General features: G+C 62.5%; 95 protein-coding genes and 2 tRNA genes. 41 read left to right on the top strand and 56 right to left on the bottom strand.

The features are described from left to right. Window positions 1-248 precede the first annotated feature (248 nt). Together AC07OJ_RS24945 and AC07OJ_RS24940 are read left to right on the top strand one after the other, a co-directional pair. Window positions 249-1,865: an NADP-dependent glyceraldehyde-3-phosphate dehydrogenase gene (locus tag AC07OJ_RS24945; RefSeq protein WP_213554288.1), complete on the top strand. Its 1,617-nt coding sequence runs from the start codon at window positions 249-251 to the stop codon at window positions 1,863-1,865. A 139-nt stretch (window positions 1,866-2,004) separates the two neighbouring features. Next, entirely contained in the window at window positions 2,005-3,066 is a 1,062-nt protein-coding gene (locus AC07OJ_RS24940; protein WP_495095386.1) for an FUSC family protein, read from the top strand. 267 nt (window positions 3,067-3,333) lie between these two features. Here the strand turns inward: AC07OJ_RS24940 and AC07OJ_RS24935 are convergent, their stop codons facing one another. Next, window positions 3,334-4,092 (bottom strand): TetR/AcrR family transcriptional regulator, encoded by a 759-nt coding sequence (locus AC07OJ_RS24935; RefSeq protein ID WP_065900958.1) that lies wholly within the window; start codon window positions 4,090-4,092, stop codon window positions 3,334-3,336. 357 nt (window positions 4,093-4,449) lie between these two features. Here AC07OJ_RS24935 and AC07OJ_RS24930 point away from each other — a divergent pair, with 357 nt between their 5' ends. The 4 genes from AC07OJ_RS24930 to AC07OJ_RS24915 are packed head-to-tail and all read left to right on the top strand — an operon-like array spanning window position 4,450 to window position 9,073. Continuing rightward, window positions 4,450-5,157, top strand: coding sequence for an ABC transporter ATP-binding protein (locus AC07OJ_RS24930; protein WP_120448988.1), 708 nt, complete (start codon window positions 4,450-4,452; stop codon window positions 5,155-5,157). Next, window positions 5,154-6,371, top strand: a complete 1,218-nt coding sequence (locus AC07OJ_RS24925) for an ABC transporter permease (RefSeq protein WP_065900962.1) — start codon at window positions 5,154-5,156, stop codon at window positions 6,369-6,371. The genes AC07OJ_RS24930 and AC07OJ_RS24925 overlap by 4 nt, the downstream gene beginning before the upstream one ends. Next, window positions 6,364-7,842: a TolC family protein gene (locus tag AC07OJ_RS24920; RefSeq protein ID WP_495095385.1), complete on the top strand. Its 1,479-nt coding sequence runs from the start codon at window positions 6,364-6,366 to the stop codon at window positions 7,840-7,842. Before AC07OJ_RS24925 ends, AC07OJ_RS24920 begins: the two co-directional genes overlap by 8 nt. Continuing rightward, window positions 7,832-9,073: an efflux RND transporter periplasmic adaptor subunit gene (locus tag AC07OJ_RS24915; protein WP_495095384.1), complete on the top strand. Its 1,242-nt coding sequence runs from the start codon at window positions 7,832-7,834 to the stop codon at window positions 9,071-9,073. Before AC07OJ_RS24920 ends, AC07OJ_RS24915 begins: the two co-directional genes overlap by 11 nt. A 770-nt stretch (window positions 9,074-9,843) precedes the next feature. Here AC07OJ_RS24915 and AC07OJ_RS24910 read toward each other — a convergent pair. The 11 genes from AC07OJ_RS24910 to AC07OJ_RS24860 all read right to left on the bottom strand — a co-directional run bounded on the left by AC07OJ_RS24910 (window position 9,844) and on the right by AC07OJ_RS24860 (window position 20,743). Then, window positions 9,844-11,238, bottom strand: a complete 1,395-nt coding sequence (locus AC07OJ_RS24910; protein ID WP_495095383.1) for an FAD/NAD(P)-binding protein — start codon at window positions 11,236-11,238, stop codon at window positions 9,844-9,846. 12 nt (window positions 11,239-11,250) lie between these two features. Further along, the gene (locus AC07OJ_RS24905) at window positions 11,251-12,018 is read right to left on the bottom strand and encodes an ABC transporter ATP-binding protein (RefSeq protein ID WP_495095382.1); all 768 of its coding nucleotides are present in this window, start codon (window positions 12,016-12,018) and stop codon (window positions 11,251-11,253) included. Window positions 12,019-12,021: 3 nt separating this feature from the next. Then, window positions 12,022-13,362, bottom strand: a complete 1,341-nt coding sequence (locus tag AC07OJ_RS24900) for an ABC transporter substrate-binding protein (RefSeq protein WP_065900974.1) — start codon at window positions 13,360-13,362, stop codon at window positions 12,022-12,024. A gap of 21 nt (window positions 13,363-13,383) precedes the next feature. Beyond that, complete coding sequence (locus AC07OJ_RS24895) at window positions 13,384-14,433, bottom strand: branched-chain amino acid ABC transporter permease (protein ID WP_120448993.1); 1,050 nt, start codon at window positions 14,431-14,433, stop codon at window positions 13,384-13,386. A gap of 4 nt (window positions 14,434-14,437) precedes the next feature. Next, window positions 14,438-15,319 (bottom strand): branched-chain amino acid ABC transporter permease, encoded by an 882-nt coding sequence (locus AC07OJ_RS24890; protein ID WP_495095381.1) that lies wholly within the window; start codon window positions 15,317-15,319, stop codon window positions 14,438-14,440. Next, a complete protein-coding gene (locus AC07OJ_RS24885; RefSeq protein WP_065900979.1) occupies window positions 15,319-16,089 on the bottom strand; it encodes an ABC transporter ATP-binding protein in 771 nt (256 codons plus the stop codon). Before AC07OJ_RS24885 ends, AC07OJ_RS24890 begins: the two co-directional genes overlap by 1 nt. After that, window positions 16,086-16,988 (bottom strand): AMP-binding protein, encoded by a 903-nt coding sequence (locus AC07OJ_RS24880; protein WP_495095380.1) that lies wholly within the window; start codon window positions 16,986-16,988, stop codon window positions 16,086-16,088. The genes AC07OJ_RS24885 and AC07OJ_RS24880 overlap by 4 nt, the downstream gene beginning before the upstream one ends. A 122-nt stretch (window positions 16,989-17,110) precedes the next feature. After that, window positions 17,111-18,490, bottom strand: coding sequence for an LLM class flavin-dependent oxidoreductase (locus tag AC07OJ_RS24875; RefSeq protein ID WP_495095379.1), 1,380 nt, complete (start codon window positions 18,488-18,490; stop codon window positions 17,111-17,113). Next, a complete protein-coding gene (locus AC07OJ_RS24870) occupies window positions 18,490-18,816 on the bottom strand; it encodes an acyl-CoA dehydrogenase (protein WP_065900990.1) in 327 nt (108 codons plus the stop codon). The genes AC07OJ_RS24875 and AC07OJ_RS24870 overlap by 1 nt, the downstream gene beginning before the upstream one ends. Window positions 18,817-18,828: 12 nt before the next feature. Further along, entirely contained in the window at window positions 18,829-20,025 is a 1,197-nt protein-coding gene (locus tag AC07OJ_RS24865; RefSeq protein WP_495095378.1) for an SfnB family sulfur acquisition oxidoreductase, read from the bottom strand. Between the two features lie 154 nt (window positions 20,026-20,179). Then, window positions 20,180-20,743, bottom strand: coding sequence for a helix-turn-helix domain-containing protein (locus AC07OJ_RS24860; RefSeq protein WP_065900993.1), 564 nt, complete (start codon window positions 20,741-20,743; stop codon window positions 20,180-20,182). 93 nt (window positions 20,744-20,836) lie between these two features. On the opposite strand from AC07OJ_RS24860, the gene AC07OJ_RS24855 reads away from it, so the two are divergent. From AC07OJ_RS24855 to AC07OJ_RS24825, 7 genes are all read left to right on the top strand, one after another. Further along, complete coding sequence (locus AC07OJ_RS24855) at window positions 20,837-21,766, top strand: DMT family transporter (protein ID WP_065900996.1); 930 nt, start codon at window positions 20,837-20,839, stop codon at window positions 21,764-21,766. Between the two features lie 181 nt (window positions 21,767-21,947). Then, on the top strand, window positions 21,948-24,869 hold the full coding sequence (locus AC07OJ_RS24850; RefSeq protein ID WP_495095377.1) for a monovalent cation/H+ antiporter subunit A: 2,922 nt from the start codon (window positions 21,948-21,950) through the stop codon (window positions 24,867-24,869). Beyond that, complete coding sequence (locus AC07OJ_RS24845; RefSeq protein ID WP_003192163.1) at window positions 24,869-25,213, top strand: Na+/H+ antiporter subunit C; 345 nt, start codon at window positions 24,869-24,871, stop codon at window positions 25,211-25,213. The genes AC07OJ_RS24850 and AC07OJ_RS24845 overlap by 1 nt, the downstream gene beginning before the upstream one ends. Beyond that, window positions 25,210-26,892: a monovalent cation/H+ antiporter subunit D gene (locus tag AC07OJ_RS24840; protein WP_106803395.1), complete on the top strand. Its 1,683-nt coding sequence runs from the start codon at window positions 25,210-25,212 to the stop codon at window positions 26,890-26,892. The genes AC07OJ_RS24845 and AC07OJ_RS24840 overlap by 4 nt, the downstream gene beginning before the upstream one ends. Further along, window positions 26,889-27,377 (top strand): Na+/H+ antiporter subunit E, encoded by a 489-nt coding sequence (locus tag AC07OJ_RS24835; RefSeq protein WP_495095376.1) that lies wholly within the window; start codon window positions 26,889-26,891, stop codon window positions 27,375-27,377. The genes AC07OJ_RS24840 and AC07OJ_RS24835 overlap by 4 nt, the downstream gene beginning before the upstream one ends. Beyond that, window positions 27,374-27,652, top strand: a complete 279-nt coding sequence (locus AC07OJ_RS24830) for a K+/H+ antiporter subunit F (protein WP_005789171.1) — start codon at window positions 27,374-27,376, stop codon at window positions 27,650-27,652. Before AC07OJ_RS24835 ends, AC07OJ_RS24830 begins: the two co-directional genes overlap by 4 nt. Continuing rightward, on the top strand, window positions 27,649-27,987 hold the full coding sequence (locus AC07OJ_RS24825; protein WP_065901007.1) for a Na+/H+ antiporter subunit G: 339 nt from the start codon (window positions 27,649-27,651) through the stop codon (window positions 27,985-27,987). The genes AC07OJ_RS24830 and AC07OJ_RS24825 overlap by 4 nt, the downstream gene beginning before the upstream one ends. Window positions 27,988-28,113: 126 nt before the next feature. Here the strand turns inward: AC07OJ_RS24825 and AC07OJ_RS24820 are convergent, their stop codons facing one another. Beyond that, window positions 28,114-28,572 carry an HIT family protein gene (locus AC07OJ_RS24820; RefSeq protein WP_106805635.1) on the bottom strand — a complete coding sequence of 153 codons (459 nt, stop codon included), beginning with the start codon at window positions 28,570-28,572 and terminating at the stop codon, window positions 28,114-28,116. 50 nt (window positions 28,573-28,622) lie between these two features. After that, a complete protein-coding gene (gene lepB / locus AC07OJ_RS24815; protein WP_065901009.1) occupies window positions 28,623-29,291 on the bottom strand; it encodes a signal peptidase I in 669 nt (222 codons plus the stop codon). A 112-nt stretch (window positions 29,292-29,403) separates the two neighbouring features. Between lepB and AC07OJ_RS24810 the strand changes: the two genes are divergently transcribed. Both AC07OJ_RS24810 and AC07OJ_RS24805 read left to right on the top strand, forming a co-directional pair. Beyond that, entirely contained in the window at window positions 29,404-29,967 is a 564-nt protein-coding gene (locus tag AC07OJ_RS24810; protein ID WP_495095375.1) for a dihydrofolate reductase family protein, read from the top strand. Between the two features lie 24 nt (window positions 29,968-29,991). Continuing rightward, window positions 29,992-30,498, top strand: coding sequence for a dihydrofolate reductase (locus AC07OJ_RS24805; protein WP_495095374.1), 507 nt, complete (start codon window positions 29,992-29,994; stop codon window positions 30,496-30,498). Window positions 30,499-30,955: 457 nt separating this feature from the next. Here AC07OJ_RS24805 and cysS read toward each other — a convergent pair whose 3' ends face one another. Next, entirely contained in the window at window positions 30,956-32,344 is a 1,389-nt protein-coding gene (gene cysS / locus AC07OJ_RS24800) for a cysteine--tRNA ligase (RefSeq protein ID WP_495095373.1), read from the bottom strand. A gap of 15 nt (window positions 32,345-32,359) precedes the next feature. Continuing rightward, on the bottom strand, window positions 32,360-34,060 hold the full coding sequence (locus AC07OJ_RS24795) for a glutamine--tRNA ligase/YqeY domain fusion protein (RefSeq protein ID WP_106803390.1): 1,701 nt from the start codon (window positions 34,058-34,060) through the stop codon (window positions 32,360-32,362). Window positions 34,061-34,308: 248 nt separating this feature from the next. Between AC07OJ_RS24795 and AC07OJ_RS24790 the strand changes: the two genes are divergently transcribed. Both AC07OJ_RS24790 and lpxH read left to right on the top strand, forming a co-directional pair. Beyond that, complete coding sequence (locus AC07OJ_RS24790; protein WP_003211783.1) at window positions 34,309-34,812, top strand: peptidylprolyl isomerase; 504 nt, start codon at window positions 34,309-34,311, stop codon at window positions 34,810-34,812. Further along, entirely contained in the window at window positions 34,809-35,558 is a 750-nt protein-coding gene (gene lpxH / locus AC07OJ_RS24785) for a UDP-2,3-diacylglucosamine diphosphatase (protein WP_495095372.1), read from the top strand. Before AC07OJ_RS24790 ends, lpxH begins: the two co-directional genes overlap by 4 nt. Before the next feature lie 932 nt (window positions 35,559-36,490). Here lpxH and AC07OJ_RS24780 read toward each other — a convergent pair. From AC07OJ_RS24780 to AC07OJ_RS24750, 7 genes are all read right to left on the bottom strand, one after another. Beyond that, complete coding sequence (locus AC07OJ_RS24780; protein WP_065901037.1) at window positions 36,491-38,020, bottom strand: DHA2 family efflux MFS transporter permease subunit; 1,530 nt, start codon at window positions 38,018-38,020, stop codon at window positions 36,491-36,493. Further along, a complete protein-coding gene (locus AC07OJ_RS24775; protein ID WP_065901042.1) occupies window positions 38,020-39,240 on the bottom strand; it encodes an HlyD family secretion protein in 1,221 nt (406 codons plus the stop codon). Before AC07OJ_RS24775 ends, AC07OJ_RS24780 begins: the two co-directional genes overlap by 1 nt. Window positions 39,241-39,255: 15 nt before the next feature. Further along, entirely contained in the window at window positions 39,256-40,707 is a 1,452-nt protein-coding gene (locus tag AC07OJ_RS24770) for an efflux transporter outer membrane subunit (protein ID WP_495095371.1), read from the bottom strand. Continuing rightward, window positions 40,704-41,177, bottom strand: coding sequence for a MarR family winged helix-turn-helix transcriptional regulator (locus AC07OJ_RS24765; protein WP_065901046.1), 474 nt, complete (start codon window positions 41,175-41,177; stop codon window positions 40,704-40,706). The genes AC07OJ_RS24770 and AC07OJ_RS24765 overlap by 4 nt, the downstream gene beginning before the upstream one ends. Before the next feature lie 214 nt (window positions 41,178-41,391). Then, window positions 41,392-45,063 carry a translocation/assembly module TamB domain-containing protein gene (locus tag AC07OJ_RS24760; protein ID WP_495095370.1) on the bottom strand — a complete coding sequence of 1,224 codons (3,672 nt, stop codon included), beginning with the start codon at window positions 45,061-45,063 and terminating at the stop codon, window positions 41,392-41,394. Next, complete coding sequence (locus tag AC07OJ_RS24755; RefSeq protein WP_495095369.1) at window positions 45,063-46,790, bottom strand: autotransporter assembly complex protein TamA; 1,728 nt, start codon at window positions 46,788-46,790, stop codon at window positions 45,063-45,065. The genes AC07OJ_RS24760 and AC07OJ_RS24755 overlap by 1 nt, the downstream gene beginning before the upstream one ends. Window positions 46,791-46,854: 64 nt before the next feature. Next, complete coding sequence (locus tag AC07OJ_RS24750) at window positions 46,855-47,505, bottom strand: GNAT family N-acetyltransferase (protein ID WP_065901053.1); 651 nt, start codon at window positions 47,503-47,505, stop codon at window positions 46,855-46,857. A gap of 169 nt (window positions 47,506-47,674) precedes the next feature. Between AC07OJ_RS24750 and xthA the strand changes: the two genes are divergently transcribed. Next, a complete protein-coding gene (gene xthA, locus AC07OJ_RS24745; protein ID WP_065901056.1) occupies window positions 47,675-48,487 on the top strand; it encodes an exodeoxyribonuclease III in 813 nt (270 codons plus the stop codon). A gap of 114 nt (window positions 48,488-48,601) precedes the next feature. Continuing rightward, on the top strand, window positions 48,602-49,933 hold the full coding sequence (locus AC07OJ_RS24740; RefSeq protein ID WP_495095368.1) for a substrate-binding domain-containing protein: 1,332 nt from the start codon (window positions 48,602-48,604) through the stop codon (window positions 49,931-49,933). A 192-nt stretch (window positions 49,934-50,125) separates the two neighbouring features. On the opposite strand, the gene AC07OJ_RS24735 is transcribed toward AC07OJ_RS24740, so the two are convergent. Continuing rightward, window positions 50,126-51,355 (bottom strand): acyl-CoA dehydrogenase, encoded by a 1,230-nt coding sequence (locus tag AC07OJ_RS24735; RefSeq protein WP_029298342.1) that lies wholly within the window; start codon window positions 51,353-51,355, stop codon window positions 50,126-50,128. A 151-nt stretch (window positions 51,356-51,506) separates the two neighbouring features. On the opposite strand from AC07OJ_RS24735, the gene AC07OJ_RS24730 reads away from it, so the two are divergent. The 3 genes from AC07OJ_RS24730 to AC07OJ_RS24720 all read left to right on the top strand — a co-directional run bounded on the left by AC07OJ_RS24730 (window position 51,507) and on the right by AC07OJ_RS24720 (window position 53,885). Further along, entirely contained in the window at window positions 51,507-52,442 is a 936-nt protein-coding gene (locus AC07OJ_RS24730) for a LysR family transcriptional regulator (RefSeq protein ID WP_495095367.1), read from the top strand. Window positions 52,443-52,576: 134 nt separating this feature from the next. After that, on the top strand, window positions 52,577-52,969 hold the full coding sequence (locus tag AC07OJ_RS24725; protein WP_106803382.1) for a MerR family transcriptional regulator: 393 nt from the start codon (window positions 52,577-52,579) through the stop codon (window positions 52,967-52,969). Between the two features lie 16 nt (window positions 52,970-52,985). Then, window positions 52,986-53,885: a hydroxymethylglutaryl-CoA lyase gene (locus AC07OJ_RS24720; RefSeq protein ID WP_495095366.1), complete on the top strand. Its 900-nt coding sequence runs from the start codon at window positions 52,986-52,988 to the stop codon at window positions 53,883-53,885. Between the two features lie 550 nt (window positions 53,886-54,435). Here AC07OJ_RS24720 and AC07OJ_RS24715 read toward each other — a convergent pair. After that, window positions 54,436-59,595: an NEL-type E3 ubiquitin ligase domain-containing protein gene (locus tag AC07OJ_RS24715; protein WP_495095365.1), complete on the bottom strand. Its 5,160-nt coding sequence runs from the start codon at window positions 59,593-59,595 to the stop codon at window positions 54,436-54,438. An 81-nt stretch (window positions 59,596-59,676) separates the two neighbouring features. Next, window positions 59,677-61,311: an AMP-binding protein gene (locus AC07OJ_RS24710; RefSeq protein WP_495095364.1), complete on the bottom strand. Its 1,635-nt coding sequence runs from the start codon at window positions 61,309-61,311 to the stop codon at window positions 59,677-59,679. 150 nt (window positions 61,312-61,461) lie between these two features. On the opposite strand from AC07OJ_RS24710, the gene AC07OJ_RS24705 reads away from it, so the two are divergent. From AC07OJ_RS24705 to AC07OJ_RS24690, 4 genes are read left to right on the top strand one after another with little or no spacing between them, the layout of a single operon-like run. Continuing rightward, on the top strand, window positions 61,462-62,625 hold the full coding sequence (locus AC07OJ_RS24705) for an isovaleryl-CoA dehydrogenase (protein ID WP_065901070.1): 1,164 nt from the start codon (window positions 61,462-61,464) through the stop codon (window positions 62,623-62,625). A 12-nt stretch (window positions 62,626-62,637) separates the two neighbouring features. Continuing rightward, window positions 62,638-64,245: a carboxyl transferase domain-containing protein gene (locus AC07OJ_RS24700; RefSeq protein WP_065901073.1), complete on the top strand. Its 1,608-nt coding sequence runs from the start codon at window positions 62,638-62,640 to the stop codon at window positions 64,243-64,245. A gap of 15 nt (window positions 64,246-64,260) precedes the next feature. After that, window positions 64,261-65,067, top strand: a complete 807-nt coding sequence (locus tag AC07OJ_RS24695; RefSeq protein ID WP_065901076.1) for a gamma-carboxygeranoyl-CoA hydratase — start codon at window positions 64,261-64,263, stop codon at window positions 65,065-65,067. Then, window positions 65,064-66,989 carry an acetyl/propionyl/methylcrotonyl-CoA carboxylase subunit alpha gene (locus AC07OJ_RS24690; RefSeq protein ID WP_495095363.1) on the top strand — a complete coding sequence of 642 codons (1,926 nt, stop codon included), beginning with the start codon at window positions 65,064-65,066 and terminating at the stop codon, window positions 66,987-66,989. The genes AC07OJ_RS24695 and AC07OJ_RS24690 overlap by 4 nt, the downstream gene beginning before the upstream one ends. Here the strand turns inward: AC07OJ_RS24690 and AC07OJ_RS24685 are convergent. Beyond that, the gene (locus tag AC07OJ_RS24685; protein WP_262134686.1) at window positions 66,986-67,621 is read right to left on the bottom strand and encodes a LexA family protein; all 636 of its coding nucleotides are present in this window, start codon (window positions 67,619-67,621) and stop codon (window positions 66,986-66,988) included. The two genes, AC07OJ_RS24690 and AC07OJ_RS24685, sit on opposite strands and share 4 nt — an antisense overlap. 131 nt (window positions 67,622-67,752) lie before the next feature. On the opposite strand from AC07OJ_RS24685, the gene AC07OJ_RS24680 reads away from it, so the two are divergent. Both AC07OJ_RS24680 and AC07OJ_RS24675 read left to right on the top strand, forming a co-directional pair. Further along, window positions 67,753-68,103, top strand: coding sequence for a DUF6124 family protein (locus AC07OJ_RS24680; RefSeq protein WP_065901086.1), 351 nt, complete (start codon window positions 67,753-67,755; stop codon window positions 68,101-68,103). Between the two features lie 465 nt (window positions 68,104-68,568). Beyond that, window positions 68,569-69,720, top strand: coding sequence for a M14 family metallopeptidase (locus AC07OJ_RS24675; protein ID WP_213551201.1), 1,152 nt, complete (start codon window positions 68,569-68,571; stop codon window positions 69,718-69,720). A gap of 66 nt (window positions 69,721-69,786) precedes the next feature. Here the strand turns inward: AC07OJ_RS24675 and AC07OJ_RS24670 are convergent, their stop codons facing one another. The 4 genes from AC07OJ_RS24670 to AC07OJ_RS24655 form a co-directional block, all read right to left on the bottom strand. After that, window positions 69,787-70,326 carry a cytochrome b gene (locus tag AC07OJ_RS24670; RefSeq protein ID WP_495095362.1) on the bottom strand — a complete coding sequence of 180 codons (540 nt, stop codon included), beginning with the start codon at window positions 70,324-70,326 and terminating at the stop codon, window positions 69,787-69,789. Beyond that, a complete protein-coding gene (locus AC07OJ_RS24665; protein WP_495095361.1) occupies window positions 70,323-71,405 on the bottom strand; it encodes a catalase family peroxidase in 1,083 nt (360 codons plus the stop codon). Before AC07OJ_RS24665 ends, AC07OJ_RS24670 begins: the two co-directional genes overlap by 4 nt. Window positions 71,406-71,529: 124 nt before the next feature. Continuing rightward, on the bottom strand, window positions 71,530-72,816 hold the full coding sequence (locus AC07OJ_RS24660) for a ferredoxin reductase domain-containing protein (RefSeq protein WP_495095360.1): 1,287 nt from the start codon (window positions 72,814-72,816) through the stop codon (window positions 71,530-71,532). Then, a complete protein-coding gene (locus AC07OJ_RS24655; protein WP_495095359.1) occupies window positions 72,809-74,398 on the bottom strand; it encodes an amino acid adenylation domain-containing protein in 1,590 nt (529 codons plus the stop codon). Before AC07OJ_RS24655 ends, AC07OJ_RS24660 begins: the two co-directional genes overlap by 8 nt. Window positions 74,399-74,596: 198 nt before the next feature. On the opposite strand from AC07OJ_RS24655, the gene AC07OJ_RS24650 reads away from it, so the two are divergent. Then, window positions 74,597-75,103 carry an RNA polymerase sigma factor gene (locus tag AC07OJ_RS24650; protein WP_065901106.1) on the top strand — a complete coding sequence of 169 codons (507 nt, stop codon included), beginning with the start codon at window positions 74,597-74,599 and terminating at the stop codon, window positions 75,101-75,103. Continuing rightward, on the top strand, window positions 75,100-75,837 hold the full coding sequence (locus AC07OJ_RS24645) for an anti-sigma factor family protein (RefSeq protein WP_065901107.1): 738 nt from the start codon (window positions 75,100-75,102) through the stop codon (window positions 75,835-75,837). The genes AC07OJ_RS24650 and AC07OJ_RS24645 overlap by 4 nt, the downstream gene beginning before the upstream one ends. On the opposite strand, the gene AC07OJ_RS24640 is transcribed toward AC07OJ_RS24645, so the two are convergent. The 8 genes from AC07OJ_RS24640 to AC07OJ_RS24605 form a co-directional block, all read right to left on the bottom strand. Next, the gene (locus tag AC07OJ_RS24640) at window positions 75,834-76,808 is read right to left on the bottom strand and encodes a Csu type fimbrial protein (protein WP_495095358.1); all 975 of its coding nucleotides are present in this window, start codon (window positions 76,806-76,808) and stop codon (window positions 75,834-75,836) included. The genes AC07OJ_RS24645 and AC07OJ_RS24640 overlap by 4 nt on opposite strands. Before the next feature lie 16 nt (window positions 76,809-76,824). Continuing rightward, window positions 76,825-79,134: a fimbria/pilus outer membrane usher protein gene (locus tag AC07OJ_RS24635; protein WP_495095357.1), complete on the bottom strand. Its 2,310-nt coding sequence runs from the start codon at window positions 79,132-79,134 to the stop codon at window positions 76,825-76,827. Between the two features lie 58 nt (window positions 79,135-79,192). After that, window positions 79,193-79,969 (bottom strand): fimbrial biogenesis chaperone, encoded by a 777-nt coding sequence (locus tag AC07OJ_RS24630; protein WP_065901113.1) that lies wholly within the window; start codon window positions 79,967-79,969, stop codon window positions 79,193-79,195. A gap of 48 nt (window positions 79,970-80,017) precedes the next feature. Continuing rightward, entirely contained in the window at window positions 80,018-80,518 is a 501-nt protein-coding gene (locus AC07OJ_RS24625; protein WP_065901116.1) for a Csu type fimbrial protein, read from the bottom strand. 5 nt (window positions 80,519-80,523) lie between these two features. Beyond that, the gene (locus tag AC07OJ_RS24620; RefSeq protein ID WP_065901120.1) at window positions 80,524-81,060 is read right to left on the bottom strand and encodes a spore coat protein U domain-containing protein; all 537 of its coding nucleotides are present in this window, start codon (window positions 81,058-81,060) and stop codon (window positions 80,524-80,526) included. Between the two features lie 20 nt (window positions 81,061-81,080). Next, entirely contained in the window at window positions 81,081-81,605 is a 525-nt protein-coding gene (locus AC07OJ_RS24615; RefSeq protein WP_065901122.1) for a Csu type fimbrial protein, read from the bottom strand. Between the two features lie 101 nt (window positions 81,606-81,706). Beyond that, window positions 81,707-82,219, bottom strand: a complete 513-nt coding sequence (locus AC07OJ_RS24610; RefSeq protein ID WP_106803364.1) for a Csu type fimbrial protein — start codon at window positions 82,217-82,219, stop codon at window positions 81,707-81,709. A 117-nt stretch (window positions 82,220-82,336) separates the two neighbouring features. Further along, window positions 82,337-82,600 carry a hypothetical protein gene (locus AC07OJ_RS24605; RefSeq protein WP_120449024.1) on the bottom strand — a complete coding sequence of 88 codons (264 nt, stop codon included), beginning with the start codon at window positions 82,598-82,600 and terminating at the stop codon, window positions 82,337-82,339. Between the two features lie 199 nt (window positions 82,601-82,799). On the opposite strand from AC07OJ_RS24605, the gene zapE reads away from it, so the two are divergent. Next, complete coding sequence (gene zapE, locus AC07OJ_RS24600) at window positions 82,800-83,900, top strand: cell division protein ZapE (protein ID WP_495095356.1); 1,101 nt, start codon at window positions 82,800-82,802, stop codon at window positions 83,898-83,900. A 39-nt stretch (window positions 83,901-83,939) separates the two neighbouring features. Beyond that, window positions 83,940-85,244: a protein kinase gene (locus AC07OJ_RS24595; protein WP_495095355.1), complete on the top strand. Its 1,305-nt coding sequence runs from the start codon at window positions 83,940-83,942 to the stop codon at window positions 85,242-85,244. 85 nt (window positions 85,245-85,329) lie between these two features. Here AC07OJ_RS24595 and AC07OJ_RS24590 read toward each other — a convergent pair whose 3' ends face one another. Together AC07OJ_RS24590 and AC07OJ_RS24585 are read right to left on the bottom strand one after the other, a co-directional pair. Further along, entirely contained in the window at window positions 85,330-86,037 is a 708-nt protein-coding gene (locus tag AC07OJ_RS24590) for a YebC/PmpR family DNA-binding transcriptional regulator (RefSeq protein ID WP_065901129.1), read from the bottom strand. Window positions 86,038-86,146: 109 nt separating this feature from the next. Next, on the bottom strand, window positions 86,147-87,472 hold the full coding sequence (locus AC07OJ_RS24585; protein WP_495095354.1) for an MFS transporter: 1,326 nt from the start codon (window positions 87,470-87,472) through the stop codon (window positions 86,147-86,149). A 257-nt stretch (window positions 87,473-87,729) separates the two neighbouring features. Here AC07OJ_RS24585 and AC07OJ_RS24580 point away from each other — a divergent pair, with 257 nt between their 5' ends. Continuing rightward, complete coding sequence (locus tag AC07OJ_RS24580; protein WP_106803360.1) at window positions 87,730-88,626, top strand: LysR substrate-binding domain-containing protein; 897 nt, start codon at window positions 87,730-87,732, stop codon at window positions 88,624-88,626. On the opposite strand, the gene AC07OJ_RS24575 is transcribed toward AC07OJ_RS24580, so the two are convergent. After that, a complete protein-coding gene (locus tag AC07OJ_RS24575; protein WP_065901135.1) occupies window positions 88,596-89,456 on the bottom strand; it encodes a LysR substrate-binding domain-containing protein in 861 nt (286 codons plus the stop codon). The genes AC07OJ_RS24580 and AC07OJ_RS24575 overlap by 31 nt on opposite strands. 113 nt (window positions 89,457-89,569) lie before the next feature. Between AC07OJ_RS24575 and AC07OJ_RS24570 the strand changes: the two genes are divergently transcribed. From AC07OJ_RS24570 to AC07OJ_RS24560, 3 genes are all read left to right on the top strand, one after another. Beyond that, window positions 89,570-90,724: a 2-aminoethylphosphonate--pyruvate transaminase gene (locus tag AC07OJ_RS24570; protein WP_495095353.1), complete on the top strand. Its 1,155-nt coding sequence runs from the start codon at window positions 89,570-89,572 to the stop codon at window positions 90,722-90,724. A gap of 50 nt (window positions 90,725-90,774) precedes the next feature. Then, the gene (gene phnX, locus AC07OJ_RS24565; protein WP_065901139.1) at window positions 90,775-91,602 is read left to right on the top strand and encodes a phosphonoacetaldehyde hydrolase; all 828 of its coding nucleotides are present in this window, start codon (window positions 90,775-90,777) and stop codon (window positions 91,600-91,602) included. 170 nt (window positions 91,603-91,772) lie between these two features. Beyond that, window positions 91,773-92,333 (top strand): cytochrome b, encoded by a 561-nt coding sequence (locus AC07OJ_RS24560; protein WP_065901140.1) that lies wholly within the window; start codon window positions 91,773-91,775, stop codon window positions 92,331-92,333. A 17-nt stretch (window positions 92,334-92,350) separates the two neighbouring features. On the opposite strand, the gene AC07OJ_RS24555 is transcribed toward AC07OJ_RS24560, so the two are convergent. Together AC07OJ_RS24555 and AC07OJ_RS24550 are read right to left on the bottom strand one after the other, a co-directional pair. Continuing rightward, window positions 92,351-93,265, bottom strand: coding sequence for a 1-aminocyclopropane-1-carboxylate deaminase/D-cysteine desulfhydrase (locus AC07OJ_RS24555; RefSeq protein WP_495095352.1), 915 nt, complete (start codon window positions 93,263-93,265; stop codon window positions 92,351-92,353). Between the two features lie 57 nt (window positions 93,266-93,322). After that, entirely contained in the window at window positions 93,323-95,362 is a 2,040-nt protein-coding gene (locus AC07OJ_RS24550; protein WP_106803355.1) for an NADPH-dependent 2,4-dienoyl-CoA reductase, read from the bottom strand. A 212-nt stretch (window positions 95,363-95,574) separates the two neighbouring features. Between AC07OJ_RS24550 and AC07OJ_RS24545 the strand changes: the two genes are divergently transcribed. The 3 genes from AC07OJ_RS24545 (at window position 95,575) to AC07OJ_RS24535 (ending at window position 99,073) form a co-directional block, all read left to right on the top strand. After that, entirely contained in the window at window positions 95,575-96,705 is a 1,131-nt protein-coding gene (locus AC07OJ_RS24545; RefSeq protein ID WP_495095351.1) for a carbon-nitrogen hydrolase family protein, read from the top strand. Continuing rightward, window positions 96,702-97,736, top strand: coding sequence for an AraC family transcriptional regulator (locus tag AC07OJ_RS24540; RefSeq protein WP_495095350.1), 1,035 nt, complete (start codon window positions 96,702-96,704; stop codon window positions 97,734-97,736). Before AC07OJ_RS24545 ends, AC07OJ_RS24540 begins: the two co-directional genes overlap by 4 nt. Window positions 97,737-98,065: 329 nt before the next feature. After that, entirely contained in the window at window positions 98,066-99,073 is a 1,008-nt protein-coding gene (locus tag AC07OJ_RS24535) for a transketolase-like TK C-terminal-containing protein (RefSeq protein ID WP_065901147.1), read from the top strand. A 37-nt stretch (window positions 99,074-99,110) separates the two neighbouring features. Here the strand turns inward: AC07OJ_RS24535 and AC07OJ_RS24530 are convergent, their stop codons facing one another. Then, window positions 99,111-99,581 carry a MarR family winged helix-turn-helix transcriptional regulator gene (locus AC07OJ_RS24530; protein WP_120449032.1) on the bottom strand — a complete coding sequence of 157 codons (471 nt, stop codon included), beginning with the start codon at window positions 99,579-99,581 and terminating at the stop codon, window positions 99,111-99,113. Window positions 99,582-99,727: 146 nt separating this feature from the next. On the opposite strand from AC07OJ_RS24530, the gene aceE reads away from it, so the two are divergent. Then, window positions 99,728-102,388, top strand: coding sequence for a pyruvate dehydrogenase (acetyl-transferring), homodimeric type (gene aceE / locus AC07OJ_RS24525; RefSeq protein WP_495095349.1), 2,661 nt, complete (start codon window positions 99,728-99,730; stop codon window positions 102,386-102,388). A gap of 1 nt (window position 102,389) precedes the next feature. Here aceE and AC07OJ_RS24520 read toward each other — a convergent pair whose 3' ends face one another. After that, the gene (locus AC07OJ_RS24520) at window positions 102,390-103,172 is read right to left on the bottom strand and encodes a DUF2242 domain-containing protein (protein WP_106803351.1); all 783 of its coding nucleotides are present in this window, start codon (window positions 103,170-103,172) and stop codon (window positions 102,390-102,392) included. Window positions 103,173-103,261: 89 nt separating this feature from the next. Continuing rightward, entirely contained in the window at window positions 103,262-104,161 is a 900-nt protein-coding gene (locus AC07OJ_RS24515) for a LysR family transcriptional regulator (protein ID WP_106803350.1), read from the bottom strand. Between the two features lie 118 nt (window positions 104,162-104,279). Here AC07OJ_RS24515 and AC07OJ_RS24510 point away from each other — a divergent pair, with 118 nt between their 5' ends. Then, entirely contained in the window at window positions 104,280-105,485 is a 1,206-nt protein-coding gene (locus AC07OJ_RS24510; RefSeq protein ID WP_495095348.1) for an MFS transporter, read from the top strand. On the opposite strand, the gene AC07OJ_RS24505 is transcribed toward AC07OJ_RS24510, so the two are convergent. The 9 genes from AC07OJ_RS24505 to AC07OJ_RS24465 form a co-directional block, all read right to left on the bottom strand. Beyond that, window positions 105,432-105,956 carry a GNAT family N-acetyltransferase gene (locus tag AC07OJ_RS24505; RefSeq protein WP_495095347.1) on the bottom strand — a complete coding sequence of 175 codons (525 nt, stop codon included), beginning with the start codon at window positions 105,954-105,956 and terminating at the stop codon, window positions 105,432-105,434. The genes AC07OJ_RS24510 and AC07OJ_RS24505 overlap by 54 nt on opposite strands. A 100-nt stretch (window positions 105,957-106,056) precedes the next feature. Beyond that, on the bottom strand, window positions 106,057-107,931 hold the full coding sequence (locus tag AC07OJ_RS24500; protein WP_065901161.1) for a SurA N-terminal domain-containing protein: 1,875 nt from the start codon (window positions 107,929-107,931) through the stop codon (window positions 106,057-106,059). A 231-nt stretch (window positions 107,932-108,162) separates the two neighbouring features. Next, on the bottom strand, window positions 108,163-108,450 hold the full coding sequence (locus tag AC07OJ_RS24495) for an HU family DNA-binding protein (RefSeq protein WP_221034285.1): 288 nt from the start codon (window positions 108,448-108,450) through the stop codon (window positions 108,163-108,165). Between the two features lie 133 nt (window positions 108,451-108,583). After that, window positions 108,584-110,980 carry an endopeptidase La gene (gene lon / locus AC07OJ_RS24490; RefSeq protein ID WP_065901165.1) on the bottom strand — a complete coding sequence of 799 codons (2,397 nt, stop codon included), beginning with the start codon at window positions 110,978-110,980 and terminating at the stop codon, window positions 108,584-108,586. 162 nt (window positions 110,981-111,142) lie between these two features. Then, window positions 111,143-112,426 carry an ATP-dependent Clp protease ATP-binding subunit ClpX gene (gene clpX / locus AC07OJ_RS24485; protein WP_010209414.1) on the bottom strand — a complete coding sequence of 428 codons (1,284 nt, stop codon included), beginning with the start codon at window positions 112,424-112,426 and terminating at the stop codon, window positions 111,143-111,145. 112 nt (window positions 112,427-112,538) lie between these two features. Continuing rightward, window positions 112,539-113,174: an ATP-dependent Clp endopeptidase proteolytic subunit ClpP gene (gene clpP / locus AC07OJ_RS24480; protein WP_065901167.1), complete on the bottom strand. Its 636-nt coding sequence runs from the start codon at window positions 113,172-113,174 to the stop codon at window positions 112,539-112,541. Window positions 113,175-113,265: 91 nt separating this feature from the next. Next, on the bottom strand, window positions 113,266-114,576 hold the full coding sequence (gene tig, locus AC07OJ_RS24475) for a trigger factor (protein WP_495095346.1): 1,311 nt from the start codon (window positions 114,574-114,576) through the stop codon (window positions 113,266-113,268). Window positions 114,577-114,974: 398 nt separating this feature from the next. Further along, window positions 114,975-115,050, bottom strand: a tRNA-His gene (locus AC07OJ_RS24470). A gap of 78 nt (window positions 115,051-115,128) precedes the next feature. Continuing rightward, a tRNA-Leu gene (locus tag AC07OJ_RS24465) sits at window positions 115,129-115,213 on the bottom strand. Window positions 115,214-115,343 lie beyond the last annotated feature (130 nt).

Here is a 115,343-nt window from a genome sequence, read left to right as displayed (position 1 = left end):
GCCGCGCAGTTTACCCCAACGCGCGGGGCCAGCGCGGGCTTGTGCTCGAGGTTTTCCAGGCAGCGCGGATCGAGGCCCAACTGCGCCTTCAACTGTGCCCACCCCTTGGGCGTGACCTGCACGGCACGGGATGCCTTCGCCCGGCGCAGCCAGCCGGCGGGCTGTTGTAACGCGTCTGGCCCTTGCCATACGGACCTTGGATGGGTGACTCTCTAGTCATGTTTTGCAACTATTCCAGGGGTAGTGACATGACCACCAGCAACCTGCTCGCCCAGCTGTTTCCCGCCTCCGCCGCGGACATTCCCGAACAGTTTCGCCTGGCGGCGCCCATTGAACAGCGTGATTACCTGGTAGATGGCCAGTTGCAGGTATGGAACGGCCCATTGGCCCAGGTGCTCAGCCCGGTACAGCTGGGTGACGAGCGGGTGCATATCGGCAGCACGCCGCTGCTCGACGCCGACACCGCCCTCCTCGCCCTCGACGCCGCCGTGCGCGCCTACGACCGGGGCCAGGGTGAATGGCCGACGATGCGCGTGGCCGACCGTATCCAGCACGTCGAAGCGTTTTTGCGGCGCATGCGCGAACAGCGGGATGCGGTGGTCAAGTTGCTGATGTGGGAGATCGGCAAGAACCTCAAGGACTCGCAGAAAGAGTTCGACCGCACCTGCGACTACATCACCGACACCATCAATGCGCTCAAGGAACTCGACCGGCGCAGCAGCCGCTTCGAGCTGGAACAGGACACGCTCGGGCAGATCCGCCGCGTGCCGCTGGGCGTTGCGCTGTGCATGGGGCCTTACAACTACCCGCTGAACGAGACGTTCACCACGCTGATCCCGGCGCTGATCATGGGCAACACCGTGGTGTTCAAGCCGGCCAAGCTCGGCGTGCTGCTGATCCGGCCGCTGCTGGAAGCGTTCCGCGACAGCTTCCCGGCCGGGGTAATCAACGTGATCTACGGCAGCGGCCGTGAAACCGTGAGTGCGCTGATGGCCAGCGGCAAGATCGATATCTTTGCGTTCATCGGCACCAACAAGGCCGCCAGCGACTTGAAGAAGCTGCACCCCAAGCCGCACCGCTTGCGTGCCGCCCTGGGCCTGGATGCGAAAAACCCCGGCATCGTGCTGCCCGAAGTGGACCTCGACAATGCCGTCAGCGAAGCGGTCACTGGCTCGCTGTCGTTCAACGGCCAACGCTGCACCGCGCTGAAGATCCTGTTTGTGCACGAGGACGTGGTCGAGCGTTTTATCGAGAAATTCAACGCCAAGCTGGCCACCCTGAAACCGGGCATGCCGTGGGAAGACGGCGTCGCCCTGACCCCGCTGCCGGAAGCCGGCAAGGTCGACTACCTCAACGCGCTGGTGGCGGATGCGACCCAGCACGGGGCCCAGGTGGTGAATACCAATGGCGGCACCTCGCGCGGCACATTCTTCTACCCGGCCGTGCTGTACCCGGTGAACCCGCAGATGCGCGTGTACCACGAGGAACAGTTCGGCCCGGTAGTGCCGATCGTGCCTTACCGCGACCTGGACAGCGTGATCGAGTACGTCCTCGACTCGGACTTCGGCCAGCAACTGAGCCTCTTCGGCACCAATGCCGTGGAAGTCGGGCGCCTGGTCGACGCGTTCGCCAACCAGGTCGGCCGGATCAATATCAACGCCCAATGCCAGCGCGGGCCGGACACCTTCCCGTTCAACGGGCGCAAGAACTCGGCCGAGGGCACGCTGTCGGTACATGACGCGCTGCGCGTGTTCTCGATCCGCACCCTGGTGGCCACCAAATTCCAGGAAAGCAACAAGGCGCTGGTCAGCGACATCCTGCGCAACCGTGACTCAAGCTTCCTGACCACCGACTACATTTTCTGACAGCAGGCTTCTGTAGGCGCTTGGCCTGCGATGCAAACACCTCGGTGCTGCAGACCCACCGGGCGGATGCTATCGCAGGCAAGCCAGCGCCCACAGTGGCTCGAGTTAACCCTGACTTTTTGAGGCCCCTTCAATACCGATGAACCTGCCCCTGTTTGCCCGGCGCCTGCTGCGCCCCCTGCTCGACCCCTACCGCCGCTATCGGCATGCCAAGCTGATCCACGCCGTGCGCGTGTCCATCGGCCTGCTGGCAACGATCCTGCTCACCACCGGCATCAACCTGCCCCACGGTGAGTGGGCCTCGGTGACCATGTTGATCGTGATCGGCGGCCTGCAGCACCACGGCAATATCGGCAAGAAAGCCGTGGAGCGCGCCTACGGCACCTTGATCGGCGCCAGTGTCGGCTTGTTGCTGGTGGTGCAACAAGCCTACTTCGGCCTGCCGTTGCTCACCTACCTGTTGATGTCAGTGGTGTGCGGGTTCTTTTCCTACCATGCCATCGGCAAGGGCGGGTACATCGCACTGCTGTCGGCGATCACTGTGTTTATCGTCGCGGGGCATGGCGACAACCCGATCTCGGACGGTTTGTGGCGCACCGTCGATATCCTGATCGGTATCGTGCTGGCCCTGGCCTTCTCGTTCGCCCTGCCGCTGTATGCCGTGTACTCATGGCGCTACAACCTGGCCAGCGCCCTGCGCGACTGCGCCGCGATCTATAGCCGCATCATCAATGGCCAGTCGGTGACTGACGATGAACACCTGAAACTGCTCAACCGCCTCAACGCGGCGATGCTGCAGCTGCGCTCGCTGATGCCGTCGGTGTCCAAGGAAGTGCGCATCTCCATGACCGAGCTGGACGCGATCCAGCGCCACCTGCGCATGTGCATCAGCACCCTGGAGATCCTCGGCAACACCCGACCCGACCCACGCGATGAACAGGCGATGGCGCGTATGCAGGTCATGTTGAAAGCCGAGCACCGGCAGATCCGGGTGCAACTGGTGGGAATGGCGCGGGCGTTGAAGTCGGGGGTGACGGAACGCCTGGAACGGCCTAGCCACATCACCGGCAACGAACCTGCGCTGGATGCGCCGGTGTACAGTGCGCTGGATGGGTATCGGTTGTTGACGGTGCAGTTGGCGGCGAACGTGGATGCGATGCGTCAACGCCTGGCCAAGAGCGCCGGGCGCTGGAAAATCTAAAGGATCGGTTTGGACGTGTATGACCACGTCAACACTTTCACATTTTTTCTTACATATTTTTCACGTTTTATTCACATCCCAAGACGTAGGGTAAAGCCTCATCCGTTACAAACGTTGCACATCAAGCCCGCCGCCCCAGCGGGCTTTTTTTTGCGCGTTTTTTGCCAGGATCGACTCCCCGGCGAAAAACCCAGGCGCCGCGTTCAGTTTGAAATTGAACGTTATCGCTTTGAGTTTTTCGCCGGCAAACGGGTGTCTACAGGACTATCAGCGCGTAGCCTTGGCGGCCGGGGCTGCCGCTTGCTCGCGAATGGCACGCTGGGTATCCAGCACCTTGGCCAAGGCGTTTTCGGCTTCCGGGCTTTGCTGGGGCACCCGAATGGCCGCGGACACCAGGGTGATCAGCTTGGCCATGACTTCGGCGTCAGTGGCTGGGCGTCCCAGGCTCATGGAGTTCATCAGCAGGCGCAATTCGGTGCCGGCCATGACCCCGGAAATAGCCTTGAGCGCAAATTGCAGGCGCACGCCCAGCTCATTGCGCGGCAGGTCCGGCAGCGCCAGGGCAAAGGCTTCGAAAAAGCGCTGGAATACCGGCTGGTAATGGACCTTGAGGTATTCCTGGATAAACGGCGACGTGTCGCTGTAGACCCGCCCCAGGAACCGGATGAACGAGCGCCCTTCCCCGCTGGCACTCGCCGGGTCACTGCGCTCCAGGCCCATGGCCGGCGCAAACAGCACCCCGAGCAACGTGTCGCAGTCCAGCGGCCCGTCGGATTCGGCTTCGCAGCGCGCCAGCAGTTCCAGGCGCTGCTCGTTGAGCGGCTCGAGGCGCTGCATCAGCAGGGTTTTCATCAGGGAATCCTTGTCCCCGAAGTGATAATTCACCGCGGCCAGGTTCACCTGGGCACGCTCGGTGATCTGCCGCAGCAGCACGGCGTCGTAGCCGTATTTGATGAAGAGAGCCTCTGTCGCATCCAGCAGTCGAGTCTTGGTTACATTTGGAGCGCTGAGTTTCTTCGCGACCATACAAGTTCCACGTGGGAAATATTGTTTTAAAAAATAATTTGATTTTTTATACCGGGGCCGCTGATCGAAAGCAAGTAGTGACACTGCGCCATATGATTGAAAGCCTTTGCCGGCGGGCTCGTTGAGGGTAGTTGAAGGGTTTTTGCCGAGCCTGCTCGCCTGTCGGGGAAATCATTTCAAAGGGTAAAACCGCTCTATATCCATGGCTGGCGAAGCGCGTAGAACACGGTTAGTATTCAAACAATATTTTAAAAACAAGAAATAAAACCAGTCCGTGACGCGTTCCAGGCAGCTCCCGAACTTGTTACAAGGCTTTACCGGGGGCAGTGCGGCCGCGTCGAGACTGAAGGCGTAGTCATGATGACAGATACCCCCGCGCACCCAGGCTTGATTTCCCTGCAAGGCATCGGCAAAAGCTATCAGCTGGCCGGTCAACACCTGTCCATTCTCAATGATGTGTGCCTGACGATCGCCAGCGGCGACAGTTGCGGCATTCTCGGCGCTTCCGGGTCCGGCAAAAGTACCCTGCTGAATATCCTTGGCCTGCTCGACCTGCCCAATTGCGGGCAGTACCACTTTGCCGGTCACGATATTTTCAGCGCCAGCCCCGATCAGTTGGCGGCGATCCGCAACCAGCAGATCGGTTTTGTGTTCCAGAGCTTCAATCTGCTGCCCCGCCTGAGTGCCCTCGACAATGTCGCTTTGCCCCTGAGCTACCGCGGTGTGTCGCGTCACGAATCGGTGGAGCAGGCCCTGCGCATGCTTGAACAGGTCGGCCTGGCCGAACGCGCCCATCACCGCCCTGCCGACCTCTCCGGCGGCCAGCGCCAACGCGTGGCGATTGCTCGCGCCCTGGTGGGTAACCCCTCGGTGATCCTCGCCGACGAGCCCACCGGCAACCTCGACAGCACCACCGCCCAGGACATCATGGACCTGCTCCTGGAGTTGAACCGCGAGCAGCAGGTGACGCTGATCATCGTCACCCACGACCCTCACATCGCCGAGCGCCTGGAACGCAAGATCCTGGTACGCAATGGCGTGGTGCAAGAGGCCGGTCGCCTATGAGGGGGCAGGCACAGAGCAGCCTGCGGGTCGAACAGAGTCTCGGCCAACTGCTGCATGAAGCCTTGGTGAGCCTGCGCACCCTGGGTAAACGCTCGATCCTGGCCCTGCTCGGCATCGTGATCGGCAGCTCCTCGGTGGTCGCATTGATCAATATCGGCCACAACGCGGCGGTGGATGCCGCGATGATTTTCAAGGACATGGGCACCGACACGCTGGTCGCCCAGTTTGCCACCAAGGGCAGCAATACTGCGCCGATGCGCGCCCGCCTGGATCTGGAGGCAGTGCGCCAGGCGGCACCAGGGATCGAACATATCGGCGCATTGACGCTGTTCAGCGGCCCCCTGCTGTTCCATGGCCGTACCGTCAATGCCAACTTCGTTGGTAGCACCGACGATATCAAGGACGCGATGCGACTGGTGGTGCGCGAGGGACGGTTCCTGACGAGCTTCGACGCCAATGAGACCTACGCCGTGATCGGTGATCAGTTGTTCCAGGCGTTGAGTACTCCGGGCGATCCGCTGAAATTGGGTGATCGCGTGCGCATCAACGACTACTTGTTTCTGCTGGTCGGCATCCTGCAATCCCAGCCCCGCGCAATGCTGATGCCGGTACAGGCCAACGAATCACTGTTTCTCCCCGCCGAGGGCATGCGCCGCATCTACGCCACCCCGCAAATTGGCAATGTGATCATCCGCGCCGCCCCCGAACAGAACATGGACCTTATTGCTAAGCAGGCGGCCGCGGCCTTGCAAACGCAAACGCCCAATCATGAAGTCGCAATCACGGTGCCCCAGCAAATGATCGATGGCATGACCCGCCAAAGCCGTACGTTCGCCTACCTGCTGCTGGCACTGGGGGCGATCTCCCTGGTGGGCGGCGGCGTGGGGGTGATGAACGTGATGCTGATGAACGTCTCGGAACGCCGCCGCGAGATCGGCATTCGCATGGCCCTGGGTGCGCGCCAGCGCGATATCCGCAACCTGTTCCTGCTCGAGGCTGTGACACTCACGGCAGTGGGGGCCTTGTGCGGCGCGGTGTTGGGCATGACCTGCGCCTGGCTGTACGCGTGGATGTCGGGCTGGACATTTGCGCTGGCCACCGCCGCGCTTCCCTTGGGCGTGGGCAGCACGTTGCTGGTGGGCTTGTTCTTCGGTATCTATCCGGCGGTCTCGGCCTCGCGGCTGCAGCCGGTGGAGGCCTTGCGCGATGAGTAAATGGCTGTGGTTGCTCGCCTTGATCAGCCTGCACGGCATGGCCGCCGACATTGTCATCAAGCCGTCCGCACCCAGCACCACCCGCAGCGGCTACGACCGGGGCGTGTCGTTGAAGGCCCAGGCCACCGACATGACCCTCGGTGACGCCGTGTACCTGGGCCTGCGCAACAACCCCGCGATCCGCAGTGCGTATCTGCAACGGGTGGCGCAGAAGTTCGATCTGCGCGTGGCCGAGGATGTGTTCAACCCCAAGCTCACCCTCAACAGTTATTACCGCAGCAACCGTGGCTCGGCCGACAACGCGCGCAATGCCAGCGTCGCCCCGGCCACCAGCCTGCTCGGCGAGTACGGCACCCGCCTGAGCATGGCCTGGACCCAGCAACTGAACAACGCCGACCGCGCCGGCCGCTACCGCAGCGACGGCCTCGACCTCGCGATCATCCAGCCATTGATGCGCGGCGCCGGCTGGGACGCCACCACCGCGCCGCTGCGCCTGTCTCGCCTGTCGGAACAGGCCAACCGCCTGAACCTCAAGGCCACCGTGGCCCAGACCATCAGCCAGATCATCGCCACCTACCGCGAATTGCTGCGTGCCCAGGAGCAACTGAGCATCGTGCAGGACGCCCTCAAGCGCTCCGGCACGCTGCTGGAGGTGAACAAGGCGTTGATCAGCGCCGGACGCATGGCCGAGTTCGAAATCGTGCAGACCGAAGCCGATATCGCCACCCAGCAACTCGGTGTCGAGGAAGCCCAGAACCAGCTCGACACCAGCCGCCTGGCCCTGCTGCGCTTGCTGGCGCTGGACCTGTCCACGCCGATTCGCGCCACCGAAGCCCTGGAGGCCAGCCCCCTGCAGATCGACAAGCGCCAGGCCTTCAACCTCGCGCAGAGCCAGCAACCGGAATACCTCGCCGCCCTGCTCGGCAGCCAGCAGGCCGACCTCAACCTGGTGATTGCCAAGGACTCCGGGCGCTGGCAGGTGGACCTGGTGGCCGGCGCCAATCAGGTCCGCGACGCCTACGACAACGATGCCGGCCACTCCAACAACCGCACTTGGGACAGCTACGCTGGAGTGCAGGTGCAGATCCCCATCGGCGACATCAGCACGCGCCAGGCCGAAGTGCGTGCGCGGGTGAATGTGGAGGATCAGGAGATCCGCATCACCGATGCGCGCCAGGAACTGGAACGCAGCGTCAACGACGTGGTGCGTGACCTCGGCACCCGCTGGCGGCAATACCAGATATCCCAGCGCGCGGTGGAATTGTCGCGGCGCAAGATCGAGATCGAGCGCGAAAAACTCAGCGCCGGACGCTCCACCAACTTCCAGGTGCTGAGCTTCGAGACTGACCTGCGCAACGCCGAGAACGCGCAACTCAATGCGCTGATCGCTTATTTGAACGCCCAGACCCAGCTTGACTTGACCCTGGGCATGACGCTGGAAAGTTGGGAAATCGCCCTCAATGACTACTAAACACAAAGGCCTGTTGGTTGTATTGATCGTGCTGCTGGCCGGCGCGGGGCTGGCCCTGCGCAACCCGACTGAAGGCCCCGCCACCGCCGGCGAGCAATGGTTGGCGGTGAAGCCCGACCCGCTGGTGCACCAGATCGGCCTGGTGGGCAAGATCGAACCCGACACCACCCTGACCCTTACCGCGCCCTTCGATGGCACTGTGCAGGCCAACCTGGTGGAGCAAGGCCAACAGGTCGAAGCCGGGCAGGTGCTGCTGCGCATGGACCCGGCCATCCTCGAAGTGCAATTGCGCGAAGCCCTCTCCGCGCAGCTCAAGGCACGGCGCACCGTGCAAGAGATGCAGGACTGGGACAGCGGCCCCAACGTCAGCCGGGCCCGGCGCAGCCTGCGCACGGCCGAAATGAGCGCCGGCAACACCCAGCGCAAGCTGACCGAAAGCGAAAACCTGTTCCAGCGCGGCATCATTCCGCGCAACGAACTGGACGACCTCAAGCAGCAGACCCAGCAGCAACAGCTTGACCTCGCTTCAGCGCGCAGTGAGCTGCAACAGGCACTGGACCAGGGCAAAGGCGAATACCGGCAGATCGCGGACATGGAGCTGACCAACGCGACGGTGAAATACGATGCCCTGCACACACTGCTCGAAGGCAAGGAGCTCAAGGCACCGTTTTCCGGGATCGTAGTGCCGCCGCCCGGCAACAACGCCACTCAGGGCGGTGGTAACAACAACGCGCCGGTGCAGGCCGGCAGCAGGGTCAACCAGGGGCAGGTGTTGTTTGGCCTGGCCAATATCGAACGGCTGAAAATCGTCGCCAAGGTCTCGGAGCTGGACATCAACCAGCTCCATCAGGGCCAGGCGGTGGAAGTGATGGGCGACGGCTTTGATGGGGAGCGGCTGAGCGGCTCGGTGAGCGTGGTCAGCGGCCTGGCGATTTCCAGCGACGGCCAGGGCAGCGCGCAGTTTCCGGTAACCCTGTCGATCCCCAAGCTGACCCCGCAGCAGTTGCAGCGAGTGCGGCTGGGGATGAGTGCGCGCTTGACCATCGTCACGTACAACAATGAACAGGCGATGGTGATTCCAAGCCAGGCGCTCCAGGCGGACATGACCGTGGAGTACCGAGCGGCAATGGATAAACCGGTGGAGCGCGTCAAGGTCACCACCGGGCAATCGACCCCGCAGGGGGTTGAGGTGTTTGGCCTGAAACCTGGGTATGTGAAGATCCCGGGATAAATGAACATTCAAATGTGGGGGGCTGGCTTGCGGTTATCTGCTGATACAGGGGTGGCTGACCCACCGCTATCGCAGGCAAGCCAGCTCCCACAGTGGAACTGCGCCAGGCACAGGAATCAGGCCTGCCATAAACCAGTGTGGGAACTGAGCCAGACACAGGAATCAGGCAAGCGACAAACCAGTGTGGGAGCTGAACCAGGCACAGGATTCAGTCCCGCCACAAATCAGTGTGGGAGCTGGCTTGCCTGCGAACGCGGTGGATCAGCTGCATCATGGTTGACTGACCCACCGCTATCGCAGGCAAGCCAGCTCCCACAGTGGAACTGTGCCAGGTACAGGAATCAAGCCAGCCACAAACCAGTGTGGGAACTGCACCAGGCACAGGATTCAGTCCCGCCACAAATCAGTGTGGGAGCTGGCTTGCCTGCGAAGGCGGTGGATCCGTTGCATCATGGTTGACTGACACTACGCCTTCGCGAGCAAGCCCGCTCCCACATTGAAGCTGCGCCAGGCACAAGAATCAGGCTAGCCCATCCAAAACCTGTGGGAACTGAGCCAGGCATAGAATTCAGTCCAGCCCCGCCAAAAACTGTGGGAGCTGAACCAGGCACAGAATTCAGTCCCGCCACAAATCAGTGTGGGAGCTGGCTTGCCTGCGAAGGCGGTGGATCAGCTGCATCATGGTTGGCTGACACTGCGCCTTCGCGAGCAAGCCCGCTCCCACAGTGAAACTGCGCCAGGCACAGGAATCAGGCAAGCCAGCTCCGACATCAGAGCTGTGTGAGCTTGGCGGCCAGCGCCTTGGCCTGGATCGCCACGTCGGTCACTGCCGTACTCTCCCACCACATCCCGCGCAACGGCGGGCCCATGGCGAACAGGCGCTGGCTGACATTGCCCTCGGCATCCAGCACCGCCCCCGACGCATCCGCCGCAATCCCCAGCGCCAAGGGTCCGGGCTGGATCAACCCGCGTTCGAGCAACTGCCGCGGCAACGGCCGGGCCACGCGGCGCCAGTCGTATTCGATGCCGCTGGAGTTGATCAGCGCCGCCCCCGACACCTGGCGGATCACCTGCTCGCCACGCGCGCGCAGGCGGATTGTCACGCCCTCGCCGCCAGGCTCCAGCCCTTTGAACGATGCCGCCCGAATGCGCAACCGCCCTTCCTCCCGCAATCGCGCCACCAACTGCGCGCTCAACGGCGGTGAGCGGTGGTGATGGCTCTCCCACCATGGCCGCACATGCCGCACGAACTGGCGCTTCTCGCGCTCACTGGCCTGGCTCCACAACCGCCCGATATGCGCACGCACCGTGTCCAGCGGCGCCTGCCAATCGATGCCCTGCGCCAGCGCGAGACGGCATTGACGACGGACCTCGCGCAGCAATTGCAGAGGGCTGCGCAGGCTGTGGTCGGCAGCGAGAAAATCCTCCCAGCTCGGCGGCTGGCGGCGCGCATGGGGCAACAGTCCGTGGCGGGAAAAAATCTCGATCGGCCCGCGATGCCCGGCCTGCTCCAAAGACACCACGGCATCGACCATGGTCAACCCGGAGCCGATGATCAGCACGGGGGCCTGCGGGTCGATCTGGGTCATCGCCTGCACATCCCACGGGTCGACCGCAGCGGCATTCAAGCCGCTGGACTCGGTCTGCGGCGTACGCGCCGCCGGGAACATGCCGGTAGCCAGCACCGCGCGGGCGCCGCGCAGTTGCTGGCCGTTGTCGAGGGTCAGCAGGGTTGAATCGGCGCTCACTTGCAGGTCGACCACTTCCCCGCGCACATGCTCGACAGTCGACGCAGACAAGGCCTTGGCCTCGGCCAGGCGTTGCTGTGCGTACACGCCAAAAAGCCCGCGCGGCGGGAACAGTTCACTGACGGGCACCGGTTGCTCGGCCGACTCCGGCCATCCGCCGGCGCCGATGTAATCGGTGAGCCACTGGGTCAGGTCGTCGGCATTGTCGGGGTCGACGCTCATGCGCGCCGCATTGCCGTTCAAGGTGTGGCCCAGCTCGACCGCGCTGTAGGCCTCGCCACGCCCGAGTTCGGCGCGCGGCTCGATCACCAGGATCCGGCGCTGGCCCGGCAGGCGCAGCAGTTGCACGGCGAGCATCGTGCCGCTCAGGCCGCCGCCGATGATCAGGACATCGGCGTTGCGGATGGTTTCAGTCATGCAGGTTGGCCCTTACTGTTTACCCAGATAAATGTCATGCAAATCGCCCCGCGCCAGCAGTTCAGCGGCGCTGCCACTCAAGGCCACGCGCCCAGTATCCAGCACATAGCCATGGGACGCATAGGTGAGCGCGACGTTGATGTTCTGCTCGGCGATCAGGAAGCTCACCTGCTGTTCGCGATTGAGCTGCGCGATGATCTCGAAGATTTCCTGCACGATCATAGGCGCCAAACCCATGGACGGCTCGTCGAGCAGTACCAAAGTAGGACGGGTCATCAACGCCCGGCCGATGGCGACCATCTGTTGCTCGCCGCCGGAGGTGAGGCCGGCGCGGGTGTGGCGTTTGATCTTGAGCCGGGGGAACCAGGCGTAGATGCGCTCCAGGTCGCGCTCCAGGTCCTTGCGGCTCGGGCGCCGCACGAAACCACCGCTGCGCAGGTTGTCCTCGACACTGAGCTGGCCGAACACATGGCGGCCCTCCAGCACATGCACCATGCCATCGCGCACGCGCTGGCCGGGCTCGACACCGGCCAGGTCGGCGCCGGCGTACTCGATCGTGCCCCGGCTGACTTCGGCCCGTTCGGCGCGCACCAGCCCGGAGATCGCCTTGAGCGTGGTGCTCTTGCCGGCGCCGTTCGCGCCGAGCAAGGCGACGATACCGCCCTTGGGCACCTCCAGCGACACCCCGGCCACCGCGAGGATCGCACCGTCGTAGATCACTTCAATGTCGTTGACCGTCAGCAGTGACGGGCGCGCGGCGTCGGCGGCGGGCTGGCTCATGGTTTATTCATCCCCGGTGCAGGTACGCGGCGTCAGGCCTTTTTCCTTGGCGAACGCGGCCGACTTCTCATCGATCAGCGGACGCAACAGCGCGCGGTCGGCGGCGATCCACTCGCTGACCAGCGTCCAGTTGGCGCCGTCCCACTGCTGCACCCGCGCCGAACCGCCGCCTTCGTGGTCGCGGCATGACAGCTTGAGGTTCTGCATCAGGCCCAGGTAGCCCATGTCCTTGAGGCGCGCATCATCGATATTCAGGTGTTCCAGGCCCCAGCGGCCTTCTTCGCCATTGAGTGGGCGCTTGCCGAACTTGGCCTGGCCGGTGCGGATCGCTTCCACGGCCACGGCGGCGTTCACCAGGCCGGAGTTGTAGTAGACGCTGCCGAAGTTTTTCAGGTCCTTGAGGTCGCTGTGGCCTTTATCGAGGATGTATTGCTTGAGGCGTTTGTGGATCTCGAAATCCGCGCCGGCCGGGTACGGCGTGAGCGCCAGGTAGCCTTTGGCGGAGGCACCGGCCGGCAGCACGTCTTCGCTGGAGCTGGCCCAGATATCGCCAATGATGTGGTCGACCGGGAAGCCGAAACGCGCGGCGGTCTTCACCGCCACCGGGGTGGACACGCCCCAGGTGCGCAGGAATACCCAGTCCGGGTTGGCCTGGCGCACCTGGCGCCATTGCGCCGACTGCTCGTTGCCGGGATCGGCGACCGGAATCTGGATATTTTCGAAGCCGTATTTCTCTGCGAGCAACTTCAGCGGGCCGAGCGTTTCGCGACCGTAGGCCGAGTCGTGGTAGACCGTGGCGATCTTCTTGCCCTTGAGTTTGTCGAAACCACCTTCGCGCTGGGCGATGTAATTCACCAGGGTCGAGGCTTCGCTGTAGAAGGTCAGCATCACCGGGAAGTTATAGGGGAACACCGTGCCGTCAGTGGCTTCGGTGCGACCGTAACCGAGGGTGATCAGCGGGATCTTGTCGACCTCGGCGCGCTCGCTCAAGGCATAGGCCGCCGGGGCGCCGTTGGGCTGGTACACCGCGACCGGCGCGCCATCCAGGCCATTCTTGAAGCGCTCGTAGCACTCGATGCCCTTCTCCGCCGTCCACTCGGTCTCGCATTCCTGCCACACCAGCTTCACACCGTTGATGCCGCCTTCGACCTCGTTGATATAGCGCAGGTAGTCGATCATCCCGGCCCACACCTGCACGCCGCTGGACGCGTAGGCGCCCACGCGGTAGGTCGCCAAGGGAATGAATTGCTGGTCAGGCGAAGCCATCGCCGGGGGCACAGCGCCGGCCAGGGCAGCCAGCGCGAAGGCGGCGCCGGCCAGGGAACGTTTCAAGGATGCACGCATGGGAATTCTCTTGAGGGAATGTTAGAAACGCAGCGGCCACTGCCGCACACGGTCACGCAGGTTGTGCAACAGGCGAATCAGCCCCTCGGGTTCCTTGATCAGGAACACGATGATCAACACGCCAAAGATGATTTTCTGCAGGTTCTGCAACTGCCCTGCATCCACCGACCCACCGAACAATGCTTGCCCGGCATGACTGAGGAAGATCGGCAGCAAACTGATGAAGGCCGCGCCGACGAAGTTGCCGGCGATGCTGCCCATGCCGCCGATAATGATGATGAACAGGATCTGGAACGAGCGGTTGATATCGAAGCTGCTGGCACTCGCCGTGCCCAGGTAGGCAAAGGCCCACAGCGCGCCGGCGATCCCCAGGTAGAACGAGCTGACCGCAAACGCCAGGCGCTTGTAGCGCACCACCGGGATGCCGACCACGGCGGCGGCGGTGTCCATGTCGCGGATCGCCATCCAGTTGCGTCCCACCTGGCTGCGCACCAGGTTGATCGCGGTCCAGGTCAGCAGCAGCACCGTCACCAGGGTCAGCAGGTAACGGCCCAGCGGCGTATTGAGGTCGTACCCGAACAACGCCAGCTTCGGCGCCGAGATCGTGCCGGACGAGCCGTAGTTGTAGAACCAGGGGAATTTGACGAACAGCCACTCCAGGAAAAACTGCGCGGCCAGGGTGGTGACCATCAGGTAGAAGCCCTTGATCCGCGAACTCGGCAAGCCGAACAGCAGCCCGACCAACGCGCTGATAATCCCGCCGCCGAGCAGCGCCACCGGCAAGCCCAGCTCCGGCAGGCGCAGCAGGAAGCCATAGGTGGCGAAGGCGCCGACTGCCATGAAGCCGGCCGCGCCCACGGAGGTCTGCCCGGTATAGCCGGTAAGCAGGTTCAGGCCCAACCCGGCGAGGGACAGCACCAGGAACGGGATCAGGATTGCGTTGAGCCAATAGTCATTGCCCCACAGCGGCACGCCGATAAAGGCCACTGCCAACAGGCCGAGCAGGCCCCAGGGCACGCGCCGTTGGACCAGCAACAGCGGCGCGGTGAGTTGAGCAACAGGGGTCGACATGGTTTCAGACTCGCTCGATGGCGCGCTCGCCGAACAGGCCGGCGGGACGGATATACAGGAAGGCCAGGGCCAAGACATAAGCGAACCATGGCGTGATGCCGCCGCCGATCAACGGACCGATATACACCTCGGCGAGGTTCTCCGCCGCGCCGACAATCAGCCCGCCGACGATCGCCCCGCCAATCGAGGTAAAGCCGCCGATAATCAACACCGGCAAGGCCTTGAGCACCACCAGCGACAGCGAGAACTGCACGCCCTGGCGCGCGCCCCACAGCAACCCCGCCACCAGCCCGACCACGCCGGCCACGGCCCAGACGATCTGCCAGATACGGTTGAGGTTGATGCCGATCGACAGCGCCGCCGTGGTGTCATCCGCCACCGCGCGCAACGACACGCCGATGCGGGTCTTGTTGAACAGCAGCGCGAGCACCGTGACCAGCACCACGGCCACCGTCGCGGCGATCAGGTCGAACTGGCTGAGCATCAGCGGCCCGACAAACAGCGGCACGTCGTCGATGCCCAGGTCCAGCGCGCGCACCTGCGAGCCCATCAAACCCTGGGCCACGCCTTCGATAATGAATGACAGCCCGAGCGTGGCCATGAACAGGGTGATCTGCGAACGGTTGACCAGCGGGCGCAGCACCAGGCGCTCGATGAGCAACGCGCCGACGATCATCACGATCACCGTCAGCAGCAATGCCAGGGCAAAGGGCACGCCCTGATCGTGCAGGCTGACGAAGGTCAACGCGGCAAACAGCAGCATCGAGCCCTGGGCGAAATTGAACACGCCGCTGGCCTTGTAGATCAGCACGAAGCCTATGGCGACCAGCGAGTACATGGTGCCGGCGAGCAGGCCGCCGAGCAGGGTTTCGAAGAAGAAGGTCATCAGTGTGCGACTCCCAGGTAGGCCGCGATCACCTCGGGGTTGGCTTGCACGTCCGCCGGCGTGCCGTCGCCGACCTTGCGCCCGTAGTCGAGCACTACCACATGATCGGACAGGCCCATGACCACGCCCATGTCGTGCTCGATCAACACCACGGTGGTGCCGAGGTCGCGGTTTACGTCGGCGACGAAACGCGCCATTTCCTGTTTTTCCTCGGCGTTCATCCCGGCCATCGGCTCGTCGAGCAGCAACAGGCTGGGCCCGGCGATCAGCGCGCGCCCCAGCTCCACACGTTTTTGCAGGCCGTAGGACAGGTTGCCCACCAGCACATCGCGGTGGGCCTGCAGCTCCAGAAACTCGAGGATGCCCTGCGCCCGCTGACGGAACGCCTCGGCTTCACGGCGGGCGCGGGGCAAGCCCAGCGCCTGCTCGATCAAGCTGCTGCGCATGTGGCGCGACAGGCCGGTGAGGACGTTGTCGAGCACACTCATTTTCTTGAACAGCGCATTGTTCTGGAAGGTCCGGCCAATGCCTCGGCGCGCTGCGCCCAGCGGATCGATGCGGTGCAAGTGCTGGTCCTCGAAGACGATCTCGCCGGCATCGAAGCGATACACGCCGTTGAGCACATTGAGCAACGAGCTTTTGCCGGCGCCGTTGGGGCCGATCAACGCGCAGATCTCACCGCGCCGCACCTCGAAGGACAACGCATTGATCGCCTTCACGCCTTTGAACGACAGCGAGATATCCCGCACCTGGAGAATGGCCTGGGTCATGCGCTTTCCCGTTTGAATTCGGCAAGCCATGTCGGCTCTATCGTGGAAGTGAGGGGCTGCCAGATGTAGGTGAGGCGCTGGAAGCCGAGCAGTTTGCGCACGCGATTTTTCAGCAGGCGGCGCAGGCCGCTGTGCGGGTGGGCGATGGCCCAGTCGCACAGGCGCCGGCGCCAGGTGCCGTGGGGTGCCAGGCGGCTTTCGATATCCTCGGCCAAAGATTGCAGGCGCGCGGGCGACAACAGCAGGCCGGTGGGAGCGACTTCACTGCGATCGCGCCGCGCCGAGGCCGGGCTTTCCGGGAACGCCAAGCCGTGCCCGCTGTTCAGCCATTGCTCGAGCACCACCGCCAGGCCGCCCTGCCACTGGGTGCCCTCCTCGCTCCACAGCGCGGTTTCGCCGCTGGGTTGCCACCAGCGCTGCACCTGCTGCGCCGGGTCGGTGGGGCCCAGCAGCTGGGCAAAATCGAGTCGATTGGCGGCTGGCCAATGCCGTGCCTGTTGGCGGTCCTGCACATAACAATGGGTGGGGCGAATGCGCCATAACTGCTGGTGCAAGGCTTCGGTGTCGAGGTGATCGGCGAGGGTCAGCACCGTCCCGCCCACGGATTGCGCCGCCAGGGCCAGCAGCAACAGGTTGGGCTCGAATGCACCGCTGAGGGCCAGCCGCGACGACTCGCCGAACCCCTGCTGGCGCAAGCCATCGGCCAGGCGCTCGACATCGCGCAGCGCGTCGATCCAGCGCCAGGCATACCACTGGCCCTGGCGCTTGTGGCGCAGTGCGGTGTGCAGCGGTGTGATCTGCGCCCAATGCTGCAGTTGCTCCAGGGCCTTGGGCAGATTGCCGAGCAGTTCGGCAGGCCATTCCAGGGCCAGCGGACGCTTGAGTTCGTGCACGCTCATAGGGGTGATGCTCCTATTCAAGGGGTGTGCGTGCGGTGGTCCGCTGGCTGAATTATTTGACTCGACACCGCTCACCTGTCGGCGCTGGCTTGCCGGCGCCCACGGGGATCGGCTTGAGTCAGTTAGATTGCGCTGGCTTTAAGGTCGCGATAACCGGCCCCCGGATGGTTCGGCGCCAGCCGTGCACCGTCGCCGAAGAGCTTCTCGCGCAAGGTGCCCTGGGCGTATTCGGTCTTGTACACGCCGCGTTTCTGCAGTTCCGGCACCAGCAGGTCGACGGCGTCGATAAAGGTTTCGTGGGTCAGCGCGTAGGCCAGGTTGAAGCCGTCGACGTCGGTCTCTTCCACCCATTCCTGCAACAGGTCCGCCACGGTTTGCGGGCCGCCGACAAACAGCGGGCCAAAGCCGCCGATGCCAACCCAATCGGCCAATTCATTCGGGGTCCAGACCTTGTTCGGGTCCGCCGTGGAGAAGGCTTCCACCGCCGACTGAATGGCGTTGGTGTGCACGTGCTTGAGTGGCTCATCGGGTTTGAACTGGCTGAAGTCGATGCCGGTCCAGCCGGAAATCAGCGCCATCGCGCCTTCATAGCTGACATAGGATTTGTACTCCTCGAACTTGGCCTTGGCCTTGGCGTCGGTCTCGCCGACGATCACCGTCTGCAGGTTGAAGATGAGGATTTTCTTCGGATCGCGCCCCGCCTCGGCTGCACGCCGGCGGATGTCGGCGACGGTCTTTTTCAGCAGCACTTTGGACGGCGCGGCGACGAACACGCACTCGGCCTGCTCGGCGGCGAACTGCTTGCCGCGACTCGACGCGCCGGCCTGGTACAGCACCGGCGTGCGCTGCGGCGACGGTTCACACAGGTGAATGCCGGGCACCTGGAAGTGCTTGCCGACGTGGCGGATCTCGTGGATTTTGCTTGGGTCGCTGAAGATCCGGCGCTCGCGATCACGCAGCACCGCGCCCTCCTCCCAGCTGCCTTCCCAGAGTTTGTAGCAAACCTCCAGGTATTCCTCGGCGTAGTCGTAGCGCGCATCGTGTTCGGTCTGGGCTTTCTGGCCCAGGTTCTTCGCGCCACTTTCGAGGTAGGAGGTGACGATGTTCCAGCCGACGCGGCCCTTGGTCAGGTGATCGAGGGTCGAAAGCCGGCGCGCGAACGGGTACGGGTGTTCGAACGACAACGATGCCGTCAGGCCAAAACCCAGGTGTTCGGTGACCAGTGCCATCGGTGCGATCAGCGACAGCGGATCGTTGACCGGCACTTGTGCTGCCTGGCGAATCGCCGCGTCGCCGTTGCCGTTGTACACGTCGTAGATGCCCAGCACATCGGCGATGAACAAGCCGTCGAACTTGCCGCGCTCGAGGATTTTAGCGAGGTCGGTCCAGTACTCCAGGTCCTTGTACTGCCACGAACGGTCACGCGGGTGCGCCCACAGGCCAGGGGATTGGTGGCCGACACAGTTCATGTCGAAGGCGTTCAAGCGGATTTCACGGGACATCAAAGCACTCCGTTGAGGTGGTAGTTGCCGACAACCTGGTATTTGTGGCGCAGCGGGTCATCGAGGCTCGGCGGCAATGCGGTGCGTTGGCCGGTCAGTTCGAATTCGGTGGCGCTGGCAAAAAGCAGGGCTTCGGCGGCAGCGATCTGTGCTTCGGTGATGGCCACCGGGCTCGGGTGGGTCTCGGCGCGTTCGAGCAAGGCGGCGGCCACGTCCACGCGGATCTGCAGGTCGCCGAAGCGGCTGATCACGTAGGGATCGTCACTTTTCGCGACGGCGCGGCGGGTGCTGTCCAGCAGTTGGCGCGCTTGATTCAGTGCAGTCATGGTTCAGGCTCCTCAGTTCCAGGCGTGGCGTGCGGGCTTCACGCCGTTGAGCACGAAGTTGCCGATCAGGTGGTATTTCCAGCGGGCCGGGTCGTGCAGGGTGTGGGTGCGCGCGTTGCGCCAGAAACGGTCGAGGTTGTGTTTGCCGGTGACCGAGCGAGTGCCAGCCAGTTCGAAGAGTTTGCTGCTGGCGAGCAAGGCGGTTTCCGCCGACAGCACCTTGGCCTGGGCGACGACCAATGAAGCGTTGGCGACGCTGTCTTCATTCGGCTCGGCCAGCGCCTGGTCCACTGCTTTGCCGGCCTTGGCGAGGATCGCTTCGGTGCCGTGCACGCGCCATTCCAGATCGCCGATGGCGGCGATGGTGAACGGGTCTTGCCAGCCGTGATCCTGTTGGCTGTCGATCCATGGCCGCGCCTGGCGTGCGTAAATCTTCGCCTGCTCCAGGGCACCGAGGGCGATGCCGGTGTCGACGGCAGCCTGGATGATCTGCGAGATCGGGCCGTTGGCGGTGGGTTGGTCGAAAGCCTGGTGGGCGGGGATCACCGCGCTGAGAGGGACGGTGACGCCGTCGAGGGTCACGCCGCCGCTGGCGGTGGTGCGCTGGCCAAAGCCGTCCCAGCTGTCGATCACACTCAAGCCGGGCGCGTCACGCTCGACAAAGGCGATAAACGCCTGGCCGTGTTCGTTGTTGCCGACGGTGGGCACGATATGCGCGAACAGCGCGCCGGTGCAGTAGAACTTCTCGCCATTGATTTGCGCGGTGTCGCCGTGCACGCGGATCTGCGTATCGAAAATGCCGGCGTTTTTGCTCTTGGCTTCGGAGAAGGCGTTGCCGAAACGGTAGCCGGCCAGCACCTTGCCGAAGTAATGGCGTTTTTGTTCCTCGGTCGCGGTTTGCAGCAGGATGTCCACCACGCCCAGGTGGTTCTGCGGGATTTGCCCCAGGGACGGGTCGGCGGCGGAGATCAACTTGATCACTTCGGCCACGGTCACGTAGGACACTTCGGCGCCGCCGTAGGCCTTGGGAATGGTGATGCCCCACAGGCCGCTGGCGGAGAATTCGTCGAGTTCGGCCACCGGCAGGCGGCGCTCGCGGTCACGCACGCTGGCGTCGACGGCGAAGCGTTCGGCCAGGCGCTTGGCGACCTCGATGGCTTCGGCATCCGAGCGGATGATATGGGCAGGGTGTTGAGGATGGGCTGACATGGGCCGACTCCAGGCTCCGATGGGATGCTGGAGTGATTGCAGGAGTCGTGCCTGAATTTAATCGCCAATAAAATCAGCGAGTTGCTGGTAAATCAGGGCGCCAGGGCGGGTTTCAAACCAGCAAAGTGTCCATCCACTGTTGCCTGGCAGACAGTTAGATCACCACGTTGCGCACAAAGCGCACGGCCACATCACCCTGATTGCAATAGGCGTGGACCTGGCGGCTGGCGAACATATAGAACTCGCCGGCCGCGACGTGCCGTTCTTCCTCGTCCAATAGCAGCGTCAGGCTTCCCTCGAACACGAACAGCTGCACACTCCAGCCTTCCGGATCCGGCTCGGGGCTGTAGCGATCTCCCGGCTCCAGGCGCATTTCCCACAGTTCGACTTCGCGACGGGCGTGGGCCCTGGCCAGCAAGACCGCCTTGCTGCCGGGGATATCGCCGGCCCAGGCCAGCTCGTTGATGCGGCTGTGGTCGGGCGCATCCGGGGCCTGGATCAGGTCGCTGAACGCCACGTCCAATGCTTCGGCCACGCGGTCGAGGGTCGACAGGCTGACGTTCTTCTCGCCCGCCTCAATGGCCACCAGCATGCGCCGGCTCACCCCGGACTTTTCCGAGAGCGCAGTCTGGCTCAGGTCGGCGGCATGGCGCAGGCGCCTGACGTTCTGGCTGACGTGCTGCAGGACCGAGGCCCGTTGCGGATTTTCTTTGTGCACTATATTGCTCATAAGGTGGGTGTGCGCAGTATACTGCCCAGCAGTGCGGCGCATTGTGCGGTCCGTGCCTTTCCCTTGCAAGACCGAGCCGCCATGACCGCCGCGAATACCGCCCCACGTTTCAACCGTTTCAGCAAAGCCGAATGCCTGCTGGTGTTTATCACCATGATCTGGGGCGGCACCTTCTTGCTCGTGCAGCATGCAATGACGGTCAGCGGGCCGATGTTTTTCGTGGGCCTGCGCTTTGCCGCAGCGGCCATCGTGGTGGGTTTCTTCTCCCTGCGCACCCTGCGCGGCCTGACCCTGTTCGAGTTGAAGGCGGGCGCCTTCATCGGCACCTCGATCATGTTCGGCTACGGCATGCAGACCATCGGCCTGCAAACCATTCCAAGCAGCCAATCGGCCTTCATCACGGCGCTGTATGTACCGTGCGTGCCGCTGTTGCAGTGGTTGGTGCTGGGGCGCCGTCCGGGGCTGATGCCCAGCATCGGCATCATGCTGGCATTTACCGGGTTGATGCTGCTGACCGGCCCGACCGGAGCCTCGCTCAACTTCAGCCCCGGCGAGATCGCCACGCTGATCTGCGCGATCGCGGTGGCGGCCGAGATCATTCTTATCGGCGCCTATGCCGGGCAGGTGGACGTGCGCCGGGTGACCGTGGTGCAACTGGCCACCGCCTCGCTGTTGTCATTTTTGATGGTGGTGCCGATGGGCGAAGCGCTGCCGGGGTTTTCATGGTTGCTGGTATTCAGCGCCGTGGGCCTGGGCTTGACCAGCGCGGTGATCCAGGTGGCGATGAACTGGGCGCAGCAGAGCGTCTCGCCCACCCGTGCCACGTTGATTTATGCCGGCGAGCCGGTGTGGGCCGGGGTCATCGGGCGGATCGCCGGGGAACGCTTCCCGCCGCTGGCGATGCTGGGCGCGGCGTTGATTGTGGTGGCGGTGATTGTCAGTGAGCTGAAGACACGCGGTTCGAAAGTTGTCGATGCCAAGGCCGAAGTCGAACCGGAAAGCCAGGGTTGATGATCTAAGCGGCAAACGGCAAACGGCAAACGGCAAGAAATATACCCTCGGCTATCCTCTTGTAGCTTGCCGCTTATAGCTGCCGTCTCCGACCTCTGTAGGATCCTGCCACATCTTGCCGTTTGGTGATCGAGAAAGCGGCACGTATGATGCATCCCAAACTCCCGCAGATTAGAAGCCTATGTCCCTGATAGTTCTACTGCTTCTGCCTTTTATTGGCAGCTGTCTGGCGGCCTTGCTGCCGCACAATGCACGTAACACCGAATCCCTGCTGGCGGGCCTTGTGGCCTTGGTCGGCACGATTCAAGTCGCCCTGCTCTACCCCCAGATCGCCCACGGTGGCGTGATCCGCGAAGAATTCATGTGGTTGCCCAGCCTCGGGCTGAACTTCGTGCTGCGCATGGATGGGTTCGCCTGGCTGTTCTCGATGCTGGTGCTGGGCATCGGCACGCTGGTGTCGTTGTACGCCCGCTACTACATGTCACCGGAAGACCCGGTGCCGCGTTTCTTCGCGTTTTTCCTGGCCTTCATGGGGGCCATGCTGGGCCTGGTGATTTCCGGCAACCTGATCCAGATCGTGTTTTTCTGGGAACTGACCAGCCTGTTCTCGTTCCTGCTGATCGGCTACTGGCACCACCGCGCCGATGCACGCCGGGGTGCCTATATGGCGCTGATGGTCACCGGTGCGGGCGGTCTGTGCCTGCTGGCCGGGGTAATGCTGCTTGGGCATATCGTCGGCAGCTATGACCTGGACCTGGTGCTGGCGGCGGGCGAGCAGATTCGCGCGCATTCGCTCTACCCGGTCATGCTGGCGCTGGTGCTGATCGGCGCCCTGAGCAAGAGCGCACAGTTCCCGTTCCACTTCTGGCTGCCCCACGCGATGGCGGCGCCGACCCCGGTTTCCGCCTACCTGCACTCGGCGACGATGGTGAAGGCCGGCGTGTTCCTGCTGGCCCGCCTGTGGCCGTCGCTGTCCGGCAGCGAAGAATGGTTCTGGATCGTCGGCGGTGCCGGCGCCCTCACCCTCCTCCTCGGCGCTTACTGCGCCATGTTTCAAAACGATCTGAAGGGCCTGCTGGCCTACTCCACGATCAGCCACCTCGGGCTGATCACCCTCCTGCTGGGCCTCAACAGCCCGCTGGCCGCCGTCGCCGCCGTGTTTCACATTCTCAACCACGCGACCTTCAAGGCCTCGCTGTTCATGGCCGCCGGCATCATCGACCACGAAAGCGGCACCCGCGATATCCGCAAGCTCAGCGGCCTGGTGCGGTTGATCCCGTTTACCGCGACCCTGGCGATGGTCGCGAGTGCCTCCATGGCCGGCGTACCGCTGCTCAACGGGTTCCTGTCCAAAGAGATGTTCTTCGCCGAAACCGTGTTCATCACCTCGACCGCCTGGGTGGAGTTCGCCCTGCCGTTGATCGCGACCATTGCCGGTACGTTCAGCGTGGCCTACGCCCTGCGCTTCACTGTCGACGTGTTCTTCGGCCCGACCGCCACCAACCTGCCGCACACCCCACACGAACCGCCGCGCTGGATGCGCGCGCCGGTCGAGCTGCTGGTGTTCACCTGCCTGCTGGTGGGGATCTTCCCGGCCCAGGTGGTCGGTTCGATCCTCGCCGCCGCTGCCCTGCCGGTCGCGGGCGGAGTGCTGCCCGAGTACAGCCTGGCGATCTGGCACGGCTGGAATGCGCCGATGATCATGAGCCTGGTGGCGATGTCCGGTGGCGTGGTGCTGTACCTGCTGCTGCGCAAGCAGCTCAAGCGCGGGCGCTTCAAATACCCGCCGATCATCAGTTATTTCAACGGCAAGCGCGGCTTCGAGCGCAGCCTGGTAGTGATGATGCGCGGCGTGCGCAAGATCGAAAAACGCATCAGCACCAAACGCCTGCAGACCCAGCTGTTCCTGCTGGTGCTGGCGGCAGTGATCGCCGGCCTGATCCCGATGCTGCACAGCGGCATCAGTTGGGGCGACCGCCCGAAAATCCCGGGTTCCATCGTGTTCGTGACCTTGTGGCTGCTGGCGATTGCCTGTGCCCTCGGCGCTGCCTGGCAGGCCAAGTATCACCGGCTGGCGGCCCTGACCATGGTCAGCGTGTGCGGCCTGATGACCTGCATCACCTTTGTGTGGTTCTCGGCGCCGGACCTGGCGCTGACGCAACTGGTGGTCGAGGTGGTGACCACCGTGCTGATCCTGCTGGGCCTGCGCTGGCTGCCACGGCGGATCGAAGAAGTCTCGCCACTGCCCAGCTCGCTGCGCAAGGCACGTATCCGTCGCCTGCGTGACTTCCTGCTCTCCACCGTGGTGGGCGGCGGCATGGCGCTGCTGTCCTACGCGATGCTGACGCGCCAGACACCCAACGACATTTCCTCGTTCTACTTGAGTCGCGCCCTGCCCGAAGGCGGCGGCAGCAATGTGGTGAACGTGATGCTGGTGGACTTCCGGGGTTTCGACACCCTGGGCGAAATCACCGTGCTCGGCGCCGTGGCGCTGACGGTGTACGCCCTGCTGCGCCGCTTCCGCCCGTCCAAGGAAAGCATGCAACTGCCGGCGCAACAGCGCCAGCTCGCGCCGGACGTGGCCACCGACCTGGTCAACCCGCGCCAGGCCAGCGACACCGCCCTGGGCTTCATGATGGTGCCGGCGGTGCTGGTGCGCCTGCTGCTGCCGATTGCGCTGGTGGTGTCGTTCTACCTGTTCATGCGCGGCCACAACCAACCGGGCGGCGGCTTCGTCGCCGGGCTGGTGATGTCGGTGGCGTTTATCCTGCAATACATGGTCGCCGGCACCCAGTGGGTCGAGGCGCAGATGAGCCTGCGGCCGATGCGCTGGATGGGCTTCGGGCTGTTCTCGGCGACCCTTACCGGGCTCGGTGCGCTGTTTGCCGGGTATCCCTTCCTTACTACGCACACCTGGCATTTCAGCCTGCCGCTGCTGGGCGACATTCATATCGCCAGCGCGTTGTTCTTCGACGTCGGCGTGTACGCCATGGTCGTCGGCTCGACGCTGCTGATGCTCACCGCCCTCGGTCACCAATCCGTACGAGCGCATAAACCGAGCAACCAGGCCAAAGTGGTTGCCGCAACGGAAGGAGCCGCCTGATGGAAGAAGTCATCGCAATCGCCATTGGGGTCCTGGCGGCCTCCGGCGTCTGGTTGATCCTGCGCCCACGGACGTTCCAGGTGGTGATGGGCCTGTGCCTGCTGTCGTATGGGGTCAACCTGTTCATCTTCAGCATGGGCAGCCTGTTTATCGGCAAGGAGCCGATCATCAAGGACGGCGTGCCGCAAGACCTGCTCAACTACACCGACCCGCTGCCCCAGGCGCTGGTGCTCACGGCCATCGTGATCAGCTTCGCCATGACCGCCTTGTTCCTGGTGGTGCTGCTGGCCTCCCGGGGCCTGACCGGCACGGACCATGTGGACGGCCGGGAGCCCAAGGAATGACGTGGATGAATCAACTGATCGTCGCGCCGATCCTGCTGCCGCTGCTGACTGCCGCGTTGATGCTGATGCTCGGCGAGAAGCACCGCCCGCTCAAGGCGCGCATCAACCTGTTCTCGAGCATGATCGGCCTGGGTATCGCGATTCTGCTGCTGTACTGGACGCAAAAAGGCGGCCCCGGCTCGATTGGCGTGTACCTGCCGGGCAACTGGCAGGTGCCGTTCGGCATTGTGCTGGTGATCGACCAACTGTCGGCACTGATGCTGGTGCTGACGGGGATCATCGGGGTGAGCGCGCTGCTGTTCGCCATGGCTCGCTGGGACCGTGCCGGCACCAGTTTCCATGCATTGTTCCAGATCCAGATGATGGGCCTGTACGGCGCGTTCCTGACCGCCGACCTGTTCAACCTGTTCGTGTTCTTCGAGGTGCTGCTGGCGGCGTCCTACGGCTTGATGCTGCACGGCTCGGGGCGGGCGCGGGTGTCGTCGGGGCTGCATTACATTGCGATCAACCTGCTGGCGTCGTCGTTGTTCCTGATTGGTGCGGCGATGATCTACGGCGTCACCGGCACGCTGAACTTCGCTGACCTGGCACTGAAAATCCCGCTGGTGCCTGAGGCTGATCGCGGCTTGCTGCACGCCGGTGCGGCAATCCTCGCCACCGCGTTCCTGGCCAAGGCCGGCATGTGGCCGCTGAACTTCTGGCTCGCGCCCGCCTATTCCTCGGCCAGCGCACCGGTGGCGGCGATGTTCGCGATCATGACCAAGGTCGGCGTGTACACCGTGCTGCGGTTGTGGACCCTGCTGTTCTCCGGCCAGGCCGGGGCCTCGGCTCTGTTTGGCGGCGACTGGCTGGTGTACGGCGGCATGGCCACGATCATCTGCGCGGCGCTGGCGATGATCGCTGCGCAGCGGCTGGAGCGCATGGCAAGCCTGAGCATCCTGGTTTCGGCCGGGATCCTGTTGTCAGCGGTGGGCTTTGCCCAGCCCAGCCTGACTGCCGGCGCGTTGTTCTATCTGGTCAGCTCCACGCTGGCGCTGAGCGCGCTGTTCCTGCTGGCCGAATTGATCGAACGCTCGCGCTCGGCCAATGACCTGCCGCTGGACGAGGAAATCGACGCGCTGCCCAAGGCCATGGAGTCCTTGCACCCGCGTCCGGGCGTCAACCTGGATGACGAGCAAAAGGCCGTGATCGGCCAGGTCATCCCCTGGACCATGGCCTTCCTCGGCTTGAGCTTCGTGGCGTGCGCCTTGCTGATCATCGGCATGCCGCCGCTGTCGGGGTTTATCGGCAAGCTCAGCTTGTTGAGTGCGCTGGTCAATCCGCTGGGCCTGGGCGTCAGTGTCGATGAGCCGATTCGTCCTGCGGCCTGGGGCCTGGTGGCGCTGCTGATCCTGTCCGGCCTGGCCTCGCTGATCGCCTTCGCCCGCCTGGGCATCCAGCGCTTCTGGACCCCGGAGGAGCGCCCCTCGCCGCTGCTGCGCCGCTATGAGTGCGTGCCGATCTTCTTCCTGCTGGGCTTGAGCATCCTGCTGACCTTCAAGGCCGAACCGTTGATGCGCTACACCCAGGCCACCGCCGAGAGCCTCAACAACCCGGAACACTACGTGATGGCCGTCATGGCAACGCGCCCAATTCCGAGCCCTGAAGCCAAGTCCGCCGCGCTGGAGGTGCAGCCATGAAGCGTCTGTTCCCTGCCCCGTGGCTGTCCCTGGCGTTGTGGGTATTGTGGCTGGTGTTGAACCTGTCGTTGAGCCCCGGCAACCTGCTGCTGGGTGCGTTGCTGGGCGTTCTTGCGCCCTTGCTGATGGCGCCGTTGCGGCCGTTGCCAATCCGTATCCGTCGCCCTGGGGTGATCATTCGCCTGTTCTTGCGCGTGGGCCGGGATGTGATCATCTCCAACCTGCAAGTGGCCTGGGGCGTGCTGACGTGTGGGTCACGCCCGCCGCGCTCACGTTTTATCAAGATCCCCCTGGACCTGCGCGACGCCAACGGCCTGGCCGTACTGTCGATGATCACCAGCGTCACGCCCGGCACCGTCTGGTCTGAACTGGCGCTGGACCGCAGCATCCTGCTGCTGCACGTGTTCGACCTGGATGACGAAGCGCACTTTATCCAGCACTTCAAGGATGCCTATGAACGGCCCCTCATGGAGATCTTCGAATGAGCGCCCTGCTTTCCAATGCGATCCTGTTCAGCCTGTTCCTGTTCTCGCTGGCCATGGTGCTGACCCTGATCCGCCTGTTCAAGGGCCCGTCGGCCCAGGACCGGGTACTGGCGCTGGACTACCTGTACATCCTGGCGATGCTGATGATGCTGGTACTGGGCATTCGGTATGCGAGTGACACCTACTTTGAAGCGGCGCTGCTGATTGCACTGTTCGGCTTCGTGGGCTCGTTTGCCCTGGCGAAATTCCTGCTGCGTGGGGAGGTGATTGAATGATGCCGTTGTGGATGGAAATCGTTGTCGCAGTGCTGCTGGTGCTCAGCAGCGTATTTGCGTTGATTGGCGCGCTTGGCTTGCTGCGGATGAAGGACTTCTTCCAGCGCATGCACCCGCCTGCCCTGGCTTCGACGCTGGGCGCCTGGTGCGTGGCGTTGGCGTCGATTATCTATTTTTCGGTGCTCAAGTCCGGGCCGGTGTTGCACGGCTGGCTGATCCCGATCTTGCTCTCGATCACGGTGCCGGTGACCACGCTGCTATTGGCGCGCACGGCGCTGTTTCGCAAGCGCATGGCCGGCGATGATGTACCCGCCGAAGTCAGCAGCCGCCGCTGATTCATCAAGCGAACACAGTAAAAAATGTGGGAGCGGGCTTGCTCGCGAATGCGGTTTTTCAGTCAGCACATCAGCGACTGACCCACCGCATTCGCGAGCAAGCCCGCTCCCACATTTGGTTTTTCATTAGACAAATGATCTGATATGCGCCGCCAACTCCGCTAGCTCGGCATCATCCGCCCGCACAAAATCGTGGGACGAGATATAGCCCTCATAGGCTTCGAAGAACTTCTCCACCTTGGAGCTGATGGGCTTGAAGGTACTGTCCCCGCCCGTCCCATGCATGGGAAACAGCTTCGCATGCAGATGATCCACTCCATACCCTTCAAGAATCATCCCCGTACGGGCCACATCGGGAAACGCGCGGTCGATCTGTTGCGCAGTCTTCTTCGCGGCGATAGCAAGCCCGGCCAACACCTCATCCGACTGCGCAAACGCATAGCTGCCGTAGTGCTGCTTGGGGATTACCACGCTGAAACCCGGTGTGTTGGGAAAGATCGAAAGAAACGCCATATGCTGGTCGTCTTCCCACAGAATGTGCGCTGGGGAGGTCTTTTGAACAATGCTGCAGAAAATACACGTCATTTGAATCTCCATCAGTGGCTCTTGTTGCCCTTCAGATAGCACAGATTCCGTTACAAGATCGACGCGCCAAACCTGCGAAACCGTGGCATCCAATCATCGAGAATCTGCGCCGACGCCAGCACGTGATGCGCCCGACCGATCAACAACCGACGTGGCACAAAGCCGATGTATCGCGAGTCATCGCTGTTATCGCGGTTATCCCCCAGCATGAAATAGCTGTCGGCCGGCACCACCACTGGCGCGAAATTGCGCATCGCCCGCACCGTCGGCATGAACTGCACAGTACGCTGGCGGTTGGCGGCCAATTCGTTCAGCTTGATCCCAGGTACCGTATGACCTGGGACAATTGGCTCGCTGATGTCCTGCGCATCACTGTAGGTGGCTGGCGTACCGTTGACCCACAGCACTTCATCGCGCATTTCCAGGGTGTCGCCGGGAACGCCGACAATCCGCTTGATCAGGCGCATGCCATCCTTGGGTGACGAAAACGTCACCACATCGCCGCGCTGGGGGTTATCGAGGTGGGCCAGGGAAATGTCCGTGAGCGGGACCTTGAGGTCATACGCGACGCGATTGACCAGCACCACATCGCCTTCCAGCAAGGTCGGGCGCATGGAGCCGGAGGGAATCGGATTCCAGTCGGCCAGGGAGGTACGGAAAACGCCGAAGCATATCCAGAAAATGATTGCGTAACGGTAACGGATCAACCAACTTCGCATACATCCTCGCGCGACAGAAAAGGGCATCAGGATTGTTTCTCAGACGCCCGGTTGTGGCACGCGAGGATTAAATGAGTATTAGCGTCAAAGCGCACTAAAAGGAGTTTTCGCCATGGATATCCGCTGTTCCGTTTTTATCGCAACCAGCATCGACGGCTTTATTGCCCGTCCAGACGGTGATATCGAATGGTTGCACCGACCGGAATACGAAACCGCCGAGCTGAACGGCGTGACCTATGAACGCTTCATCGCCACGGTCGATGCACTGGTAATGGGTCGCAAAACCCTGGAGAAAGTCTCGTCCTTCCCGGATTGGCCCTACGAGGGCACCCCCGTCATTGCCCTCTCCCATCAGCCTCTGCAGATCCCTGCGCATCTGGAGGGCAAGGTCGAGGTCATGGCAGGAGACGTCACCTCACTCGTGGCAACGTTAGCCGAACGCGGTATGAAGCACCTCTATATCGACGGTGGCCAGACGATCCAGGCGTTTCTTGACGCGGGCCTGATCGATGAGCTGATCATTACGCGTATCCCGGTTTTGCTGGGGCAAGGCATTCCACTGTTCAGCCAGGTTGGCAGTGAGCAGGAGCTGCAGCATGTTGGCACCTACGTGTCGGACAATGGTTTTGTGCAAAGTCGGTATCAAGTAATGTCAGGCGCTCACGCCGCGCAATAATGGATTTCTCTGAAGGAACAGACCATGAACCCACCCCTCGCATTGGTCGCAGGCATAGGCAGCCGTAATCGCTCCATCGGCAAAGCCAGCGGACTGTTGCGAATGGTGCCGGATGATCTGCGCAGATTCGCTGCCAAGACGATTGGCAAGCCGGTCATCATGGGCCGAAAAACCTTCGAGTCGGTCATTGCCCTCAGCGGTAGGCCATTGGCCAATCGGCCCAACATCGTGCTGTCCAGAAACCCCGACTATGTGCACGAGCACGCGATCGCCTGCCAATCCCTGGCAGCGGCACTAGAACGCGCAGCCCTCTACACCCCCGAGGAAATTCATATCGGTGGCGGGCCAGAGCTTTATGACCAAGCGATACACCTTGTGGACAGGCTGTACCTGACCCTGTTCGACGATGATCACGAGGGTGAAGCCAGGTTTCCGCGTTTTGAGCATGAGTTCGTTGAGGTCTGCCGCCATGGCGTCCGACAGCACGAGGGCCTTGAGTACGAATGGGTGGACTACGTCAGGCGTAGATAACGACTGAATGAAGCGGCCACGCTGAAAACTGTAGGAGCTGGCTTGCCAGCTCCCACATTTGGATTGGGGACATCTGCGGATCGGCCGCGTGTCTGCCAACAATCCATTGACTAAACCCTTCTGAAAAACCATAGCCGTCCGTGGAAGGCTATCGCGTGTTTATCGTACCCAGACGCTGCCGGCCAACGCTACGGAGGACCTGGCGTCAGCTCAAGCGCTGGCAAGCATTTGGCTTTTCACAGATAAATCTGAAACCGAAGAATTCGCGAAGTGGACACGGTAAAAAATGTGGGAGCGGGCTTGCTCGCGAAGGCGGTGTGTCAGCCACTGCAGCTGTGACTGACACACCGCCTTCGCGAGCAAGCCCGCTCCCACAATGGATCGAGTGAGCCGTTAAACCGGCATGCAAAAAAACGCCCCGAACCAGTCGGGGCGTTTTTCATTCAGCGTTTACCAATCAAGCCTGATCAGCCAACCGCCACGTCGTCCCGCCCTTGCCGTCTTCCAACACCACACCCATCGCGGTCAGTTGGTCACGGATACGGTCGGATTCCGCCCAGTCTTTATTGGTGCGGGCGGTCAAGCGCGCCTGGATCAACGCATCGACTTCAGCCGCATCCACACGCCCTTCGGCGCCGGCTTGCAGGAAGTCATCGGCTTCCATCTGCAACACGCCGAGCACGCTGGCCAGCTCTTTCAAGCGCGCCGCCAGGCCCGCCGCTGCATCGAGATCGCTCTCGCGCAGGCGGTTGATCTCGCGCACCATCTCGAACAGTACCGCGCAGGCTTCGGGTGTGCCGAAGTCGTCGTTCATGACTTCGGTGAAGCGCGCCACGAAACCTTCGCCGCCGGCCGGGGCCACGGCGGGCAGGCCTTTCAACGCGTGGTAGAAACGCTCCAGGGCGCCCTTGGCGTCCTTGAGGTTGTCTTCCGAGTAGTTGATGGCGCTGCGGTAGTGACTCGACACCAGCAGGTAACGCACGACTTCCGGGTGGTACTTTGCCAGCACGTCGCGAATGGTGAAGAAGTTGTTCAAGGACTTGGACATCTTCTCGCCATTGATGCGGATCATGCCGCAGTGCATCCAGGCGTTGGCGTAAGTCTTGCCGGTGGCGGCTTCGCTCTGGGCGATTTCGTTTTCATGGTGCGGGAACTCGAGGTCGCTGCCGCCGCCGTGAATGTCGAAGGTCTCGCCCAGGCAGCAGGTGGACATCACCGAGCATTCGATGTGCCAGCCCGGACGCCCGGCGCCCCAGGGCGACTCCCAGCTCGGCTCGCCGGGCTTGGTGGCTTTCCACAGCACGAAGTCGAGAGGATCCTGCTTGGCTTCGTCGACTTCGATGCGTGCGCCGATGCGCAGGTCTTCGATTTTCTTGCGCGACAGCTTGCCGTAGCCCATGAACTTGGCGACGCGGTAGTACACGTCACCATTGCCCGGGGCGTAGGCGTAACCCTTGTCGATCAGGGTCTGGATCATCGCGTGCATGCCAGGGATGTGGTCGGTGGCACGCGGTTCCATGTCCGGCTTGAGGATGTTGAGGCGGGCCTCGTCCTCGTGCATCGCGGCGATCATGCGCTCGGTCAACGCGCCGAACGACTCGCCGTTTTCGTTGGCGCGATTGATGATCTTGTCGTCGATGTCGGTGATGTTGCGCACGTAGGTCAGGTCATAACCACTGAAGCGCAACCAGCGCGTCACCAGGTCGAAGGCAACCATGCTGCGGCCGTGGCCGATGTGGCAGTAGTCGTACACGGTCATGCCGCACACGTACATGCGCACCTTGTTGCCATCCAGCGGCTTGAAGACTTCTTTGGTCTTGCTGAGTGTGTTGTAGATCGTTAGCACGACAAATCCCTTAAATCACTGGCCCCACGAATCACGCAAGGTCACGGTACGGTTGAATACCGGAGCGCCTGGTTTCGAGTCCTTGATATCCGCGCAGAAGTAACCTTCGCGCTCGAACTGGAAACGGTCTTCCGGCTGTGCGTCGCCAAGCGATGGCTCGGCACGACAACCAGTGAGTACTTGCAGGGAGTCAGGGTTGATGTTGTCCAGGAAGCTGGCGCTGTCCTCGGCCTTTTCAGGGTTCGGCGAGCGGAACAGACGATCGTACAGGCGCACTTCGCACTCGATGCTGGCAGCGGCCGGCACCCAGTGGATCACGCCCTTGACCTTGCGGCCTTCAGGGTTCTTGCCCAGGGTGTCCGGGTCGTACGAGCAACGCAGCTCGACGATGTTGCCGTCGGCGTCCTTGATCGCTTCGTCAGCGCGGATCACGTAGCTGCCGCGCAGGCGCACTTCGCCGTTCGGCTCCAGGCGCTTGTAGCCTTTTGGCGGCTCTTCCATGAAGTCATCGCGGTCGATGTAGATCTCACGCGCGAACGGCAGCTTGCGCACACCGAGTTCTTCTTTCTGCGGGTGACGCGGCAGTTCGAGGTGGTCGACCTTGTCTTCCGGGTAGTTGGTGATCACGACTTTCAACGGACGCAGCACGCACATGGCGCGTGGGGCGTTGGCGTCGAGGTCCTGACGGATGCTGAACTCGAGCATGCCGTAGTCGACCACACCGTCGGAGCGGTTGGTGCCGACCATCTCGCAGAAATTGCGGATCGATGCCGGGGTGTAGCCGCGACGGCGGAAACCCGACAGCGTCGACATGCGTGGGTCGTCCCAGCCATGCACGTGCTTCTCATCCACCAACTGCTTGAGCTTGCGCTTGCTGGTGATGGTGTAGTTCAGGTTCAGGCGGCTGAACTCGTACTGGCGCGGGTGCGCCGGCACCGGCAGGCTGTCGAGGAACCACTCGTACAGCGGGCGATGGCTTTCGAACTCGAGGGTGCAGATCGAGTGGGTGATGCCTTCGATGGCGTCCGACTGACCGTGGGTGAAGTCGTAGTTCGGGTAGATGCACCACTTGTCACCGGTCTGGTGGTGATGAGCGTGGCGAATGCGGTACATGATCGGGTCGCGCAGGTTCATGTTCGGCGAGGCCATGTCGATCTTGGCGCGCAGTACGCGGGCGCCGTCCGGGAACTCACCGGCGCGCATGCGGGCGAACCAGTCGAGGTTCTCTTCCACCGAACGGTCGCGGAACGGGCTGTTCTTGCCCGGCTCGGTCAGCGTGCCACGGTATTCCTTGGCTTGCTCCGGGGTCAGGTCGTCGACGTAAGCCTTGCCGGCCTTGATCAGCTCGACGGCCCAGTCGAACAACTGGTCGAAATACTTCGAGGCGTAGCGCACTTCACCGGACCATTCGAAGCCCAGCCACTTGATGTCGCTTTCGATGGCGTCGATGTATTCCTGGTCTTCCTTGGCCGGGTTGGTGTCGTCGAAACGCAGGTGCGTGACGCCACCGAACTCCTGGGCCAGGCCGAAGTTCACACAGATCGACTTGGCGTGACCGATGTGCAGGTAGCCGTTGGGCTCTGGCGGGAAGCGGGTGACGATCTGCGTGTGCTTGCCCGAATCCAGGTCCGCCTGGATGATCGGGCGCAGGAAATTGACCGGGACGGCAGGTCCGGCCTTGGAATTCGAGGTAGGGTCGACAGTGGGCTTGCTCATAGGATCCTTGAACAGACAGGTTCGTGGCCGGTTGGGGCCAAGTAAAACAAAGGGCTTATCATAGCCGAAGCGGTCAAGCCGCTGACAGAGCGTGGCCAAAAACTGCTGCATTTAATGCACGGGCGGTAAAAAACCACCTCGAAATTCCTGCCGGGCACGCTAAACTGCGCGCCTTGGCCGCGATTTCGCCAACCTGGTAAGGCGCGCAGGCGTCCAAACCCACGAATTCCCTGAAAAGAGTAGTGAACATGACTCAAGTCAAACTGACCACCAACCACGGTGACATCGTCATCGAGCTGAACGCCGAGAAAGCGCCGATCACCGTCGCCAACTTCATCGAATACGTTAAGGCCGGCCACTACGAAAACACTGTTTTCCACCGTGTCATCGGCAACTTCATGGTCCAGGGCGGCGGTTTCGAGCCTGGAATGAAGGAAAAGAAAGACAAGCGTCCAAGCATCCAGAACGAAGCGGACAACGGCCTTTCCAACGACAAGTACACCGTCGCCATGGCCCGTACCATGGAGCCGCATTCGGCCTCCGCGCAGTTCTTCATCAACGTCGCCGACAACACTTTCCTGAACCACAGCGGCAAGAACGTTCAGGGCTGGGGCTACGCAGTGTTCGGTAAAGTCACCGAAGGCCAGGACGTCGTCGACAAGATCAAAGGCGTTCAGACCACCGGTAAAGCCGGTCACCAGGACGTTCCGGTAGAAGACGTGATCGTCGAGAAAGCCGAGATCGTTGAGTGATATTGCTGATTTCAGATTTGCATCTGGAAGAGGAGCGCCCGGACATCACCCGGGCGTTTCTGGATCTGCTCCACAACCGCGCCCGTGGCGCCCAGGCGTTGTACATTCTGGGGGACTTCTTTGAAGCCTGGATTGGCGACGATGGGATGACGCCCTTCCAGCGCTCGATTTGCGCAGCCTTGCGCGAGCTGAGCGACAGCGGCACCCCGATTTTCATCATGCATGGCAACCGCGATTTCCTCATCGGCAAGGGGTTCTGCAAAGCTGCAGGCGCCACCTTGCTCAAGGACCCGAGTGTCGTGCAGCTCCATGGCGAGCCTGTGCTGTTGATGCACGGCGACAGCCTCTGTACCCGCGACCTTGGCTATATGAAGCTGCGGCGCATCCTGCGTAACCCGATCGTGCTGTTTATCCTGCGCCACCTGCCGCTGCGCACCCGCCACAAGCTGGCACGCAAGCTGCGCAGTGAAAGCCGCGCGCAAACGCGCATGAAGACCAACGACATCGTCGACGTCACCCCCGAGGAAGTGCCCAGGGTGATGCAGCAGTTCGGCGTGCGCACCCTGGTCCACGGCCACACGCACCGCCCGGCCATCCATAAGTTGCAGATTGGAGACCAGGCGGCCAAGCGTATCGTGCTGGGGGACTGGGACAAGCAAAGCTGGGCCTTGCAGGTGGATGAGCAAGGGTTTCAGCTGGCGGCGTTTGACTTTGTGAACCCGCAACTGGCGTTGCCCGGTGCTTGATTCCCAAACACCGCGCATCCCCTGTGAACAGCGACCTCAATGTGAGAGCTGGCTTGCCTGCGAAGGCGGTGTGTCAGTCGATTCATTTATCGACTGATCCGGCGCCTTCGCGAGCAAGCCCGCTCCCACCTTGTTGATCGCGTGCTGTCTCAGCTTGAGGTTGTGAAGCCGCAATTGGCGTTGCCCGGTGCCTGACTCTCAAACACCACACATACCTTGTGAACAGAGATCCAAATGTGGGAGCTGGCTTGCCTGCGAAGGCGGTGTGTCAGTCAATTCATTTATCGACTGATCCTGCGCCTTCGCGAGCAAGCCCGCTCCCACTTTGTTGACCGCGTGCTGTCTCAGCTTGAGGTTGTGAAGCCGCAGTGGGTATGGCCTGGCGCCTGATTCCCAAACACCGCGCATCCCTTGTGAACAGAGATCCAAATGTGGGAGCTGGCTTGCCGGCGATGGCGGTGTGTCAGTCAATTCATTTATCGACTGATCCTGCGCCTTCGCGAGCAAGCCCGCTCCCACCTTTGTTGACCGCGTGCTGTCTCAGCTTGAGGTTGTGAACCCGCAATTGGTGTTGCCTGGCGTCTGATTTTCAAACACCGCGCATCCCTTGTGAACAGAGGTCCTAATGTGGGAGCTGGCTTGCCGGCGAAGGCGGTGTGTCAGTCGATTCATTTATCGACTGATCCGGCGCCTTCGCGAGCAAGCCCGCTCCCACTTTGTTGACCGCGTGCTGTCTCAGCTTGAGGTTGTGAAGCCGCAATTGGTGTTGCCTGGCGCCTGATTTTCAAACACCACGCATCCCTTGTGAACAGAGATCCAAATGTGGGAGCTGGCTTGCCTGCGAAGGCGGTCTGTCAGTCAATAGATTTATCGACTGAACCACCGCCATCGCCAGCAAGCCGGGTCCTACAGGGCTCGGGATGATCCGGGTATCAGTGCCCGGAGGCTTCCGGCCCGGCCTTCGCGCCGAACGGCGGCTTGGCCAGCCATACCAGCAACATCAAGCCCATGAACATCCACCCCAGCAACGTGAAGTAGTCCACGGTGGACATCATGTACGCCTGGCTGGTGAGGATCTGGTCCAGCTGCGCATAAGCCTTGTGCCCTGCCCCACCGAGCGCTTGCAGCGCGTCGCGGGTGGCCGAGTCGTAGGTGGTCATGTTTTCGCTCATGTACGCATGGTGCTGGTCCGCGCGGCGAATCCAGATCCAGGTGGTCAGCGAGGCCGCGAAGCTGCCGCCCAGGGTCCGCAGGAAGGTCGCCAGGCCGGCCCCGTCGGCAATTTGCTGGGGCGGCAAATCGGACATCAGGATGCTCAGGGTCGGCATGAAGAACAGCGCCACGCCAATGCCCATGAACAGCTGCACCAGGGCGATGTGGGTGAAGTCCACTTCGTTGGTGAAGCCGGCACGCATGAAGCAACTCAGGCCAATCGCCAGGAACGCCAGGCCTGCCAGTAGGCGCAGGTCGAATTTGTGCGCGTACTTACCGACAAACGGCGACATCAGCACCGGCAGGATGCCGATCGGCGCCACCGCCAGGCCGGCCCAGGTCGCGGTGTAGCCCATCTGAGTTTGCAGCCACTGCGGCAGGATCAGGTTGATACCGAAGAAGCCCGCATACCCCAGGATCAACACGATAGTGCCGATGCGGAAGTTCCGGTAAGCGAACAGCCGCAGGTTGACCACCGGGTGCTTGTCGGTGAGTTCCCAGATGATGAACACCGCCAGGGCAATCACCGAAATCGCCGCACCGATGATGATGAAGTTGGACTCGAACCAGTCCAGGTCGTTGCCCTTGTCGAGGATGATCTGCAAGGCGCCGACCCCGACGATCAGGCTCAACAGCCCCACATAGTCCATCGGCTGGTAACTGGTGACCACCGGGCGTTTCTTCAGCTGCGAACGCACCACCATCACCGCGAAGATCCCGATGGGCACGTTGATGAAGAAGATCCACGGCCAACTGTAGCTGTCAGTGATCCAGCCGCCGAGGATCGGCCCGGCAATCGGCGCCACCACCGTGACCATCGCCAGCAACGCCAGGGCCATGCCGCGCCTCGCCGGCGGGTAGACCGCGATCAGCAGCGTCTGGGTCATCGGGTACAACGGCCCGGCAACCAGGCCTTGCACGACCCGAAAGGCGATCAGCTCGGGCATCGAGGTGGAAATACCACACAGGAACGACGCCAGCACAAACAGCAGGGTCGCCCACAGGAACAGCTTCACCTCGCCAAAGCGCCGGCTCAACCAGCCGGTCAGCGGCAAGGCAATCGCGTTGCTCACCGCAAACGAGGTGATCACCCAGGTGCCCTGCTCCGAACTCACGCCGAGGTTGCCGGAAATGGTCGGCAACGCCACGTTGGCGATGGTGGTGTCGAGCACCTGCATAAAGGTCGCCAGCGACAGGCCAATAGTGGCCATCAACAGGCTGGGTGGCGTGAAGGAGGCGTTATTGCTCATCAGCGTTGCGCAGCCTTGGGTGCGGCGCTGCTGTTGTCATGGATCAACTGCGTGATCATGGCGTCAGCCTCGGCCAGTTGGCGGTCATACACGTTGGTGGTGAACGAAGCCTTTTGCGGCGCCTGCTGCGCCAGTACCGGGCCGCTCTGGTCGTGCAGGTCGACATTGACCACGGTGCTCAAGCCCACTCGCAGTGGGTGCTTGGCCAGCTCATCGGCGTTGATGTGGATACGCACGGGTACACGCTGCACGATCTTGATCCAGTTACCGGTGGCGTTCTGCGCCGGCAGCAGGGCAAACGCGCTGCCGGTACCGGCGCCCAGGCTGTCCACGGTGCCGCTGAATTTCACGTCACTGCCGTAGATATCCGACTCGATATCCACCGGCTGGCCGATGCGCATGTCGCGCAGTTGGGTTTCCTTGAAGTTGGCGTCAATCCACAGCTGGTCCAGCGGAATCACCGCCATCAGCGCAGTGCCCGGCTGGACGCGCTGGCCCAGTTGCACGGTGCGCTTGGCCACGTAGCCGGTGACCGGCGCGATCAAGGTGCTGCGCGCATTGGTCAGGTAGGCCTGGCGCAGTTGCGCGGCGGCGGCCTGGACGTCCGGGTGCGACGAAATCACGGTGTCGTCCACCAGCGCGCTGGTGGTCTTGAACTGCTGCTGCACGTTGGCCAGGGCGTTTTGCGCCGAGGTCAGGTCGTCACGGGCGTGGGAGAGTTCTTCCTGGGAAATCGCGCCGCCCGCGGCGAGGTTCTTACGACGGTTGTAGTTGTCCTGGGCCTTCTGCACATTGGCTTGCTGCGCCAGCACCTGGGCTTTCATCCCGTCGACGTTGCTGTACAAACCCCGTACCTGGCGCACGGTGCGGGCCAGGTTGGCCTGGGCACTTTGCAGGCCGACGGCGGCATCATTCGGGTCGAAGTTGACCAGCACCTGGCCTTCGTGGACCAGGTCGCCGTCGTCGGCGCCGATGCTGACCACGGTGCCGGTGACCAACGGGGTGATCTCGACCACGTTGCCGTTCACATAGGCGTCGTCGGTGCTTTCATTGAAGCGGCCGTAGAGCTCATACCAGCCCCACACGCCCAGCACGCCGAGGATGACGATCAGCGCGAGGCCGATCAGCATGATCTTGCGTTTACGCGGGTTGTTGTCCGTTTTGGGTTGTTCGGTGGCTTTGGGTTGTTCGCTTGCGTTGGTGTTTTCGGCAGTGGCCATGACAAATACCTCAAATTATTCCGTGCGTGTGGCTGGGGTGGTCGCTGCCACGTTGTTGGCGCTGTAGCCGCCACCCAGGGCCTGCATCAATTGAATCGACAGATCGATCTGCGCTGCATTCAGCGTCGCCAGCTGGCGCTGGGCCTGCAGCAACTGCTGCTCGATGCTCAGCACATCCAGATAGTTGCCGATGCCGGAGCTGTAGCGCTGCACCCCGGTCTCGTAGGACTGCTGGGCAATGTCCGCGGCGTGTTGCTGGGCCTGGATCTGCCGACCGGTGTCACGCAGTTGCGACAGGGTGTTGCCGATATCGCCCAGGGCTTGCACCAGGGTCTTGTTGTACTGGGCCACCGCCAGGTCGTAGTCGGCGTCGCGGGCGTCGAGGTCGGCGCGCAGGCGGCCACCGTCGAAGATCGGCAGCGAGATCGTCGGCGCGATGCTGAAGAAGCGGCTGGCCGACCCGAACATCGCGTCACCCAGCAACGACTCGGCTCCGGCGCTCGCGCTCAGGTTGAGGTTGGGGTAGAAGTTGGCCTTGCCGGCGGCGATATTCTTGCTCGCCGCCTCCACGCGCCAACGCGCGGCGATCAGGTCCGGACGACGGCCGAGCAATTCGGCCGGCAATACCGAAGGCACCGCCACGGCGCTGGGTTTCAGCACGTTGGGACGGGTCAACTCACCGCCACGGTCCGGGCCTTTGCCGAGCAGCACGGCGAGGGCGATCTTGGCGCTCTGCAGTTGCTTTTCCGCATCGATCAGTTGCGACTGGGAGCTGGCTTCCAGGCTTTCGGTCTGCTGGTACTGGTACTGGCTGTCGATGCCGGAGTTGAGCCGACGCTTGCCCAGGTCGAGCATTTGCCGGGTGCGCTTGAGGTCATCATTGGCCAGGTCACGCACGATATGCGCCTGGCCCAAATCGCTGTAGGCCTTGGCCACGTTGGCGGCGAGTGTCAGGCGTGCGGCCTGCTGGTCGACTTCGGCGGCACGTGCCTGGCCCAGCGCGGCTTCCCACGCGGCGCGCTGGCCACCCCAGAGGTCGAAGTTGTAATTGAAGCTGGCGCCGATATTACGCACGGTGGCGTAGGCATCGCCCTGCCCCAGCGGGTCCTGATCCTTGGCCAGGCGTGAGCGGCTCACACCGGCGCTGGCGTCGAGGGTCGGCATGCGAGCGGCATTCGCCGCATAGGCAGCGGCTTCGGCCTGATGGGCACGGGCGCTGGCCACTTGCATGTCGGGGCTGTTCTGCAGGGCTTCCTGGATCAGGCCGTCGAGCTGGGGGTCGCCCAGGCTTTTCCACCAGTCGGCGGTGGGCCAGGCAGCACTCGACAGCGTCACGCCGCTCAAGGACTTACCGGCCTGCAAGGTATTGGCGTCGAGGCGCTGGCCCTGGGTGTCGAGACCGCTGAAGTTGGCGCAACCGGCCATGCTCATGGCCACCAGCACCAGGCTAAGGGCACGTGTGTTCATTCTTTACCTACCCGCTGCAGGGTGATGGGATCACCGGCAGCTATCAGAATTTTCTTGAGGATCTTTTCCAGGGTTTGCAACTCACCGGGCTCCAGGGCGCCGGCCAACTGATTCAGCGCATCGGCGCCGATGTGCGGCAGCATGTCCGCCAGGCGCTGGCCTTCGGTGGTCAGCACCAACTGCACCTGGCGGCGGTCCAGCTCGGAACGCTTGCGCCCCAGCAGGCCCTTTTGCTCCAGGCGGTCGAGCATGCGTGTCATCGAGCCGCTGTCCAGCGAGAGGTTGCGGCACAGCTCCGCCGGGGTGTCGACGCCGTACTGGGCCATGATGATCAGCACCTTGAACTGCGCGGCGGTGATGCCATGGGGTTCCATATGGGTGTCGATGATGCGGTCTTTGAGCAGTGCGGCGCGGCCCAGCAACAGGCCGAGATGGCAGTTGTGGAAGTTGTCAGGGGTGAAGTGTTTCATCGGAAGTCACCTTATTACTGCCTAGGCAGTGAATGTATGACGAGATGTTACTGCTTAGGCAGCGAATGTCAAATGGAATAATTAGCTTGCTTGCTAATTAGCTGACAGGCGGCAGAAAACCAGAACTGCAGGCGCAGGCTTGCCGGCGATGGCGGTGCATCAGTCAATGAAAGTATCGACTGATGAACCGCTAACGCCGGTAAAAAGAGGAAGGTCAGAAATCGCGCTTGTAGAAGATATCCAGAGAGCTGGCCACGCCGCTCGCCACTTCCAGGTACACCTTCTTGCTCAGCAGATAACGCAAGGCAATGGTGCTGGCCGGTTCGAACACCCCGACCCCGTAGCGCAGGCTGAGTTTCTCGGTGATCTTGCCGCTGGCCACCACCGCCGTGGTGGTGCCACTGCCCTGGGTGTCGAGGTCAAAATCCTGGATACCGAGTTTGTTGGCGATGTCCGAGGTCACCCCGGCACTGCCCATCAGCCCCAGGCCCAAGGCGGCTTGGGCAAGCATGTTGTTGTCTTCGCCGGTGCTGCTCAGCGGACGCCCCAGTACCAGGTAGGACAGCGCCTGCTCCTGGCTCATCGCCGGCTCCGAGAAGATCTGCGTGGTCGGCTGCTCGGCGCTGCCGCTGAGGCGGATACCGGCGACCACGTCGTCGGTCTTGCGGACCGCTTCGATGTCCAGGTAGGGCTGGTCGATCGGCCCGGCGAACAGCAGGCGTGCGCGACGCACATCGAGGCGCTGCCCGTAGGCGCGGTAGCGGCCGTCGTTGAGCCACAGCTCGCCACGGGTATCCATGTTGTCGCCGATGTGCACATGGCCCTGCACCTTGGCGGTCAGGCCGAAGCCGGCGAAGTTGAGCTTGTCCTCGCCCACCGCGACGTCGATATCCATGGCCATCGCCATTGGCGGCTTACCCTCCTCGGTCTGGCTGCCGACGATCACCGTGTCGTCCGAGACCTTGACCGTCGACGGCGGCAGCTCACGCACGGTGATGTCGCCGCGCGGGATCTGCACCTTGCCGGCAATCGCCAGTTTGTCGTTCTTCAGGCTGATCTTCAGGTCGGGCGCCACTTCCAGCACCGCATAAGGCTCCACCGTGACCGGCAGTTGCGAGCCTTGCAGGCTGAGGTCCACCACCAGCGCCTGGCCCCAGTCGATCTGGCCCTTGAGGCTGCCCTGCCCGGCCTTGCCACTGCGCCATGCGCCATTCAATTGCACACTCTCGCCGGCAATCAGCGCCTGCACGTTCAGGCCTTCAAGGCTGACCGGCAGTTGCGGCCCGGACACTTCACCGCCCACCAGGTTGACGTTGCCGTTGACCTGCGGCGCCAGCAATCCGCCGGAAATCCGCCCGCTGCCGTTGAGCTTGCCGGTGAGTTTTTCCACCATCGGCACAAACGGCCGCGCCACGGCGAGGTCGAGGCCAGTGAGGCTGAAGTTGCCGGTGATCGGCTTGTTTTTCGGCAGTGGATTGATCTGCGCCTGCAGCAACAGCTCGCCGAGCTGGCCGCCACGGAAGTTCAGCTGGGTGTCGATGCGCTTGGGGTTGAGGGTGGTTTCCAGCTTGAGGGTGTCATAGGGGAAATCCAGCCACTGGTCCTTGTCCTTGACGCGCATGGTGCCGCCGCTGGCATCCACCGAGATCACGCCTTTGGGCCCGCTGTCGGGCAGGTCGAGTTGCACGTCGGCATTCAGCTTGCCCTGCCACGCGAAGTCCTTGGGCAAAAACGCCGCCAGGCTGTCGATGGGGAACTGCTTGAGGTGGTAGCGCAGCTTCGGCTCGGGCATCAGGCGCTGGTCTTCACCGCACAGGCTGGCCGCGCCGGACACCCAGCAGTGCGCGGCAAATGTCAGCTTGCCGTCGGCCAGGCGTTCGATTTTTGCCGGGGCCTGCAGCTTCCAGTCCTGGCCCCCGGCTTGCACATCGCCACTGGCCAGGCGCCCGCGCCAGTTGCCTTTATCAAGGTTGCCGTCGAGGGCCAGGGCCAGTTTGATCAACGGACCGGCCAGGTCCAATTGGACCTTCTGGCTCTTGATATCGCCTTGGGCACTGGCCGTGAGGGTGCCGACCTGGGTGTCGCCGGCCTGGATGCCGCTGCCCTTGAGGTCGATCCTGGCGCGCTGGGCGCTGTCCAGGTTGGCGTCCAGGCTCAGGCTTTGCAGGCGATTATCGGCGAATGCCAGTTGCTGGCCCTTGAGGTCGAGCTTGCCTTGCGGCGCCTGGAGGCTGCCGGCCACGTCGAGCCGGCCATTGACCTGCCCACGCAGCTGCGGCCACAGCTGGGCCAGGCGTGCCAGCTTGATATCGATCTGCCCGGCCAGGCGTTGCTGCAGGCTGCCGCTGCCATTGATGCGGTTGTCGCCCAGGCGAATATCCAGGTTGGCCAGGGTCCATTGCTCGCCCGCGCCTTCGGCCTTGGCGGCCAGCACGGCGGTTTGCCCGCGCAGGCGGCCCTTGAGGTCGAGGTCGGCGTTGAGCTTGAGCTGTTCGTTCTTGAATTCACCTTGGCTGCGCAGCGGCCCGGCCAGGGTGCCGGGCAACTCGGCGACCCAGTACGCCGGGTTCAGCGCCGACAGGTCCAGCGCGGTGTCCCAGCCGATGCCGTCGGCAAACTGCAGGTTCAGGTGGCCTTCGGCCTTGCCTTGGCCGGCGCTGAGTTTCAGCTCGGGCAGGAACGCTTGCTTGAGGTCGCCGCTGAAGGGCGTGACCACCGTGAACTTGCCGGCCGGGCCGTCGAGGTCGGCCTTGAGATTGCCGAGGTAGTTGCCGTCCTTGTAGGAGACTTCACCGTTGAAGGTGCGCAATACCACCTGCGGCTCGTCGATCAGCGGGTACAGGCGATGCCACGGGAAGTCCAGCCAATCGATCCTGGCCTCGGCGCTGAAGCCTTGTTGCCAGTCCAGTTGCGCCGTCAGTTTCAGGCTCTGGCGGTCACCGGCATTCAGGTCGAGGCCGGCGATCTGCGCGCCCTTGGCGTCGACCTTGCCTTGCAACAGCAGGTCCACCGGGCCCTTTTCCGCCGGCAGCACGGCCTTGCCCAGCAGCTGGTAGCCGCTGCTCAAGTCGCCCTTGGCGCTGAGGTCGAGTTGATTGAGTTGCAGGGTGTCGGGCAAATCCGCACTCGGCTTGAAGCCATCCGCGGTGATGTGCAACTGCGCGGGCAGGTTTTCCGCCAGGGGCTGCAGCTCGCCGCGCAGTTTGGCCGGCAGGTAACCGCTGCTGTCGGCGTCGAGCTTGAGGGTTTTGAGCAAGTCGCCATCGACCTTGAGCGCCACTTTCCACGGCGCACCGCCGGGGGCGTAAGGCAGGCTCAGGTCACCGCTGGCGGTCAACGGCCAGTCGCCGCTGGGTTGCAGCAGGCCGGCAAGGTCCAGCACCAGGTCGTCGCGTTGCAGGTGCACCGAGTCAATCTGCATCCCGGCGGCGGTCCAGTGCGCTGCAAGCTGCAGGCCCTGGAGTTCCTCGCTGCCATTGAACAGCAGGCTACCGACGCGAACGTCGCCCAATTGAATGGAAACGGGCAATTTCAGATCCGGCAATTGAATCGGCCCGCTGCTCTCTTCGGTGCTCGGCGCAAACTGCAGGCTGACTTGATTCACGTCCAGGCGATTGATGCACACGGTCATGCGCAACAGGCACGCCGGCGACCAATCCAACGTCGGCGCCTTCAGCTCGACACGACTGCCGTCTTGCGCCCACAGCAGATGGTCGGCGCTCCACTGGCCACCCAAATGCCCTTGGAAATTCTCCACGCTCAACCCCGGCACACGCCCCAGGGCCCAGCGACTGCCGGCCTGGGTGCCGAGGATTGCCCACAGTGCCAGCAACAGCACGGCGAGGATTGCCAGTACGGCCAGCCCCGCTATTTTTACACCACGCATCACAGCTCAGGCCCCATGGAAAAGTGCAAACGAACGCCGCCCGGGTCTTCCAGGGCATGGGCCAGGTCCAGGCGGATCGGCCCCACCGGCGAGACCCAGCGAATGCCGACACCGACGCCGGTCTTGAGGCTGGGCAGCTCCAGGGAATTGAACGAGTTGCCCTGGTCGATAAAGGTTGCGATCCGCCATTTCTCGGCGATGGAATATTGGTACTCGGCGCTCAGGGCCACCATGTAGCGGCCGCCGATACGGTCGCCGCGGTCGTTTTCAGGCGAGAGCGTCTGGTACTCGTAACCACGCACGCTCTGGTCGCCACCGGCGAAGAAGCGCAGCGACGGCGGCACCGACTTGTAGCCATTGGTCGCGCTGCCGCCGACCTGGGCCCGGGCCAGGAACCGGTGGTTGTCCCACAGGGTGGTCAAACCCTTGACCATGGCCGTGCCGTAAAGCAGGTTGGTGTCGGAGCCCAGGCCCTCCTTCGCGACCTTGGTGTCGAACTGCAGGCGGTAGCCGTTGTGCGGGTCGATGCGGTTATCGCTGCGCAGGTAGGAATAGCTGATGCCGGGCATGACCAGGTTGCTGAGGCCGGAGTCATTGCCCAACCGATATTCTTCGCGCTGGTATTTGAGCGAGATCACGCGGGTCCAGCCGCTGGGCAACTTGCTGTGCCATTCAGGGCCGAGGGTGAGCAATTTACTCAAGGTGTCGGTATTGGCGATCTCTTCATTCTGGTAACCGCCGGCGAAGCGCAATTTATCAGTGAGCGGCGGGTCCAGCGGAATGTCGTACCACAGGCCGACGTTCTGGCGTGGCGCCGACAGTTCGGCCTCCCAACCATAGCTGTGGCCCTGGGGGTTGACCCAGTGACGGGTCCAGTTGGCCTTGCCGCGCGGGCCGACGTCGGTGGAGAAACCCAGGCCCAGGCCCATGGTGCGCGGCTTGCGGGTTTGCAGGTTGACGGCCACCGGGATCACGTCTTTGCTCGAGGCCGCCGGGGCGGCGTCCACGCGCACGCCTTCAAAAAAGCCGCTGGCCTGCAGGTTCTGGTTAAGTTCGGCGATCAGTTCGGAATCGTAGGGGTCACCGCTTTTGAACGGCACCATGCGTTGCAGCAGGTCTTCGTCAAACGGCGTATCGCCGGCAAAGCTGACCTTGCCCAGGGTGTAGCGCGGGCCACTGTCATAGATGAGTTCGATATCGGCGACGCCGGCCTGCGGGTCAACCGAGAGTGTCTGGCGAGTAAAGCGCCCGCTGAAAAAGCCGTAGCGCGACGCCTGGTTCTGGATCAGGCGCTTGGCGTCTTCGTAATGGCCGTGGTTGAGCACGGCGCCGGATTTGAGGTCGTCACTGGCGGGCACGCGAAACGTCTTGAGGTTCGCGGCAGGACCGTCGACCCGAATGGTCACGTTGCGCAAATGCACCGGCTCGCCGGGGTCGATGGTGAGGATCAGGCGCGGGTTCTTGCCGCCCTTCACATCACTCTCGATCAGTGGCTGATAGAAACCCAGTGCCTGCGCGGCTTTGCGCGCCTGCTCCTCGGCGCCACGGCTGAACCGCAGCAAGGCCTCTTCATCACGATCGCCCACCCCGCCGATGTAGCCTACGATGTTGGCTTTCAACGCGTCGTTTGATGGCTTGATCCGCACGTCCAATTCGCTTTGTGCGAATGCGCCGCAGCTGGTGAACAGCAGAACCAAGCCGCTGGTAAATCTTCCTGGAAACTTCATAGGCGCGGATGCTACACGAGCAAGGGAGACTCTTTGAACTCAGAATTGTCTGAATAATTCTGTCTTAAGCCGTTGCAGCATGTAACACCTGCGGATTGGGGTGGAAAAAAACGTGCTCAAGGACAGGTCCTATAGCGACTTCGCCGATTTCCTCGTAGCCCTGACGCTTGTAGAACTCCAGATAGCGAGAATTCCCCGTATCCAGCACCACACCGGACGAATGCGGGTCTTCGGCGCACCAATTGTGTACGGCTTCCAGCAGTTGCTCGCCGTAATGCTTGCCCTGGAATTGCGGATGAATGCCCAGCAGCGGCAGCACATGCACCGATTCGCTGGGCAGGCAGGCCAACACCGCCTGATGGTATTCGAGGTAGCGACGGGTGCCGCGCACACCGGTGCTCAACCACATGCGCAGCTGCCAGGCCCAGCTTTCGGTGATCCCCAGGCGCCGTTGCGGGGGGGCGATCAACGCGATGCCGATCAGGCGGTCGTTGATGAACAGGCCAATCGCCGGCAGTTTCTGGAAAAAGTGCTGCTTGACCAGCTCGCGCACGGTGGCACGGACCCGTTGTTCATAGCCTGGGCGCTCGGCCTCAAAGATGTAGGCGAACGTCGGCTCATGCCGATAGGCCTGGTACAGCAGGGAGCGGGCCTCGCGGGAATAGCCGCTGTTGAGCAGGCGAATATCGGCAATGGCAGTCGAGGTTTCAGGCATACAGTCAATCTCCCTGGGCACCACTCAAAAGGTGGCGTTCTTATGGGTACGAACCTACGCAGCACCAGTCGTTCCCAGACATTAGCAGTGCATCTGTCCTACCGCCACGCTGGCCCCCGTCCGACTTGTCCGCTAGCATCGCCCTTTTGCCAGGACTGGACTGCCGACCATGAAAATCGTCTCCTTCAATATCAACGGGCTGCGCGCCCGCCCTCATCAGCTGGCGGCGCTGATTGAAAAACACCAGCCCGACGTGATCGGCCTGCAGGAAACCAAGGTCCACGACGACCAGTTCCCCCTCGCCGAAGTGCAGGCCTTGGGCTATCACGTGTACTACCACGGGCAAAAAGGTCACTACGGCGTGGCGCTGCTGTCGCGCAAAGAAGCCCTGAGCGTGCACAAAGGTTTTGCCAGCGATGAAGAAGACGCCCAGCGCCGCTTTATCTGGGGCACCTTCGCCGACGAGAACGGCCAGCCGGTCACCATCATGAACGGCTATTTCCCCCAGGGCGAAAGCCGTGACCACCCCACCAAGTTCCCGGCCAAGCAGCGCTTCTACGCAGACTTGCAGCAACTGCTGGAAAGCCAGTTCAGCAATGACCAGGCACTGGTGGTGATGGGCGATGTGAATATTTCCCCGGAAGATTGCGACATCGGCATCGGCGCCGACAACGCCAAACGCTGGCTGAAAACCGGCAAGTGCAGCTTCCTGCCGGAAGAGCGCGAGTGGATGGCACGCCTGAAGAACTGGGGCCTGGTGGACAGCTTCCGCCATCTCAACCCAGACGTGGCCGACCGTTTCAGCTGGTTCGACTACCGCAGCCGCGGGTTTGAAGACGAGCCCAAGCGCGGGCTGCGCATCGACGTGATCCTCGCATCCAATGGCCTGGTGCCACGGGTCAAGGATGCCGGGGTGGATTACGAATTGCGCGGGCTGGAAAAGCCGTCGGACCATGCGCCGATCTGGCTTGAACTGAGCTGACCACACGCTCCACTGTAGGAGCCGGCTTGCCGGCTCCTACGCGTGCTCGTCACATGAATGCAATCTTGCTGACTTAATCTCGCCGCACCCCCTTTGGCTTGAGAAGGTGCCGGCATGATGCTGCGCGTTCTGTTAGTGCTGACCCTTTTTCCTCTCTTCGCTGTCGCTGCTTCCCTCCCCGTTCCCGAGCAAGGCCCCGCCTTGCGCATCCAGGGCTCCAACACCATCGGTGCGGCGCTGGGCCCCGCGCTGGTCAAGGGCTTGATGGAACATCAAGGCTTGCAGGGCGTGCACAGTGAGCCTGGCGATGGCGCCAATGAACAGCGGGTCATCGGCAAGACGCGCCAGGGCAAGACCGTGACCATCGAAGTCGCGGCCCACGGCTCCAGCACCGGGTTTGCCGCACTGAAAAAAGCCGGCGCCGACCTTGCAGCATCGTCGCGTCCGATCAAGGACAGCGAGCTGGTGGACCTCGAACCCCTGGGCGACCTGAAAAGCCCCGGCGCCGAGCAGGTGATCGCCATCGACGGCCTGGCCATCATCCTCAACCCGCAAAACCCACTGAACACGTTGAACACCGAACAACTGGCGCAGATCTTCAATGGCGAAGCCAGCACCTGGGAGGCCCTCGGTGGCATCGGCGGGCCCATTCACGTGTACGCGCGCGATGATCAATCCGGCACTTACGACACGTTCAAGGAACTGGTGCTGAATCGGCGCAGCAAGCCTCTCGTCGCGTCAGCCAAGCGTTTCGAGTCCAGCGAAGCGCTGTCCGATGCGGTCAGCCAGGATCCCCAAGGCATCGGTTTCATCGGCCTGCCCTACGTGCGCCAGGCCAAGGCGGTGGCGATTGTCGACGGCGATTCGCAACCGATGCTGGCGCTCAATAGCCTGATCGCTACCGAGGATTACCCGCTGTCGCGCCGCTTGTTCTTTTACCTGCCGCCGTCCGGGCGCAACCCCTGGGCCAAGGCGCTGGTGGACTTCACCCAGACCAGCAAGGGCCAGGCGATCGTCGCGGCCAACGGATTTATCGCACAGCAGGTGCAGGCGATCGCGGTGCAGCCACGTCCATCGATGCCCGAGGATTATCAGGCCATCGCCCGTGAGGCCCAGCGGCTGACGGTGAATTTTCGTTTCGAGGAAGGCAGCGCAAGCCTCGACAACAAGGCGCGCCAGGATCTGCAGCGCGTGGTGACGTACCTGAAAAGCCATGAAAAGCTGGATAAACAAGTGACGCTGGTGGGTTTCGGCGACGCCAAGAACGACCCGCAGCGCGCCGCGCTGCTGTCGAAGTTGCGCGCGATGGCGGTGCGCCGTGAGCTGGTCAAGAGCGGCGTGGTACTGCGCGATATCCGTGGGTTCGGCGCGCAGATGCCGGTGGCGGCGAATACGGCGGACGAGGGACGGATCAAGAATCGGCGGGTGGAGGTGTGGGTGTACTGAAAAGCGCCAAGCAAGCGCCCAGTAACCACCTTGTGGTGAGCGGGCTTGCCCCGCGTTGGGCTGCGCAGCAGGCCCGATCAAGAACGCCGCGGTCCTTCAGGTAAATAGGGTACTCAGGTTTCAGGGGGGCTTCGCCCCCCCAACGCGGGGCAAGCCCGCTCACCACAATGGAGCGCGTTTCGAGCGGACTTTTTACTGCCCGCTGCGCATCAACTCTTTAGGCACATATTTGCCGATCTCGAACTTGCCGATCGCTGCGCGGTGCACTTCGTCCGGGCCGTCGGCCAGGCGCAGGGTGCGTTGCATGGCGTACATGTAGGCCAGCGGGAAGTCGTTGGACACACCAGCGCCGCCGTGGATCTGGATCGCCCGGTCGATCACCTTCAAGGCGACGTTCGGGGCCACCACCTTGATCTGGGCGATTTCGCTTTTCGCCACTTTATTGCCCACGGTGTCCATCATGTAGGCGGCCTTCAAGGTCAGCAGGCGCGCCATGTCGATTTCCATGCGTGAGTCGGCAATCTTGTCGATATTGCCGCCCAGGCGCGCCAACGGCTTGCCGAACGCGGTGCGGCTGACGGAGCGCTTGCACATCAGTTCCAGTGCGCGCTCGGCCATGCCGATTGAGCGCATGCAGTGGTGGATACGGCCCGGGCCAAGGCGCCCCTGGGCAATCTCGAAACCACGGCCCTCACCGAGCAGCACGTTTTCATACGGCACACGCACGTTGTCAAACAGCACTTCGGCATGGCCATGGGGGGCGTCGTCGTAACCGAACACCGGCAGCGGCCGGACGATTTTCACGCCGGGGGCGTCCACCGGCACCAGGATCATCGAGTGTTGCTGGTGGCGCGGCGCATCCGGGTTGCTCAGGCCCATGAAGATCAGAATCTTGCAGCGCGGGTCGCAGGCGCCGGAGGTCCACCACTTTTTACCGTTGATCACCCACTCGTCGCCCTGGCGCTCGGCGCGGGCGGCCATGTTGGTGGCGTCCGAGGAGGCCACATCCGGCTCGGTCATGGCGAATGCCGAGCGAATCTCGCCGCGCAGCAGCGGTTCGAGCCAGCGTTGCTTCTGTTCTTCATTGGCGTAGCGCACCAGCACTTCCATGTTGCCGGTGTCGGGGGCGGAGCAGTTGAACGGCTCCGGGCCCAGCAGCGAGCGGCCCATGATTTCGGCCAGCGGCGCGTATTCAAGGTTGGTCAGGCCGGCGCCCAGTTCGGATTCGGGCAGGAACAGGTTCCACAGGCCTTCGGCCTTAGCCTTGGCTTTCAGCTCTTCCATGATGGCGGTGGGCTGCCAGCGATCACCTTCGCTGACCTGGCGTTCGAACACCGGCTCGGCCGGGTAAACGTAAGCATCCATGAACGCAGTGACGCGTTCACGCAGTTCCTGAACCTTGGGCGAATAGGCGAAATCCATGAGCAGCTCCCTTCTCTGAGAGGTTGTTTAGGTCATGCAATCGATGCTAGAACAGCGCTGATAATTTACCTAGCCTATTCTCGGCGTGTATTAACATTCATCACCGATATATGATCGGCGTATGGACACCTAACAATAAGAGCGCAACGAAATGAATCTGAGCAAGGTCGACCTCAACCTGTTTATCGTCTTTGACGCGATCTACACCGAAGCCAACCTGACCCGTGCCGGGCAGATTGTCGGCATTACCCAGCCGGCGGTGTCCAACGCCCTGGCGCGTCTTCGGGAAACCTTCAACGACCCGCTGTTCGTGCGCACCGCACAAGGCATGGTGCCTACGCCGATGGCGCAGAACATCGTCGGCCCGGTGCGCAATGCGCTGTCGTTGCTGCGGGTGTCGGTGCAGGAGAGCCGCATCTTCAACCCGCAGCAGGCGGCCAAGACCTATCGCATCAGCATGACCGACCTCACCGAGGCGGTGATTCTGCCCCTGCTGTTCCAGCGCCTGCGCCGCCTGGCGCCGACCGTGGTGATCGAGAGCTTCCTGTCCAAACGCCGCGAGACCACCAAGGAACTGGCGGCCGGGCGCCTGGATTTTGCCGTGGATGCGCCGCTCAATACCGACCCGCAAGTGCGCCACGTCAAGTTGATGGAAGACCGCTACGTGTGTGCCATGCGCAAGGGCCACCCGATGGCGGGCAAGGACAAATTCACCCTGGATGACTACCTGTCGCTGACCCACATTCATATCTCCAGCCGCCGCAACGGCCTGGGCCACGTCGACCTGGCCCTGGGCAAGATGGGCATCCAGCGCAAGATTGCCCTGCGCTCCCAGCATTACCTGATGGCCTCGCAGGTGCTGCAGCAGACCGACATGGTCATGACCGTGCCGGAGCGTTTCGCCCGTCGCCATGAACTGCACTGGTTCAACCTGCCGGTCAACGATGTGCCGCCGGTGGAAACCCACCTGTACTGGCACGAAAGCACCGACCAGGACCCGGCCAATCGCTGGATGCGCGAGCAGATGATCGAGCTGTGCCAGCAGGTGACCGCGCATGAGAAGAAGCTCGATGGCAAGCAGGCTTGACCCCGGGTGAGCGGACTTGCCGTGGCGAGCAGGCTTGCCCTGCGTCGGGCGGCGAAGCAGCCCCTGAGCAATCCGCCTTGACGTAAACGTCAACCTGACATTAGCTTAGCGCCAAGACCTTCTTGAGCGCCCCCATGAGCACCACCTACAGCATCTCCGACCTCGCCCGCGAGCTCGACATCACGACCCGCGCCATTCGCTTCTATGAAGAACAAGGCCTGCTGGCCCCGGAACGCCGGGGCCAGGAGCGCATCTACTCGGCGCGTGACAAGGTCAGCCTGAAGCTGATCCTGCGCGGCAAGCGCATTGGTTTTTCCCTGGCCGAGTGTCGCGAGTTGATCGAACTCTACGACCCCACCAGCGGCAACCATATCCAGCTCAACAGCATGCTCGCGAAGATCGCCGAGCGCCGTGAGCAACTGGAGCAACAGTTGCTGGATATCGAACAGATGAAACTGGAACTGGACACCGCCGAAGAGCGCTGCACCCAGGCCCTCGCCCAGACCATGAACCAGGCCGGTCATTAACCAGAAGGTAGCTGCCATGCCCCTCCCCTCACACGTACGCCTGGTGGAAGTCGGCCCGCGCGACGGTTTGCAGAACGAAGCCCAGCCCATCAGCGTGGCCGACAAGGTTCACCTGGTGGATGCCCTCAGCGCGGCGGGCTTGAGCTATATCGAAGTCGGCAGCTTTGTCTCGCCCAAGTGGGTGCCGCAGATGGCCGGCTCTGCCGAGGTGTTCGCGCAGATCCAGCGCAAGCCCGGCGTGACCTACGGCGCACTGGCGCCAAACCTGCGCGGCTTTGAAGATGCGCTGGCAGCCGGGGTGAAGGAAGTCGCAGTGTTTGCCGCGGCGTCCGAGGCGTTTTCCCAGCGCAACATCAACTGTTCCATCAGTGAAAGCCTGGAGCGCTTTGCGCCGCTGATGGCCCAGGCCAGGCAGCACGGCATCAGCGTGCGTGGCTATGTGTCCTGTGTGCTGGGCTGCCCATACGAGGGCGAGATCGCGCCGGAGCAAGTGGCTGCGGTCGCGCGCGAACTGTATGCGATGGGCTGCTATGAAGTGTCCCTGGGCGACACCATCGGCACCGGCACGGCAGGCGCCACTCGCAGGTTGTTCGACGTGGTGGGCGCGCAGGTACCACGCGATAAGTTGGCCGGCCACTTCCATGACACCTATGGCCAGGCCATCGCCAATATCTACGCCAGCCTGCTCGAAGGTATCAATGTGTTCGACAGCTCTATCGCGGGCCTCGGCGGCTGCCCCTACGCCAAGGGCGCCAGCGGTAACGTCGCCACCGAAGACGTGCTCTACCTGCTCAATGGCCTGGGCATCGACACCGGTATCGATCTGGACGCATTGATGGGCGCGGGCCAGCACATCAGCCAAGTGTTGGGCCGACCTACCGGCTCGCGGGTGGCCAAGGCACGTAACGCCAGTTGAGTAGCGCGGGCGTGACAATGTGTTACCGCACAGCTACACATCGAGTAACACGGGAACATATTTTGTCGCATTTGCCGTAGGCCGTTGCCCACACAAAATTTAAATCATTGATTTTAAAGGGCTTTGTAAAGTTGGCACGGCTTCTGCTATCTCTATGGCATAACAAGAATAAAAAGCGCCAAACCTAATAAAAATAAGACGAAACGACTCTGACATAACAAAAACAACACGGCAGAGACGCAGCTAACAGATTTTTTTGGAGAAGATGTGCTTCGCAGGGTACGGCGTGCCGCAACCCGCAACCGGTTAGAGAAAAATAAAACTACCTCAGGTAGCTACCCACTGGTTGGATCGATAACGAAGAAGCAGATCAGCGCTCAAAAAAATACGTTTGCTCTTGACCCCGGATGGGGGTCGCCAAAAACAGCGGTAAAGGGTAACGGTTGCCAAAAACAACAATAGACCGCCCCTCAATAATAAAAAAAGAGCACGCAACGACAAATTAAAGGGGACCCTCGGGTCCCCTTTGTGCTTTCTGCACGACCACTACTCAGGGCAATGTCCCCTCCTCGTCTGCGGCGTTATCAAGCACCTTGCGTGTCAAGATTTGCCGGGCACGTTGTTCCAGCGCCTGACGTGCGGCACTCACCTGCTCGTGTTCTCTCAAGTAAAAAGCACTTTGCATCGAGCCCGATACCAGAATTTCATCCCGGCGCTTGCCCAACAGACCCGCCAGCCGGTCGGCCGCCGCGTCATAGCTTGCCTGCCACACGTCTTGCGTCGCCTGATCTGCTGCACTGTCTTGCTCGCGTTGCAGATCCGACAGTTCATCCAACGCAGTGCTTTTCTTCTCGAGCAGCTCCAGTTCTGGCGCTATCAATGCGTTGAACGCTTGCGAGTAATGGGTTTGAAGGTGCCTTTCCCAAAACGGGCAACCCACAAAAAACACCTCCTGCTTAGTGGCATCCCGCTCCTCCCTGAGCACGGTTGCATAAGCTTCATCAATCGCCGCGGCGCTGACATTGGCCTGGTGGGGGAACAACATCTCACGGGACTTGACCGGTAACCCCAGCCTGTCTGCAAGACCGATGCGATAAGCCAGGATCACTTCGACCTGCTCAGTGAACCCCGGCCCCCTGGCCACGACATCCCGTTGCGCAATGGCGTCCACCAGGTGTAGACGGAACAGTTTGCGGGCAGTGGATATCAGCGCGCCCTCCGCATTCTGCGTTTGCACCAACTCCAGCGCCCTGGCCGCCATCAGCTCGCTTTCCAGGTTCATGAATTCAACCGAACTGCCGTCGCCACAGGTGATGCGACCGTCGGCGATCGAGAATAACGACTGCCGGATACTCTCGGTTTCACTCGCAGCCTCAAGCATGTCCCAGACCCTCTGGGTAATTTCGGGTCGGGCAGCTTGACTGGCGTACTCGGCACTGCGGGTGGTGTCCGCCAAGACGGTAAAAAAATCTGTCGAACCAGTGCAGCCCGACAGCTCATCCCAGATCGCGCCGTACCGCGCCAACTCGGCGGGCGGGACTTCCTCCAACCAACGGTCGCGCGCTTCCTGCGAGGTGATGTGATCGCCCCATTCTTCGCCCATTTCAAGGCGCGCAAGGGTGGCCGCCGACAAGGGGTTTTCGTGCACATTGATGCGCTCGCGGTGCTCATAAGCGTATTCAGGCAACGTGGTGATCTGGTTTGAATGCAGATCGATCAAGGTCAGGGCGGGCAAACGCTCGGCGCCGACGGGGAACCGGGTGGTGCCGGTATACGGCAGACGCAGCTCGTTCAACTGGCGCAGGCGGCTCAGATTGGCAGACCAACCCAAATGTCGATTGTATCCAAGGTTCAAACTCTTCAACTGCTGCAGGCTCTCCAGGCGCAATCGGCTCGGCCCGTTCAGCCGGATATCATTGCTGCGCAAGTTGAGTGCGGTAAGCCCTGCCCCGCCGTCTCGAAACACCGGCAGTTGGGTTAAATTATTTTCGCTCATGTCCAGCCAGCGCAAGCCACCAAACGCCTGCAAAAAAGGCAACGATTCGTCTGAAAGCCCCATTCCACATAACTTCAAATTGCCCACATGATCCATATTGGCGGTAATCGCAGGCAGTTCACCCACCGCTTCAGTGGACAGATCGAGGCCGGGGCCGATGAGTACTCCATCTACCAGCCATTGCTGGAACGCAATCCGCTGCCAGGCATATTTGATCGTCGTCGACACTCTGCGCCTGGCACTCGCATAGCCGGAGTCCTCCTCCTGCCAGTTGACCAGCGCTTTATTCAGGTCGGAAAACTCGGTTTCCAGGTGCACCAGCCTCGCCAACAGCACGGCATCCGAGGCACCTTGAAGCCCGAGCAGGCTCTCGACCTCCTCCAGGGACTTGGAGTACAGCAGCATGGCTTTCATCGTGCAATCAAACGGACGCTGTGCAACGCCGCCCACCGGACTCAACGGATAACCGATGCGCCCATCCGCCAGACGCATCGGGGATTTGAAGCCGGGCCTGATCGGTTGCAGGCCCAGCGCACGCCGGCTTGCCTGCTCGTCCAGCGGCAAGTGCGCCAGTTGCGCTTTCAAGGCCTTGGTGGACGATTGCAACGCTGGCCAGCGGGTGAACCGACCGCCGCTGGCAAGCCACAGCGCGCTGAAAAAGGCGTCCTTGTCATAGCGCCAATAAAGTCTTTGTTGCGGCACGCTGTATAGCATCCACTCCTTCATGTCGCTGCGGATCAGACGAAGCTGCCTGGGGGCGGTCGTATCGCCGACCCGGTCCAGCACAGCCCCTTCATACGTATCGGCACGCAGCTCAATACACACCCCATCCAACTGCCCCGGGATGGCGGCCAGCTTGTGCAGCGCCAGGTGTACGCCGTCCATTGTGAGCGCGTTGTCGAACAGAAGATCAGCCTGTGCGCGCATGACGCGCGCCTTCTGTGCGTAGCGGCGTGCCTCTTCGGCCAACCGCAACGGCAAGCGTGATGTGGGTTCGATGCAGCGTGCCAACTCATCGGGCCTGGCATGGGCGACTATCTCTTCGGCAGCCAATTTAGGCAGGCTGGGAAAGCTGCGCTGCAGCCACTGGACATGGACATCACTGGAGATATCACCGGCTGACATCTCCAGATTGAACAGCTCAGCCCGGGTGTTTTTAGCCGCTGTCAGCAACCGATCCCGGTACCGTGCCGCCCTGACCGCAGGTGCGCGTTCTGCGCGCATCAGTTGCGCCATGCGTTCTTCGGTGAATGTCGGTTTACCGTCAACCGAACGCTCACCGGGCGTAATGATGCCCAGCATCACCTGCTCCGCGAGTATCTCGCGCTCGACCTCGTCCTCGTCCAACAACTCGCGTATTTCAGTTTCAGTCATTTGTTCGAGCATGGCGGGAAACAAGGCCCCACTGTCGAGATGTTTAGGCTGCAACTTGACCACCTCCCGTGGGTTTCTCACTTTGGCTGAAAGCCACGTCAGATCTCCCTCGGAATCAAAGGCCAGCAGCACCCGCGATTTAGGCCACATGCCATTATCGATCAACAACTTCACTTGCATGTACCAGTTGACGCGGCTGAACACGTTGGGGTCGGAGCTGCTCAACCGGTCGATAAACGCCTGATGCCTGGCGTCGCACTCAAATCGCCGCAGCATGTCCCTGAAGAGCGGCGGCGGCGCCCGGCGCTCGACGAACACCTGGCGCAACTCGTCATCCGACACCCCGCTGAATAGCCGCGCCTGCTCGAGCTGGCTATCGCTCAGGTGATCGACCGTATGGCCAATGCGCCGCAGCAAGGTCTTGCGGCCCCACGTCAGGGGTTGTTCGAACTCATGGACCCAGGCGCCCGTGCCGTTATGGTGGATGCGCGGTGCATAACGTGAATCGCCATCGGGATGCAGAAGCCTGGATTGCCCCTCCGAGCCGGTAACGACCTGGTAGTGGCCACCGTCAGTTGCCGGCAGATAGAGGCTTCCCTCATGGGCATATAGCCCCTGCGCGTTTGGCCGCAGCCCTTTGGGCAAGGCGATCCGGTGCAGGTATTGGCTCGGATTGACACTGTGCAAACGCGTGCGCCCGCCGAGTTCCACCCGTACCAGGCGCTTGATAAATGCCGTGTCTTTGGCAGCCATCAGCACATGGGGCACCGCCAGCCCGGCCAGATCCAGACCCACCGCCGAAAAGTGCGCCCAGGCCGTGCGGGTGTCGCCGTCGGACCACGCTTCAACGCCTTCGCCTATCTCATAGACCATCTGCACGGCCGCGACGACCAGCATGGCCTCCCCCAGGAAGGGCACCACGAAGGACGCCAGATTGAGAATATCCAGCGCCGTGCTGCCCCACGACCAGAGCCAGGCGTTATACGCTCGATCGGTCACCGATTGGGTGGAGGCCACGGCGGCACTGGCGTTGTTCATGATCAGCCGGATACGCTGCATCGCGCAGTCCATCCAGACATCCCGCCATGAGGCGGCATACGTCCCCTGGTCGGTGATGCGACTTTTATTGGCGGCGGCAAAATCTTCATCCACGGCATGCGCCGCGCCGGGGTCGAGCAAGGCCTTGAGCCGGGTAAAAAAACCGTCCTGATGGGCGAGCGGCACAAACTGGCTGAAGAATTTGCGGTATTCAGCCCGGCACAGACGTGTCGTCAAATGGTCGGTAAAGGCTGCTATGTGGTCATAGCGCTTGAGTGGATGAAGCGGATCGCCAGGGATATACACCATGCAGGGCAGCGGCAGGAGTTGGGCATTCCTTGTGTTTTCCCGCCACTCAACCGGCCCGATGACCAGGATGTTCTCGATATAAAGATTGCACAGCCGCAACGGCGAAAACCTGACCGTCTTTTCTGACCATTTACCGGTGGACTGATTAAGCAGCAGGCTGCAGATCAACTGGTGTTGCGCAGGCTGGATATCGCCCTTCATCACCGCGATTTCTGCCGCCAGTTCCAATTGGTTTCGATGGCTGATGATCAGGCTGCTGTATAACTTGCCCGCCGGCTGGTGCTGGGTTGCCGGCGCACTATGGCGGTTGATGGCGGCTCGCAGGTATTCGTAGTAGGAACGCCCCAGATCCAAGTCCCTGCACAGTTGGGCGAACGCGTGGGCCTTGATGTCGAGCTTGAGCGACTTGACATTGGCTGAGGTGTGCACCAGCGCGCTTGAATACCGGTGAAAATCGTACCCGGTGATCAAGTGACAGTCCGCGCACACCGGCTCATTCGCCTGGTCCGGAGCAAAGTTGTTCAGCGCCGCTTCCAACAGGCTGACACCTTTATAAGAATAAAACTGCGGGCCCAATTCGCTGACGCGTGTGGTCGAGACCTCAGTGAGCTGTGCGTCGCAGCTGGTTTGTTCCAGTTTGCGCGCATAGAACACCTTCCTGGGGTCCAGCCGTTTCCCGAACTTTTGTTCGATCGCGGCCGCCAAAAGGGGCTCGGCATACTCTGCCGGTGGCTTCAGCTCACCGAGCAGCTGATCCAGTTGGTTCAACGACGCCCGGCTGCGCTTGTGCACCTTGCCCAGGCGGTCCCTGTCAGCCTGCGGGGCCTTTTTGTACCAGTCGGGAATGCGCAGGTCCAATGACGCCAGTTCAGCTTTGCGGCTGCCCTGCGCCTCGGTGTACCAGTCGGGAGTATTGTCCTTGATGACACTCAGGTGCGGACTTTGCAGGTCCGACACCCTGTCGGCGGGTGGGTCAGTGATGCTGTCTGTCATGCGTGTAGCCTTCGAGTGGCGAAATATTGCGCCACTCTAGGCAACACCCGCGCGCGGGACGCGGTAGGCATGCACCCCGCATCAGCGGCGGATGTTCAGCTCCTCGATGCTGATCTCGCGCATGCGAAATTTCTGGATCTTGCCGGTCACCGTCATCGGAAACTCATCCACGAACTTGAAGTGCCGGGGCGTCTTGAAGTGTGCGATGCGCCCCTTGCACCAGGTCTGCAGTTCCAGCGCATTGGCCACATGCCCCGGATGGAACTTGACCCAGGCGACGATCTCCTCGCCGTAACGCGCATCCGGAATACCGATGATCTGCACATCGGCCACCGCCGGATGGGTGAAGAAGAACTCCTCCAGCTCGCGCGGATAGACGTTTTCCCCACCGCGAATGATCATGTCCTTGTTGCGTCCGGCAATGCTCACATAGCCGTGTTCCTCCATGCTCGCCAGGTCGCCGGTGTGCATCCAGCCGGCGTCGTCGATTGCCTCGCGGGTGGCGTCGGGGTTGTTCCAATAACCGAGCATCACGCTGTAGCCACGGGTGCACAACTCGCCGATTTCACCGCGTGCAACCGTATTGCCATCGGTATCGATGATCTTGCTTTCCAGCTGCGGCTGGGTTCGGCCGACGGTGGTCACGCGGCGCTCCAGGTCATCCTCCGCGCCGGTTTGCAGCGACACCGGGCTGGTTTCGGTCATGCCGTAGGCAATCTGCACCTCGCCCATGTGCAGCTCGCTGATGACCCGGCGCATCACCTCGATGGGGCACGTGGCGCCGGCCATGATGCCGGTGCGCAAGGTCGCCAGGTCGAACTCGCCGCGGCGTGGGTCATCGAGCATCGCGATGAACATCGTCGGTACGCCATACAGACCGGTGGCGCGCTCTTCAGCGACGGCGCTCAAGGTCAGCAATGGGTCGAAGCCGTCATTGGGGTAGATCATGGTGGTGCCGTGGGTGATGCAACCGAGGTTGCCCATGACCATGCCGAAGCAGTGATACAGCGGCACCGGGATGACCAGGCGATCTTGCGCGGTCAGGCCCAGGCTTTCGCCGACCATGTAGCCGTTATTGAGAATATTGTGGTGACTGAGGGTGGCCCCCTTGGGGAAGCCCGTGGTGCCGGAGGTGTACTGGATGTTGACGGCTTGATCGAAGTGCAGGCTGGCCTGGCGAGTACGCAAGTGTTCGGGCGGGATGCCGGCGCCGAGTGCCGCCAACTGCGCCCAGGGCAGGAATCCCGGCGGCGGGCTGGGGTCGAGGCTGATAAGCCCGCGCAGGTCGGGCTTCAATTCCTGCAACATGGCATGGTAATCGGAAGTCTTGAACGACCCGGCACACACCAGCCACTGGCAGCCGGACTGCTTGAGCACGTACTCCAACTCACTGCTGCGATAGGCCGGGTTGATATTCACCAGGATCACCCCGAGCTTGGCGCTGGCGATCTGGCTGATGCACCACTCGGCGCAGTTGGGGGCCCAGATGCCCAGGCGATCACCGGTCTGCATGCCCAGGGCGAGGAACGCACGCGCATGCAGATCCACCGCCTCGGCCAGTTGCCGCCAGGTGTAGCGGCGCTGCTGGTGGCGGACAATCAACGCTTCGCCATCGGGGTATCGCGCGACGGTGTGATCGAAGGCCTGGCCAATGGTCATGGCCAGCAAGGCCTTGTCCTGCGTGCCACGGCTGTAGCTCTGGTTCGGTTGATCCATAACGACCCCTGTTGTCTTTTTTGTAGGTTGACGTAAACGTAAACTACGATTGACAGCGCCTTAACGCAAGCTTACGTTAACGTAAAGGTGAGCGCCCTTCCCTGGTGCGCCATCCACACAACAACAAAGCTCACATTAAGGTGCCTGTCCATGAGTTACCCGTCCCTGAACTTCGCCCTCGGTGAAACCATCGACATGCTGCGCGACCAGGTGCAGTCCTTCGTGGCCAAGGAAATCGCCCCGCGCGCGGCACAGATCGACATCGACAACCTATTCCCCGCCGACCTGTGGCGCAAGTTCGGTGACATGGGCCTGCTCGGCATTACCGTGCCGGAAGAATACGGCGGCGCCGGCCTGGGTTACCTGGCCCACGTGGTCGCCATGGAAGAGATCAGCCGCGGCTCGGCGTCGGTGGCGTTGTCCTACGGCGCTCACTCCAACCTGTGTGTGAACCAGATCAACCGCAACGGCAACCACGCGCAGAAGCTCAAGTACCTGCCAAAGCTGATCAGTGGCGAACACGTCGGTGCGCTGGCCATGAGCGAACCGAACGCCGGCTCCGACGTGGTCTCGATGAAACTGCGCGCCGACAAACGCGGCGACCGCTACGTGCTCAACGGCAGCAAGACCTGGATCACCAACGGCCCCGATGCCAGCACGTATGTGATCTACGCCAAGACCGACCTGGAAAAAGGCCCCCACGGCATCACCGCATTTATCGTCGAGCGCGACTGGAAAGGTTTCAGCCGCAGCACCAAGTTCGACAAGCTGGGCATGCGCGGCTCCAACACCTGCGAGCTGTTTTTCGATGACGTGGAAGTGCCCGAGGAGAACATTCTCGGCGTGCTCAATGGCGGCGTGAAAGTGCTGATGAGCGGCCTCGACTACGAACGCGTGGTGCTTTCCGGCGGCCCCACCGGGATCATGCAGGCGTGCATGGACCTGATCGTGCCGTACATCCACGACCGCAAGCAGTTCGGCCAGAGCATCGGCGAATTCCAGCTGATCCAGGGCAAGGTCGCCGACATGTACACCCAACTCAACGCCAGCCGCGCCTACCTCTACGCGGTGGCCCAGGCTTGCGAGCGCGGCGAAACCACGCGCAAGGACGCCGCCGGGGTGATCCTCTACAGCGCCGAACGCGCCACGCAAATGGCCCTCGATGCGATCCAGATCCTGGGCGGCAACGGCTATATCAACGAATTCCCCGCCGGGCGCCTGCTGCGTGACGCCAAGCTGTATGAAATCGGCGCCGGCACCAGCGAGATTCGGCGGATGCTGATCGGTCGCGAACTCTTCAACGAAACCCGCTGAAGGAGCGCACTCATGGCCACCCTGCACACCCAGCTCAACCCACGCTCGGCGGAATTCGTCGCCAACAGCGCGGCAATGCGCCAACAGGTCGACGCCCTGCACACCCTGCTCGCCCATGTGCAGCAAGGTGGCGGCGCCAAGGCCCAGGAACGCCACACCTCGCGCGGCAAGCTGCTGCCGCGCGAGCGTATCAATCGCCTGCTCGACCCGGGCTCGCCGTTCCTTGAGCTCAGCCAACTGGCCGCCCATCAGGTGTACGGCGAGGACGTACCCGCCGCCGGGGTGATCGCCGGGATCGGCCGCGTTGAAGGTGTCGAGTGCATGATCGTCGCCAACGACGCGACGGTGAAAGGGGGTTCCTACTACCCGCTCACGGTGAAAAAACACCTGCGCGCCCAGACCATCGCCGAGCAGAACCGCCTGCCGTGCATTTACCTGGTCGACTCCGGCGGCGCCAACCTGCCGCGCCAGGACGAGGTATTCCCGGACCGCGAGCACTTCGGACGGATCTTCTTCAACCAGGCCAACATGAGCGCCCAGGGCATCCCGCAGATCGCCGTGGTAATGGGCTCGTGCACCGCCGGCGGCGCCTATGTGCCGGCGATGGCCGACGAAGCGATCATGGTGCGCAACCAGGCGACCATCTTCCTCGCCGGGCCGCCACTGGTGAAGGCCGCAACCGGTGAAGTGGTCAGCGCCGAAGACCTCGGCGGTGCCGACGTGCATTGCAAGGTTTCCGGCGTGGCCGACCACTATGCCGACAACGACGAACACGCGCTGGCCCTGGCCCGGCGCAGCGTGGCCAACCTCAACTGGCGCAAGCAGGGTCAGGTAAGCCAACGCCCGCCCGTGGCACCGCTGTACAGCAGCGAAGAGCTCTACGGGGTGATCCCGGCCGATGCCAAGCAGCCGTTCGATGTGCGCGAAGTGATTGCGCGGCTGGTCGACGGTTCGGTGTTCGATGAATTCAAGGCGCTGTTTGGCACCACGCTGGTATGCGGCTTCGCGCACTTGCACGGCTACCCGATTGCGATCCTCGCCAACAACGGGATTCTCTTCGCCGAAGCCGCACAAAAAGGCGCGCACTTCATCGAACTGGCCTGCCAGCGCGGGATTCCGTTGCTGTTCCTGCAGAACATCACCGGCTTCATGGTCGGGCAAAAATACGAGGCCGGCGGCATCGCCAAGCATGGCGCCAAGCTGGTCACCGCGGTGGCCTGCGCCAAGGTGCCGAAGTTCACCGTGATCATCGGCGGCAGTTTCGGTGCCGGCAACTACGGCATGTGCGGCCGCGCCTATGACCCGCGTTTCCTGTGGATGTGGCCCAACGCGCGCATCGGTGTGATGGGCGCCGAACAGGCGGCAGGCGTGCTGGTGCAGGTCAAGCGCGAGCAGGCCGAGCGGGCCGGCCATGGGTTCAGCGCCGAAGAAGAGGCCGCGATCAAGCAGCCGATCCTCGATCAGTATGAAACCCAGGGCCATCCCTACTATTCCAGTGCGCGCCTGTGGGACGACGGGGTCATCGACCCGCTGCAGACCCGCGACGTGCTGGCCCTGGCCCTGTCCGCCGCACTGAACGCCCCGATCGAGCCGAGCCGCTTCGGCGTGTTCCGCATGTAAATGGAGCTATACCCCATGAGCGACTTCAACACCCTCGAACTGATCACCGACAGCCGTGGATTTGCCACGCTGTGGCTCAGTCGTGAAGCCAAGAACAACGCGTTCAATGCCGAGATGATCCGCGAGCTGATCATCGCCCTCGACCAGGTCCAGGCAGATGCGTCCCTGCGTTTCCTGGTCCTGCGCGGGCGCGGCAAGCACTTCAGCGCCGGCGCCGACCTGGCCTGGATGCAGCAGTCGGCCGAGCTGGATTACCACACCAACCTGGACGACGCCCGCGAGCTGGCGGAATTGATGTACAACCTGGCCAAGCTGAAAATCCCCACCCTGGCAGTCGTGCAAGGCGCGGCCTATGGCGGCGCGCTGGGCTTGATCAGTTGCTGCGACATGGCCATCGGCGCCGACGACGCGCAGTTCTGCCTGTCCGAAGTGCGCATCGGCCTGGCACCGGCAGTGATCAGTCCGTTTGTGGTCCAGGCCATTGGCGAGCGTGCTGCGCGCCGCTATGCCCTGACTGCCGAACGTTTTGGCGGCCAGCGCGCGCGGGAAATCGGCCTGTTGGCGGAAAGCTATCCCCTCGGCGAACTCGACGGGCAAGTGGAACAGTGGATCGCCAACCTGCTGCAGAACAGCCCGGCGGCGATGCGCGCCAGCAAGGACCTGCTGCGCGAAGTCGGCAACGGTGCACTGACCCCGGCCCTGCGCCGCTATTGCGAAAATGCCATTGCGCGAATCCGTGTCAGCGCCGAAGGCCAGGAAGGCTTACGCGCCTTCCTGCAAAAACGTCAGCCAGGCTGGCAGGCACAGGAGCCGCGTTCATGAGCACATTGACCACCGTGCTGGTGGCCAACCGTGGCGAAATTGCCTGCCGGGTGATGCGCACCGCCAAGGCCATGGGCCTGACCACAGTCGCCGTGCACAGCGCCATCGACCGCGATGCGCGGCACAGCCGCGAAGCCGACATACGTGTCGACCTGGGTGGCAGCAAGGCCACCGAGAGCTACCTGCAGATCGACAAACTGATCGCCGCCGCCCAGGCCAGCGGCGCCCAGGCGATCCATCCGGGCTACGGCTTCCTGTCGGAAAATGCCGGCTTTGCCCGTGCGATCGAAGCCGCTGGCTTGATCTTCCTCGGCCCGCCCGCCTCGGCCATCGACGCCATGGGCAGCAAGTCGGCGGCCAAGGCCCTGATGGAAACAGCCGGCGTGCCGTTGGTGCCCGGTTATCACGGCGAAGCCCAGGACCTCGACACCTTTCGCGCCGCCTGCGAACGCATTGGCTATCCCGTACTGCTCAAGGCCACCGCCGGCGGTGGCGGCAAGGGCATGAAGGTGGTCGAGGACGTCAGCCAATTGGCCGAAGCCCTGGCGTCTGCCCAGCGTGAGGCGCTGTCGTCGTTCGGCAACGCGCAGATGCTGGTAGAGAAATACCTGCTTAAGCCGCGCCATGTGGAAATCCAGGTGTTTGCCGACCAGCATGGGCATTGCCTGTACCTCAATGAACGCGATTGCTCGATCCAGCGGCGCCACCAGAAAGTCGTCGAAGAAGCGCCGGCACCCGGCCTGAGCGTTGAACAACGCCGGGCGATGGGTGAGGCGGCGGTGCGCGCGGCCCAGGCCATCGGCTACGTCGGCGCGGGCACCGTGGAGTTCTTGCTGGATGCGCGTGGCGACTTCTTCTTCATGGAGATGAACACGCGACTGCAGGTGGAGCATCCGGTCACGGAAGCGATTACCGGCCTGGACCTGGTGGCCTGGCAGATTCGTGTCGCCCAGGGCGAGGCGCTGCCGATCACGCAGGAACAGGTGCCGCTGATCGGCCATGCGATTGAAGTGCGCCTGTATGCCGAGGACCCGGTGAATGATTTCCTGCCCGCCACCGGGCACCTGGCGCTGTACCGCGAATCGGCCCCTGGCCCGGGCCGCCGGGTGGACAGTGGCGTCGAACAGGGCGACAACGTCTCGCCGTTCTATGACCCGATGCTCGGCAAGTTGATTGCCTGGGGCGAGAACCGTGAACAGGCGCGGCTGCGCCTGTCGAGCATGCTCGATGAGTTTGCCGTCGGCGGGCTGAAGACCAACCTGAGTTTCCTGCGGCGCATTATCGGCCATCCGGCATTTGCCGCCGCCGAGCTGGATACCGGGTTCATTGCGCGCTATCAGGAGGAGTTGCTGCCGGTGCCCGGCGCCTTGAGCGACGCGTTCTGGCAGGCAGCGGGTGCGGCCTTCATGCAGAGTTTGCCGGCGGCTGACGGGCCTTGGGCGGACAACCGTGGCCTGCGCCTCGGCTTGCCGGCCGAGGTGTCGCTGCACTTGAGCTGCAATGGGCAGGATCGGCTGGTCACGCTGGCGGCAGATGCCGCGCAGTTGCACGGCGAGCAGTTGCTGACCGAGCACCAGGGCGTGCGTCGCGCGCACCTCGCAGTTCGCAGCGGAGACACTGTGTTCCTGCGCTGGGACGGTGAGGTGCACGGCGTGAGCCTGTTCGATCCGATCGCTGCGGTCGACGCCAACCAGTCGCATCAGGGCGGCCTGACGGCGCCGATGAATGGCAGCATCGTGCGGGTGCTGGTGGATGTTGGCCAAACGGTGGAGGCCGGCACGCAGTTGGTGGTGCTGGAAGCCATGAAGATGGAGCACAGCATCCGTGCGCCCCAGGCCGGGGTGGTCAAGGCACTGTTCTGCCAGGAAGGCGAAATGGTTGCCGAGGGCGCGGCGTTGGTGGAACTCGACGCGGCGGGCTAGAACTTCGCCGTGGCCTGCACGACGACGCCCAGGATGCGACACGCGTCTGTGAGCAACTGTTTCGGGTAGGTGGGGTTGAGCGGCACCAGGTACCGCTGGCCGCTCTCCTCGAGCAGTTGGCGGAAGGTCGCCTGGGGATGGCCGGCCCATTGGGCAACCACCAGTTTGCCCGGTTCGGCCGCCAACGCCGGGTCGACCAGGATCATCGACCCGGCGCCGATGCTGAGACCGCTGGGCGCGGTCATTGCGTCGCCGCTGACCGGCAGCCAGAAGGCCTCGCCACGGGCGTGGTAATCGGTCAGCTCGAAGCGGGCGGCGCCATAGGCCGGGCGCTCTTCGCGCAGTTCGCACAGGCCTTTCCAGTCGCTGACCGGGTAGCGGAAATACGGGTTGTAGCGGGTCGGCGCAGCCCGGTCCCCGGCGGTCTTCTCGCGGATCTGCAGCACCACTTCCAGGTATCCCAGCCCCAGCTCTTCGAGCACCCGGTTCATGTCCGCCAGGCTCGGTACCCGACGCTTGTTGAGCCAATGCCCGATCCCGCCCTGGGACATGCCCAAGCGCTCGGCGAGTTCGACCTGCGTGACCTTGCGGTCTTCCATGTTGGCCTTGACCAACGCTATCCAGTTATCCATGGCGCCAGACGATACGTCACGGATTTTCCAGGGCAATAAACAGTTTGTAGTAATCCATAAAACGACATGAATACGATACGTACTATCATCGAACTCAAGGTTTTAGACACTCACCCCAGAGCACCGCCCTTATGACGACGAGCCCGTATCTCCTGCCTGACCCTTGCGAAAATGCCGACTTGCACGACCTGCGCAGCAGCGGCGCAGCACAGCGCGCGTTGGACTTTTACTTGAAAGAAAATATGTCGACGCCAACCCCGGACGGGACGTTCTTCGCCATCAAGCCGGGCATCAGCCAGGAGGAGGCCCTGGTGCACGCCTCGGACCTGTTGCGCAGTGCCGCGGCCACCGCCTACGAATCAGCGAGCAGCCATCAGGGCAACCAACGCGACCTGGCCTTTTCAGTGGTGTATTTGATTGATATGGCGAAGGCGATGGTGGAGCGATCACTGCAAGCGCCTGACGCTCAGGCGAGCGCCTAAGCGGCGCGAAGGAAAAATATTTCTATCACACGGATAAAAACATTTGACTTGCAAATGATAATGATTATTATTGGACCCAGCTGATCGCGAGATCAGTCGATAGACCAAGGGACCTTAGGTCGGACTCTTGGAATATCTCCTCATCAGGCTAATCACGGTTTTTGACCCGGCTCTTTGGCCGGGTCTTTTTTTTGCCAGTTTTCCTGGCATGGCTTCAGGCTAATGAAGACTGTGTGTTGCTCGATGGCGCGCATGGTAGCAAAAGACCATCGTCAAAAGAAAGCCGTGCGAGCGCTCTAGCCCAGTTCTCTGCGAAATAGCGCTTGAGAATCAATCTCATAGATTCTAAGCTGCGGCGGCGTCAGGGACGACGCCCCCCCTCCTCCGCAACAACTTTGCGTCCAGTCTTTACCAGACTCGTGTGTAAGATAGCCGCCACAACACTCATAATCAGGCAACCAGACTATGACCGTGGCCTTGACCTCCATCAAGATCAGCACCGACTTCGACAGTGGCAATATCCAGGTGCTCGACGCCAGCGATGCCTACCAGTTGCTGTTGGCGATCAACCCGGATACGCGCAGCCAACATTTCCAGTGGTTCCACTTCAAGGCCGAAGGTATGCACGTGGGCCACACCCACACGTTCCGCCTGAGCAACGCCGGCAAGTCGTCCTACCGCCATGCGTGGAGCGGCTACAACGCGGTGGCCTCCTACGACCATATCAACTGGTTCCGTGTGCCCACGCGCTTTGACGGCGAGATCCTGCACATCAGCCTCGAGACGCGCGAGAAGCACGCCTGGATTGCCTACTTCGAGCCCTACAGCCGTGAACGCCATGACGGGCTGATCGCCCAGGCCCTGAGCCGTGCGGGCACCCAATTGCTGGCCACCGGCAAAAGTGTCGAAGGCCGTGATATCCCCTTGCTGCGTCGCGGCAAGGGCGGCGAAGGCCGACGCAAGGTCTGGATCATTGCCCAGCAGCACCCTGGTGAGCACATGGCCGAATGGTTTATGGAAGGCATCATCGAACGCCTGCAGCAGGACGGTGACGCCGAGCTGAAAAAACTGCTGGCGGTGGCCGACCTGTACCTGGTGCCCAACATGAACCCGGACGGCGCCTTCCACGGCCACCTGCGCACCAACGCCATGGGCCAGGACCTCAACCGGGCCTGGCAGAGCGCCAGCCAGGAACTCAGCCCGGAAGTGCTGTTCGTGCAGCAGCAGATGGAAAAATACGGCGTCGACCTGTTCCTGGATATCCACGGCGACGAAGAAATCCCCTATGTGTTTACCGCCGGTTGCGAAGGCAACCCCGGCTACACCCCGCGCATCGAAGCCCTGGAAAAACACTTCCGCAGCCACTTGAGCGCCCTGACCCGCGACTTCCAGACCGTTCACGGCTACACCCGCGACCTGCCGGGCGAGGCCAACATGACCCTGGCCTGCAACGCGGTCGGCGAGAAATACGACTGCCTGTCACTGACCCTGGAAATGCCTTTCAAGGACAACGACGACGCCCCCAACCCGCACACCGGCTGGTCGGGCAAACGTTCGATACAGTTGGGCAAGGATGTGTTGAGCACCGTGGCCGATATCGTCGGCACCCTGCGCTAACCCGCGCAGGAGCCAGGCTTGCCGGCGGTCGCGTGGTTCAGCACGCATCGCCGGCAAGCCACGGCATCAGTCCCGGGTGCCGGTCATGCTTTGCAGCACACCGTCACGCCGAATCAGCCCATGGAACAACGCTGCCGCCAGGTGCAACAGCACCGTCAGGAACAGCAGATAAGCCAGAAACCCGTGGGCCTTGCGCAACAGCGCAAACAGCGGCGCGTTCGCGCCGACCAGTGCCGGCAATTGCACCGCGCTGCCGAGCATCACCGGATCGCCCGCCGCCGAAATCATCGCCCAGCCCAGCAGCGGCAACACCAGCATCAACGCATACAACACCACGTGAGAGGCTTTGGCCGCCAGCACCTGCCACAGCGGCAAGTCGGCGGGCAATGGCGGTTGACGCGTGGAAAAGCGCACCACCAGCCGCACGATCACCAATGCCAGGATCGCGATACCCAGCGGCTTGTGCAGGTGAATCAGCCACTCATGCCGCTCTGAAACCGAGGCCACCATACCCGCGCCGATAAACAGCATGGCGATCACCATCAGCGCCATCAGCCAGTGCAGCAGGCGCGCCAGGGGCGCGAAAAACCGTGGTTGGGTATTCATGGCTTCGACTCCTGGGGGGCACTGTGCAGCGGGCTGACTTCACCGGCGCGGCGCAGGTACGAGCTGGCGTACGCCGCCGACCGGGCGGCCAGTAATGGGTCGTTGGAGGCTTCGATACCGCTGGGCAATACCAACGGATCAAAGTTGATGTCACGGCAATCGCCGTCCGCCTGCGGCTGGCTGCTCTGCAACACCAGGATGCCGGCATTCAGCACGGTATGTTCGCCGGTCCAGGTTTTGCTGGCATCGTCCAGCGGGTCGCCGGGGTTGGCCAGCGTCATGTTCAACTGCCAGCGCAACGGCCCGGCAGCCAGGCGTTGCACCAGGTCTTTCTCGAGGAAATCGTTACCTGCCGGCGCGCTATCCCCCGGCGCATCCTGGCTCTGCGGCACCACGCCCCAACGCACCGCCTGGCGCTTGCCCTGCGCGCTTACCAGGTAAAACGCATTGATGCCGTTGTAGGTTTCGGTGGCATAGCTGGCCGAAGGCTTGGCCGTCTTGACCCACGCCAGGAACGCCGCCGTCTCCGGATGCGCGGCGAAAAACGCCGGCATGCTCGCCGGGTTCGGCTTGCCGGTGGCCGGGTCGGGCGCGCCCGCCTTGAGCATCTGGTAGAACGCCTCGGGCGTGCCTACCGGGAACACCGGCATGCTGTTCATCCCGGTGCGCCATTGCTGGCCGTTGGCCTGGCTGAACTGCACGGCGAAACTGCGGATCGGCACGCTGCTGTCCGGCGCATACGGGTTGCCGCTGGGCAAGGCGAAGCGGCCGACCACCGGGGTCTTGTCCGCGTTGAACACCTGGGCGCTGGAATAGGCACGGGCCTCGGCGCTGCTTTCGAAGTAGCCCGCCACGCAGATGCCCTTGGCGTGGTTACGCCGGAATCCGGGGTGCACGCCGTTGTTGGTTTCGAGAGCATTGACCAGGGTTTTCGGCCGCAGGCGTTGTGGGTCGAGGGTGCCATTGACGTAGGCAAATGCCCCGGCCATAACCGCCACCACGCCACCAATACACGCCAGCCTGAGAACCAGGCTGGCGCGGCTGAGTGGCGGTTTCGGCGGTGATGAGTGATCTACCATGAAAAGCTCCAGGGCACATGGCCGCAGGGGAAAAGTGCTATGAGACGAATCCCATGTAGGTTTATTCCCTGTTCACTGTAGTTTTTTTCAAAGCAGATGCACTGCCGGGGTATCGCGCGGGGGTTCAGGAATCCCAGATCGCGCCATAGGCTGGGATGCCCCGGGCTTCCAGCGCCTGCACCACACGACGGGTCAGGTGCTGGTTGGCGATGCAAATCACCGCCTCCACGTCATAGGTGTGCACGGCGGCGCAGGCCAGTTGCACAAGGTCTGGTTGACCGCGCGCATCGGTGTCCCAGATCAACGCGTCGGGCTCGGCCCGCAGGATTTCGTCGACCAGTGCATCGCCGTAGGTCTGTCGCGGGCTGCGTGCCGACCAGAGCAACCGCACAAGCACGTTGCCCGCCAGCAAATGCGGGAGCACCGGGCCGATGCCGCTGCCGGTGGCGACGTACAGCACCGATTTGAACAACGTCTCGACATTCGCCACGCCGGCCGTGGTGATTCCCTTGACCCACACATGCGACGGCAAGTGCTCGATGAACCGGCCCGTCCAATCCCCCGCCCGCGAAATGATCAGCCGAAACCCGAGCTCGCCCGGCGCAGGAATATTGGCGAACGAATGCCATTCCAACAGCGGATTCAGGCTGATGCTGGTGGAGGAGCCGGTAAACGGCGTGGTGTGGGTGAAGCGCACGATGGCCACATGCCGGGATGGCCGCAAACTGTCGACCGGTACTCTGCGCAGGCGCAGCCATGGCAGGGCAATGCTCAGGCTCAGTAGCGCCAGCATCCAGAACGTGCCACTGGCCTGCTGTTCGGTGGAGGCCTGCCACGCCAGTCCCCAGAACAGCAGCAATACACTCCAGCCGGCAAAGCGGTGCACACGTTCGAAGCCATTGTGGAAGCGCCCTCGCACCCACGGCAGCGCCATGGCGATTATCACTAGCAGCAAGGTCATCAGCACAGCGCTCAGCCACAACCAGACGGCCGATACGCTGCCCGGCTCGCGCAACTGCTGCAAGACCTGCACCCCGAACAAGGCAGCGAACCAGCCCGTCGCCGCCACCGCGGCGCCACTGTGCAGCCCACCCACGTGGTAAACCTTCGCCACACGCCGACGCAGCCACAGCGGCCAGCGGGTCGGCACCCGCGTCACGCACCAGAACAGCGCATTGATCACGTACTGCTGACGGATCAGCGTGGCCAGCGAGAGGTTGATCAGGACCATGCTCGACAGCGTGTCCACGCCCATGGCCTGCACGCCAGGCCCTAGCCAGACAACAAGGGCATTGGCGAGCATCACCAGGGCAAACAGGCGGTGGTAATAGGAAAACAATGGCTGCGCGGCGAGCCTTCGCCATAACCCCGCCCTGGGCGTCACAACGACCTGGGTCAGGGCATCAAGCATCGCCGGTCTCCTTCACGGCCTGGCGTTGACGCGCCCATTGCAGCAGCAGCGCCTTATCCACCTTGCCGCGGCTCGTCAGCGGCAACTGATCCAGCGCGTAGATCCGCGACGGCACGCAGTAATAGGCCAGGCGCTGCTCGCAGTGCCGGCGGCAGGCATCGATATCGACGCCGGCCGGTGACACGAACGCCACCAGGTGGCGGTCATCGAGTTTCAGCGTGACCGCCCGCGCGCAACCTGCGCTGGCTTCCAGCGTGGCGGACACCGCGTCCAGTTCCACGCGAAACCCACGCACCTTGACCTGGTCATCCACCCGCCCAAGGTGTTCGAGCTGCCCGTCGCGGGTCCAGCGGCCAAGGTCGCGGGTGCGGAACATCAGCGCACCAGCACCGATAAAAGGGTCCGGCCGATAGCGCTGCGCGGTCAGCTCGGGATTGCCCAGGTAGCCTGCTGTCACACCGGCACCGCCGGCCCACATTTCACCGATCTCGCCCAGTGCACAGGCCTGCCCCTGAGCGTCAAGGACATACACCGTGTTATTGGGCGTGGGCTGGCCAATGGTCAGCAACGTGCCGGGCACATGCCGGTGCAGCGTATTGACGATGGTGGTTTCGGTGGGTCCACAGCCGTTGTAGAAGTCGCAGTGGCCCGCCCAGTGGTCGGCCAGGCCTTGCGGGCAAGGCTCGCCCGCCACCGCAACCACCTTCAGGAGAGGGCACTGCCGAGGCTCGAGGGTGGCCAATATCGACGGCGTTGCGATCAGCACGTCACACTGCGCCGCCGTTGGCGCGATGTGCTTGCCGCGAATCATCAGCGTCGCGCCATGGGCCAGGCAGCCGAGGATTTCCCAGGCAGCCATGTCAAAGCCGATATTGAGGATCTGCCCCACCGTGCGCCCCGGCGCCATGCCCATCCGCCCGGGCTCGGTGAGCAAAATGTTGCACAGATTGCGATGGCTGACACGGACGCCGTTGGGACGCCCGGTGGTGCCCGAGGTAAACAGCACAAAACACAGGTCGTCAGGGTCGACGGCAGCGCACACCGGCTGATTGTCCTGGGCGATCCAGGGGACTTCGGCCAGGAACTCATCGAGGCACAGGCACTGCGACGCGTGCGTCTCGGGCAGGCGCTCCAGCAGTGGCGACAGGGTCAGGATCAGCCGGCTGGACAACGCCTCAAGGACCATCGCCAATTGCATCGGCGGCACGATCCTGGCGTCTTGCGGCACATACGCCGCGCCGACCTTCATCACCGCCAGCAACCCTACCAGCATCGGGATCGAGCGCTCGACGAACAGCGCCACCGTGTCACCGCGTTTCACCCCCTGCTCGATCAAACGCATGGCCAACCGATTGGCCTGCCGGTCAAGTTGCGCGTAGCTGATGCGCTGCCCCTGGCACACGGCGGCCGTGGCGTCGGGCGCCAGCGCCGCCTGCCTTTCGATAGCGTGGTGCACACAGCCATGTCCCGGTTGGGCCGACGGGCCGCGCGCCCAGCGTTCAAACAGGTCCTGCTGTGCGACGGGCCAGTGCGCAAGCGCCTGTCGGCAAAATTGCGATTTATCTTGTGGTGAAAACGTCATGGACACACCCTCTGCGGTTAACTGCCGACTGAGTGCCGACAGATACAAGGGTGGAGAGAGGGCAGTGCCCGCGATTACAGGCCTACGAACAATACCGAAACGTATAAACCACATAGCGCAAGATTCTTTCGCACGCGGATGGAATAACCTACAGCGGCCGGCGTCTACCTCAGCACAACCGGCTAGACTCCCATTCCCATGCATGCACTCGACGAACAGTTACGTGAACTCATCCCCAGGTTGCGGCGTTTTGCCGTGTCCCTGACCCGTAACGCCAGCAGCGCCGACGACCTGGTGCAGTCGACCCTGGAACGGGCGATCACCCGCTGGGCCGACAAGCGCCTCGAAGGCGACGTGCGCGCGTGGCTGTTTTCGATCCTCTATCGGCAGTTTCTCGATGCGCATCGGCGCACCCGGCGTTACGCCCGCATGCTGGAGTTCTTTACCGGTCGGGATGATGCGCAGCCGTCGGTGGAGCGCACGGTCATTGCCCAGTCGACCCTGCAAGCCTTCGATCAACTCAACACCGAACAGCGCGCCCTGCTGTTGTGGGTGTCGGTGGAGGGCTTGAGCTACAAGGAGGTCGCCGAGATTCTCGAGGTGCCAGTCGGCACGGTGATGTCGCGCCTGTCCCGCGCGCGCCAGGCCCTGCGCCAACTCAGTGATGGTGAAATAGCCAGCCCTTCCCTGCGGAGACTCAAATGATCAGCCTGCCCCCCAGCGAACGCGATTTGCACGCCTACGTCGATCACCAGCTCCTGGAGAGCGATCGCCGTGTCCTTGAAACCTGGCTGGCGGCCCACCCCGACGTCGCGGCCCAGGTCCACGCCTGGCAACAGGATGCGCAATTGCTGCGCGCGTCCCTCGGCGGGGCCCTGCAACAGCCGGCCAACCCTGACCTGGACCCCGCGCTGATCCGCCAGCGCATCCAGCAGCGCTCGCGCCGTCATTGGGCCACGGCGGCGGTGCTGCTGGTGGCCGTCAGCCTCGGCGGGGTCGGCGGCTGGCAGGCGCGCGAAGCCACCCAGCCGCCGTTGCTGCCGATGGCCGATGCGATGCAGGCGTTCCGTCTGTTTGCCCAGGACGGCATCATGCCCGCCGACTATAACGTCCAGGACGGCGGCAACATGCAGGCCTGGCTCGACCGCTACTTCAACCAGGCCCACCGCCTGCCCGACTTGAGCGCCGCAGGCTTCACCCCCGTCAGCGGGCGCCTGCTTACTACCGAGCAAGGGGCGGCGGCCATGGTGCTGTACCAGGACGCGCAAGGCCGGCGTATCAGTTTTTATATTCGCCCACCGGGTCCGGAAAACGGTTTCTTGCCGCGTGGCAGCCGCAGCGCGGATGGGCTGCAGGCGCAGTACTGGTCCGGCGCCGGCTACAACTACGCAGTGGTCAGCCCGGCGGACCAGCCCGCGCCGCCGCTGCTGAAGTTCTAGAAGCCGACGTCGAGGATCACGTTATCCGTATAGGTGCCGGCCGGGGGTGTGGTCTGGTCGGTGTAGATCCTGGCGTTGTAGTTGAACACCTGGGCACCGTTGCTGCCCATGCCATTGCCGGGGTTGACCTCGGCGCTGGTACTCGCGCGGCGCGCGGCGCCGACACTGCCCCACACGGTGGTGCCGACACTCTGGAAGATGTCGTAGGACAGGTAATTGGCCCCCGAAACCATCCGTCGCCGTCCGGCATTGGCGTTCTGGCCCGGGTCGAGCCCCACCGTGTAGGCGCTGCCCTTGGTGCAGGAAATGTTGATGGTCTGGTTGACCGTGCCGAAGGCACTCACCACCGGCGCGCCGCCGAAGCTGATATTCGGCGCGGTGATCGTGCAGTCGTTGGTGACGGTCATGTTCACCGTCAAGGTGGTCGTCCCCGAATTGGTATCGCGCCCGAGGCAGATGCCCAGCGCGCCAATGCCAGAGCAGTAGCTCCAATCCCAGAAGATGCTCAGGGTTTCGGTATAGATCCCCGCCGCAACGTTACTGCCGGTAATCGTCCCCAGGTACAGCGGCACCGTCTTGGGCGTAGAGCCCCCCAACAGGCCGAGCAGGTCAATGATGCCGTTGCGCGCGAAATCATACTGGGCACCGCGTGTGATCAGATACGCAGCACCGGTGTTGTTGGTCGCGTACAGGTTGTAGCCGATCACATCACCGGTGGGGCCGACCATGCCGGCCGTTGAGGACGTGATGGTGGCGTAGAAGTGGTCATTGGTGGTGAGCAGCGACAACAGCGAACCGGTACAGCGCAACCCGCCGTTGGTGGTCGAAGTGGATTGCGTGGTGGTGCGCACCAGGATCGAACTCACCGGGCCGAACCCGGCCGCATTGGTCGCCACCACCGAACACAACGCCTGAACCTGGGACGCCAACCCGCTCAACACCAACCCCGCTACCACACCCCGCACTTTCACCCGACACCTCCTGTGTCTATCGACAAACCAATGGCCCGATCATCGGCACCTGCTCGCTGGATTCCGGCAGGGCAAACTGCACCTGGCAACTGGCGCCGCCGCCCAGGGTCACGCGCAAGGTGTTCTGCGCCGCCAACCGGTCGAGGTACACCAGGCCATCCCAGCCCACCACCGCCGCCACGCCGCTCTGCTCATGCAGCACAGTCGCGCCCAGCGGCAACGGCGTATTGTGTTCATCCACCAGTTCAATGCTGGCGGCGTTGATCCGGGTCAGCGGAAACTCCAGCAGATAGCCGCTGCCGCGACGCACCGCCACCCGCTGCTCCACCGATGGGCTCAACACGTTGGCCGGCAAGTTCAGCGGATCGATTTCATATTTGCCGCGGTAATAACCGCTGCTCCACGGCACCAGCAGGCGGCCACTCTGGTCGGTTTCGCCGACCAGTTGGTTTTCATAGCGCACCGGGACCTTGGCGTAGCCGTCGGTACTCACCACCACAAAGGCATCGTTGATCCGGTTGGCCGCAAACACATGCTTGTCCATCCACACCAGCGAGCCGCTGGCGTCGGCCCAGCGGGTTTCGGCGTCGCTGCTGCCGTAGACGCCGGCCTGCAATTGCACCGACTGCAGGCGCCAAGTCAGGTCGGCCTGGCGGTAATCCGGGCCCTGGCCATGTGCGTAGCCGAGGTTGTAGCCCACGCCGCCGGGGCCCGGCACCGCACGACTGAAATTGACCCGCTGGCGATTCTCGCCGGAGGTGCTGCGCTCCATGCTCATGCTCAGGCTGCCATCGAGGTCGAACGGGATCACGACTTGGGCCTGCACCGCCCAGTTGCTGTCGCCGATCTCGCGGTTGGCCGACAGGTAAAAGCTGCTGTTGCCCCACAGCGGGCGGTTCCAGGTCAGGTTGAGCAAGCGCGTGCGCGAATCATCGGCGGCGCGGATATCAAAATAACCGGCGCCCAGGCTGCCCCAGCTGTCGAGGTTGAGGCTGGCAGTGACCTGCTCGCTGCGCTTGCTCAAACTGATGTAGGGCGAGTCGATCACGGTGAGGTCGGCATACTGCGCATGCCGTTCCAGCCGTTGGTACGAGAGGCTGTAGCGCTGGCTGCTGTATTGATAGCCGAGGCTGACTTGCTGGCCCTCGCGCCCGTCGAAACGGCTCTGGCTGACCGCACTGTTGAGCACGCCAAACGAGCCGAGCCGCACGTTGCCGCCAACGCCGCCCAGGGTCAGGTCATTGGAAGCTTCGGCGTGGCTTTCCAGGGTGAACACATCGCTGACGCCATACCGCAGGCTGCCGGAGGTGACACCCTGGCCATAGCGAAAATCCTGCTGCGCGTAGTCGCGGCGCAGGGTACCGGCAGCCACCGAGAAATCCGACAGGCCCTTTTGCAGCAGGCTGCTGGTGACATAGAACGGTACCGTGGTGGACACCTGCCGGCCAAGGGCATCGGTGGTCACCACCACCGCCTCGCCCGCACCGTTGATGAACGGGATATTGGTCAGGGTGTAGGGCCCCGGCTGCACATTGTCGCTGGACGACTTGAAGCCATTGATAAACAGGTCCACCGAAGACGGCACCGCCGCCTCGCCGGCGAACTGCGGCAAGGGGTAGGTCACCAGGTCCGGGCGCACGCCGAAATCGCGCGACAGCTGCACGCCGCCCAGGCGCACCGAATTGCTCCACGGCAAGGCGCCGCTGACCAGGTCGCCGGCCTCGTAGGTCAACAGGGTTTCATCGTCCGAATAGCGCCAGGTGGTGTCATAGCGCAGGTAGCCGTTGTCCAGCCCATTGCCGGTGTTCGCGCCGAAACTGCGGCGGTATTGCCCGGTGTTGGACACGGTGCCCCAGGTGTCGAACACCCGCACTTCGTTCCAGGCGGCGAGGTAGGTGCCGGCCTCATCGGTGTCGTTCAGGTACAGGTCATAGTTGAGCATCGCGCCGAAGCTGGTCATCGCCTCGGTGCGCGGGTACGCCTTGCGGTTGCCGAGGAACTGCGCCGGCAGCCAGTCCGGCGGCACGCTCAAGAGCAGGCGCTGGCCCTGGCTGTCGTATTCGCTGTGCAGCCCCGGCAACTGGTCCAGGGCCACTTCGGCGGACACCGAGGCGGGCAGTTTCATGCCGATCGCCTGCAGGTCAGCGGCGGGCATGTACAGCTGCCCCGCCCGCTGTTCGACCACGATGACCTTGCCGGTGTCCATCTGGTTGACCAGCAATTGCAGGTACAGCTGGGCATCGGGCATGGCCTCCAGGCTGGTGGGCGGTGGCGGCAGCTCACCGGCATCGACCCGCGGGATAAACACCAGACAGCAACACCCCATGGCGATCCATCGCACTGTTTGGATACAACGAGCCGACACTCAGCTCACTCCCTGTCTTTTACGGGCCGGGCTTGACGCTCTGTACCGTCGGCGCACCGTTGACTTTAAGCAGTAACTCCTGGCCACTGGCCAAGGGTTCCGGCACTGGCCAGCGCATGGTTGCGCCCGGCAACACGTAGCCCATCAGGCCCTCGGTCACCGGTCGGTTCTGGCCACCTTGCTTCACGGCCACATCCGTCAGCCGTGCATGCACCGCGCCCTGGTTGCGAATCTCGATATAGGAGCGTCCGCCCTCGGCCACTTTGCGCCAGGTCAGGTCCGGCACGCCGGCGCCCTTGGGGTCGCGCTGGCGCGTCAGGTCTTCCTTGCTCCACAGCCCCGCGCCGTAGGCGAACAGCGGCACCGAGTAACGCATCTGGAACTGGATCGACGCGGCCGTCTTGCCATCCTCGGCGCCCGGCTGCCGGGGCGCGGGGATCTCATCGATGATGATGCGATACGCCAACTCCTGGCCCGGTGGCACGTCCTTGGTACGGGTCAGGCGCACCAGTTGTTTCTGTCCCGGTTCGATACGGGCCACCGGCGGGCTGCCGATCACATCACGCTGGTTCTGGTACTGATCATCGAAACCGTTCTGGCGCCAGGCAAACACGCGGACCTGCAGGTTGGCGGTTTCAGTACCACGGTTTTCCAACCACAGTGCACTGGCCTGTTGATCAGCCTCCAGCACCGGGTCGATCGGCCAGATCAGCACCGAGCTGGCGGCCTGCACCTGGCTTGCGCCCAGCAGGGCCATGGCCAGCAGCCCTTGACGCAGGGACGGGGGTAAACACATAGGCAAGCTCTGCTCCTTAGATTGAAAACCACTTCAATTCACATGTCCCTAGAAGGTCAGCTGGACCTGCACCACATCGCTGTAGGTCCCCGCCGGCTGATTCCCCGGCAGCACCACCCGGCCGTAGATCGGCAGCGTGATGTTGTTCGCATTGCTGTAGGCCACATTCACGCTCTGGCTGATCCCCAGCGCCTGGCTGAACCCCGCATCGCGGTAGAGCTGATAGGCCACCTGCGCCGTGCCGCTGTTGAGCTTGAGGTGCCGGCCGCTGCTGTTGTTCTGCCCACCGTCCACGCTCATGGCCAGGGTCACGCCGGGCGTGCATTGCAACTGCACACTGCTGGCCAGCGCAGTCGACACCGTGCTGGTGGACAACGCCGAATAGCTGCCGTACGTGAGGTTGCCGTAATTGCTGCCACCGCCGACCACCAGGCAGCCGGCAATGATGCTGGCGCTGACCTGGAAACTCGTACCGGTGACCGCCGCCAGTGGCAGCGGCACGCTGCACGCACAGGCCAGCAGCACAGCGACGCATCCATGCCCGGCCATCGCACTCAGAAGCTCAATTGCACGGCAATGGTGTCGGTGTAGGTGCCCGCCGGCAGCCCGGCTTTACCCACCGCCTTGCCCCACAGGTTGATGGTCTGCGCTGCGCCCGTGCTGGCCGCCAGGTTGATCACGCCATTGGCCGCCAGGAGATTGTTGAAGCCCGAGTCGGTGTAGAGATCGTAGGGCACGAAGTTGGCCACGCCGTCATACAGCGCGCGCGTGCCGCCGGTGGACTGGCCGTCGTGCAGGCCACCCTGGATGGTCACCGTGGGCGTGGTGCCGGACGAACATTGGATCGACACCGCGCCGCCGCCGGCTGCCACCAGTTGTGTGCCGGTCTGCGTGAACAGGCTGGTGGTGGTGCCGAAGTTCAGGCTACCGAAGTTCAGGTTGGTGGTACCCGCACCGCCGTTGACCAGGCAACTGCTGGTCAGGATCAGGCTGGAGCTGATCTGCCCGGTCACGGTGGTGGCGGCCTGCGCACCGGCGGCCAGGGCCAGGCCCAGAACAGGTACAGCGAGACGCAAAGCGAGTGATTGCATGGTGCTTTTCCTCAGTTGAATTACCAATCCAGCGTGACCGTCAGGGTGTCGCGGTAGGTGCCGGCGGGAAGTGCGCTGGTATTCGCCACCACCGCGCCATAGACCGGGATCGGTCCCAGGCTGCCGGCGCTGACGGCGAAATTGCGTTGCTGGCCAATGCGATAGATGTCCGTCCCGGCGGCATCGGCCGTGAGTCGATAGGGAATAGTCTGGCGGCCATTGCTCAGGCGCCGGGTGGTGCCATCACCGTTGACGCCACCGTCGATGGTCACGGTAAAGCCGCGCACCGAGGCATTGCAGGTGACTTGCAGCGCCCCGCCATTGCCCTCGACATTGGCGTTGAGCGGGCGGGTCCAGGTCGGGCCCTGATTGCCGAAATCGAGTTGGCCCAGGTTGGCAGGCAGGTCCTGGGCACCGGCGCTCACCTGGCAGGCCGGCAGGATCACCAGCCGCGCCTGGATGCTGCCGGTGACGACCGCCTCGGCATCCCCCGCAACCAACAACAGGGGGCTGAGCAACAGCGCGGTACAGGTGAAGTGCTTCATATCGATCCCACTTCCATCAGGATAAAACCAGTTGGCCGCCCAACCTTGGGCGACATTCCTTTACCTGCCGAGTCCACCCGGCAGTCACTGCACAAAAATGCTTACCAGGTCACCGTGACCTTCACCACGTCGCTGTAGCGACTCACTGCGGGGATTTGAGCCAGGGGTTCGATGCGCGCATACAGCGGCAACTCCACCGAGCCACTGTCGGGCACCGTGCCGCTCACTGTTTCATTGACCGGCAATGCCACGCGTCGGGCGGCATCGCGATAAAGACGATAGGGAATCGGTGAGGCATGCCGCTCGCCGGCCAGGTAGCGCACCTCGCCGATGCCGCCATGCAGGCCGCCGTCGATACGTACTTGATAAGGGGTGTCCGGATTGCATTCCAGGCGTGGCTGGCGCGTACTGGTCAGCGCAGCGCTCAAGGGGCCCGCGGGATTGTCGAGACGGGCGGTGCTGCCGAAATCGAGCACACCGAGCTGCTCGATCCCCGCGTCACGCGTCAGACCGACCAACTGGCAGCCACGCATCACATTGACGCGCACCTCCACCTGCAATTGTGTGGCCAACGCTTGCGCGCTGCACAGCGTGCCTACGATGGCCAAAACCATAGATCCATTCACGGCCTCAATCCTTTTGAGGAATGGCGTACCAGGATCAGGTTAGCAGTGGAGGGCAAAGCTGCCAGTCGCGTCAGAAATACGACTGTCAAAAATGTTGTACGTTTGTTACCAGTTCAGCGTCACCAAGGTGCGCGGGCTGCCATCTTCCTGGGGGGCCTGCTCGGTGCTGACGGTAAATTCGGTGGGGCTGTCGGAGGCAGTGCTGCAGCGCACGAGCGGGCGGCTCGCAGCGCTGCCCGGGCTGACTTCACAGCCGGCAGTGATCACCAGCAGCGCGCTGATCTGCCCGCTGCTGACCACCGCCTGCGCAGGGTTGACCCACAGGCAGCAGGCGCCCACGACCAGCAAGAGGCGATGGATGACGAACATGAATGACCTTGAGGAAACCGCGAGGTAGGAAACGCCGCCAAGGATATCCGAGATGGCTATGTGCCTGCATCGATTTCGGCGCTCAGCCGACGCGCGGTGACCGGTCTCTTTTTGAGATCGCTGGCCGCTACATTTTGTATTGGTTAAATTAGCGCGAGCACTGCACCCTAACGCCATTCACCCCACGGAACCCTCGCCCTTGGCTGTCCTCCCCCCTGCCCTGCGCCGACTGTTCGGCAAGCCTGCCGCCGCTACCGCCACGTCCGATGACGTGTCCACGTACTTCCAGCGCAAGGCCCGGCGCCAGGGCTACACCCTGAGCCCGAGCCAGCAGCAGGTCATCGAGCGCATGGCGCAGATTGCCAATGCCCTGCAACAGCAGCACACGACGCGTAGCCTGTACTTGCACGGCGCCGTGGGGCGCGGCAAAAGCTGGTTGCTCGATGGGTTCTTCCAGGCGCTGCCCCTGGCGCAGAAGCAGCGGGTGCACTTCCACGACTTTTTCGCCCGCCTGCATCAAGGCATGTTCCGCCATCGCCAGCAGCCCGACGCCCTTGCGGTCACCCTGGATGAATTGCTCGAAGGCTGCCGCGTGCTGTGTTTCGACGAGTTCCATGTCCACGATATCGGCGACGCGATGCTCATCACCCGCCTGTTCAAGGCCTTGTTCGAGCGCGGCGTGGTGGTGCTGGTGACCTCCAATTACCCGCCCGAAGGGCTGCTGCCCAACCCGCTGTATCACCAGCGCTTCAAGCCGGTGATCGAGCTGATCGGCGCGCGCATGGACGTCATGGAGGTCAACGCGCCCCAGGATTACCGGGGCCTGCCACACAATCACGGCCAGCAGCGCTTCACCCAGGGGCCTTTCATCTGGCCCGGCAGCCCGGCGCAGCGTGCGGCGTTCGGGGTGCCGGAAGCGGATTGCCCGGCGCTCACGCTGGCGGTCGGCACCCGGCAATTACGGGTGCGCTGGCACCAGGGGCGCACCGTCGCCTTCACCTTCAACGACCTGTGCGAGCAGCCCACGGCGGTGATGGACTACCTGCTGCTGTGCAAAGACTTCGACGACTGGATCATCGACGGCCTGCCCCTACTGGGCGATTGCCCGATTGCCGTGCAGCAGCGCTTCATCAACCTGGTGGACGTGCTCTACGACCAGGACAAGCACCTGACCCTGATCGGTGAACGGCCGCTGGCCGAGTGCCTGGCAGGCCAGGCCATCGACCTTGCGCGCACCGCCAGCCGCCTGAACCAATTGCAGCAGGCCAACCCGCAAGCCCTGCCCGACCCGGTATCATGAGCGCCTTCCACGTCCCTTTGCCGAGTGACCGCGCCGTTCATGCATACCCTCGCCCAACTCAAGGCTGGCCAATTGGCCGGTATTACACGCCTGGACCTGTCCTGCGGGCTGACTGAATTCCCGCCGGAAATCTTCACGCTGGCCGACTCCCTGGAAATCCTCAACCTCAGTGGCAACGCCCTGAGCAGCTTGCCCGACGACCTGCACCGCCTGCCGCACCTGCGCGTGCTGTTCTGCTCGGACAACGCCTTTACCGACCTGCCGGAATGCCTTGGCCAGTGCGCGAAGCTGAGCATGATCGGCTTCAAGGCCAACCGCATCAGCCGCGTGCCCGCCGCCGCGCTGCCACCGTTGTTGCGCTGGTTGATCCTCACCGACAACTGCATCGACCAATTGCCCGATGAGCTGGGCGCACGGCCGCTGCTGCAAAAACTGATGCTGGCCGGCAACCGGCTGAGCGCCCTGCCGCCAAGCCTGGCCAACTGCCACAACCTCGAACTGCTGCGCATCGCGTCCAACCGCTTCACGCGCCTGCCCGAATGGTTGCTGACGCTGCCGAGCCTGACCTGGCTGGCCTATGCCGGCAACCCAGTGGAAATGGCCGTGGAGATAGCCGCGGATGACACCACGCCGACTATTCCCTGGACCGAACTGGAACTGGCCGAAGTGCTCGGCGAAGGTGCCTCCGGGGTGATTCGCAAGGCGCTGTGGAAACCGCAGGCGCTGCCCGTCGCCGTCAAGCTGTACAAGGGCACGATCACCAGCGATGGCTCGCCGCTGCACGAAATGCAGGCCTGCATCGCCGCCGGGCTGCACCCCAACCTGATCAAGGTGCAGGGCCGCGTGAGTGGCCATCCCGAGGACCAGGCCGCGCTGGTGATGGACCTGATCGACGCGAGCTACGGCAACCTCGCCGCCCTGCCGAGCCTGGCCTCGTGCACCCGCGACATCTACGCACCCGACACCCGTTTCAGCCTCGAGGTAGCGCTGCGCATGGCGCGCGGCATTGCCTCGGTAGCCGCGCACTTGCACCGGCACGGCATCACCCATGGCGACCTGTACGGCCACAATATCCTGTGGAATACGGCGGGCGATTGCCTGCTCGGGGACTTTGGCGCGGCGTCGTTCCATGCCACGGCGGACACCCTGGAGACTCGCGCGTTGCAGCACATTGAAGTGCGCGCGTTTGGTGTGTTGCTGGGGGAGTTGCTGGAGCGGGTTGACGAAGGGTTGAGCGAAGCGACACGCCTGGTGCTGGAAGGCTTGCGGGAGCAGTGCTGCCAACCCGACGTACTCGCCCGGCCAGGTTTCGAGGCAATACAAGCCACGCTGCAAACCTTGTAGGAGCCCGGCTTGCCGGCGATGGCGATCTCAAACAGGCCATTGCCGGCAAGCCGAACTCCTACAGGGAGGGGTTCAACACGCTGTATCAGCCCGCCAGGCCAACGAACATATCCTGCACGTCGTCATGGTTGTCCAGGCCTTCGAGGAAGGCTTCGACTTCGGCCATCTGCTCATCGCTCAAACCCGTCACCGGGTTCTTGGAGATATAGCCCAGCTTGGCCGACAACACGGTGAAGCCCTGCTCCGGCAGCGCTTTCTGCACGGCGTCGAGGTCGGTGGTCTCGGTGATGAACAGGGTGGTGCCCTCTTCCTCGCCGTCTTCGAAATCCTGTGCGCCGGCTTCAATCGCGGCCATTTCCGGGTCAGCGTCAGGGCTGTCCGGCGAAGCTTCGATCAGGCCGACGTGGTTGAAGTCCCAGGCCACGGAGCCGGAAGCCCCCAGTTGACCCTTGCGGAAGGCCACGCGGATTTCCGCCACGGTACGGTTGATGTTGTCGGTCACGCATTCGACGATCAACGGCACCTGGTGCGGGGCAAACCCTTCGTAGGTCACGCGGTGGTACTGCACGGTTTCGCCGAGCAGACCGGCGCCCTTCTTGATGGCGCGGTCCAGGGTTTCCTTGGGCATCGAGGCTTTTTTGGCCTGCTCCACCACCAGACGCAGGTGGGCGTTGGTCGCGGTGTCGGCGCCGTTGCGGGCGGCGATGGTGATTTCTTTCACCAGCTTGCCGAAGATTTTGCCCTTGGCATTGGCTGCCGCTTCTTTATGTTTGACTTTCCACTGTGCGCCCATGACTCACTCTCTTTTCGTCCATCGCGCCGAAACGTCTACTGGCCGGCGCTTTGGGGGCAGAGTTTATAGCGCAAAAACACTCTAATCCACCAAAAAACCGGCCAGCCTGTCAGGTGCGCAAGGGTTTGATCGCGACGTTGCGGTCCGGCACAAAATCGCCGACCTCGGCCAGCACCGCCGGCCTGGCGTTCCAATAGGGCATCAACACCAGCGAAGAAAACAGCGCCGCGCCGGCAAACACGATGAACACCGTGACCGTGTCGAAGTAGCCCGGCAGCAAGCCGCCGAGCACCGCGCCCACCGAGCCGCAACCGTTGACAAAGCCTGCCGCCGTGGCGCCGGCCTTGGCGGTGCCGAAGTCGATGGCGGCAGTGCTGCTGATCATCGAGTCCGGCCCGTACAGGGTCAGGCCCATGACAAACAGCAAGGCCATCACCAGCATCACACTGCCGGTGTGCAGCGCGCCCATGAACAACGCGAGGGCCACGGTCAGCGCCAGCAGGCTGAGCACACAGGCGGGCATGCGCCGCGCGCCGAAGAGCTTGTCGGACGCCAGCCCGATCAGAATCGGTCCAAGCAACCCGGCCAGTTCAAACGCGGTCGGCACAATCGCCGCGCCGACCTTGCCCACCGAGGGCATCTGCTCGTAGACGATCACCGGGCCCCACAACAGGATCGCGTAACGCGCCGGTTTCAGCAGGAAATACGCCAGGCCCAAGGTCAGCACCGTGCGGTTGCGCAGGATCGCGCGCAGTGGCTCCAACACGCTGATGCGTTTTGCGGCCGCCCTTTCCTCGGCGGTCATCACCGGCTCGGGTTCGACCGCCGGCAAGCCGACATCTTCGGGCGTGTTGCGCTGGAAGATGAAGAACAACAGCGCCACCACCCCCACCACCGCCGCACTCGAGATAAACGCCGCGTGCCACGTGCCGATCAACGTGTAGGCCCACCACCCGGCAAAGGGCGAGGCCACCAGGCCGCCGAACGCGTAGCACGAACTCCACAGCCCGAGCACCCGCCCACGCTGCTGCGCCGGGAAGAAACTGCCAAGGTTCTTGCACAGCCCCGACCAGCCGGTGGACTGCGCCAGCCCCTGGATCAGCATGCAGGTGACAAAGATCGGCAAGGTCGCAAAGGTGCCCATCACCAGCGCGGCCGCAGCGGAAATCAGCAAGCCACCGAGCACCACCACCCGTGGTCCGAAGCGGTCGGCCAACATGCCCCAGGTGAACTGCCCGACCGCATAGGCCGCCAGGTAAATGCCATCCAGGTTGGCCATCATCATTTTATCGAGGGGGAAACTCGGGTCGTCGACGATCCCCAGCTTGGCCACGGAAAACGCTTTGCGAGTGAAATAGAACGCCGCGTACGCCAGCCAGGTGATGGCGAAAATCTGCACGCGCCAACGCTTGATGCTACCCATTGGGATATTCATGGTGGTTCTGACCTCAGGTGAGTGTGCCGGCAGAATCGAGAAGCAAATGCCTGTTCTTTTTATGGTTGAGCACTGCAATGCCGGGCCGTGGACACGGCGGCATTGGTCAGATGAGACCTGTGTCCCAGGTCCCATGGCCGCCGTGGTTGTAGGACTCAACCTACGGCGGTTGAGGCGTATCAAAGCAATGGCTGACTAATAGGTAAAATCGATTTATCGTATTTCAAATATAAGCCCAGCTTGTAAGAGGATCGGCGATGTCGGTGTCCCACGCCCAGCTCAAGGCCTTCCATGCGGTGGCCGTACACGGCAGTTTCACCCAGGCCGCCGAACGTCTGTTTCTGACGCAGCCGGCGATTTCCGACCAGGTGCGCAAACTCGAAGAACGCTTCGGCGTGCTGCTGTTCCACCGCAACAAGCGCTCGGTGCGCCTGACCGATCTGGGCGAGCGCCTGCTGGCCATCACCCAGCGCCTGTTTGTGATCGAGGCCGAAGCCGAGGAGTTGCTGCAGGACTCACGCGCGCTGCTCACCGGCACTCTCACCCTCGCCGTGGATGCCCCGGTGCACGTGCTGCCGCAGATCGCACGGTTTTGCCAGCTGTACCCGGGCATCAGCGTCAAGATCGAAACCGGCAACACCGACGAATCGCTGTTTCGCCTGTACAACTACCAGGCCGACCTGGCCTTGCTTGGCCGCGATGTCGACGATGAGCGCCTGCTGTCACTGCCGTTGCCCGACGACCAGTTGCTCGCCTTCGTCGCGCGCAATCACCCCTGGGCCGGGCGTGAGTCGATCTGCCTGGCCGACCTGGATGACACGCCGCTGGTGCTGCGCGAAATCGGCTCGGTCACCCGGCAGACGCTGGAGCAGGAAATGAGCCAGGCCGGCCTGCGTATTCGTCCGGCGATCCAGGTCGAAGGCCGTGAGGCCGCGCGTGAGGCGGTGGTGGTGGGGATTGGCGTGGGGGTGGTCTCGGCGGCGGAGTTCGGCGCCGACTCGCGGGTGTACGCCATGCCTATCCGCGACTGCAGCCAGCGCATGAAGGAAACCCTGGTGTGCCTCAAGGAGCAAAGTTCGCGGCGGGTGGTGGCGACGTTCCTGCAGATCGTGCGCGACAGCCTTCAGCCGGGCGCCAACTCGAAAAACGCCTGAATCAAGCGCAATGCGCGGCGCCGCTCCATGCAGCCGAGCATGTGCCGGTTGCGCAGCCCCTCGCCCTGGATTGCCACGGCCTGCACCCGCGGGTCCGGGCTGACTTCCATCGATGAGACCACGCCGACGCCCAGCTCGGCAGCGACGGCTTCGGTCACCGCCTCACGGCTGTCGAGTTCCAGCAGCACCTTGGGCTGCACCCCCGACGCCGCGCACGCCGCGTCGAAGGTGCGGCGGGTGATGGAACTGGGCTCGCGCAACACCATGATCACCTCGTCGAGTTGCTCCAGGCGAATCCCCCTGGACTGCTGCGCCCACGGGTGGCTGGCCGGCACCAGGGCGCAGATCCGCGACTCGCTCAAGGGTTGCAGGTGCAGACCGCTGCGCGGCTCGACCTCGGTGAGTACCGCCACATCCGCATGCTCGGACAACAGTGCCGCCAGGGTTTCCTGGGCGTTGCCCAGGCGCAGGTTGACGGTGATCCCGGGGTAGCGCGCACGCAGGCTGGCGATCATCGGCATGACCAGGTGCGGGCCGTCCGCTGCCACCTCCAGGCGCCCGGTGAGCAACTGCCGGTTGGCCTCCAGCATCGTCTGCGCTTCGTCGACCAGGCCGAAGATCGCACGGGTGATCGCGGCCAGGCGCGCGCCCTCCTCGGTCAGCTCCACGCGGCGTGCGGTGCGGCGCAGCAGCGGGATCTGGTAATGCTCTTCCAGGGCCTTGATATGCCCGGTCACCGCCGGTTGGCTGATGAACAGCCGCGCCGCCGCACGGGTAAAACTGCCCTCGCGGGCCACGGCATCGAATGCGCGCAGTTGGAACAGGTTCATATCTATCGGTCTCACTGATAGCTCGCATAACAACAAACAATTTGATTGATGACAAGCCAAACTGCAATTTAGGCCCCGTAGATTCAACCCCCGATGCCTTGCGAGGACTTGAGATGACCACTGCCGCGCCGATCCTGCTGACCCCTGGCCCCTTGACCACATCGAACCGCACGCGTCAGGCGATGATGGTGGATTGGGGGTCCTGGGATGACCGTTTCAATGCCCTCACTGCCAGCGTCTGCTCCCAACTGCTGGCGATCCTTCACGGCACCGACAGCCACTATTGCGTGCCCCTGCAAGGCAGCGGCACCTTCGCCGTCGAAGCCGCCATCGGCACCCTGGTGCCGCGTGACGGCAAGGTCCTGGTGCTGATCAACGGCGCCTACGGCAAGCGCCTGGCAAAAATCTGCGAAGTACTCGGCCGCGACTTCAGCACCTTTGAAACCGCCGAAGACCAGCCCACCACCGCCGCCGACGTCGACCGCCTGCTGCGCGCCGACACGGCCATCACCCATGTCGCGTTGATCCACTGCGAAACCAGCACCGGCATTCTCAACCCGTTGCCGGAGATCGCCCAAGTGGTCAAGGACCACGGCAAGCGCCTGATCATCGACGCCATGAGTTCCTTCGGGGCGCTGCCGATCGATGCCCGTGAAGTGCCGTTCGATGCGCTGATCGCCGCCTCGGGCAAATGCCTGGAAGGCGTGCCGGGCATGGGGTTCGTCTTCGCCGAAAAACAGGCCCTCGCCGCCGCCCAGGGCAACTGCCACTCCCTGGCGATGGACCTGTTCGACCAGCACAGCTACATGGTCAAGACCGGCCAATGGCGCTTTACCCCGCCGACGCACGTGGTCGCGGCGCTGCACGAAGCGCTGCTGCAATACGCCGAAGAAGGCGGCCTGCCCGCGCGCCATCAACGCTACGCCGACAACTGCCAGGCGCTGCTCGACGGCATGGCTGCACTCGGCCTGCGCAGCTTCCTGCCGGCCGAGATCCAGGCGCCGATCATCGTCACCTTCCACGCCCCGCAAGATGCGCGCTACCAGTTCAAGGACTTCTACGAGCGGGTCAAGGCCAAGGGTTTCATTCTGTACCCGGGCAAATTGACCCAGGTCGAAACTTTCCGCGTGGGCTGCATCGGCCACGTCGATGCGACAGGCATGCAGGCAGCGGTCACGGCGATCGCGCAAGCACTGCAAGACATGCATGTGCTCGAACCTGCAGGAGCCGGCTTGTCGGCGATCACCGGCGACGCAGTTCTTTTGTAACCCCTCATTTTCGTTCATCGCTGGCAAGCCAGCTTCTACAGGATTTGTGTATGAACTATCAGAACCCCAACACCCTGCAGGCCGTGATCCTCGATTGGGCCGGCACCGTGGTCGATTTCGGCTCCTTCGCGCCCACGCAGATTTTCGTCGAGGCCTTTGCCGAGTTCGATGTGCAAGTCTCCATCGAAGAAGCCCGTGGCCCGATGGGCATGGGCAAGTGGGACCACATCCGCACCCTCTGCGACCAGCCGCAAGTTGCCGAACGCTACCGCAAGGCCTTCGGCCGCACGCCCACCGATGACGACGTGACCGCCATCTACCAGCGCTTCATGCCGCTGCAGATCGAGAAGATCGCCGAACACTCGGCGCTGATCCCCGGTGCCCTCGACACGATCGCACGGCTGCGTGTGCAAGGTATCAAGATCGGTTCCTGCTCCGGTTACCCCAAGCAAGTGATGGACAAGGTCGTCGCCCTGGCCGCCACCAACGGCTACATCGCCGACCACGTGGTGGCCACCGATGAAGTGCCCAACGGCCGACCATGGCCGGCCCAGGCCCTGGCCAACGTAATCGCCCTGGGCATTGATGATGTCGCCGCCTGCGTGAAGGTCGACGACACCGTGCCGGGCATCCTCGAAGGCCGTCGCGCCGGCATGTGGACGGTGGCCCTGACCTGCTCCGGCAACGCGCTGGGCCTGACCTACGAGCAGTTCCGCGCACTCGACGCCGCCACGCTGGCCAGCGAACGCAAGCGCATCGAGGCGATGTTCAAAGGCTCGCGCCCGCACTACCTGATCGACACGATCAACGAGCTGCCGGCAGTGATCACCGACATCAACCAGCGCCTGGCCCGCGGTGAAATGCCGCAAAGCCACTGATCGAGGTCAAGACAACGGCAATCGCGCCAGGCAAAGCGCTCAAAACCGGCATACAGTTAAGTCACTGCGTCACCCAAGAACGCAATGTTGTCCAGTGATGAAACTGTACCGGTGGCGAGGGAGTTTGCTCCCTCGCCACCGGTTTGCCCTGATGAGTGAGGAACACAGCGATGCCGTGGAAAAATTCCGATACGCGTTACAGCACCATGTCGATCGCGTTGCACTGGTTGATGGTGGTGCTGCTGGCGGTGGTCTACGCCTGCATTGAGCTGCGCGGCCAGTTTCCCAAGGGCAGCGGCGCACGGACGCTGATCGTCGAGATGCACTTCATGTTCGGCCTCACCGTGTTTGTGCTGGTGTGGCTACGCCTGTTTGCGCGCAGCCTGGGGGTGGCGCCGAAGATCGTGCCGGCGCCGCCGCAATGGCAAACCCTGCTCGCCACCCTGATGCATATGGCGCTGTATGCCTTGATGATCGGTATGCCGATTGCCGGTTGGTTGATCGTCAGTGCCGAAGGCCATTCGGTGATGTTCTACGGCATCGAGTTGCCGCCGCTGATTGCCGAAAACAAAGGGTTGGCCAAGGAGATTGAAAGCTGGCACGTGCTGTTCGGCAAGATCGGCTACTGGCTGATCGGGCTGCATGCGCTGGCGGGGATCGCTCATCATTACATCCTGCGTGACAACACGGCGTTGCGCATGATGCCCGGTAAGCGAGGGAGCATTCAGTAACGCCATCGACTGCGGGATCACACTCGCGGATGCCCTGAGCTCAACGATGGGAAACCCCGGCGGCCTTGCAAGCCGCCGGTGTGGACAAAGATCAGGCGCGTACCGCAGACGAAGCGGCGGGCTTCTATCTGCTGCTTCAGCGCCAGCAACGCCTTGCCGGTGTAGAGCGGTTCCAGCGGCAGGCCACAGGCTTGCTCGGTGGCGTCGATAAAGGCCAGCAACTCGGGATCAACCTTGGCAAAGCCGCCCCGGCTGGCCTCCAGCAATTGATAACCGTGCTGCACCAGCGTCTGTACCTGCTGCGCCACCCCGTGGTCATCGGGCACCGCCAGCGCGCCATACACCGGATGCGCGCCCGCCTCCGCCAGCACCAGTCCCGCCAGCGTGGTACCAGTGCCTGCTGCCAGCCACCAGCCGTCATAATCCGCCCAACCGATGTCGCTCAATTGCGCGCGCACCTGCTCCACCAGTACCGCACAGCCCAACGCTCCCGCCAGGCCACCGCCACCTTCGGGCACCGGGTGCAGGTGTGGATACTGCTCGCGCCACGGCCCCCAGAAATCCGGCGCATGCCGCGCGCGATAGCCGCCATAGCCCAGCCAGTGCAACTGCATGCCGAAGGCGTTGAGGTCGAGGACGGTGGGGGTGTCTTGCGCATGGCCACGCAGCAGGCCGACGGTGGCAAAGCCAAAGCGCTTGCCCGCCGCCGCCAGCGCATGCAGATGGTTGGAATGCGCGCCACCCAGGCTGATGATCCCACTGGCGCCAGCAGCCCGACCTTGCGCGAGGTGCTCGGTGAGTTTGAACCACTTGTTGCCGCTGATCAGCGGGTCGATGCGGTCCAGGCGCAGCACGGCCAGCTCGACACCGTCCAGCCAATCGAGCTGCACAGGTTCAAGCGGAGCGTAGGGAAGCCAATCGAAGGGGCCCATCGGGGAGGGTCTGCATGAAAAAAGGGGCGGTAGTCTATCACCGCCCCTTTCGTCGTCTTACAGCTCGGCGGCGAGGCGCGAGCCCTGGTTGATGGCGCGCTTGGCATCCAGCTCGGCCGCCACGTCGGCGCCACCGATCAGGTGCACGTTCTGGCCGGCCGCAACCAGGCCGTCCTGCAATTCACGCAGCGGGTCTTGCCCGGCGCAGATGACGATATTGTCGACCGCCAGCACCTGCGGCTCGCCCTCGGCACCGATGCGGATATGCAGGCCCTGGTCATCGATCTTCAGGTACTCGACGCTGTTGAGCATCTGCACCTGCTTGTTCTTCAGGCCAGTACGGTGGATCCAGCCGGTGGTCTTGCCGAGGCCATCGCCGACTTTGGAGGTCTTGCGCTGCAGCAGGAACACTTCACGCGCCGGGGCATGCGGTTGCGGCTTGATACCGGCCACACCGCCACGCGCCTGCAACTGGGTGTCGATGCCCCACTCCTTCCAGAATGCTTCGCGGTCCAGGCTGGTGGACACGCCCTGGTGCACGAGGAATTCCGACACATCGAAACCGATACCGCCGGCGCCGATCACCGCCACGCGCTTGCCGACCGGCTTGCGTTCGAGGATCACGTCCAGGTAGCTCAGCACCTTGGCGTTGTCGATGCCGGGGATCGCCGGCGTGCGCGGCGCGATGCCAGTCGCGAGAATGATCTCGTCATAACCGCCCGCCGCCAGTTGCGCGACATCCACGCGGGTGTTGAGGCACAGCTCGACGTGGGTGGTCTGCAATTTGCGCTTGAAGTAGCGCAGGGTTTCGAAGAACTCTTCCTTGCCGGGCACGCGCTTGGCGATATTGAACTGGCCGCCGATCTCGCTGGCCGAGTCGAACAATGTCACCTGATGGCCGCGCTCGGCCGCCACGGTGGCTGCCGCCAGGCCCGCAGGACCGGCGCCGACCACGGCGATCTTCTTGATCTGCTTGACCGGCAGGTAGTTCAGCTCGGTTTCGTAGCAGGCGCGCGGGTTGACCAGGCAGGTGGTCAGCTTGCCGCCAAAGGTGTGGTCCAGGCAGGCCTGGTTGCAGCCGATGCAGGTGTTGATTTCGTCCGCGCGCCCGGCGGCGGCCTTGTTGACGAACTCCGGATCGGCCAGGAACGGCCGCGCCATCGAGACCATGTCGGCATCGCCCTCAGCAAGGATCTGCTCGGCAATCTCCGGCGTGTTGATACGGTTGGTGGTGATCAGCGGAATCTGCACCGCGCCACGCAGCTTGGCGGTGACTTTGCTGAACGCGCCACGCGGCACCTTGGTGGCGATAGTCGGGATACGCGCTTCGTGCCAGCCGATACCGGTGTTGATAATGCTCGCACCGGCCTGTTCGATGGCCTTGGCCAACTGCACGATTTCTTCCCAGGTGCTGCCGCCTTCAACCAGGTCGAGCATCGACAGGCGGAAGATAATAATGAAGTTCGGGCCGACGGCTTCCCGCACGCGGCGCACGATCTCCACCGCCAGGCGCATGCGGTTTTCGTAGCTGCCGCCCCAACGGTCGGTACGCTGGTTGGTGTGCGCGGCGAGGAACTGATTGATGAAGTAGCCTTCGGACCCCATGATTTCCACGCCGTCGTACTCGGCAACCTGGGCCAGCAGCGAGCAGGTGACAAAATCCTGGATCTGCTTCTCGATGCCCTCCTCGTCCAGCTCCTTGGGCTTGAACGGGTTGATCGGCGCCTGGATCGCGCTCGGCGCCACCTGCTTGGGGCTGTAGGCATAACGGCCGGCGTGGAGGATCTGCATGCAGATCTTGCCGCCCGCCTCGTGCACGGCCTTCGTCACGATCTTGTGCTTCTGCGCCTCTTCGTCGGTGGTCAGCTTGGCCGCGCCGGCATACACCCCGCCTTCATCGTTCGGGCCAATGCCGCCGGTGACCATCAGGCCCACGCCGCCACGCGCACGCTCGGCAAAATAAGCGGCCATACGTTCGAAGCCGCCGGGCTTTTCTTCCAGGCCAGTGTGCATCGATCCCATCAGGGTGCGGTTGCGCAAGGTGGTAAAACCCAGGTCCAACGGGGCCAGCAGGTGCGGGTAGGCAGCAGCGGTCATGGTACAGCTCCACAACGGATCATCACGGGACGTGGCGCACTCGAACGGTGTGCCATCGGTTTATGTCCCACAGACTAAGAGCCCGCCCGCCGGCGCTCAATGACTGAAACTGACAAGTTATTGATCCAAATGCACAGCGCCCCTTGGCAAGCGGGTGCATGGGCCCTACCCTAGTCGGCGAACCCCGCACTCGGTCTGTTGTCTGTTGCCCCATGCGTAAACTTCTAGCTTTTACCGTCACCATGGCCCTGGTTGCCGCCATCGCCGCGTATCTGGTCTGGACCCAGGAGCGCCCCGTGGCGCATTACCTGTCGGACCTGCGCATCACCCTCGCCGTCAACGAAGGCCTGCCTGCCGACCGCGGCAACTTGCTGGGCATCCAGCCTGAGCTGTTTCCCGCCGACTACCAGAGCCTGGAACGCCTGCACCTGAAGCTCGCGGCCTACCTGCAAAAAGCCCGTGACCAGGGGCTGATCAACGACAAGACCATCGTGGTGCTGCCGGAACACATCGGCACGTGGCTGATGCTCACCGGCGAAAAGAACGAGGTGTACCAGGCCCTGCACGTGAAGGATGCGATGAACTGGCTGTCCGTCAGCAACCCCGTGCTGTTCCTGCGCGCCTGGATCAGCGCCACCGGCGACAGCCGCACCGACGACGCCTACCTGCGCATGAAAGCCAAGGACATGGCCCGCGACTATCAGTTGCTGTTCGGCGGCCTGGCCAAGGAATTTGGCGTGACCCTGGTGGCCGGCTCCATCACCCTGCCCAACCCTAGTGTTAGCCAGGGACAACTGCAAATCGGCTCGGGGGCGCTCTATAACGCCAGCGTGGTCTTCAATGCTGACGGCTTGCCGCTTGGCGATCCGCAGCGCCAGCTCTACCCGATCTACGATGAACGCGGTTTTATCCAACCGGGTGACGAAAACGTCGTCAGCGTGGTCGACACCCCGGCCGGCCGCCTCGGTGTGCTGGTCGGCAGTGACAGCTGGTACCCGGACAACTACCGCAAGCTCAACGAGCAAGGCGCGCAACTGATCGCGGTGCCCGCCTTTGTGCTCGGCCGCGATACCTGGGATCGCCCATGGCGCGGCTTCAAAAGCGTGTCGACGCCGACCGAAATCAGCCTCAAGCCCGAAGAGCTCAGCGAAGGTGAGGCGTGGCGTCGCCTCACGCTGATCAGCCAGTCGCCCGTCAGCCACGCCACGGCCGGCATGAGCGTATTCCTGCGCGGGCAGTTCTGGGACCTGGGCACCGCGGGCCACAGTTTTCTCAGCAACAACGGGCAGATCAACGCCGACGGCGAGGCCCGTGGCGCACGCCTGTTGAATATCTGGCTGTGAAACCGGTCCGGCTGGGGGATCTGTCGGTGGGCTTCGTGCACACCCTGGCAGACGCCATCCACAGTCACGGCCTCGACCCCCAGCCGCTGCTGCTGCAATACGGCCTGGACCCGGCGCGTCTTGCCGAGGCTGGCGCACGCTTGTCGATCCCACGCTACATGCGCCTGGGCCACGCGGCCATCCAGCTCACCGGCGACCCCGCCCTGGGCCTGCGCATGGGCCAGCTCAGCCGCCTGAGCCAGGCCGGGCTGGCCGGGGTCACCGCCGCCCAGGCGCCCAACGTGCGCGAGGCCGCCCGCACGCTGACACGCTTCGAGGCGTTGTACGGCTCCAACTATCGCGGGCAATCGAGCTTTCACGAAGACGCCGAAGGCGCCTGGCTGCGCTTCTATTCCATCAGCCCGTACAACGCCTATAACCGCTTTGTGGTGGACTCGATCATCGCCGGCTGGCTGCACCAATTGTCGGGCCTGGCCCAGCAACCGGTGCAGGCGCAAAAGGTCGAGATCGAATTCGAAGCGCCCGACTACAGCGAGCAATACAGCATGCTGGGCGACAGCCCGATCCAGTTTGGGGCCGAGGTCAATCAACTGCGCTTGAACCAACCGACCCTGGCGCTGCGCAATCCACAGCATTGCCCGAGCACCTGGCAACTGTTGCTGCAATTGTGTGAACGCGAACTGGAGCAATTGACCCGCACCCGCAGCCTGCGCGAGCGCATTACCCGTTTGCTCGGGCCGATGCTCAATGGCGGCCGGGAACCCGACCTGGAAGAAGTGGCGGCACGCTTGAAGCTGCCAACCTGGACGCTGCGCCGCAAACTGGCCGAAGAAGGCACTCAGTTTCGCGCGATTCTCAACGATACCCGTCGCGACTTGGCCATGACCTACATTCGCGATACGGAACTGGCGTTCGGCGAAATCGCCTACTTGCTCGGTTTTGCCTCGGCCCAGGCGTTTCAACGCGCCTTCAGGCGGTGGAACAACCAGACCCCAGGGGAATTTCGCCGCAGTCAGCGGCATTCCGCCTGAAGTCGGTCTTACAGCTCTGTTGCATCGTCTGCGGGTTCCAGCGGGTCCAACTCAATCGCGTGGTACTCGAGCAGTTCTTCCTGGTAATCGTCCATCGTGGACTCCTTGTTTGATTGAAAAGCGGCTGCAGATAAATGACCTGCACTGCCAGCCTAAAGTGCCGTGATGACGAAAAAAAGTCGATGCGATGACGTTCCTGCACGTGCAGATTAAACGTAGCAGCGTCGGGCTGATTTAGCACCTCGCCGTTGAGGTGCGATTGCAATCATTGCAAATGCAATCATATTTCCAGTAGGGTACGAGCCTCTGTTGCCAGGAGCCTTGCCCCCATGCCCGCCTCTACCGCAAACGCCGCGCAGCTGTGCATCAACGCGCTGACCACGACCGAACATGCGCGCAGCTCACCGCTGTATGCCGTGATGACCATGGCCAACACCCTGGAATTGAGTCGCCAGGCCTGGGTGATCCGTGGCCAGTCGCGCTCCCGACGCGTCAGTAATTGGCCGAGTTGGTTCGCGCGCAACACCGGGGAAAAGCCGCTGTTGTACCTGCACAGCGCCATGTCATCGGCGCAGCTGAGTGCGCTGTCGGACGAGACCGCGCAGCGCGGTATCTTGTGCAACGACATCGAGAACCAGCCCTCGCCCTGGCCCCGGGGCGCGCAACCTTCGCTGCCGTTGTGGCTGGCCACCAACCCGCGCTGCACCCCGTATGACCCGGCCTCGGGCGACGAAGCGCGGGCGATTGTGCTGGCGGGGTTGCGCGCGTTGTACGTCGACGGCCAGCCGGGGTTCTATTACCTGGCCCTGCACGACCATGAAAGCGCGGTGCCGATGGCGGAGCAGGCGCGTGAGGATGCGCTCAAGGGCATGTACCCGATCCGGCGTGAAGGCGCGGATGTGCGCCTGCTCGGTGCGGGCCATGCATTGGAAGCGGTGGTGCAGGCGGCGCGCCTGCTGGAGCAGGACTGGAACATCAGTGCACAGCTCTGGAGTTGCCCCAGCTACACACGGCTGGCCCGCGAGGCAGCGGCCGCTGAACGCTGGAATCGTCTGCATCCGGGCGCGCCCAAACGCAGCTGTCACTTGCGTGACTGCCTGGCGGGAAGTCGCGCGCCGGTGGTTGCCGTCACCGGCTATCCGCAAGCGATTGTCGATCAGTTAAGGGCGCATGTGGATGCACGCTTCGTCGCGTTGGGCGCGGGGTCGGTGCAGGCGGAGGCGCCGAGTCAGTATTGGATAGTGGTATCGGCGCTCAGGGCGTTGGCGGATGAAGGGCGGATCGACGCGCTGCACGTACAGGCCGCGATGAATCGCTATGCATTGAAATGCGCTTGACGGCAGGCCGGCACCTACACGGTTTCTGCGTGGGGCTTCAGGTTTTGCGGCGACTGCGGGTCTGGACGCCCGCGTCCATCGCCAGCCCGGCAGTGCGTTCCAGTGCGTCGGCGAAGGCCTGGCGCTGCTCCGGCTCGATTTGCGACAGGAATAACTCGTCCACCGTGCTTTCGTAGATCGCCCACATTTTTTTGCGCAAGACCCGGCCGGCGTCGGTGATCGAGGCAAACGCCGCGCGGCCATCTCCGTCGGAGCGCGAACGCAGCACCAGGCCGTCCTTTTCCAGGCGGTCCACCAGGCGAGTGAGGTTGTAGCGCTCGATGGCCAGCACGTCGGCCAATTCGTGCATGCGGCGGGTACCGTCGGGGCCGCTTTCCAGGCCCCACAGCGCGTCGTACCAGGCATAGGGCGGCAGGTCGGCCGCGGCCAGGCGGCGCTCGATTTCACGGATGACCGTCCTGTGGGCCCTGACAAAGCGGAACCAGACATCAGGCTCTTTCGACGACATGCAACACCATCCGGGGAATTTCAAGAAGGTTGCAATAGTAGCTCATCCCGCGCTAGATTCGGCCATGTAGTTGCAATTGCAATTACTTTTGACGGCACTCCCACAAGGAGACCGCCACTTGAAATCCGCCTACCCTGGAGCCTCCCATGACCCCGAACAACGCAGTCCGCCGCGATGACGATCCACAGGAAACCCGCGAGTGGCTGGAGTCCATCGAATCGGTGCTGTCCACCGAAGGCCGCCCGCGCGCCCACTACCTGATCGATCAATTGCTGGATTTCGACGTGGCGCGGCATGGCGACTTCTACGGGCGCGTCACCACGCCCTACGTCAACACCATCCCGGTGGACCGCCAGTTGCCCTACCCCGGCAACCTCGCCATTGAGCGACGCACCAACGCGTTTATCCGCTGGAACGCCATGGCCATGGTGTTGCGTGCAGGCAAACACTCAGGTGTGGGTGGGCATATCGCGACTTATGCGTCGGCCGCCGTGCTGTACGACGTAGGCTTTGACCACTTCTTCCGTGGCCGTACCGACACCTTCGACGGCGACCTCGTGTATATCCAGGGCCATTCCTCACCGGGCGTCTACGGGCGCGCTTACCTCGAAGGCCGTATCAGCGAAGCCCAGCTGGACAATTTCCGCCGCGAGGCCGGTGGCGACGGTATTTCGTCCTACCCTCACCCGCGGCTGATGCCGGACTTCTGGCAATTCCCCACCGTGTCCATGGGCCTTGGGCCGATCACTTCGGCCTACCAGGCGCGCTTCATGCGCTACCTGGAACTGCGTGGCCTCAAGCAGCACCAGGGCCGCAAGGTGTGGGCATTCCTCGGTGATGGCGAAATGGACCAGCCGGAATCCCTGGCCGCCATCTCCCTGGCCGGTCGCGAGAAACTCGACAACCTGATCTTCGTGGTCAACTGCAACTTGCAGCGCCTCGACGGCCCCGTGCGTGGCAATGCCAAGGTGATCCAGGAGTTCGAAAGCCTGTACCGCGCCGCCGGCTGGAACGTGATCAAGGTGATCTGGGGCGGCGGCTGGGACGCGCTGCTGGAAAAAGACCAGAGCGGCCTGCTGCGCCAACGCATGATGGAATGCGTGGACGGCGACTATCAGAACTACAAGTCGCAGAACGGTGCCTACGTGCGCGAACACTTCTTCGGCAAATACCCGGAGTTGCTCGCACTGGTTGCGGATATGTCCGACGACGAAATCTGGAAACTCTCACGCGGCGGCCATGACCCGGACAAGGTCTACAACGCTTATGCGGCAGCCGTTCGCCACACGGGACGCCCGACGGTGATCCTGGCGAAAACCGTCAAGGGCTTCGGCATGGGCGAAGCCGGCGAAGGCCAGAACATCAACCACCAGCTGAAAAAAATGGGCGCCGACGCCGTCAAGGCCTTCCGCGACCGTTTCGACCTGGAAGTGGCTGACGATCAACTCGACGCAATCCCCTACCTCAAGCCGGCCGCCGACAGCGAGGAAGCACGCTACTTCGCGGCACGGCGCCAGGCGTTGGGCGGCTACGTGCCAGCGCGGCACGCGGCGGTCGAAGCGTTGCAGATCCCCGAACTGAGCGCCTTCGCCACCCAGCTCAAGGACACCGGTGACCGCGCGATCTCCACCACCATGGCCTTCGTGCGCATCCTCGGCACCCTGCTCAAGGACCCGCACCTGGGCAAGCTGGTCGTGCCCATCGTGCCGGACGAGTCACGCACCTTTGGCATGGAAAGCCTGTTCCGCCAGATCGGCATCCACTCGGCCGTCGGCCAGCTCTACACGCCACAGGACGCCGGGCAACTGAGCTACTACAAGGAGAGCAAGGACGGACAGATCATGCAGGAAGGCCTGAATGAATCCGGCGCTATTTCCTCATGGATCGCGGCGAGTACGTCCTACAGCAACCACGGCCTGATGACCGTGCCGTTCTATATTTTCTATTCGATGTTCGGCTTCCAGCGCGTCGGTGACCTGGCGTGGGCTGCCGGCGATGCACGGGCACGCGGCTTCCTGCTCGGCGCCACGGCCGGGCGCACCACGCTGATGGGCGAAGGCTTGCAGCATGACGATGGCCACAGCCACATCCTGTCCTCGGTGATTCCGTGCTGCGTGTCTTACGACCCGACCTTTGCCTACGAGCTGGCGGTGATTATTCGCGAAGGCATGCGGCGCATGTACGTCGAACAGGAGGACATTTACTACTACATCACCCTGCTCAACGAAAACTACCCGCACCCGGCGATGCCGGACGGAGTGGAAGACGGCATTCTAAAAGGCATGTACCGCCTCAGCGGTGACCCCAAAGCCCAGGTGCAGCTGATGGGCAGTGGTTCGATCCTGCGCGAGGTCATCGCCGCCGCCGCCCTGCTCGCCGAGGATTTCGGCGTGCAGAGCGCGGTGTGGAGCGTGACCAGCCTCACCGAATTGCGCCGTGACGGGCACGCGGTTGAACGCTGGAACCTGCTGCATCCGGACAGTGAGCCGCGCGTGAGTTACGTCGAGCAATGCCTGCAAGCGCACACGGGCCCCGTGGTGGTCGCAACGGACTACATGAAGTTGTTCGCCGATCAGATCCGCCCGTTCGTACCCGCTCGACGCTTTGTCGCGCTGGGCACCGATGGCTTCGGACAATCGGACACCCGGGAAACGTTGCGCGCATTCTTTGAGGTGGACCGGCACTTCATCGCGCTGGCGGCCCTCAAGGCGCTGGCGGATGACGGCGTGATCGGTCGGGACAGGGTCAGTGAAGCGATCAAACGCTACGGGATCAACGTCGACAAGGTCGATCCCGTAGCCGTCTGAGTTACTGCGCGGGCGTCGGCAGAGGGGGAATCGCCTCTGTCGGCGGCGGCAGGTCGGGGGTAGTCGCTGCGGGTGCAGGTTCGGCCTGCGGCGCGATCGGTGCAGCCTCGGGAGCCGGCACCACCGGCTCAGAGGCCGCTGGCGCAGCCGGTTCTTCCTTCGGCGCCTCGACCTTTTCGGCGGCTGGCGGTGTCTTGGGCTCCGGCACACCGAGGTCAGCCTTGGGCTTCTCGGGAATATGCTCGGCCTTCTTCACTTCCTGCGGCAGGAACACGTCCACCAGCGCAAAGTAACGGTCGTAGAACTTCGGCGCAGAGACTGTCTCGCTCGCGACCTTGACCATCGAGTCATCGGTGGAGCCGATTGGCATCGACACCGACCCCAACACTCCCACACCCAGGCTCGCGGAGTTGTTGACCTTCTTCAGCGCATAGCGATCCTGCAAGGCATTGGCGAACATCGTCGAGTGGTTGTTGCCTTTGCCATCATCGGCGCACACCACGTTGAAGCTGATCTGCAGATGGGTCTCGCCGGTCTGCTGGAAGCTCTTGTTACCGACCACCAGTTTCGGATCGTTGCTGGTGATGATGTAGCCCTGGCTCAGCAAGGCCCGGCGTGCGGCTTCGCAAGCCGCTACATCGGTGACCGGATAATCCCGGGAAAACGTACCGGAGTCGTCGAAATTCTCATGTTCATAAATAGCGGTCTTGGGTGACGAGCAGCCCGCGGCGCCCGCCAACACCAGCGCCAACCCGAGGCTACGCAAGTGAAATGATGTCGACATTGAAAATCCTGAGGAAAACAGTCCGGGCGGTATTGTGCAACAGAACGCGTGCTTGGCGCGCGCATTCCTGTCGGTAAAACGTCACAGGCCTACACGACAGCTGCCGTGGGAAAAAGCCCAGCGCACATATGATCAATAAACACGCGTAATTTCGCCGAGGCATGGCGACTTGATGGCCATAGCATCCAGAAACTGCCCCGGTGTTCGAGGTAGTCATCCAGCACCCGTTGCAGGCGTCCCTGCGCCACGGCCTGGTTGACCATGTAGTCCGGCAGGCAGGCTATGCCCAGGCCCTCGTGCACCACATGGTTGAGCGACTCGATGGTGGTGCTGACCAACGGTGTGCGCAAGGTCGGCTCCGCAGTGCCCGGCGCAAGGCGCAGCGGCCAGTGCTCGAGTTTACCGGTGGCGCAGAACTTGTGGCGCAGGCAAGCATGCTCGCTCAGGTGGTGGGGCTGCAGCGGCGTACCATGCTGCTGAAAGTAAGCCGGGGTGCCCACCAGCACCAATTGGTAATGCCCCAGGTGGCGCGCCATCAAGCGCGAATCTTCCGGCTTGCCGGTGCGAATCACCGCATCGAACCCTTCCTCGATCACGTCCACCATGCGGTCGGAAAAATCCACATCCAGCTCGATGTCCGGATAGGCGCGCATGAAGTCGCTGAGCACCGGCATCAACAGGCCCCGCACTTGCGGCACGCTGATGCGCAGCTTGCCGCGCGGCGTTGCGCTGGCCTCGGTCAGCTCGCGCTCAGCGGCCTCCACCTCAGCAAGAATGCGCCGTGATCGCTCCAGAAACAGCGAGCCTTCGCTGGTCAAGGTGATACTGCGGGTGCTGCGATGAAACAGCCGCACGCCGAGGCGTTCCTCCATGCGTGCAATGCTTTTGCCCACTGCTGAAGAGGACACCCCCAGCACGCGACCGGCGGCGGTGAAACTGCGCGTTTCCGCCACCTGCACGAAAACCGAGAGGCTGCCCAAGCTGTCCATGATCATGCCCTTTTTGATTGCGGACGCCTGAGTCCGATAAGTTCGGAACCTTAGCCTGTTTTTCCGACGTGCACAGCCCCCTACTCTGGCGCCTTGCCCTTTGCATGGATAGAGTTTGATGACCGCACTCACCGATTCCCCACCCGTTACCCAGCGTGACGCACTGCCGCTCGGCGGCTTGCTCGCATTGGCCTCGGCCGGCTTTATCACCATCCTCACCGAAGCCATGCCCGCCGGGCTCCTGCCGCAGATGGGCGAAGGCCTCGGCGTGTCGCCCGCGCTGGTCGGCCAATTGGTCACGCTCTACGCCTTGGGCTCGTTGCTGGCGGCCATCCCGCTCACGCTGCTGACCCGCGGCTGGCGGCGACGGCCATTGCTGCTGATTGCCATCGGTGGCTTTGCCCTGGTCAACAGCGTGACCGCGCTGTCCAGCCATTACGGACTGACGCTGGTAGCGCGTTTTTTTGCCGGGGTCTTCGCCGGGCTGCTCTGGGCACTGCTGGCCGGTTATGCCAGCCGGATGGTTGCCCCGCACCTGCAAGGCCGGGCCATCGCGATCGCGATGCTGGGCGCACCATTGGCCCTGTCCCTGGGCGTACCGGCCGGTACCCTGCTCGGCACGCTAGTCGGCTGGCGCCTGAGTTTTGCGATCATGACCGGGCTGACGCTGGTGTTGCTGGTGTGGGCGCGCTGGCAGCTTCCGGACTTTGCCGGCCAACCCGCACAGCAGCGCCTGGGCCTGCGCCAGGTACTCAGGTTACCCGGCATTCGTCCGGTGCTGTGGGTGACCTTTACCTACGTGCTGGCCCACAACATTCTCTACACCTACATCGCCCCACTGTTGGTGCCGGCCGGGATTACCACCGACGTCGACCGCGTGCTGCTGGTGTTTGGCTTGGCGGCATTGCTGAGCATCTGGCTGGCTGGAGTGCTGATTGACCAGTGGTTGCGCACACTGCTGCTGATCAGTTGTGCGCTGTTTGGCCTGATCGCCGTGGCCCTGGCGTTCTGGATCAACGTCCCCGCCGTCATCTATGTCGCAGTGGCCTTATGGGGCCTGGCGTTCGGCGGACTGCCGGCCTTGCTGCAGACCGCACTCGCGAAGTCAGCGGGAGCGTCGGCAGACGCTGCGCAATCGATGCTGGTGACCGTGTGGAACCTCGGCATAGCCGGCGGCGGCCTGGCCGGCGGCGTATTGCTGCAGGGCTGGGGCGTCTCGGCCTTTGCCTGGGCGGTGGTACTGCTGATGCTGCTGGCCCTGGTCGGCGCTTTACAGGCTGCGCCCCAGCAACTGGCCCGGCCACCCCTCCAGGTTGAAGGTTGAGATTCGCGTATAGCCGCACGACTCATAAAAACCCACCAGGTCACCTGTGCCGCCGGCGTAGCAGTCCACCCGCAGGCGCGTGACACCGGCTGCGCGCGCCTGGTCATCGGCGAATGCCAACAGGCGCCGCCCCAGGCCGCGTACACGGGGGTCGCGCGCGGCGATCAACAATCGCACATACACCTCCGGCTCGGCCGCCGCTGGCACATAAGGCATCGGCTCGCCCAGCACCAGTGCAGCCAGGATCTGCCCCATGGGGGCCTCTACCACCCAGGCACCCGGCAGTGCGCAGGCTTGCGACACTTGCGCGACTCGACGGGGCGAGGCCGACCAGGGCTCAGTGCCCCATTGATGGTTATTGCCCAGGCATGCGAACCACTCAATCACCTCGTCAAACACCTGCAGCACCGCAGGAACATCCGCCTCAGTGGCGCGACGGATCACCCAGCCTTCCTGTTCCTGAATCAACACGCGTGAACCTCCTTGCTCGACGATTGCGAACGCCCAGTCTAGCGCACAAAAAAAAGCCCCCGGTCATTGCTGGCCGGGGGCTTTCTTATTCAAACCGTCATCAGTACTTCTTGATGTCGGCCTTGGTTTCCAACTGCTTGCGGTACGCCGCGAAGTCCTGCTGGCCGACACGGGAAGCGAGGAAGCGGCGGTATTGCGCTTTTTCTTCTTCCGATGGGGCTGCGGCTTCATTGACGCCGTTCAAGCGCACGATCACCAGGCTACCGTCAGCCAGGGTCACGGTGGTAAAGGTCGGCTTGTCCTTGGCCGCAGGCTTGGGCATGCGGAACAGGGCTTGCAGCACGGCCGGGTCAATCGCTTCCTGGCTACGGGTAGCCGCTTCAGTGACTTTCCAGGCCTGACCATCGATCGGTTGGTTCAGCGGGGTCTTGCCATCACGCAGGCTGGCGATCAACTCGTCGGCATGCGTCTTGGCAGCGGCGCTGGCGCGCTCCTTGATCATCTGTGCACGGATCGGCGCAGCAACGCTTTCCAGCGGCAGTTGCGCAGGTTTGCGGTGCTCTTTGGCACGCAGCACGATGATGGTTTCCGGGTCGAGTTCGATGGCGCTGCTGTTGGCACCTTCATCCAGGACTTCCGGGCTGAACGCAGCGGTGACCACGGCACGGTTGGCCGCAACGCCTTCGCCACCTTCACGGCCAAACGGCGCGGAGGTGTGCACGGTCAGCTTCAGGTCGGACGCTGGCTGGGCCAGGTCAGAGGCTTCGAATGCCGCATCTTCCAATTGCTTGGTCGCTTCGACAAAACGCTGCTCGACCTGCTGGGTCTTGAGCTCGCGGGTCAACTTGTCCTTCAGGCTGGCGAACGTCGGCACTTGCGGTGCTTCAACGCCCAACAACTTGATCAAGTGCCAACCGAAGGTGCTGCGCACCGGCGCCGAGACCTGGTCCTTGTTCAACGCGTACAAGGCGGTTTCGAAGTCCGGGTCGTAGACGCCAGGGCCGGCAAAGCCGAGGTCGCCGCCATTGTTGGCCGAACCTGGATCCTGGGAATACTCCTTGGCCAGGGCTTCGAACGACTCGCCCTTGGCCAGGCGCGCCTGGATTTCCTCGATCTTGGCCTTGGCTTGCGCGTCGGTGACCTTGTCGTTGACTTCAATCAGGATGTGCGCCGCACGACGCTGTTCAGCGAGGTTGGCGGTTTCTTTCTGATAGGCCGCCTGCAACTCCTCGTCCTTGACCGCAACCTGGTCGAAGAAGGACGACTTCTTCAACTCCAGATAGTCGATGACCACCTGGTCCGGGGTCATGAACTCCTTGGCGTGCTGGTCGTAGTAAGCCTTGACCTCGTCGTCGGTGAGTTTCACCGCGCCAGGGTTGGCCTTGATGTTGACGGTGGCGAAATCGCGGGTCTGCTTCTCCAGACGGGCAAAAGCGTTCACCTCGGCGTCGGTCACGAAACCGCTGCCGGCGATGCCTGCGCGAACCTGGCCGATGAGCATTTCCTGGGTCAGCATCTGACGGAACTGCAGTCGGCTGTAGCCCAGTTGACGGATCACCTGGTCAAAGCGTTCGGCACTGAACTTGCCGTCCACCTGGAATTCCGGTGTCTGCAGGATGACCTGGTCCAGTGCTGCTTCAGAGAAGCCGAACTTGGAATCAGCCGCGCCTTGCAGCAGCAGCTTGCGATCGATCAGGCCCTTGAGGGCGGCGTCGCGCAGCAGTTTTTCGTCGAGCAGCGAAGCATCGAAATCCTTGCCCAGCTGTTGCATCAGTTGGCGACGTTGCATGTCGACAGCCTGGCTCAGTTCGGTCTGGGTGATTTCTTCACCGTTGACCTTGGCCACGTCCTGCTTGGTGTTGGTCGAAGCCTGAAAAATAGCCTCGATACCGGTGAACGCCATCAAAGCGACGATGATCCCGATAATGGTCTTGGCAATCCAGCCTTGTGAATTGTCCCTGATATTTTGCAGCATGCGTCCCCCAGAAACGGTTGAACTTCAAAAATTGGCAACCGTGGAGCGTGGGTAGAGTCCGGATAGAAGAAAGGCGCATCCGAGGATGCGCCTTCTCGTAACTGGCGGAGCGGACGGGGGTTTGAACCCACACCCCCGGCGTGGCGACCCGATGGATACGTGGGTCAGCTGCCGCTCCGCTGCCAGGCCAGACCTGCGTCCGACCCGGGTAGGCAAAGGCTTGATCGAAGCTTAGTTAACGGCTTCTTTCAGGGCTTTACCGGCTTTGAAACCTGGTTTCTTGGCAGCAGCGATTTGCAGTGCTTTGCCAGTCTGTGGGTTACGGCCAGTGCGAGCTGGGCGGTCAGTCACAGAAAAAGTACCGAAGCCTACCAGTACTACGGAGTCGCCGGCCTTCAGAGCGCCAGTGACGGATTCGATTACTGCATCCAGCGCACGGCCAGCAGCAGCTTTCGGGATATCAGCGGATGCAGCGATAGCATCAATCAGTTCCGACTTGTTCACTCTAAGTCCCCTTATATATCTATTGAGTATGATTCTAAGTTTTTTGGTGAAAGCAAAAACCAGTGCTGAATGGCCTACAGACACTTAAGAGCCGCTTTATAACAAGGGCTCTAAAAAGCTGTCAAGGAAGCCCCCAGGCTTCAACACATTAATGCGTGCTAATTCTTTCCTTGGAATCAGACTCGCGCTTTTCGTCCTTAGCGACTATCTCCGGAGCCACATCCGGCAAGGGCTCCGGCGCGTATTGCAGCGCAATTTGCAGGACCTCGTCAATCCATTTAACCGGTTTAATCTGAAGATCCTGCTTGATGTTGTCAGGAATTTCCTTCAGATCGCGAACATTCTCTTCAGGAATGATCACGGTCTTGATTCCACCCCGGTGCGCAGCGAGTAATTTCTCTTTCAAACCACCGATAGCCAATACCTGGCCACGCAGGGTAATTTCGCCGGTCATGGCGACATCGGCGCGCACCGGAATACCGGTCAATGCCGACACCAGGGCCGTGCACATGCCTACGCCTGCGCTAGGGCCGTCTTTAGGCGTCGCCCCTTCCGGCATGTGGATATGGGTGTCGTGCTTCTCGTGGAAGTCCAGGGGGATCCCCAGGCTCCTTGCGCGGCTGCGCACCACGGTCTGCGCGGCGGTAATCGATTCGACCATCACATCGCCCAGCGAACCGGTCTTGATCAACTGGCCCTTGCCCGGGATTACTGCAGCTTCAATGGTCAGCAATTCGCCGCCCACCTGGGTCCACGCCAGGCCAGTCACCTGCCCTACCTGGTCCTGCTGCTCGGCCAGGCCGTAACGGAATTTACGCACACCCAGGAAGTGCTCCAGGGAGTCGGCCGTGACCTTCACCGAGAAGCGTTTTTCCAGCGCATGTTCCTTGACTGCCTTGCGGCAGATCTTCGCGATCTGACGCTCAAGACCGCGCACACCGGCCTCGCGGGTGTAGTAACGAACGATGTCGCGGATCGTCTCGACCTCGAATTCGATCTCGCCCTTCTTCAGGCCGTTGGCCGAAATCTGCTTGGGCGCGAGGTATTTGACGGCGATGTTGATCTTCTCGTCTTCGGTGTAACCCGGCAGACGAATCACCTCCATTCGGTCCAGCAGCGCTGGCGGGATATTCATCGAGTTGGAGGTGCACAGGAACATCACGTCGGAGAGGTCGTAGTCGACTTCCAGGTAATGGTCGTTGAAATTGTGGTTCTGCTCGGGGTCGAGCACTTCGAGCAATGCCGAGGCCGGATCGCCGCGCATGTCGCTGCCCATCTTGTCGATTTCATCGAGCAGGAACAGCGGGTTGCGCACGCCCACTTTCGTCATCTTTTGAATCAATCTTCCTGGCATCGAACCGATGTAGGTACGGCGATGACCACGGATTTCCGCTTCGTCACGCACGCCACCGAGGGCCATGCGCACGAATTTACGGTTGGTGGCATTGGCAATGGACTCGGCCAGGGAGGTTTTACCCACACCAGGCGGCCCTACCAGGCACAGTACCGGGCCACGAATCTTCTTCACGCGCTTTTGCACGGCGAGGTATTCGAGGATGCGCTCTTTGACTTCTTCGAGGCCGTAGTGGTCGGCATCCAGGATGTCCTCGGCGCGCGCCAGGTCCAGGCGTACCTTGGTCTGGGCCTTCCACGGCACCTGCACCAGCCAGTCGATGTAGGAGCGAACCACAGTGGCTTCGGCGGACATCGGCGACATTTGCTTGAGCTTGTTCAGCTCGGCATTGGCCTTGGTCAACGCGTCTTTCGGCAGGCCGGCGGCATCGATGCGCTTTTTCAGCTCTTCGATTTCGTTGTGGCCTTCCTCGCTGTCGCCGAGCTCCTTCTGAATGGCCTTCATCTGCTCATTCAGGTAGTACTCGCGCTGGCTGCGCTCCATTTGTTTCTTCACGCGACCGCGGATGCGCTTCTCAACCTGCAGCAGGTCGATTTCGGCATCCAGCAGCGCCAGCACGTGTTCGACACGGGCCGGCAGGTCGATGATTTCGAGGATGTCCTGCTTCTGCTCGATCTTCAGCGCCATGTGCGCAGCCATGGTGTCGACCAGGCGGCTTGGCTCATCGATGCTGTTAAGCGAAGACAGCACTTCAGCCGGGACTTTCTTGCCCAGCTGCACATACTGCTCGAACTGCGAGAGCAGGCTGCGGACAAAGACTTCGGATTCGCGCTCAGGGGCTTCGACTTCGTCGATCAGCGCCACTTCGGCGCGCAGGTGGCCGTCCACCTCCATGAAGCGCTCGACCGCACCGCGTTGCTCGCCTTCGACCAGCACCTTGACGGTGCCATCGGGCAGTTTGAGCAGTTGCAGTACGGTGGCAATGGTACCGACGCGATACAGGGCATCTTCGCCAGGATCATCATCGGCAGGATTTCTCTGGGCCAACAGCAGGATCTGCTTGTCGCCCGTCATCGCGGCCTCGAGGGCTTCGATAGACTTCTCGCGCCCCACGAACAGCGGGATAACCATGTGCGGATAGACGACGACATCACGCAACGGCAGGAGAGGCAATTCGATGGTTGTCTTCATGATTTCGCCTCTATGACAGTTGAAAAGTAAGCTTGAAACCAAGATGGGGGCTGCGTGTAAAAAAAACAAGCTCAATGCTGGCAGTTACACGCAGTAAAAAATCTTCATGAAAAACAAAGGGGCCCCTAAAGGCCCCTTGTTTGTACCGAAACTGCGAAACGCTTACGCGTCTGGCGCAGCCTTGGCAGCCGGCTCACTGTTTTCGTAGATATACAGTGGCTTGGACTTGCCTTCTATAACGCTTTCATCGATCACCACTTTACTCACCTCGGACTGCGAGGGGATTTCGTACATGGTGTCGAGCAACACGCCTTCGAGAATCGAGCGCAGTCCACGTGCACCGGTCTTGCGCTCCAGTGCCCGCTTGGCCACCGATTTGAGCGCGTCGGTACGGAACTCGAGGTCTACACCTTCCATTTCGAACAGCTTCGCGTATTGCTTGGTCAGGGCGTTCTTCGGCTCGGTGAGGATCTGAATCAGAGCAGCCTCATCCAGCTCGTCCAACGTGGCCAGGACCGGCAGACGGCCGACGAATTCCGGGATCAGACCGAACTTGACCAGATCGTCAGGCTCGACTTCACGCAGGGACTCGCCCACCTTCTTGCCTTCTTCCTTGCTGCGCACTTCTGCACTGAAACCGATACCGCCACGGGTAGAACGCTGCTGGATAACCTTCTCCAGACCCGAGAACGCACCGCCACAGATGAACAGGATGTTGCGCGTATCAACCTGAAGGAATTCCTGCTGCGGATGCTTGCGGCCGCCTTGTGGCGGTACGGAAGCGACCGTGCCTTCAATCAGTTTCAACAGGGCCTGCTGCACGCCTTCACCGGAAACATCCCGGGTGATCGACGGGTTGTCGGACTTGCGCGAGATCTTGTCGATTTCGTCGATGTAGACAATACCCATCTGGGCTTTCTCTACGTCGTAGTCACATTTCTGCAGCAGTTTCTGAATGATGTTCTCGACGTCCTCACCCACGTAGCCAGCCTCGGTGAGGGTGGTTGCGTCGGCGATGGTGAACGGAACGTTCAGCAGGCGAGCGAGGGTTTCTGCAAGCAGGGTCTTACCCGAGCCTGTAGGACCGATCAGCAAGATGTTGCTCTTGCCGAGTTCGACTTCGTCGCCTTTCTTGTCACGCTGGTTCAAGCGCTTGTAGTGGTTGTACACCGCTACGGCCAAAACCTTCTTTGCACGCTCTTGACCGATGACATACTGGTCAAGGATGCCGCTGATTTCTTTAGGCGAAGGCAATTTATGCGCGCTGCTTTCGGCCTGTGCTTCCTGCACCTCCTCACGGATGATGTCATTGCACAGGTCGACGCACTCGTCGCAGATAAAGACCGAGGGGCCGGCAATCAATTTGCGTACTTCATGCTGGCTTTTGCCACAGAAGGAGCAATAGAGCAGCTTGCCGTTGTCCTCGCCGTTGCGGGTGTCAGTCATTCGTTCGATCCAAATCCGATAGGCTTGCAACACAAGATGAAGGCTTATGCGGGCTTTTTCAAGCCCGCCGATGATCGGACATGCCGACCAGCCCTATTTTGAGCGGCTTATATTAAGCGGGGCGCTTTTCGATCACTGCGTCGATCAACCCGTAATCACGCGCGACTTCGGCGCTCATGAAGTTGTCGCGGTTGGTGTCGCGCTCGATTTCTTCCAGGGTGCGCCCGCTGTGCTTGGCCATCAGCGTGTTGAGACGCTCGCGGATGAAGAGGATTTCCTTGGCGTGGATTTCGATGTCCGACGCCTGGCCCTGGAAACCGCCCAGTGGCTGGTGAATCATCACGCGCGAGTTCGGCAGGCAGAAACGCTTGCCGTGGGCCCCTGCGGTGAGCAGGAACGCGCCCATGCTGCAGGCCTGGCCGATGCAAGTGGTCGATACATTCGGCTTGATGAACTGCATGGTGTCGTAGATCGACATGCCCGCCGTCACCGAACCGCCAGGTGAGTTGATGTAGAGATGGATGTCCTTGTCCGGGTTTTCCGCTTCAAGGAACAGCAGTTGCGCACAGATCAGGTTGGCCATGTAGTCCTCTACCGGGCCCACCAGAAAGATCACTCGCTCCTTGAGCAGGCGCGAGTAGATGTCGTAGGCGCGTTCGCCACGAGCGGACTGCTCGACAACCATCGGGACCAGGCCGCCGGCGGCCTGGATATCAGAGTTCTGCTGAATATAGGAATTACGGAACATGCTCTGCAGTTACTCCCAAATAGTCATGTCTTGAAAACGCATAAGCCAGCGCGAGGCTGGCTTATGGTTGAATTTCCAACGAGTTGGACAATCAGTCGGCTTGTGCTGCTTCCGCCGGTTTGACTGCTTCTTCGTAAGAGACCGCTTTGTCGGTCACCTTAGCCTTCTGCAGAACAGTATCCACAACTTGTTCTTCCAGCACAACCGAACGTACTTCGTTCAGTTGCTGGTCGTTCTTGTAGTACCAAGCCACGACCTGCTCAGGCTCCTGGTAGGCCGAAGCCATTTCCTGGATCATTTCACGAACGCGATCTTCGTCAGGCTTGAGGTCGAACTGCTTGACCACTTCAGCCACGATCAGGCCCAGCACGACGCGGCGCTTGGCTTGTTCTTCGAACAGCTCGGCCGGCAGTTGGTCAGGCTTGATGTTGCCACCGAACTGCTGCACAGCTTGCACGCGCAGGCGGTCCACTTCGTTGGACAGCAGGGCCTTAGGCACCTCGATCGGGTTGGCGGCCAGCAGACCGTCCATGACCTGGTTCTTGACCTTGGACTTGATGGCCTGGCGCAGTTCGCGCTCCATGTTCTTGCGAACTTCGGTGCGGAAGCCTTCGATGCCGGTTTCCTTGATACCGAATTGAGCGAAGAATTCTTCGTTCAGTTCTGGCAGCTTAGGCTCGGAAACGCTGTTGACGGTTACGGTGAACTCGGCGGCTTTGCCAGCCAGGTCCAGGTTCTGGTAGTCAGCCGGGAAAGTCAGGCTCAGAACGCGCTCTTCGCCCGCCTTCGCGCCAACCAGGCCGTCTTCGAAGCCAGGGATCATGCGGTTGGAACCCAGCACCAGCTGAGTACCCTTGGCGGAGCCGCCAGCGAACACTTCGCCGTCAACCTTGCCAACGAAATCGATGTTCAGCTGGTCTTCGTTCTGGGCGGCACGGTCGACCACTTCGAAACGAGTGTTCTGCTTGCGCAGGATTTCCAGCATGTTGTCCAGGTCGGAATCAGCTACTTCAGCGCTCAGGCGCTCGATAGCGATACCTTCGAAACCTGCCACTTCAAACTCTGGGAACACTTCGAATACGGCAACGTATTCCAGGTCCTTGCCCGCTTCCAGGGACTTCGGCTCGATCGAAGGCGAGCCAGCCGGGTTCAGCTTTTGCTCGACAACTGCTTCATAGAAGGAAGCCTGGATCACGTCGCCTACCGCTTCCTGACGCGCATCAGCACCAAAACGGCGCTTGATTTCGCTCATTGGCACTTTGCCTGGACGGAAACCAGCGATCTTGGCCTTTTGGGCAGTCTGCTGCAGACGCTTGTTGACCGCAGTCTCGATACGCTCTGCCGGCACGGTGATGCTCAGGCGGCGCTCGAGAGCAGTAGTATTTTCAACAGAAACTTGCATGGATATTCCTCGTTGCACAGACGTTAGCCGGCCATTTCCGACCCCAATCAAGGGCATGCATTCTAGTGGGTCAAACTCAAGAAGTCACCCTACTGAGAATACGCCCGAAAACAGCCGGCAATTTATCGGTACGAAGGCACTGATGTACCTCGCCCCGGTGACAAATACAGCCCATCACGCCAGGGCTCTGCGCCGCCTCTTCTATATATAGAAGAAGTCGTCATCCATCTCCCTGACGGCCAACCCTCAAACAGGGCCAGCAGGCAGCGCGGCATCATCGAGACACATAAATACGACGAAACGCCTGCCCTTGCGACCCACTACCTGCAGCCGCCGAATATTCGAACCGCTAAAACCAAAAAAGGCGCCAGACTGTTAAATCTGGCGCCTTTCGAATATGGGGTGGACGAAGGGGATCGAACCCTCGACAACGGGAGTCACAATCCCGTGCTCTACCAACTGAGCTACGCCCACCATATTGCGTTAACAAAGAAACCAAACCACTTCTTTGTCGAGCCTTATACCCACCTGACGGAGGGACAAAGCTTTTATTGGTGCGGATGAAGAGACTCGAACTCTTACGCCTCGCGGCGCTGGAACCTAAATCCAGTGTGTCTACCAATTCCACCACATCCGCGCTTGAAGCTCTTAAAGCAAAGGCGCCAGATGATTAATCTGGCGCCTTTCAAAATATGGGGTGGACGAAGGGGATCGAACCCTCGACAACGGGAGTCACAATCCCGTGCTCTACCAACTGAGCTACGCCC

The sequence above is a fragment of the Pseudomonas sp. GW821-FHT09C08 genome (assembly GCF_059418125.1).
This window is presented reverse-complemented; position numbering and strand designations above follow the sequence as displayed.

Bases quoted from the DNA above. Each gene is read 5' to 3' on its own strand.
- AC07OJ_RS24805 (WP_495095374.1), top strand. From the start codon at position 29,992: ATGAACCCACCCCTCGCATTGGTCGCAGGCATAGGCAGCCGTAATCGC.
- AC07OJ_RS24650 (WP_065901106.1), top strand. From the start codon at position 74,597: ATGCATGCACTCGACGAACAGTTACGTGAACTCATCCCCAGGTTGCGG.
- AC07OJ_RS24560 (WP_065901140.1), top strand. From the start codon at position 91,773: ATGCCGTGGAAAAATTCCGATACGCGTTACAGCACCATGTCGATCGCG.
- AC07OJ_RS24645 (WP_065901107.1), top strand. From the start codon at position 75,100: ATGATCAGCCTGCCCCCCAGCGAACGCGATTTGCACGCCTACGTCGAT.
- AC07OJ_RS24775 (WP_065901042.1), bottom strand. From the start codon at position 39,240: ATGGCCACTGCCGAAAACACCAACGCAAGCGAACAACCCAAAGCCACC.
- tig (WP_495095346.1), bottom strand. From the start codon at position 114,576: ATGCAAGTTTCTGTTGAAAATACTACTGCTCTCGAGCGCCGCCTGAGC.
- aceE (WP_495095349.1), top strand. From the start codon at position 99,728: ATGACCCCGAACAACGCAGTCCGCCGCGATGACGATCCACAGGAAACC.
- AC07OJ_RS24940 (WP_495095386.1), top strand. From the start codon at position 2,005: ATGAACCTGCCCCTGTTTGCCCGGCGCCTGCTGCGCCCCCTGCTCGAC.
- AC07OJ_RS24855 (WP_065900996.1), top strand. From the start codon at position 20,837: ATGACCGCCGCGAATACCGCCCCACGTTTCAACCGTTTCAGCAAAGCC.
- AC07OJ_RS24810 (WP_495095375.1), top strand. From the start codon at position 29,404: ATGGATATCCGCTGTTCCGTTTTTATCGCAACCAGCATCGACGGCTTT.
- clpX (WP_010209414.1), bottom strand. From the start codon at position 112,426: ATGACTGACACCCGCAACGGCGAGGACAACGGCAAGCTGCTCTATTGC.
- AC07OJ_RS24850 (WP_495095377.1), top strand. From the start codon at position 21,948: ATGTCCCTGATAGTTCTACTGCTTCTGCCTTTTATTGGCAGCTGTCTG.
- AC07OJ_RS24830 (WP_005789171.1), top strand. From the start codon at position 27,374: ATGAGCGCCCTGCTTTCCAATGCGATCCTGTTCAGCCTGTTCCTGTTC.
- AC07OJ_RS24790 (WP_003211783.1), top strand. From the start codon at position 34,309: ATGACTCAAGTCAAACTGACCACCAACCACGGTGACATCGTCATCGAG.
- AC07OJ_RS24720 (WP_495095366.1), top strand. From the start codon at position 52,986: ATGCCCCTCCCCTCACACGTACGCCTGGTGGAAGTCGGCCCGCGCGAC.
- AC07OJ_RS24550 (WP_106803355.1), bottom strand. From the start codon at position 95,362: ATGACCGCTGCTGCCTACCCGCACCTGCTGGCCCCGTTGGACCTGGGT.
- lepB (WP_065901009.1), bottom strand. From the start codon at position 29,291: ATGCGAAGTTGGTTGATCCGTTACCGTTACGCAATCATTTTCTGGATA.
- AC07OJ_RS24630 (WP_065901113.1), bottom strand. From the start codon at position 79,969: ATGTGTTTACCCCCGTCCCTGCGTCAAGGGCTGCTGGCCATGGCCCTG.
- AC07OJ_RS24575 (WP_065901135.1), bottom strand. From the start codon at position 89,456: ATGAACCTGTTCCAACTGCGCGCATTCGATGCCGTGGCCCGCGAGGGC.
- AC07OJ_RS24595 (WP_495095355.1), top strand. From the start codon at position 83,940: ATGCATACCCTCGCCCAACTCAAGGCTGGCCAATTGGCCGGTATTACA.
- AC07OJ_RS24845 (WP_003192163.1), top strand. From the start codon at position 24,869: ATGGAAGAAGTCATCGCAATCGCCATTGGGGTCCTGGCGGCCTCCGGC.
- phnX (WP_065901139.1), top strand. From the start codon at position 90,775: ATGAACTATCAGAACCCCAACACCCTGCAGGCCGTGATCCTCGATTGG.
- AC07OJ_RS24765 (WP_065901046.1), bottom strand. From the start codon at position 41,177: ATGAAACACTTCACCCCTGACAACTTCCACAACTGCCATCTCGGCCTG.
- AC07OJ_RS24535 (WP_065901147.1), top strand. From the start codon at position 98,066: ATGCCCGCCTCTACCGCAAACGCCGCGCAGCTGTGCATCAACGCGCTG.
- AC07OJ_RS24780 (WP_065901037.1), bottom strand. From the start codon at position 38,020: ATGAGCAATAACGCCTCCTTCACGCCACCCAGCCTGTTGATGGCCACT.
- AC07OJ_RS24620 (WP_065901120.1), bottom strand. From the start codon at position 81,060: ATGCAATCACTCGCTTTGCGTCTCGCTGTACCTGTTCTGGGCCTGGCC.
- AC07OJ_RS24755 (WP_495095369.1), bottom strand. From the start codon at position 46,790: ATGAAGTTTCCAGGAAGATTTACCAGCGGCTTGGTTCTGCTGTTCACC.
- clpP (WP_065901167.1), bottom strand. From the start codon at position 113,174: ATGTTCCGTAATTCCTATATTCAGCAGAACTCTGATATCCAGGCCGCC.
- AC07OJ_RS24500 (WP_065901161.1), bottom strand. From the start codon at position 107,931: ATGCTGCAAAATATCAGGGACAATTCACAAGGCTGGATTGCCAAGACC.
- AC07OJ_RS24660 (WP_495095360.1), bottom strand. From the start codon at position 72,816: ATGCTTGATGCCCTGACCCAGGTCGTTGTGACGCCCAGGGCGGGGTTA.
- AC07OJ_RS24530 (WP_120449032.1), bottom strand. From the start codon at position 99,581: ATGTCGTCGAAAGAGCCTGATGTCTGGTTCCGCTTTGTCAGGGCCCAC.
- AC07OJ_RS24865 (WP_495095378.1), bottom strand. From the start codon at position 20,025: ATGTCAGCCCATCCTCAACACCCTGCCCATATCATCCGCTCGGATGCC.
- AC07OJ_RS24605 (WP_120449024.1), bottom strand. From the start codon at position 82,600: ATGTTCGTCATCCATCGCCTCTTGCTGGTCGTGGGCGCCTGCTGCCTG.
- AC07OJ_RS24820 (WP_106805635.1), bottom strand. From the start codon at position 28,572: ATGACGTGTATTTTCTGCAGCATTGTTCAAAAGACCTCCCCAGCGCAC.
- AC07OJ_RS24945 (WP_213554288.1), top strand. From the start codon at position 249: ATGACCACCAGCAACCTGCTCGCCCAGCTGTTTCCCGCCTCCGCCGCG.
- AC07OJ_RS24725 (WP_106803382.1), top strand. From the start codon at position 52,577: ATGAGCACCACCTACAGCATCTCCGACCTCGCCCGCGAGCTCGACATC.
- AC07OJ_RS24625 (WP_065901116.1), bottom strand. From the start codon at position 80,518: ATGGCCGGGCATGGATGCGTCGCTGTGCTGCTGGCCTGTGCGTGCAGC.
- AC07OJ_RS24610 (WP_106803364.1), bottom strand. From the start codon at position 82,219: ATGGTTTTGGCCATCGTAGGCACGCTGTGCAGCGCGCAAGCGTTGGCC.
- AC07OJ_RS24700 (WP_065901073.1), top strand. From the start codon at position 62,638: ATGGCCACCCTGCACACCCAGCTCAACCCACGCTCGGCGGAATTCGTC.
- AC07OJ_RS24590 (WP_065901129.1), bottom strand. From the start codon at position 86,037: ATGGGCGCACAGTGGAAAGTCAAACATAAAGAAGCGGCAGCCAATGCC.
- AC07OJ_RS24555 (WP_495095352.1), bottom strand. From the start codon at position 93,265: ATGGGCCCCTTCGATTGGCTTCCCTACGCTCCGCTTGAACCTGTGCAG.
- AC07OJ_RS24695 (WP_065901076.1), top strand. From the start codon at position 64,261: ATGAGCGACTTCAACACCCTCGAACTGATCACCGACAGCCGTGGATTT.
- AC07OJ_RS24925 (WP_065900962.1), top strand. From the start codon at position 5,154: ATGAGGGGGCAGGCACAGAGCAGCCTGCGGGTCGAACAGAGTCTCGGC.
- AC07OJ_RS24615 (WP_065901122.1), bottom strand. From the start codon at position 81,605: ATGAAGCACTTCACCTGTACCGCGCTGTTGCTCAGCCCCCTGTTGTTG.
- AC07OJ_RS24690 (WP_495095363.1), top strand. From the start codon at position 65,064: ATGAGCACATTGACCACCGTGCTGGTGGCCAACCGTGGCGAAATTGCC.
- AC07OJ_RS24760 (WP_495095370.1), bottom strand. From the start codon at position 45,063: ATGCGTGGTGTAAAAATAGCGGGGCTGGCCGTACTGGCAATCCTCGCC.
- xthA (WP_065901056.1), top strand. From the start codon at position 47,675: ATGAAAATCGTCTCCTTCAATATCAACGGGCTGCGCGCCCGCCCTCAT.
- AC07OJ_RS24670 (WP_495095362.1), bottom strand. From the start codon at position 70,326: ATGAATACCCAACCACGGTTTTTCGCGCCCCTGGCGCGCCTGCTGCAC.
- AC07OJ_RS24840 (WP_106803395.1), top strand. From the start codon at position 25,210: ATGACGTGGATGAATCAACTGATCGTCGCGCCGATCCTGCTGCCGCTG.
- AC07OJ_RS24715 (WP_495095365.1), bottom strand. From the start codon at position 59,595: ATGACAGACAGCATCACTGACCCACCCGCCGACAGGGTGTCGGACCTG.
- AC07OJ_RS24735 (WP_029298342.1), bottom strand. From the start codon at position 51,355: ATGGATTTCGCCTATTCGCCCAAGGTTCAGGAACTGCGTGAACGCGTC.
- AC07OJ_RS24675 (WP_213551201.1), top strand. From the start codon at position 68,569: ATGACCGTGGCCTTGACCTCCATCAAGATCAGCACCGACTTCGACAGT.
- AC07OJ_RS24880 (WP_495095380.1), bottom strand. From the start codon at position 16,988: ATGAGCGTGCACGAACTCAAGCGTCCGCTGGCCCTGGAATGGCCTGCC.
- AC07OJ_RS24870 (WP_065900990.1), bottom strand. From the start codon at position 18,816: ATGACTGCACTGAATCAAGCGCGCCAACTGCTGGACAGCACCCGCCGC.
- AC07OJ_RS24740 (WP_495095368.1), top strand. From the start codon at position 48,602: ATGATGCTGCGCGTTCTGTTAGTGCTGACCCTTTTTCCTCTCTTCGCT.
- AC07OJ_RS24750 (WP_065901053.1), bottom strand. From the start codon at position 47,505: ATGCCTGAAACCTCGACTGCCATTGCCGATATTCGCCTGCTCAACAGC.
- AC07OJ_RS24705 (WP_065901070.1), top strand. From the start codon at position 61,462: ATGAGTTACCCGTCCCTGAACTTCGCCCTCGGTGAAACCATCGACATG.
- AC07OJ_RS24930 (WP_120448988.1), top strand. From the start codon at position 4,450: ATGATGACAGATACCCCCGCGCACCCAGGCTTGATTTCCCTGCAAGGC.
- AC07OJ_RS24585 (WP_495095354.1), bottom strand. From the start codon at position 87,472: ATGAATATCCCAATGGGTAGCATCAAGCGTTGGCGCGTGCAGATTTTC.
- AC07OJ_RS24730 (WP_495095367.1), top strand. From the start codon at position 51,507: ATGAATCTGAGCAAGGTCGACCTCAACCTGTTTATCGTCTTTGACGCG.
- AC07OJ_RS24875 (WP_495095379.1), bottom strand. From the start codon at position 18,490: ATGTCCCGTGAAATCCGCTTGAACGCCTTCGACATGAACTGTGTCGGC.
- AC07OJ_RS24825 (WP_065901007.1), top strand. From the start codon at position 27,649: ATGATGCCGTTGTGGATGGAAATCGTTGTCGCAGTGCTGCTGGTGCTC.
- AC07OJ_RS24835 (WP_495095376.1), top strand. From the start codon at position 26,889: ATGAAGCGTCTGTTCCCTGCCCCGTGGCTGTCCCTGGCGTTGTGGGTA.
- AC07OJ_RS24885 (WP_065900979.1), bottom strand. From the start codon at position 16,089: ATGACCCAGGCCATTCTCCAGGTGCGGGATATCTCGCTGTCGTTCAAA.
- AC07OJ_RS24710 (WP_495095364.1), bottom strand. From the start codon at position 61,311: ATGGATCAACCGAACCAGAGCTACAGCCGTGGCACGCAGGACAAGGCC.
- AC07OJ_RS24770 (WP_495095371.1), bottom strand. From the start codon at position 40,707: ATGAACACACGTGCCCTTAGCCTGGTGCTGGTGGCCATGAGCATGGCC.
- AC07OJ_RS24680 (WP_065901086.1), top strand. From the start codon at position 67,753: ATGACGACGAGCCCGTATCTCCTGCCTGACCCTTGCGAAAATGCCGAC.
- AC07OJ_RS24685 (WP_262134686.1), bottom strand. From the start codon at position 67,621: ATGGATAACTGGATAGCGTTGGTCAAGGCCAACATGGAAGACCGCAAG.
- AC07OJ_RS24890 (WP_495095381.1), bottom strand. From the start codon at position 15,319: ATGACCTTCTTCTTCGAAACCCTGCTCGGCGGCCTGCTCGCCGGCACC.
- AC07OJ_RS24515 (WP_106803350.1), bottom strand. From the start codon at position 104,161: ATGGACAGCTTGGGCAGCCTCTCGGTTTTCGTGCAGGTGGCGGAAACG.
- lon (WP_065901165.1), bottom strand. From the start codon at position 110,980: ATGAAGACAACCATCGAATTGCCTCTCCTGCCGTTGCGTGATGTCGTC.
- AC07OJ_RS24655 (WP_495095359.1), bottom strand. From the start codon at position 74,398: ATGACGTTTTCACCACAAGATAAATCGCAATTTTGCCGACAGGCGCTT.
- AC07OJ_RS24570 (WP_495095353.1), top strand. From the start codon at position 89,570: ATGACCACTGCCGCGCCGATCCTGCTGACCCCTGGCCCCTTGACCACA.
- AC07OJ_RS24920 (WP_495095385.1), top strand. From the start codon at position 6,364: ATGAGTAAATGGCTGTGGTTGCTCGCCTTGATCAGCCTGCACGGCATG.
- AC07OJ_RS24665 (WP_495095361.1), bottom strand. From the start codon at position 71,405: ATGGTAGATCACTCATCACCGCCGAAACCGCCACTCAGCCGCGCCAGC.
- AC07OJ_RS24635 (WP_495095357.1), bottom strand. From the start codon at position 79,134: ATGGGGTGTTGCTGTCTGGTGTTTATCCCGCGGGTCGATGCCGGTGAG.
- AC07OJ_RS24900 (WP_065900974.1), bottom strand. From the start codon at position 13,362: ATGCGTGCATCCTTGAAACGTTCCCTGGCCGGCGCCGCCTTCGCGCTG.
- AC07OJ_RS24545 (WP_495095351.1), top strand. From the start codon at position 95,575: ATGCGTAAACTTCTAGCTTTTACCGTCACCATGGCCCTGGTTGCCGCC.
- AC07OJ_RS24935 (WP_065900958.1), bottom strand. From the start codon at position 4,092: ATGGTCGCGAAGAAACTCAGCGCTCCAAATGTAACCAAGACTCGACTG.
- AC07OJ_RS24915 (WP_495095384.1), top strand. From the start codon at position 7,832: ATGACTACTAAACACAAAGGCCTGTTGGTTGTATTGATCGTGCTGCTG.
- AC07OJ_RS24895 (WP_120448993.1), bottom strand. From the start codon at position 14,433: ATGTCGACCCCTGTTGCTCAACTCACCGCGCCGCTGTTGCTGGTCCAA.
- AC07OJ_RS24905 (WP_495095382.1), bottom strand. From the start codon at position 12,018: ATGAGCCAGCCCGCCGCCGACGCCGCGCGCCCGTCACTGCTGACGGTC.
- AC07OJ_RS24910 (WP_495095383.1), bottom strand. From the start codon at position 11,238: ATGACTGAAACCATCCGCAACGCCGATGTCCTGATCATCGGCGGCGGC.
- AC07OJ_RS24510 (WP_495095348.1), top strand. From the start codon at position 104,280: ATGACCGCACTCACCGATTCCCCACCCGTTACCCAGCGTGACGCACTG.
- AC07OJ_RS24580 (WP_106803360.1), top strand. From the start codon at position 87,730: ATGTCGGTGTCCCACGCCCAGCTCAAGGCCTTCCATGCGGTGGCCGTA.
- AC07OJ_RS24520 (WP_106803351.1), bottom strand. From the start codon at position 103,172: ATGTCGACATCATTTCACTTGCGTAGCCTCGGGTTGGCGCTGGTGTTG.
- AC07OJ_RS24795 (WP_106803390.1), bottom strand. From the start codon at position 34,060: ATGAGCAAGCCCACTGTCGACCCTACCTCGAATTCCAAGGCCGGACCT.